Here is a 115,343-nt window from a genome sequence, read left to right as displayed (position 1 = left end):
AGCGACTGGCCGCCGGCCGGTGCGGACGTCGTCGACCTGGACGAGGTCGACGACCGGCTGATCGCCGCCGGTTTTGAGTACGGGCAAGCATTCCAGGGCCTGCGGGCGGCATGGCGGCAGGGCGACAACGTGTACGCCGAGGTCGACCTGCCCGACGGACTGGGCGTGGACGGCTTCGGGCTGCACCCCGCCCTGCTGGACGCGGCGCTGCACTGCCTTGCGCCGGCTGCCGGGCAGATGCCCTCCGCCTGGTCGGGCGTGCGGCTGCATGCCTCCGGCGCGAAAGCGCTACGGGTACGCATCTCGCCCGCCGGCGGTGACACGGTGTCACTGGTGGTGGCGGACGGCACAGGTGCCCCGGTCGCCGAGATCGGCTCGCTGGCACTGCAACCGGTGCCGCCCGGCCTGCTCGGCGTGGCGGACTCCGACGACGCGCTGTTCGGCGTCGACTGGCTGCCGGTCCCGGTCGGCGGGCGCGCCGAGGTTTCCGGCTTCTCGGTCCAGGAGTGCCCGGTGACGTCGGGATCGGATCCGGTGACAGCGGCCCACGAGGCGGCGCACTGGGCGTTGGCCACAGTGCAGTCCTGGTTGATGCAGGAGCAGTCCCGTCTGGTGATGGTCACCCGTGGCGCGGTTGCGGTGGCGGCCGGCGAGAGGGTTGATGTCGCGCAGGCGGTGGTGTGGGGTCTGGTGCGTTCGGCGCAGTCGGAGAACCCGGACCGTTTCGTGCTGATCGACCTGGACGAGGGCGAGTTCTCACCGGAAGTGCTGGCATCGGGTGAGTCGCAGCTCGCGGTGCGTTCGGGTGTGGTGAGTGTTCCGCGTCTGGCCCGCGTTGAGCGGTCGGTGGTGCAGGATCCCGGTTTCGGTCCGAATGCTGTTCTGGTGACAGGTGCCACCGGGACGCTCGGCGGTCTTGTCGCCCGGCATCTGGTCGCGGAGCGCGGTGTCCGGAGCCTGGTGCTGGTGAGCCGCAGCGGTATGGCTGCCGAGGGTGCGGCGGAGCTGCGCGACGAGCTGGTCGCGCTGGGTGCCGATGTGGTGCTCGAGGCATGTGACGTGGCGGATCGTGATGCGGTGGCGGCATTGCTTGCCGGGCATGAGATTTCGGCCGTGGTCCACACCGCGGGTCTGCTGGACGATGCCACGATCGGGTCGCTGACGCCGGAACGGATCGACACGGTGTTCCGGTCCAAGGTCGACGCCGCCTGGAACCTGCACGACCTGACGAAGCACGCGGACCTGTCGGCGTTCGTGCTGTTCTCCTCCGTCGCGGGAACGCTCGGCGGCCCCGGTCAGGGCAACTACGCGGCGGCCAACGCGTTCCTGGACGCGCTCGCCCACCACCGCCGTACGGCGGGCCTGCCCGCCACGGCCCTGGCCTGGGGCCTGTGGGAGCAGACCGGCGGCATGACCGGGCAGCTCGGCGAGGCGGACCGCAAACGGATGAGCCGCGGCGGCCTGATCCCGATCCGGCCCGCCCAGGGACTGACCCTGTTCGACGCCGCGGGTACGACCGGTCGCGCGTCGCTGGTTCCGCTCGCCCTGGACCTGGTGGCGATCCGCCGGCAGGCCCGGACCGCGCCGATCCCGCACCTGCTGCGGGGCCTGGTCCGCACCACGGCGCGCAGGACCGCCGAAACCGGCACCGCTGCCGGGTCGTCGCTGGCCCAGTCGCTGGCAGGCCGCAGCGGCGCGGAGCGGAAGAGGGCGCTGCTGACCCTCGTGCTCGACCACGTGGCCGTGGTGCTCGGCCACGGTTCGGGGCAGGCCATCGCGCCGGACCGGGCGTTCAAGGACCTCGGCTTCGACTCGCTGACGGCGGTGGAACTGCGCAACCGGCTCGGCGTGGTGACCGAGCTGCGGCTGCCGACGACGCTGGTGTTCGACCATCCCACCCCCGCGGCGCTGGTGTCGTACCTGAGCATGGAGCTCGCGGGTGGTTCCGTCGCCGCGGCGCTGACGCGTACGGTGCCGGCGGTGATCGACGAGCCGATCGCGATCGTCGCCATGAGCTGCCGGTTCCCCGGCGGGGTCGAGTCACCCGAGGACCTGTGGCGCCTGCTGGAGTCGGGCGAGGACGCGGTGTCCGGATTCCCCACGGACCGGGGCTGGGACCTGGAGACCCTGTACGACCCGGACTCCACCAGCGCGAGAACCACGTACAGCCGCATGGGCGCGTTCCTCGACCGGGTGTCCGAGTTCGACGCGGACTTCTTCGGCATCTCGCCGCGGGAGGCACTCGCCATGGACCCACAGCAGCGGCTGCTGCTGGAGACGTCCTGGGAGATGTTCGAGCGGGCCGGGGTCGACCCGGCGGCACTGCGGGGAGCGCCCGTCGGCGTGTTCATCGGATCGAACTCGCAGGACTACGGGATGACCCTGGGCGGGGTCTTCGAGGAGATCGGCGGGTATCTGGCGACGGGCAACGCGGCCAGCGTGGCCTCCGGCCGGCTGTCCTACACGTTCGGCTTCGAGGGACCCGCCCTGACAATCGACACGGCGTGCTCGTCGTCGCTGGTCGCCCTGCACCTCGCGGTGCAGTCCCTGCGCTCCGGTGAATGTGAGATGGCGCTCGCCGGCGGCGTCACCGTGATGTCCACGCCGACCCTGTTCGTCGAGTTCAGCCGGCAGCGCGGGCTGTCGGTGGACGGCCGGTGCAAGGCGTTCTCGGACAGCGCGGACGGCACGGGCTGGGGCGAGGGCGTCGGGATGCTGCTGGTCGAGCGGCTGTCGGACGCGGAGCGCAACGGGCATCAGGTGCTGGCGGTGGTGCGGGGCTCGGCGGTGAACCAGGACGGTGCGTCGAACGGGCTGACCGCACCGAACGGCCCGTCGCAGCAGCGCGTCATCCGGCAGGCGCTGACATCCGCCGATCTGGAACCGGCCGACGTGGACGCGGTGGAGGCACACGGCACCGGCACGAAGCTGGGTGACCCGATCGAGGCGCAGGCGCTGCTGGCGACGTACGGTCAGGGCCGGTCCGCGGAGCTGCCGCTGTGGCTCGGCTCGATCAAGTCGAACATCGGTCACACCCAGGCGGCGGCCGGTGTCGCCGGCGTGATCAAGATGGTCATGGCGATGCGGCACGGCATGCTGCCCCGCACCCTGCACGTCACGGAACCCTCGTCACACGTGGACTGGACCGCCGGCGCGGTGGAGGTGCTGACCCGGCCCCAGCCGTGGCCGGAGACGGGCCGGGCCCGGCGGGCGGGTGTGTCGTCGTTCGGCATCAGTGGCACGAACGCCCACACGATCATCGAGCAGGCCCCCGCGGCCCGCCCGGCCGCCGCCCCGGAGCCGGTTCCCGCGCTGCCGGTCCTGCCGTGGCTGCTCTCCGCCCGGTCCGCCGCCGCGCTGCACGCCCAGGCCGGGCGTCTCGGCACCCACCTGGAGGCACACGACGAGCTCTCGCCGCTCGACATCGGTCTGTCCCTGACCGCGCGTCCCGCCCTCGACCACCGCGCCGGGCTCGTCGGTCCCGGCCCGGCCGCGGACCTGCGGGCGCTGGCCGGCGGTGACGCGGCGCCCACGGTGGTCCGGGGCGTTGCGGATCTGCGGGGCGGGACCGTGTTCGTGTTCCCGGGACAGGGCTCGCAGTGGGCCGGCATGGCGGCCGGCCTGATCGAGTCGTCGCCCGTGTTCGCGGAGCGGATGCGGGAGTGCGCGACGGCCCTGTCGGCGTACGTCGACTGGTCGTTGCCCGACGTGCTCGGTGACGCGGAAGCGCTGGAGCGGGTGGATGTGGTCCAGCCCGCGCTGTGGGCCGTCATGGTGTCGCTGGCGGAGCTGTGGCGATCCTGCGGGCTGGAGCCGGACGCCGTCGTCGGGCACTCGCAGGGCGAGATCGCCGCGGCGTGCGTCGCCGGTGCGCTGTCGCTGGACGACGCGGCCAAGGTGGTGGCGCTGCGCTCGAAGGCGATCCTGGCGCTGTCCGGCCGGGGCGGCATGGTGTCCGTGTCGCTGCCGGTGGACCAGGCCCGGGAGATGCTGACCGGGGGGTTGTCCGTGGCGGCGGTGAACGGGCCGTCGGCGGTGGTGGTCTCCGGTGACGTGGCCGAGCTGGACGCGCTGCTGGCCGCATGCGAGGCCCGGGAGATCCGGGCGCGGCGCATCCCGGTGGACTACGCCTCCCACTCCGCGCAGGTGGAGTCGATCGAGGAGGAGGTACGCGGGGCCCTGGCCGGTCTCGAGCCACGGCGGGCGCGGGTGCCGTTCTACTCGACGGTGACGCCCGGCTGGCTGGACACCACGGTCATGGACGCGGGGTACTGGTACACCAACCTCCGGGGGACGGTCCACTTCGAGGAGGCGACCCGGGCCCTGCTCGACGAGGGCTACCGGTTCTTCGTGGAGGCTTCTGCGCACCCGGTGCTGACCTTCAGCGTTCAGCAGACCCTGGACGCCGCCGGCGTGGACGCCGCGGTCCTCGGCTCGCTGCGTCGCGACGAGGGTGGCCCGGAGCGTTTCGTCACGTCGCTGGTCGAGGGCTGGGTGCGGGGCCTGCCGGTGGACTGGCCGGCGATCGCGTCCGGCGGCCGGCGGGTGGACCTGCCCACCTACGCGTTCCAGCGGGACCGCTACTGGCCCGATGTCCTGCCGTCGACGGGTGACGCCGGGGTGCTCGGACTGGACACGACGGAGCATTCGCTGCTGGGCGCGGCCGTGGCGGTGGGCGGCACGGACGGTGTGCTGCTGACCGGCCGGCTGTCCGTCCCGACCCACCCGTGGCTCGCCGATCACACCGTCCAGGGCACGCCGTTGCTGCCGGGGTCGGCATTCGTGGAGCTGGCTGTCCGGGCGGGAGACCAGGTCGGCTGCGATCTGGTGGAGGAGCTGACGCTGGAGGCCCCGCTGGTCCTGCCGCAGAGCGGACCGGTGCGGGTGCAGGTCTGGGTCGACAGCGCGGACGACTCCGGCCGGCGCGAGCTGACCATCTACGCGGGGTCGGGGGACACCGACGACGGGCGGTCCTGGACCCGGCACGCCACCGGGGTGCTGCGCGAGTCGGGGGAGCCCGGCGGCAGCGGGCTGACGGAATGGCCCCCCGCCGGGGCCGAGACCGTGGCGACGCAGGGGTTCTACGAGCACCTGGCAGGGCTCGGCTTCGGGTACGGCCCGGTCTTCCGGGGGCTCCGGTCGGCCTGGCGCCGCAACGGCGACGTGTACGCCGAGGTCGCGCTACCCGACGGGGTACGCGTGACCGGGTTCGGTGTGCACCCGGCGCTGCTGGACGCGGCGCTGCAGGCGATCGGCCTGATGGACGGCGCCCCCGAGGGGATGCCGTTCGCGTGGTCGGGGGTGCGCGTGCACGCCTCCGGAGCGACGATGCTGCGTGTCCGCCTGTCCCCGACGGGCTCGGGCGGCGTGTCGCTGGTGCTGGCGGACGGTACCGGGGCCCCGGTCGCCACGATCGCCTCGCTGGTGCAGCGACCGGTCGCACTGGAGCAGGGAGTGGGTGGCGACCGCGGCGCCGCGCTGTTCGGCGTGGACTGGGTTCCCGCTGCCGATCCGCAGAGCGACGCCCCGGCGGTCACCTGGGCCGAACCGGATGCACCGGTCGCCTTCGGCGAGGCGGCCGGATTCGTCGCCGTCTCCTGCCCGGTCACCGCCGGCACCGACCCGGCCGCGGGCGCGCAGGAGGCCGCGCACTGGGCCTGGGGAGTGCTGCGAGCCTGGACGGCCGGCGAGAGGCCGGACACCGCCCGCCTGGTCATCGTGACCCGGGACGCGGTCGCGAAGAACCTCGCACACGCCGCGGTCTGGGGCCTGGTGCGGTCGGCGCAGTCGGAGAACCCGGACCGGATCGTGCTGGTCGATCTCGACGACGACGCGTCGTCCCTCGACGCCCTGCCCGCCGCACTGGCCACCGGCGAGCCGGAGCTGGTGGTACGCGCGGGTGTGGCCGGCGTGCCGCGTCTGGTCCGGACCGGCGACGAGGTGGCCGAGGATCCCGGATTCGGATCCGGCACAGTGCTGGTGACCGGTACGCCGGAGGAGCTCGCCGGCCCACTGGCCCGGCACCTCGTCACCCATCGGGGTGTGCGCAGCCTGCTACTGGTGAGCGGGCCCGGCACAACGACGGAACTGCGCGACGAGCTGACCGCTCTGGGCGCCGACGTCACGCTCGCGGCGTGTGAGCCGGGTGACCGGGACGCGCTGGCGGAACTGCTGGCCGAGCACCCGGTGACAGCGGTCCTGCACACCGCGGGCATGCAGACCGGCGACCTCACGCCGGAATCGATCGACACGGTGCTCCGGCCCGGCCTCGACGCCGCCTGGAACCTGCACGAGCTGACGCGGGACCGGGACCTGTCCGCGTTCGTGGTGTTCTCCCCGGCCGCGACCATCCTCGACGCCGCACAGCGGGGCGTCCACGCCGCGGCGAACGCGTTCCTGAACACACTCGCCCGGCGCCGCCGCGCCGCCGGTCTGCCCGGCACCGCGCTGTCCTGGGGTCTGCCGGCGGACGCCGCCGGCCTGGCGCTGTTCGACGCGGCCGGCTCGGCGGGGCGCGCCGTGCTGGCGCCGATGACGCTGGATCTGAGCGCGCTGCGGCGGCAGGCCCGGGCCAACCCGGTTCCCCCGATGCTGCGCGCGCTGGTTCGCGGCCCGGCCCGGCGGACCGCCGGCACCGGCTCCGCCACCGGTTCAGCGCTGGCACGGTCGCTGGCCGGGCTGTCCACCGCCGACCGGGACCAGGCCCTGCTCGACCTCGTGCTCGGTCACGTCGCCGTCGTTCTGGGTCACGGCTCGGCGCAGGCCATCGCCCCCGATCGCGCGTTCAAGGATCTCGGTTTCGACTCGCTGAGCGCCGTCGAGCTGCGTAACCAGCTCGGCGCCGCCACCGGGCTGCGGCTGCCCGCCACGCTCGTCTTCGACCATCCGAGTCCGGTGGCGCTGATCGCGTACCTCGGGGCCGAACTCGCGGGCGCACCGGTCGCCGCGGTGACGGCCCGCACGGTCACCGGGACCGACGAGCCGATCGCCATCGTCGGCATGGGCTGCCGCTACCCGGGCGGGGTCGAGTCGCCGGACGACCTGTGGCACCTCGTCGCGTCCGGCGTCGACGCGGTTGCCGGGTTCCCCACGGACCGGGGCTGGGACCTCGACGCGCTGTACCACCCGGCACACGATCACCCGGGCACCACCTATGTCCGCGACGGCGGGTTCCTGCGCGACGCCGACCTGTTCGACCCGGCGTTCTTCGGGATCAGCCCGCGGGAGGCGATGGCGATGGACCCGCAGCAGCGGCTGTTGCTGGAGATCTCGTGGGAGGCACTCGAACGGGCCGGTATCGATCCGCAGACGTTGCGGGGGCATCCGGTCGGCGTCTTCACCGGGACCAACATGCAGGACTATCTGGCCCTGCTGGCGGCCAGCGAGGACAACTTCGAGGGATACCTGGGCACCGGCAACGGGGCGAGTGTCATGTCGGGCCGGCTGTCGTACACGTTCGGCTTCGAGGGCCCGGCCGTCACCGTGGACACCGCGTGCTCGTCGTCGCTGGTGGCCCTGCATCTGGCGGCTCAGGCGCTGCGGTCGGGGGAGTGCACGCTGGCGCTGGCCGGCGGGGTGGCGGTGATGTCGACCGCGGGCGGGTTCATGGACTTCAGCCGGCAGCGGGGCCTGTCCGCCGACGGCCGGTGCAGGGCGTTCTCGACGGACGCGGACGGTACCGGCTTCGGCGAGGGCGCCGGGCTGCTCGTGCTGGAGCGGCTGTCCGACGCCCGGCGCAACGGGCACACCGTGCTCGGGATCGTGCGGGGTTCCGCCATCAACCAGGACGGCGCCTCGAACGGTCTCACGGCGCCGAACGGCCCGTCGCAGCAGCGGGTCATCCGGCAGGCCCTCGCCAACGCGCGCCTGGGTTCCGCCGAGGTGGACGCGGTCGAGGCCCATGGCACCGGCACCACGCTCGGTGACCCGATCGAGGCACAGGCGCTGCTGGCTACGTACGGTCAGGAACGTGAGGGTGACCCACTGTGGCTGGGGTCGCTGAAATCCAACTTCGGGCACACCCAGGCCGCGGCCGGTGTCGCCGGTGTCATCAAGATGGTGATGGCGATGCGGCACGGCGTCCTGCCCCGGACGCTGCACGTCAGCGAGCCGACGGATCAGGTCGACTGGTCGGCCGGCGAGGTCAGCCTGCTCACCGAGGCCCGCCCGTGGCCGGCGACCGGCCGTCCCCGCCGGGCCGGGGTGTCCTCGTTCGGGTTCAGCGGGACCAACGCGCACGCCATCATCGAGCAGGCGCCGGTCAGCGGGACCGTCGCGCCGAGGGCCGCACCGGACCCGGGCGTGCTCCCGCTGCTGCTGTCGGCCCGGGGCGGCGACTCGCTGCGGGCGCAGGCCGGCCGGCTGCGCGCCCATCTCGTCGCGCACCCGGAACTGAACACGGCCGCCGTCGTCACCACGCTCGCGACGAAGCGCGCCGCCCTCGAGAACCGGGCGGTCGTCGTCGGCGCCGACAGGGACGGGCTGATCACGGCCCTCGCGGCGCTCGAAGAGGGACGGACCACCCCCGGCGTGGTCTCGGGCGCCACGGCGGGACACCGGCTGGCGTTCCTGTTCTCGGGACAGGGCTCGCAGCGGCTCGGCACGGGCCGCGAGCTGGCCGCGCGGTTCCCGCTGTTCGCCGAGGCTCTGGACGCGGTGCTCGCGGAGTTCGACCCGCGGGTGCGCGAGGTCCTGTTCGGCGACGACGCCGACGCCCTGAACGAGACCGGGGTGACGCAGCCCGCGTTGTTCGCGATCGAGGTCGCGCTGTTCCGGCTGCTGGAGTCCTGGGGAATCCGGCCGGACGCGCTGGCCGGGCACTCGATCGGCGAGCTGGCCGCGGCGTACGTGGCGGGTGTGTGGTCGCTGCCGGACGCCGCCCGGGTGGTGGCGGCGCGCGGCGCCCTGATGCAGGCGCTGCCCCGCGACGGTGCGATGGTCGCGCTCCAGGCGACCGAGGCCGAGGTCCTGCCCGAGCTGAACGGCACCGTGGGTATCGCGGCGGTGAACGGGCCGGCGTCGATCGTGCTGTCCGGCGTCACCGCCGATGTCGAGTCCCTCGCCGAACGCTGGCGTGGGGCGGGCCGCAAGGCGACCCGGCTCCGCGTCAGCCACGCCTTCCACTCGCCGCTCATGGAGCCGATGCTCGACGACTTCCGCGCGGTGCTCGACTCCGTGGAGTTCCACGAGCCGGCCCTGCCGATCGTGTCCACCCTGACCGGCGCGCCCGCCACCGCGGCGGAGCTGGGCTCGGCGGACTACTGGGTGCGGCACGTGCGCGGGGCCGTGCGGTTCGCCGACGCCGTCGGCACGCTGCGGGACCAGGGCATCGATGTCTTCCTGGAGGTCGGTCCCGGCGAGGTGCTCACCGCCCTGGGCCGGGAGAACGTTCCCGGCGCCGAGTTCGTCCCGGCACTGCGCGGTCGCCGGCCCGAGCTGTTCGCTCTGGCGACGGCCGTGGGCGGCCTGCACGTCCTCGGCATCGCCGTCGACTGGACCGAGCTCACCGGCGGCGGCGGGGACGTCGACCTCCCCACGTACGCGTTCCGCCGCCGCCGGTTCTGGCCCACGCCGGCCTCGGTCCCCGCGGCCGACGGCTGGCGTTACCAGGTCTCCTGGCGGCCGGTTCGCGAGAGCACCGCGACACTGGCGGGAACCTGGCTCGTGGTCAGCCGGGACGGCGCGGGTGAGGAACCCGTCGCCGCGGCGCTGAGCAAGCACGGCGCCCGGGTGCTCCCGGTCCGGACCGGCCCGGCGACCGACCGGGAGTCACTGGCCGCGCGGCTGGCGACAGGCGAGCCGATCGCGGGCGTACTGTCGTTGCTCGCCCTCGACCCGGACCTGCCGTCCGGCGGTGTCTACCCGACGCTCGCGCTGGTCCAGGCACTCGGTGACGCCGGGCTCACCGCGCCTGTGTGGTACGCGACCCGGGGCGCGGTGTCCGTCGGACGCTCCGACGAGCCCGTCCGCCCCGACCAGGCCATGGTGTGGGGACTCGCCCGGTGTGCCGCGCTGGAACAGCCGGAACGCTGGGGCGGCCTCGTCGACCTGCCCGGCGTCCTCGACGACCTCGCCGCGGCACGCCTGGCGGGAATCCTGGCCGGTTCCCAGGAGGAGGACGAGGTCGCGCTCCGCACCGGCGGGGTGTTCGCCCGCAGGCTGGTGCGGGCAGCCGCGGGCCGGCCCGGCGAATGGAACCTCACCGGTACGGTGCTCGTGACCGGCGGGACCGGCGGGATCGGAGCGCATGTCGCCCGATGGCTGGTGTCGCGGGGCGCGGAGCATCTCCTGCTGACCAGCCGGCGTGGACCGGATGCCGAGGGTGCCGAGGCGCTGCGGACGGAGCTGGCCACGCTCGGTGCCCGCGTCACGATCGCCGCGTGCGACGCCGCGGACCGGGAGGCGCTGGCGGACCTGCTGGCCTCGATCCCGCCGGAGTACCCGCTCACCGCGGTGGTCCACGCGGCCGGGGTCCTGGACGACGGTGTGCTGACCGCGCTCACCCCGGAGCGGTTCGCCGCGGTGCTGCGCCCGAAGGTCGACGCCGCGATCAACCTGGACGAGCTGACCCGCGACCGGGAGCTGTCGGCGTTCGTGCTGTTCTCGTCGATCGCGGGCACGTTCGGCGCCGCGGGCCAGGGCAACTACGCGACCGCCAACGCCTTCCTGGACGCGCTCGCCGAACGGCGCGCGGCGGCGGGCCTGCCCGCGACCTCCGTCGCCTGGGGCCCCTGGGGCGGCGGCGGCATGGTCCGCGAACAGCTCAGCGGGCACCTCCGCAGCCGGGGCATGATCACGATGGAACCCGGCCGCGCGGTCGCCGCCCTCGACCGGGCTGTCCGTCAGGGCGACCCGGCCCTGCTGGTGGCGGACTTCGACTGGGAACTGTTCGCCCCGGCCCGGCCGACACCGCTGCTGCGGGACCTCCCCGACGCGCACCGCCCCGCGGCGTCGATCGATTCCGCGGCGCCGCAGAACCTGGCGGGCCGGCTCGGCGAGCTGATCGGAGCGGACCGCGAGCGCGCCGTGCTGGATCTGGTCCGGGAGCAGGCGGGCGCCGTCCTCGGGCACGGTGGCGACGGGCTCGTGGAACCCGGCCAGGCGTTCAAGGACCTGGGCTTCGACTCGCTCACGGCGGTCGAGTTCCGCAACCTGCTCAACGCGTCCACCGGGCTGAGCCTGCCGGCGACGCTGATCTTCGACTACCCCACACCGGTCGCGCTCGCGGCACACGTGCTCACCGAGCTGACCCAGGCCGGGACACCGAGCATCGACACCGAACTGAACCGCCTGGAGTCCGCGCTGTCCCTGCTCGATCCGGACGACGAGCAGAGCGCCGCCGTCAGCACCCGGCTCCGGGCCCTGCTGTCCCGATGGGACGGGGCCCATGCCCGTACCGAAGCCACCGAGATCGCGACGGACGCGCGCACCGCGTCGGCGGACGAGCTGCTGATGCTGCTCGACGACCAGCTCGGCCGGTCCTGATCCGATGAACTCGCCTGAAGGGTCGAACCCCATGTCGAACGAGGACAAGTATCTCGCCTACCTCCGGCGGGCCACCGTGGACCTGCAGGAGGCCCGCGGCAAGCTGCGCGAGTCGCAGGAGCGCGCGGCCGAGCCGATCGCCATCGTCGGCATGAGCTGCCGGTTCCCGGGCGGTGTGCGATCGCCGGAGGACCTCTGGCGGCTGCTGCGCGACGGGGAGGACGCGGTCTCCGGATTTCCCGTCAACCGGGGCTGGGACCTGACGGCGCTCTTCGACGACGACCCCGACCGGCAGGGGACCTCGTACACCCGCGAGGGCGCGTTCCTGCACGACATGGCGGACTTCGACGCCGCCTTCTTCGGGATCTCGCCGCGGGAGGCCGTGGCGATGGACCCGCAGCAGCGGTTGCTGCTGGAAACGTCGTGGGAGCTGTTCGAAAGGGCCGGGATCGATCCCCGTACGCTCCGCGGCAGCAGCACCGGTGTGTTCGTCGGCACCAACATGCAGGACTACGCGGCCCGCCTGTTCGCAGGGGTGCCGGAGGGCTACGAGGGCTTCCTCGGCACGGGCAACGCGGCGAGCGTCATCTCCGGCCGCATCGCCTACACGATGGGCTTCGAGGGCCCCGCGCTGACCATCGACACGGCATGTTCGTCGTCCCTGGCAGCGCTGCATCTCGCCGTCCACGCGCTGCGGCACGGCGAGTCCCCGCTGGCCATTGCGGGCGGCGTCACGGTGATGTCGACCCCCGGGGTCTTCGTCGACTTCAGCCGCCAGCGGGGCCTGGCCCAGGACGGCCGCTGCAAGGCGTTCGCCGATGCCGCCGACGGTACGGGCTGGGGCGAGGGCGTCGGCCTGCTGCTCCTGGAGCGGCTGTCGGATGCCCAGCGCAACGGTCATCCGGTGCTGGCACTGGTGCGGGGTTCGGCGGTCAATCAGGATGGTGCGTCGAACGGTCTGACGGCGCCGAACGGTCCGTCGCAGCAGCGGGTGATCCGGCAGGCCCTGGCCGGTGCGGGGTTGTCGGCGGTGCAGGTCGATGCGGTCGAAGCGCACGGTACGGGTACCAAGCTCGGTGACCCGATCGAGGCGCAGGCGTTGCTGTCTACGTATGGTCAGGACCGTCCCGCTGACCGTCCGTTGCTGCTCGGTTCGGTGAAGTCGAACATCGGCCACACGCAGGCCGCCGCCGGTGTCGCCGGCATCATCAAGATGGTCATGGGAATCCGGCACGGCCTGCTGCCCGCGACGCTGAACGTGGACGAGCCGTCGACACACGTGGACTGGTCCGCGGGCGCGGTGGAGCTGCTGACCGAGGCCCGGCCCTGGCCGGAGACGGGCCAGCCGCGGCGGGCCGGTGTGTCGTCGTTCGGTGTGAGCGGCACGAACGCGCACGTCATCATCGAGCAGGCCCCGGAAACTCAGCCGGAGGACGAGGAGTCGTCGTTCGACGGCTTGGTGCCGTGGGTGTTGTCGGCCCGCAGCCCCGAAGCTCTGCGGGAGCAAGCTGCGCGGCTCGCGTCGTTCGTGGACGGGCTCGCACCGGTTGATGTGGGCTTCTCGCTGGCGACGTCGCGGGCGGCGTTGGAGCATCGCGCGGTTGTTGTCGCGTCGGACGTGGCGGAGTTCCGTCAGGCGTTGGCGGCGTTGCCTGTCGTGGGTGAGGCTGCCCCGTCGCGGTTGGCTTTCCTGTTCTCGGGTCAGGGTTCGCAGCGTCTGGGTATGGGCCACGAGCTGGCGGAGCGTTTCCTGGTGTTCGCCTCGGCTTTCGACGAGGTCCTCAGTCATTTCGACCCGGCTGTTCGTGAGGTCGCTGATGCGGAGTCGTTGAACGAGACGGCGGTGACGCAGCCTGCTTTGTTTGCGGTTGAGGTGGCGCTGTTCCGGCTCCTGGAGTCGTGGGGCATCAAGCCCGATGTGCTTGCGGGTCATTCGATTGGTGAGCTCGCGGCGGCGTATGTGTCGGGTGTGTGGTCGCTGGAGGACGCAACAAAAGTTGTCTCTGCGCGTGGTCGTTTGATGCAGGCGTTGCCGTCCGGCGGTGCGATGGCGGCGATCCAAGCCTCCGAGGCCGAGGTCATGCCGGATTTGTCGGACACGGTGGGTTTGGCTGCGGTGAACGGCCCGACCTCGGTCGTGATCTCTGGTGTCGCTGCTGACGTGGACGCGGTTGCAGAGCGGTGGCGTGAGGCCGGCCGGAAGGTGACCCGGTTGAAGGTCAGTCATGCGTTCCACTCACCTCTGATGGAACCGATGCTGGATGACTTCCGCCGGGTGTTGGAGGGTGTGTCGTTTGGGACTCCGACGATTCCGATCGTGTCCGCGGGGGAGATCACGTCGCCGGAGTATTGGGTGCGGCATGTCCGCGATGCCGTTCGGTTCGGGGACGCGGTAGCTGCTACGGGTGCTGACGTCTTCCTCGAAATCGGTCCGGGTGGTGTGCTGTCCGCGTTGGGCCAGGAATCGTTGCCGGATGCGGTTTTCGTGCCCGCACTGCGTACTGACAGATCTGAAGAGCTTGCTGTTGTCTCTGCTGTCGGCCGGTTGCATGTGCGGGGAGTGGCGGTTGATTGGAACGCCTACTTCGAGGGCATGGGCGGCCGGCGGGTGGATCTGCCCACCTATGCGTTCCAGCGCGAGCGTTACTGGCTCGACGCGCTCCCGCTCGACTCGTTCATCCAGCGGCTGTCGCCGGTCGAAGCGCGGTTCTGGGAGGTTGTCGAGGGCGGTGACCTCGACGGTCTGACGCGCACCCTCGACGTGTCGTCCACCGACCCGCTGAGTGCGGTGCTGCCCCGGCTGTCGGCGTGGCGCCGCGAGCAGCGGGACCGATCCACCTCGGACGGCTGGCGGTACCGGATCGACTGGCAGCCGGTGACCCCGGAACCCCGGGAGCTGGAGGGTGTCTGGCTGCTCGTGGCACCGGACGGTGAGACCCGCACCGGGTGGGTCCGCGATTCGCTGGCCCGCCACGGCGCCGACGTGCACGTCCTGGAAGTGGATCCCACGGCGGTGGACTGGGCCGGCCTTGCGAACCGGGTCTCCGGGCTGCGTGGAGTCGTCTCGCTGCTGGGACTCGCCGACGCCGGCCCGTCGGACGTCCCCGCGGGTGTCACCAGCACGATCGGCCTGCTCCGGGCGCTCGGCGACACCGGCGAGCCCGCGCCGCTGTGGGCGGTGACGTCCGGCGCCGTGGCGGCTGCCCCGGGTGACACCGTGGACGGCTACGCCCAGTCGATGCTGTGGGGTCTCGGCCGGGTCGCCGCGCTCGAACAGCCGGACCGCTGGGGTGGTCTCGTCGACCTGCCCGAGGTGTGCGACGACCGGACCGGTGACCTGTTCGTGTCGGTCCTGGCCGGAACCGCCGGCGAGGACCAGGTCGCGGTGCGCGGCGCCGGGATCCTGGGACGCCGGCTGGCACCCGCGCCTGCCGGTGAGACGTCCGGCACGCGCTGGACACCACGGGGAACCGTGCTGGTGACCGGTGGTCTCGGGGCCCTGGGCGGGCATGTCGCACGCTGGCTGGCGGCGCACGGCGCCGGGCACATCGTCCTGACGAGCCGCCGGGGCCGTGCCGCCGACGGCGCCGAGGAGCTGATCTCCGAGCTCGCCGGGCGGGGCGCGACCGTCACGGTCGAGGCCTGCGACATCTCGGACCGGGACTCCGTCGCGGCGCTGCTGGAGCGGATCCCGGCCCTTACGGCCGTCGTGCACGCCGCGGGCATCGAGCGGTCAGGGGCACTCGCCGACCTCGGCACCGACGACCTCACCGGATTCGCCGAGGTGCTGAAGGCGAAGGTGGACGGGGCCTGGAACCTGCACGAGCTGCTGTCCGGGACGCCGCTGGACGCGTTCGTGATGTTCTCCTCGATCGCCGGTGTCTGGGGCAGTGGCGGGCAGGGCGCGTACGCCTCGGCCAACGCCTACCTGGACGCCCTCGCCGAGCACCGCAGGGCGGCGGGCCTGCCGGCGACAGCCGTCGCATGGGGACCGTGGGCGGGCGGCGGTCTGGTGGCGACCCGTGACGTGGCCACGCACCTGCAGCGCAGGGGTCTCGCCCTGCTGGCACCCGGGGCCGCCGTCGCCGGTCTCGCCACGGCCCTCGAGCGCGGCGACGGGAACATCGTCATCGCCGACGTCGACTGGCAGCGGTTCGCCGGCACGTTCATGGTGCAGCGGATGAGCCCGCTGCTCGGCGAGCTGCCCGCCGTCCGGGCGGTGTTCGACGCCGCACCGGCGGAGCAGGGCGGCTCGGCACTCACCCAGCGGCTGGCCGGCATGGACGCGGCCGGGCAGGAACGGGAACTGACCGAGGTGGTCCGCTTCGAGGCCGCCATGGTGCTGGGTCACGTGTCCGGCGACGCGTTCTCCCCGGTGCGCGCGTTCAAGGACCTGGGCTTCGACTCGCTCACCGCGGTCGAGCTGCGGACGCGGTTGAGTGAGGCGACGGGCGTACCCCTGCCCGCGACCTTGATCTTCGATTATCCGAACGCCACGGCACTGGCGGCCCACCTGCGCGCCGAGCTGTCCGGCACAGCCGCGTTCATCCCCGTGGCCCCGGCGGGGGTGAGCGACGAGCCGATCGCGATCGTGTCGATGGCGTGCCGGTTCCCCGGCGGCGTGTCGAGCCCCGAAGAGCTGTGGGAGGTCCTGCGATCCGGGGGCGACCTGGTATCGGAGTTCCCCGCCGATCGGGGCTGGGATCTGGACCGGCTGTACGACCCGGATCCCGCGAGCGTCGGCACGTCGTACACCCGGATGGGCGCCTTCCTCGACGACATGGCGGACTTCGACGCGGACTTCTTCGGGATCTCCCCGCGGGAGGCCCTCGCCATGGACCCGCAGCAGCGGCTCCTGATGGAGACGTCGTGGGAGACGTTCGAACGGGCCGGCATCGACCCGGACTCCGTACGCGGCGCCCGCGTCGGCGTGTTCGTGGGCTCGAACCTGCAGGACTACGCGCCACTGGTGGCCGCGTCGACCGACGACGCCGGTGGCTACCTGTCGACGGGCAACGCGGCCAGCGTCATGTCGGGCCGGCTGTCCTACTTCTTCGGCCTCGAAGGCCCGGCTGTCACCGTGGACACGGCGTGCTCGTCGTCGCTCGTGGCGTTGCACCTGGCCGTGCAGGCACTGCGGGCCGGTGAGTGCGAGATGGCCCTGGCCGGTGGCGTGACGGTGATGAACCTGCCGTTCGCGTTCATCGAGTTCAGCCGGCAGCGCGGGCTCGCGGAGGACGGCCGGTGCAAGGCGTTCGGAGCGGGCGCGGACGGCACCGGCTGGGGCGAGGGTGTCGGCATGCTGTGCGTGGAACGGCTGTCGGACGCTCAGCGCAACGGCCATCAGGTGCTCGCTGTCGTCCGCGGTTCCGCGGTGAACCAGGACGGCGCGTCGAACGGCCTGACCGCACCGAACGGGCCCGCGCAGCAACGGGTGATCCGGCAGGCACTGTCCGCCGCCGGTCTGGTGCCCGCCGAGGTGGACGCCGTGGAGGCGCACGGCACCGGCACGACGCTGGGCGACCCGATCGAGGCGCAGGCGCTGATCGCCACGTATGGCCAGGACCGTCTCGGTGAGCCGCTGTGGCTCGGCTCGATCAAGTCGAACATCGGGCACGCGCAGGCCGCCGCGGGCGTCGCGGGCGTGATCAAGATGGTCATGGCGATGCGGAACGGTCTGCTACCGCGGACCCTGCACGCGCAGGAGCCGTCACCCCACATCGACTGGTCCGGCGCCACGGTGCGGTTGCTGGCGGAGGCGCGGCCATGGCCCGAGAACGGACATCCGCGGCGCGCCGGGGTGTCGTCGTTCGGATTCAGCGGTACGAACGCGCACGCCATCATCGAGCAGGCGCCCGCGACGGAGCCGGTGGTGGCCATGGAACCCCCGCCGGCCGGTGGGGTCGTTCCGTGGCCGGTGTCGGCGCGGACCGCGGAGGCGTTGCGGGAGCAGGCTTCCCGCCTGCTGTCCTTCGTGCGGGACAACTCCGGCCTGACCCTGGCGGAGACGGGCCGGGCGCTGGTCGCGACGCGGGCACAGCTGGAGCATCGTGCCGTGCTGGTCGCCGAGGACCGGGACACGATGCTCGACCTGCTCGCGGCTCTCGCCGAGGGGCGGGGCAGCGTCGGCGAGGCTGGTGCGCCACGGCTGGCTTTCCTGTTCTCGGGTCAGGGTTCGCAGCGGCTCGGCATGGGTCGTGAGCTGGCGGGCCGTTTCCCGGTGTTCGCCTCGGCTTTCGACGAGGTCCTCAGTCATTTCGATCCGACCGTTCGTGAGGTCGCGGATGCGGAGTCGTTGAACGAGACGGCGGTGACGCAGCCTGCTTTGTTCGCCGTTGAGGTGGCGCTGTTCCGGCTCTTGGAGTCGTGGGGCATCAGGCCGGATGTGTTGGCGGGTCATTCGATTGGTGAGTTGGCGGCGGCGTATGTGGCTGGTGTGTGGTCGTTGGAGGATGCGGCGAAGGTGGTGTCGGCGCGTGGTTCGTTGATGCAGGCGTTGCCGTCGGGTGGTGCGATGGTGGCGATCCAGGCGTCCGAGGCCGAGCTCGCTTCCGATTTGTCGGGCACGGTGGGTTTGGCTGCGGTGAACGGCCCGAATTCGGTGGTCCTTTCCGGGGTCGCCGCTGATGTGGACGCGGTGGCAGAGCGGTGGCGTGACGCGGGCCGGAAGGTCACGCGGCTCAAGGTCAGTCATGCGTTCCATTCGCCGTTGATGGAGCCGATGCTCGACGAGTTCCGTGCGGTGCTGGAGGGGGTGTCGTTCGGGACGCCGACGATTCCGATCGTGGCCGCGGGGGAGATCACGTCACCCGACTACTGGGTGCGGCATGTGCGCGAGGCGGTCCGGTTCGCTGACGCGGTGGTTGCCACGGGTGCTGACGTCTTCGTTGAGATCGGGCCCGGTGGCGTGTTGTCGGCGTTGGGTCAGGAGTCGTTGCCGGACGCGGTGTTCGTGCCCGTGCTGCGTACTGACAGATCTGAGGAACTCGCTGTTGTCACTGCTGCGGGGCAGCTGCATGTCCGTGGCGTACGCGTGGACTGGGAGCCGTTCTTCGGCGGCGACAGCGGCCGCCGGGTGGAACTGCCGACCTATGCGTTCCAGCGCGAGCGTTACTGGCCGGCCGTGCTGCCCTCGGTGGGGGATGTCGCGGCGGCCGGGCTCGGCGCGGCCGAACACCCCCTGCTGGGCGCGGCCGTCGTCCTCGGCGGCACGGACGGGGCACTGCTGACCGGACGGCTCTCGGTACGCAGCCACCCGTGGCTCGCCGACCACGCCGTGCTCGGCTCGATCCTGCTGCCCGGGACGGCGTTCGCCGAGCTGGCGATCCGCGCGGGTGACCAGGTCGGCTGCGACGTCGTGGAGGAACTGACCCTGGAGGCGCCGCTGGTCCTGCCCGCAGACGGCGCGACGCTCGTGCAGGTGTCGGTCGGCTCCCCGGACGGATCGGGCCGCCGGGAGATCAGCTTCCACTCCAGCGCGGGTGACGACGGCCGCTCGTGGACCCGGCATGCCACCGGACTGCTCGGCACGGCTGCCCGCTCCGCCGGTATCCCGTTGCCGGAGTGGCCGCCCGCCGGTGCCGAGGCCGTCGCCCTGGACGGCTTCTACCACCACATGACCGAGGCCGGTTTCGGGTACGGACCGATGTTCCAGGGCCTGCGGGCGGCCTGGCGGCTCGACGGCGAGGTCTACGCCGAAGTGGCGCTGCCCGAGGGTGTGGGGGCGGAGGGCTTCGGCCTGCACCCGGCCCTGCTCGACGCGGCGCTGCACGCCATCGGCCTGATCGGCGATGCCGGCGGACCCGGCCGGCTGCCGTTCTCCTGGTCGGGTGTGCGCCTGTACGCCTCCGGCGCGGAACTGCTGCGGGTACGCCTGACGCCGTCGGGCGAGGACCGGGTGGCCCTGGCGGTGGCGGACGGCACGGGCGCCCCGGTCGCGACGGTGGACTCGCTGGTGCTGCGCCCGGTCTCGCAGGAGCAATTGGCCGGCGACGGCACCGGCGACGCGCTGTTCGGCCTGGACTGGGTGCCGGTCGCGCTGCCCGGCGGCGACCTCCCCTCGGTCGGCTGGGCGGGCGCGGAGACGGCGCTGCCCGACTTCGCCGTCCTTACCTGCCCGATGCCAACCGGTGCCGATCCGGCGTCCGCGGCCCACGAGGTGGCGCACTGGGCGCTGGCCACGGTGCAGTCCTGGTTGTCGCAGGAGGGCCCGCGTCTGGTGATCGTGACCCGGGGTGCGGTTGCTGTGGGTGCCGGTGATGAGGTGCCGGGGCTGGCGCAGGCGGCGGTGTGGGGTCTGGTGCGTTCGGCGCAGTCGGAGAACCCGGACCGGTTCGTGCTGGTCGACGTGGACGAGGACGAGGTATCGCCGGAGGCGCTGGCGGCGGCCCTGGCAACGGGTGAGCCGCAGCTGGCGGTGCGGTCGGGTGTGGTCATTGTCCCGCGTCTGGCCAGGGTCGAGCGTTCGGTGGTGGAGGATCCCGGGTTCGGTACGGGCGCCGTTCTGGTCACCGGTGCGACGGGCACGCTCGGTGGCCTGATCGCCCGGCATCTGGTCGCGGAACGCGATGTCCGGAGCCTGGTGCTGGTGAGCCGGCGTGGTGCGGCCGCCGAGGGTGCGGAGGAGTTGCGTGCGGAACTGACCGCGCTGGGCGCCGATGTGGTGCTCGCGGCGTGTGACGTGGCGGATCGGGACGCCGTGGCGGCGTTGCTGGCCGGGCATGAGATCTCCGCGGTCGTGCACACGGCGGGTGTGCTGGACGACGCGACGATCGGATCGCTGACGCCGGAGCGGATCGACGGTGTGTTCCGGCCGAAGGTGGATGCGGCGTGGAACCTGCATGACCTGACGAAGGACGCGGACCTGTCGGCGTTCGTGCTGTTCTCCGCCGTCGCGGGCGTGTTCGGCGGTTCGGGCCAGGGCAACTACTCGTCGGCCAACACGTTCCTGGACGCGCTGGCGCAGCACCGCCGGGCCCGGGGCCTGCCCGCCACCTCGCTGGCGTGGGGCCTGTGGGCCGAGGCCAGTGGCATGACGGGCCATCTCGACGACGCGGACCTGAAGCGCATGAGCCGGAGCGGTTTTGTGCCGCTGCGGACCGAGGAGGGCCTGGCGCTGTTCGACGCGGCTGCCACGACCGGACGGGCCACCCTGGTCCCGGCACCGATGGACCTGCCGGCGATGCGTCAGCAGGCACGATCCTGGCCCGTGCCGCCCCTGCTGCGCGGGCTGGTGCGGGGCACGGCACGCCGGGCCGCCGAAGCCGGCTCCGCGGCGGGATCGGCGTTGGCGCGGTCTCTCGCCGGCCTGACCGCGGCGGAACGGCAGCAGACGCTGCTCGACCTGGTGCTCGCCCACGTGGCCGTGGTGCTCGGCCACGGCTCGGCACACGCCATCGCGCCGGACCGCGCGTTCCGGGACCTGGGATTCGACTCGCTCAGCGCCGTCGAACTGCGCAACAACCTCAACGCGGCCACCGAGCTGCGCCTGCCGGCCACGCTGGTCTTCGACTACCCGTCACCCCAGGCGGTGGCCGCATTCCTCGACACCGGGCTCGAGGGCGCCCCCGCCGCCGTGACGACCACCCGTACGCCGGCGGCGGTGACCGGCGACCCGATCGCGATCATCGGCATGAGCTGCCGCTACCCCGGCGGGGTCAACACGCCGGAGGACCTGTGGCGGCTCGTGCTGGACGGCGCCGACGCCATCGGCGAGTTCCCCGTCAACCGCGGCTGGGACCTGGCGAGCCTGTACCACCCGGACCGGGACCACCCGGGTACGTCGTACTCCCGTGAGGGCGGCTTCCTCTACGACGCCGACCAGTTCGATCCGGCGTTCTTCGGCATCTCACCGCGGGAGGCGCTCGCGATGGACCCGCAGCAGCGGCTGCTGCTGGAGGCGTCCTGGGAGGCGTTCGAGCGCGCCGGGATCGCCCCCGAGACGGCACGGGGCAGCGCGACCGGCGTGTTCGCGGGGCTGATGTACCACGACTACGCGGCCCGGCTGCGGTCCGTGCCGCAGGACGTGCTGGGTCACCTGGGCACCGGCGCGTCCGGCAGCGTCGCGTCCGGCCGGGTCGCGTACGTCCTGGGGCTGGAGGGTCCCGCGGTGACGGTGGACACGGCGTGCTCGTCGTCGCTGGTCGCCCTGCACATGGCGGTGCAGGCACTGCGTACGGGTGAATGCGAGCTGGCGCTGGCGGGCGGTGTGGCGGTGATGTCCACGGCGGCCACGTTCGTGGACTTCAGCCGTCAGGGCGGGCTGGCCGCCGATGGCCGGTGCAAGTCGTTCTCCGACACCGCCGACGGTACGGGCTGGGGCGAGGGCGTCGGCATGCTTCTCGTCGAGCGGTTGTCGGACGCCCGCCGCAACGGGCACCCGGTCCTCGCGATCGTGCGGGGCTCCGCGATCAACCAGGACGGCGCGTCGAACGGCCTGACCGCCCCGAACGGACCGTCGCAGCAGCGGGTGATCCGGCAGGCCCTCGCCGGTGCCGGGCTGACACCGTCCGACATCGACACGGTCGAGGCACACGGCACCGGCACGACGCTCGGCGACCCGATCGAGGCCCAGGCGCTGCTCGCCACGTACGGTCAGGACCGCACCGGTGAGCCGCTGTGGCTCGGCTCGATCAAGTCGAACATCGGCCACACGCAGGCCGCCGCCGGCGTCGCGGGCATCATCAAGATGATCATGGCGATGCGGCACGGCGTGCTGCCACCGACCCTGCACGTCACCGAGCCCTCGTCCCAGGTGGACTGGTCCGCCGGCGACGTCGAGCTGCTGACCCGGGCCCGGCCGTGGCCGGAGACCGGCCGGGTACGCCGGGGCGGGGTGTCGTCGTTCGGCATCAGCGGCACGAACGCGCACACCATCATCGAGCAGGCTCCCGACGAGGGCACCCACCCGGCCCCGGCCGGCGGCGTCGTGCCGCTGATGCTGTCCGCGCGCAGCGCGAAGGCGTTGCGGGACCAGGCGGCCCGGCTGCGGGAGCGCGTCGCCGGAGAGCCGGAGACCGGCGTGCTGGACTTCGCCTACTCGTTGGCGGCGACCCGTTCGGCCTTCGACCACCGGGCCGCCCTGGTGACGGACGACCGGGCGGCGTTGCTGGCCGGGCTCGACGCCCTGGCCGGGGAGAGCGAATTCCCCGGCCTCGTCTCGGGGCTCCCCGCGATGGGCGGGGTGGGTTTCCTGTTCTCCGGGCAGGGCTCGCAGCGGCTGGGCATGGGCCGGGAGCTCGCGGAGCGCTTCCCCGTCTTCGCCGAGGCCCTCGACGAGGTCCTCGGTCATTTCGACCCCGCTGTCCGCGACGTCGCCGACGCGGAGGCGCTGAACGGGACGGCAGTGACGCAGCCGGCGTTGTTCGCGATCGAGGTGGCACTCTTCCGGCTGCTCGAGTCGTGGGGCATCCGGCCCACCATGCTGGCCGGGCACTCGATCGGCGAGCTGGCCGCGGCCCACGTGTCCGGCCTGTGGTCGCTGTCCGACGCCGCCAGGGTGGTGGCGGCCCGGGGCTCGCTCATGCAGGCGCTGCCCGAGGGCGGTGCGATGGTGGCGATCCAGGCGTCCGAGGCCGAGGTCGCGGCGGACCTGCCGGACACCCTCGGCATCGCGGCGGTCAACGGCCCGGACTCGGTCGTGATCTCCGGTGCGGCCGCCGACGCCGATGCTGTCGCCGATCGCTGGCGTGCGGCCGGGCGCAAGGTGACCCGGTTGACCGTGAGCCACGCGTTCCACTCGCCGCTGATGGAGCCGATGCTCGGCGAGTTCCGGCAGGTGCTGGAAGACGTCGCCTACCACGCACCCACCGTCCCGATCGTGTCCACGCTGACGGGACGGCTCGCCCTCGCCGACGAGCTCGCCTCGCCGGACTACTGGGTGCGGCACGTACGCCAACCGGTGCGCTTCGCCGCGGCCGTGGAGTCGATGGTGGCGGACGGCATGCTCACGTTTGTCGAGATCGGCCCCGGTGCCACGCTGACCGCCCTGGGCCAGGAATCCGCCCCGGGCGCCGGCTTCGTGCCGCTGCTGCGGGCGGACCGGCCGGAGGAGACCGCGCTGATCTCCGCGGTGGCACAGCTCGGCACGCGCGGCGTGAAGGTCGGCTGGGAAGCGTTCTTCGCCGGTCGCGGTGCCAGGCGTGTCGAGCTGCCGACGTACGCATTCCAGTACCAGCGCTACTGGCTGGACGCCGGTGTGTCGGCGGGCGACCTCGGCGCGGCCGGGCTCGGCGCGGCCGGGCACCCCCTGCTCGGCGCGGTCATCGACACCGCCGACTCGGACTGGCAGCTGCTTACCGGCCGGTTGTCCCTGGAATCCCACCCCTGGCTCGCCGATCACGCGATCCAGGGCGCGGTCCTGGTGCCCGGTACGGCGTTCGTCGAGCTCGCCGTCCGGGCCGGCGACGAGCTGGGCTGTGACCTGGTCGAGGAGCTGACCCTCGAGGTCCCGCTGGTACTGCCCGAGCACGGTGGCGTCCGGATCCAGGTACGGGTGGGAGCGCCGGACGAATCGGGCCGGCGCACGCTGACGGTCCATGCCCGGGGCGACGACAGCGACCTGTGGATCCGGCACGCGAGCGGCGTCCTGGCGGTCGGCGCCGGACCGGTCCCGGCCGGCGTCGGCACCTGGCCGCCCCCCGGCGCGGAGGCCGTGGACCTGACCGGCCACTACGACCGGATGGCCGACGGTGGCTTCGGATACGGGCCCGTGTTCCAGGGCCTGCGGGCGGCCTGGCGCTCGGGAGACGACGTATACGCCGAGGTCGCGTTGCCGGACGGGGCTGAGGCGGCCGCTTTCGGGCTGCATCCGGCGTTGCTCGACGCGGCGCTGCACGCCATCGGCCTGGCCGGTGGCGACGGTCCCGGGCGGTTGCCATTCTCCTGGTCGGGTGTCCGGTTGCACGCCTCCGGCGCGACGGCGCTGCGGGTACGGCTGTCGCCCACGGGGACCGGCGGCGTGGCGCTGACGGTCGCGGATGACACGGGCGCACCGGTGGCGACGATCGACTCGCTGGTGCTCCGGCCGTTTTCGGCACCGTCGGAGCAGCAGGGCTGGGACTCGCTGTTCCACCTCGACTGGGTGCCCGTTCCCGCGTCCGCGGGCAGCGCCGGCTCGGTGGCGGAGTTCACCGGCTGGGCCGCGGTGCGGTCGGCACTCGACGCGGGGGAGACCCTGCCGGACCACGTCGTGGTGCGCTCCGCCGGCTCCGGTGACGTGGCCGCCGTACGCGCGGAGGTGCTCACCGCTCTGGAACTCGTGCAGGGCTGGCTGGCCGACGACCGCACCATCGAGTCGAAGCTGGTGGTGGTCACCCGCGGCGCGGTGGCGGTCGGCGACGAGATCGACGTACCCGCCGCGGTGTCGGCCGCGGTGTGGGGCCTGCTCCGCTCGGCGCAGACGGAGAACCCCGGCCGGCTGGTGCTGGTGGACACCGACGACGAGGACGGCTGGACGGCGGCCCTCGCCACCGGCGAACCCCAGCTCGCGGTGCGCGACTCGACGACCTACGCGGCCCGGCTGGCCCGGCTGCGCCCGGAGGCCGGCGCCGGCCCGGCGTTCGGACCGGACAGCTCGGTGCTGGTGACGGGTGCGTCGGGCGCGCTGGGCGGCCTGGTCGCCCGGCACCTCGCCGAGCGGTACGGCGTCCGCCGGCTGATCCTGGCCAGCAGGCGCGGCGACACGGCGGACGGTGCCGTGGCACTGCGCGACGAACTGACCGCTCTGGGCACCGAGGTGGCCGTGGTGGCCTGCGACGTGGCCGACCGGGACGCGGTGGCCGCGCTGCTCGCGGCGCATCCCGTGACCGCTGTCGTGCACACCGCGGGGGTCCTGGCCGACGGGACCATCGGCTCGCTGACCGCCGAGCAGATCGACGTGGTCTTCCGGCCCAAGGTGGACGCGGCGTGGCATCTGCACGAGCTGACCCGGGACCTGGACCTGTCCGCGTTCGTACTGTTCTCCTCGGTGGCGGGCACCCTAGGCGGTCCTGGCCAGGGGAACTACGCGGCGGCCAACGCGTATCTGGACGCCCTGGCCCGGCACCGGCGCGCGGCGGGCCTGCCCGCGACCTCGCTGGCGTGGGGACTGTGGGCGGCGGGCATGGGAGCTCAGGTGGCGGCCGCCGACACCGCCGGGCTCTCCGCGCGGGAGGGCCTCGCGTTGTTCGACGCCGCCGTCGGCGGTTCCGCCCCGGTTGTCGTACCGATGCGGCTCGACCTGCGCGCGCTGCGCGGCGCCGTCGCGGTGCCGCCGATGTTCAGCGGTCTCGTGCGGACGACGAGCCGCAGGGCGGCGGGGAGCGGCGCCGACCCGGCCGCCGCGTTGCGGACCCGGCTGGCGCCGCTGGACGCGGACGAACGCGTCCGGGTGCTGCTGGACCTGGTCCGCACCCAGGTCGCCGCGGTGCTCGGGCACGCCGGTCCGGAGGCGGTCGCGCTCGGCCAGGTGTTCACCGAGCTGGGCTTCGACTCGCTGACCGCGATCGACCTGCGGAACCGGCTCAACGTGGCCTCGGGTCTGCGGTTGCCGGCGACGCTGATCTTCGACTATCCGACCCCCGCCGCGCTGGCCGCGCTGCTCGGCGACGAGCTCGCGGACGCCCCCGCCACCGCGGTTGCCGTGCCCGCCTTCGTCGCGGTGACCGGCGAGCCGATCGCGCTCGTCGGCATGAGCTGCCGCTACCCGGGTGGAGTGCGTACGCCCGAGGACCTGTGGCGGTTGCTCGCCGACGGGGCCGAGGGCATCACGCGGTTCCCGGACGGGCGCGGGTGGGACGTGGAGTCGCTGTACGACCCTTCGGGCGAGCGGGCGGGCAGCTCGTACACCCGCGAGGGTGGTTTCCTGCACGACGCCGACCGTTTCGATCCGGCGTTCTTCGGCATCTCGCCCCGCGAGGCGCTGGCGATGGACCCGCAGCAGCGGTTGTTGCTGGAGACCTCGTGGGAGGCGTTCGAGCGGGCGGGCATCGATCCGCGCTCGCTGCGCGGGAGCGCGACCGGCGTGTTCGCGGGCGTCATGTACCACGACTACGCCTCCCAGCTGTTCAGCGTCCCGCCGGGGGTCGAGAGCTTCCTCGGCACCGGCAACGCGGGCAGCGTCGCGTCCGGCCGGCTGTCCTACGTGTTCGGGCTCGAAGGCCCCGCGATGACGGTCGACACGGCCTGTTCCTCGTCGCTGGTGGCGCTCCACCTGGCGGTGCAGGCGCTGCGCTCCGGTGAGTGCTCGCTCGCGCTCGCCGGCGGTGCCACCGTCATGGCGACGCCCGGCGCGTTCATCGACTTCAGCCGTCAGCAGGGACTGTCGCCGGACGGCCGGTGCCGCTCGTTCTCCGCCGGGGCCAACGGCACCGGCTGGGGCGAGGGCGCCGGGATGCTGGTGCTGGAACGGCTGTCCGACGCCCGCCGCAACGGGCACCCCGTCCTGGCCGTGGTGAGCGGCTCGGCGGTGAACCAGGACGGCGCGTCGAACGGCCTGACGGCGCCCAACGGCCCCGCGCAGCAGCGGGTGATCCGCCAGGCGCTCGCCGGTGCGGGGCTGACCCCTGACGACGTCGACGCCGTGGAGGCCCACGGCACGGGCACGACGCTGGGCGACCCGATCGAGGCGCAGGCGTTGCTGGCCACCTATGGCCGGGACCGGGCCGGGGACCCGCTCTGGCTGGGCTCGCTGAAGTCCAACATCGGCCACACCCAGGCCGCCGCCGGTGTGGGCGGCATCATCAAGATGGTCATGGCGCTGCGCAACGGCCTGCTGCCGAAGACGCTGCACGCCGACGAGCCCTCGCCGCACATCGACTGGTCCGCCGGCGCCGTGGAGCTGCTGACCGAGGCCCGGTCGTGGCCGCGGGGTGACCGGCCACGCCGGGCGGGCGTGTCGTCGTTCGGCTTCAGCGGCACCAACGCGCACGTGATCATCGAGTCGGCGCCGGATCCCGAGGTGCCGCAGGACGCCGTGCCGGATCCCGGCCTGCCGGACCGCGAGGTGTCCCAGGCTCCCGCCGCTCCGCCCGGCCCGTGGCTGGTGTCCGGCCGGAGCGAGCCGGCCCTGCGGGAGCAGCTGGCGCGGCTCCGGGATGCCCTGGCCGCGCTGCCCGGGCCCGATCCGGCGGTGGTCGCCCGGGCGCTGGCGACGTCACGGTCCGGGTTCGAGCACCGGCTGGCGGTTCTCGGCGGTGACCTCCCGGAGCTGATGGCGGGGCTGAGCGCCGCCACGGAGGGCCGCACCGGGGGCGCGGTGGTGCGCGGGGTCGCGTACGAACATCGGCTTGGTTTTCTGTTCTCGGGTCAGGGCTCGCAGCGCCTGGGCATGGGACGTGAACTGGCCGGGCGTTTCCCGGTGTTCGCCGAAGCCCTGGAAGGGGTGCTGGCGCAGTTCGAGCCGCGGGTGCGGGAGGTCATGGCCGGCGATGACGCCGGCGCGCTGAACGAGACCGGCGTGACCCAGCCGGCGTTGTTCGCGGTCGAGGTGGCGCTGTTCCGCCTGCTGGAGTCCTGGGGTGTACGCCCGGACGTGCTGGCGGGCCACTCGATCGGCGAGCTGGCCGCCGCACACGTGTCCGGGGTGTGGACCCTCGCCGACGCCGCGGCTGTCGTGTCGGCCCGGGGTTCGCTGATGCAGGCGTTGCCGTCGGGCGGTGTGATGATGGCGATTCAGGCGTCCGAGGCCGAGGTCGTCGCGGAACTGCCGGACAGCGTGGGTATCGCGGCGGTGAACGGCCCTGACGCTGTCGTCGTCTCCGGTGTCGCCGCTGATGTGGAGGTGGTTGCCGGCTACTGGCGTGACGCGGGCCGCAAGGTGACCCGGCTGCGGGTGAGCCACGCGTTCCACTCGCCGCTGATGGAGCCGATGCTCGACGATTTCCGGCGGGTTCTCGAGGGGGTGTCCTTCGGGACCCCGGTCATCCCGATCGTGTCGACGCTGACCGGTGAGCTCACGTCGGCCGAGGAGCTCGCGTCGCCGGAGTACTGGGTGCGGCACGTGCGGGAGTCGGTGCGGTTCGCCGACGCGGTGACCGGTACGGGTGCCGACCTGTTCGTCGAGATCGGCCCGGGCGGGGTGCTGTCGGCGCTGGGGCAGGAATTCCTGCCGGACGCGGTCTTCCTGCCGGCCCTGCGCGGCGACCGGGCGGAGGACACCGCCGTGGTGACCGCGCTCGCCGAGCTCCACGTCAGGGGCGTGCACGTCGACTGGGCCGCCTACTTCCCCGGCCACGGCTACGAGGTCGAGCTGCCGACGTACGCGTTCCAGCAGCAGCGGTTCTGGCCCGACACGACCACCCGGCCCGCCACCGACGCGACCGGTCTCGGACTCGGTTCCACGGGTCACCCGTTGCTGGGTGCCGCGGTGGCGTTCGCGGACGAGGACGCTGTCCTGTTCACCGCCCGGCTGTCGCTGCGGACGCATCCGTGGCTGGCCGACCACGAGATCATGGGGTCGGTCCTGCTGCCCGGGACCGCCCTGCTCGAACTGGCGGTCCGCGCCGGTGACCAGGTCGGGTGCCCCGCCGTGGAGGAACTGACGCTGGAGGCGCCGCTGGTGCTGCCCGGGCGCGCGGGTGTGCTGCTGCAGGTACGGGTGGGCGCACCGGACGGTGCGGGCCGGCGCCCGGTCGCGATCCACGCCCGCGACGAGGACGAGGACACCCCGTGGGTCCGGCACGCGAGCGGCTTCCTGACCGCCGGGGACGCCGGACCCGCGGCGGAGACGGGGGACTGGCCGCCCGCCGGAGCCGAGGCCGTCGATCTGGACGGGTTCTACGAGGGCATGGCCGACGGCGGCTTCGCGTACGGCCCGGTGTTCCAGGGCCTGCGATCGGTGTGGCGCTCCGGGGATGAGGTGTACGCCGACGTCGCGCTGCCCGACGGCGTCGACGTCACCGGGTTCGGCGCGCATCCGGCGCTGCTGGACGCCGTGCTGCACGCGCTGGCGTTCGGGGTGCTGGCACCGGCGGGGAACGGCCGGCTGCCGTTCTCGTGGAGCGGGGCGCGCCTGCACGCAGGGGGAGCTACCGCGCTGCGCGTACGGCTGACCCCGGTGGGCCCGGAGGCGGTGGCACTGTCCATCACGGACCGCCGTGGCGCCCCGGTGGCCACGGTGGACTCACTGGTGCTGCGTGCCGTGTCACCGGGACCCGTACGCCGCCGCGAGTCGCTGTTCCGGCTGGACTGGGTGCCGGTGTCCCCGGCGGCGGGACTCGCCGGCCCGGTGTCGGAGTTCGCGGACTGGGCGGAGCTGAGGTCGGCGCTGGACGCGGGGGAGCCGCTGCCGGAGAACGTCGTGATGCGCTGCGACGGCGACGGCACCGGCGGGGCGGACGAGGTGCACCGTCTGTCGCACACGGTGCTGGAACTGGTGCAGGGCTGGCTGGCCGACAACCGGTGCGCCCGGGCCCGTCTGGTGCTGGTGACGCGCGGTGCGGTCGCCGTCGATGCCGGTGAGGATGTGCCGGATCTGGCGGCTGCCGCGGTGTGGGGGCTGGTGCGGTCCGCGCGTACGGAGAATCCGGACCGTTTCGTGCTGGTGGACGTCGGCGCCGAGGACGACTGGAAGTCGGCCGTGAGCAGCGCGGAACCCGAGCTGGCCGTGCGTGCCGGTGAGGTGCTCGTGCCGAGGCTCGTCCGTGCGGCCGCCACCGCACCGGCGGATTCCGGGTTCGGTGCCGGTCCGGTGCTGGTGACCGGTGCGAGCGGCAAGCTGGGTGGTCTGGTGGCCCGGCATCTCGTGACGGCACACGGGGTGCGCCGGCTGGTGCTGGCGAGCCGGAGCGGCCGGATGGACGAGCTGCGCGACGACCTGGCGGGCCTGGGCGCCGAGGTCGCGGTGGCGGCATGTGACGTCGCGGACCGGGAGGCAGTGGCCGCGTTGCTGGCCGCGCACCCGGTCTCGGCGGTCGTGCACGTGGCGGGTGTCCTCGACGACGGGGTCCTCGGATCGCTGACCCCCGAGCGGATCGACGCGGTGTTCCGGCCCAAGGTGGACGCGGCGTGGCATCTGCACGAACTCACCCGGGACCTGGACCTGTCCGCGTTCGTGCTGTTCTCCTCCGCCGCCGGCACGTTCGGCAACGCCGGCCAGGGCAACTACGCCGCGGCCAACGCGTTCCTCGACGGGCTCGCCCGTCACCGGCACGCTCAGGGCCTACCCGCGACGTCGCTGGCGTGGGGCCTGTGGTCCGGCGAGGACGGCATGGGCGCCCGGATGGCGGGCACCGGTGCCGAGGGCCTGACCGTCACCGAGGGACTGGAGTTGTTCGACGCGGTGGCCCGCGGGACCGACCCGGTGGTCCTGCCGATGCGGCTCGACCTGCGGGCCGTACGGGCGCTCACGGTGGTGCCGCCGATGTTCCGGGCCCTGGTACGCACACCGGCCCGGCCGGTCGTGGAGCCGAACGGTGATCCGGCGGCCGCCCTGCGGGACCGGCTGGCCGTGCTGCCGGGCTCGGAACGGACATCCGCCCTGGTGGATCTCGTGTGTGAGCATGTCGCGGGCGTGCTGGCCCTGCCCGGGTCACACGCGGTCGACGACCGGCGCGCCTTCACCGAGCTGGGCTTCGACTCGCTGACCGCCGTCGAGCTGCGCAACCGGCTCGGCGCGGCGACCGGGCTGCGCCTGCCCGCCACCCTGATCTTCGACCACCCCACCCCGCTCGATCTGGCCGGCCTGCTCGCGGAGTCATTCGTGATCGACGAGCCCGGCGGGGTGGCCCCGTTGCTCGCCGAGCTGAACCGGATCGAGGCGAGCCTCGCCTCGATAGAGCCCGGCGACGACGAGGACGACCGGGTCGGTGCCCGCCTGTCCGCCCTGCTGGCGGCGTGGCGCGACACCCGGGCCGGCGCCGACGCGGCGAAGGCGTCCGACGACATCGACGCGGCGACGGATGACGAGGTGTTCGAACTGCTCGGCAAGGAGTTCGGCATCTCCTGACCCGCTCGGCCACCCCCTCACCCGACGCTGCGAGAAGCGAGGCCAAGGTTATGGACAACGAGGACAAGCTCCGGTACTTCCTGAAGCGCGTGACCGCCGACCTGCGCGACACCCGCCAGCGACTGCGCGAGGTCGAACAGGGTGAGCAGGAACCGGTCGCGATCATCGGCATGAGCTGCCGTTTCCCCGGTGGGGTGCGCTCGCCCGAGGAGCTGTGGGAGCTGGTCGCGAACGGCCGCGACGGCGTGACGCCGTTCCCCGCGGACCGGGGCTGGGGCGACGTCGAGCTGTCCGATCCCGAGGACCCCGGCCGGGTGTTCCGGACGGAGGGCGGCTTCCTGCACGACGCGGCCGACTTCGACCCCGGTGTCTTCGGGATCAGCCCCCGCGAGGCCCTGGCGATGGACCCGCAACAGCGGTTGCTGCTGGAGACGTCCTGGGAGGCGTTCGAGCGGGCCGGGATCGACGCCACGTCGCTGCGCGGCAGCAGGACGGGCGTGTTCGCCGGTGTGATGTACCACGACTACTCGTCCCGGCTGCGGTCCGTGCCCGAGGAGCTGGCGGGCTTCATCGGCACCGGCGGCTTCGGCAGCGTCGCGTCCGGCCGGGTCTCGTACACGTTCGCGCTGGAGGGCCCCGCCGTCACGGTGGACACCGCCTGCTCGTCCTCGCTGGTCACACTGCACCTCGCGGCCCAGGCCCTGCGGTCGGGCGAATGCACGCTCGCCCTCGCGGGCGGCGTCACCGTGATGGCCACCCCGGACACGTTCATCGGGTTCAGCAGGCAGCGCGGCCTGGCCGCGGACGGCCGGTGCAAGTCGTTCTCCGATGACGCGGACGGCACCGGCTGGGGTGAGGGCGCCGGCATGCTGCTGATGGAGCGGCTGTCCGACGCCCGCCGCAACGGGCATCCCGTGCTGGCGGTGGTGCGCGGTTCGGCGGTGAACCAGGACGGCGCGTCCAACGGTCTCACCGCGCCTAACGGCCCCTCGCAGCAGCGGGTGATCCGGCAGGCGCTGGAGAGCGCCGGGCTGAGCGCCGGCCAGGTCGACGCGGTCGAGGCGCACGGAACCGGCACGACGCTCGGCGACCCGATCGAGGCACAGGCGCTGCTGGCGACGTACGGTCAGGACCGGGAGGCCGGCCGGCCGCTGTGGCTGGGCTCGGTGAAGTCGAACATCGGCCACACCCAGACCGCGGCGGGCGTCGCGGGCGTCATCAAGATGGTCATGGCGATGCGGCACGGTCTGCTGCCGGAGACCCTGCACGCCGGGGAACGTTCCCGGCACGTGGACTGGTCGGCGGGGGCCGTGGAGCTGCTGACCGAGGCTCGGCCGTGGCCGGAGACGGGACAACCGCGCCGGACGGCAGTGTCGTCGTTCGGCATCAGCGGCACCAACGCCCACGTCATCCTCGAACAGGCCCCGGCCGCGGAACCCGGCGACGAGCCGCCGGTCGAGCCGGTGCTCGCCGACGCTGTCACCTGGGTGCTGTCCGGCAGCGACCCCGGCGCGCTCCGTGACCGCGCCGCCGGCCTCCTGACCCACCTGGACGGCCGGGACGTCTCACCGGTCGACGTCGGCTACTCGCTCGCCACGGGCCGGTCCGCCCTGGAACACCGGGCCGCCGTCGTCGGCACCGACCGGGCCGGGCTGCTGCAAGGGATCTCCGCGCTGGCCACCGGCGCCGAGGCGCCGAACCTGGTACGCGGCACGGTGGGAACCCGCGGCAAACTGGCGTTCCTGTTCAGCGGGCAGGGCAGCCAGCGGACCGGCATGGGCCGCGAGCTGTACCGCGAGTTCCCGGTGTTCACACACGCACTCGACGAGGTCTGCGCGGCGTTCGCACCGCACCTGGAGCAGCCGCTGCGTGACGTGATGTTCGCCGAGCCCGGCAGCGGGAACGCCGGACTGCTCGACCGGACCACGTACACCCAGCCGGCGATCTTCGCGGTCGAGGTGGCGCTGTTCCGGCTCGTCACGACGTGGGGTGTCACCCCGCAGTTCCTCGGCGGTCACTCCATCGGTGAGCTGGCGGCGGCGTACGCCGCGGGCGTGTTCTCCCTCGGCGACGCGTGCACCCTCGTCGCGGCCCGCGGCCGGCTGATGGGGGAGCTGCCCGGCACCGGAGCGATGCTGTCGCTGCAGGCGGACGAGGACACGGTGCGCGGCCTGCTCGCCGGGCTCGGCGGGGCGGTGGACATCGCCGCGGTCAACGGCCCCGCGTCCACGGTGATCGCGGGCGACGCCGACGCCGTCGCGGCGGTGGACAGCGCGTGGCGGGAACGCGGCGGGAAGACCCGGTATCTGCGGGTCAGTCACGCGTTCCACTCGTCCCACATGGACGCGATGCTGGCGGACTTCCGCACCGTCGCGCGCGGCATCGGCTACGGGACGCCGGCGATCCCGATCGTGTCCACGCTGACCGGAGCGTTGCTCACACCGGCGCAGGCCCGCGATCCGGAGCATTGGGTACGCCACGCACGTGAGGCCGTGCGGTTCGCCGACGGCGTACGGGCGCTGCAGGACTCGGGTGTCACGGGCTACCTCGAACTCGGGCCCGACGCGGTGCTGACCGCGATGGGCCGCGACTGTGCCGGCGACGACGCCGCGGTGCTGGTGGCCGGGTTGCGTGCGGACCGGCCGGAGAGCGTCACCCTGATGTCCGCGATCGCTGCGCTGCACGTGCGCGGTGTCGTCCCCGACTGGGAGGCGATGTTCGCGGGACGTGGTGCCCGGCGGACCGATCTGCCCACGTACCCCTTCCAGCGCGAGAGGTTCTGGCTCGACGCGGGAGCGTACGCGTGGGATGTGACCGCCGCGGGGCTGCTCAGCGCCGACCACCCGTTGCTGGGGGCCGCGGTGACCCTCGCCGACGAGGAGGGCGCCCTGCTCACCGGGCGGCTCTCGCTGGCCACCCACCCCTGGCTGGCCGATCACACGGTCGGGGGCCTGATCCTCGTGCCGGGCTCGGCGTTCGTGGAGCTGGCGGTGCGTGCGGGTGACCAGGTCGGGTGCGATCTGGTCGAGGAGCTGACTCTCGCGGCGCCGCTGGTGCTGCCCGGGGAGGGCGGCGTACGCCTCCAGGTGTCCGTCTCCGCGCCGGACGAGACGGGCCACCGCGCCCTGACCATCCACTCGCGGCCCGACGACGCCCCCGATGACGAGCCGTGGACACGGCACGCGGTCGGTGCGCTCGCGGTCGGCGCGGCGCGGGACGGGACCGCCGCGGGCGTGGAGGTCTGGCCGCCCGCCGGTGCCGAACGGATCGACATCGACGGCCACTACGAGACCCTCGCCCTGTCGGGACTCGGCTACGGGCCGGCCTTCCGGGGCCTCCGTGCGGCGTGGCGCCGGGACGGCGAGGTGTTCGCCGAGGTCGAACTGCCCGACATGGACACCGCGGGTTCCTTCGGCCTGCATCCCGCGCTGCTCGACGCGGCGCTGCACGCCATCAGCCTCGGCGGGTTCGTGGCGGAGGCGGAGAAGCTGCACCTGCCGTACTCCTGGGCCGGGGTGCGGCTGCACACCAGCGGCGCCACCGCGCTGCGGGTCCGGATCTCACCGGCGGGCGCCTCGGGAGTGGCGATCGTCCTGACCGACGGTGCCGGGATGCCGGTCGCCTCGGTCGGTTCGCTGTCGCTGCGGCCGCTCGCGGCGGACGGCCTGGACGCGGAGCGGCTCGATTCGCTGTTCCGGGTCGACTGGACGCGTCTTCGGCCCGCCGCACCGGCGCCGTCCGGCTGGGTGGTGCTCGGGGACGGGTTCGGCCAGGAGCTCGCCGAGCCGGTGCGGGTGGTCGCGGACCTGGATGCCCTGGCGCGCGACACGGTGCCGGACCTGGTGTACGCCCCCTTCACGTCCTCCGGTGACCCCGCCGGGACGGCTCACCGTGCCCTGGCGCTGGTGCAGAACTGGCTCGCCGATGAACGGTTTGCCGCGGCACGGCTGGTGTTCGTCACCACCGGCGCGGTGGCAGCCGTTCCCGACGAGGAGGTCGCGGACCTGGCGGGCGCGCCGGTCTGGGGTCTGGTGCGCGCGGCCCAGTCCGAGCACCCCGGGCGGTTCGTGCTCGCGGACCTCGACGGGTCCGCGGCCTCGCTGCGCGCACTGCCGGGCGCCGTCGCGACCGGTGAACCGCAGCTCGCCGTACGCGCCGGGGAACCGTCCGTGCCGAGGCTGGTGCGCGCCCGCCCCGTGGCGCAGGACGGCCCGGGCTTCGGCAGCGGTCCCGTGCTGGTGACCGGTGCGAGCGGGACGCTGGGCGGGCTGGTGGCCCGGCACCTGGTGGTGCGTCACGGGGTGCGGCGGCTGGTGCTGGCGAGCCGGCGGGGCCGGGTTGACGCGCTGTCCGAGGAGTTGACCGGCCTGGGTGCCGAGGTCACCGATGTGGCCTGCGACGTCGCGGATCGCGACGCGGTGGCGGAGCTGCTCGCCGGGCATCCGGTGACCGCGGTCGTGCACGTGGCCGGGGTGCTGGACGACGGCGTGATCGAGTCGATGACGCCGGAGCGGATCGACGCGGTGTTCGGGCCCAAGGTCAGCGCCGCCCGGCACCTGCACGAGCTGGCGGGGGAGCTGTCGGCGTTCGTGCTGTTCTCCTCCGCGGCGGGCACGTTCGGGAATCCCGGCCAGGCCAACTATGCGGCGGCCAACGCGTACCTCGACGCGCTGGCGCAGAGCCGGCGCGCCCGGGGCCTGCCCGCGACCTCGCTGGCGTGGGGCCTGTGGGCCGATCCGGGCGGCATGGCAGGGGACCTTGACCCGAGCGGCAGGGGCCGCCTCGCCCGAGCCGGGGTGACAGCGCTACCGGCGCAGGAGGGGTTGCGGCTGTTCGACGCCGCGATCGCGTTGCCGTCGGCCGTGGCGGTGCCGATGCGGCTGGACCTGGCGTCGATGCGGGCCCGGCCGGAGGAGGTTCCCCCGCTGCTGCGCGCGCTGGTGCGTGCGGCGCGCCCGCAGACCGCGCGGGCCCAGGGCGCGGTGGCGGAACGGATCTCGGCGCTCCCGGCGGAGGAGCGTCTCCCGGCGGTGCTGGAGCTCGTACGCGCCGCTGTCTGCGCCGTCCTGGGCCACGCGTCCACCGCTGTCGTGGAACCCGGCCGGGCGTTCGGTGACCTCGGCTTCGACTCCCTCACCGCGGTCGAGCTGCGCAACCGGCTCGGCACGGCGAGCGGCCTGCGCCTGCCCGCCACACTGATCTACGACTATCCGACGCCCCTCGCGCTGGCGGTCCACGTGCACGGCGTGCTGTTCGGTGCGGACGAGACGCGTACGGTCGCCGCGCGGTCCGCATCCGGCGGTGACCCGATCGTGATCGTCGGCATGAGCTGCCGCTACCCCGGCGGCGTGAGCACACCGGAGGACCTGTGGCAGCTGGTCAGCGGCGGCCAGGACGCGATCACCGGGCTCCCGGACAACCGTGGGTGGTACGTCGGCTCGCTCACCGGCTCCGAGGACGACGCCGCCGGCATCATCCGGTTCGGTGGTTTCCTGCACGACGCGGCCGACTTCGATCCGACGCTGTTCGGCATGTCGCCGCGGGAGGCGATGGCGGTCGACCCGCAGCAACGACTGCTCCTCGAGGCCTCCTGGGAGGCGATCGAGCACGCCGGGATCGACCCGCACTCGCTGCGGGGCAGCGCGACCGGGGTGTTCGCCGGTGTGATGTACAACGACTACGCCACCCGGTTCCGGCGGGTCCCTGAGGGTTTCGAGGGGAAGCTGGGACTGGGCAGCTCGGCCAGCGTCGCCTCCGGCCGGGTGTCCTACACGTTCGGGCTGGAGGGCCCGGCGGTCACGATCGACACGGCGTGCTCGTCGTCGCTGGTCGCGATCCACCTGGCGGCGCAGGCGCTACGGGCGGGCGAATGCACGCTCGCGCTGGCCGGTGGTGTCACCGTGATGTCCACACCGGGATCGTTCCTGGAGTTCGACGGCCAGGGCATGCTCGCCCCCGACAGCCGCTGCAAGGCGTTCTCCGCGGACGCGAACGGCATCGGCTGGGCCGAGGGCATCGGGCTGCTCGTGCTGGAGCGGCTCTCGGACGCCCGGCGCAACGGTCATCGGCCGCTGGCGGTGGTCCGTGGTTCGGCGGTTAACCAGGACGGCGCCTCCAACGGTCTCACCGCGCCGAACGGCCCCTCGCAGCAGCGCGTCATCCGGCAGGCCCTGGCGAACGCCGGCTTCCAGCCGTCCGACGTCGACGCCGTCGACGCGCACGGCACCGGCACCGCGCTGGGCGACCCGATCGAGGCCCAGGCGCTGATGGCCACGTACGGGCAGGACCGGCCGGTGGACCAGCCCCTCTGGATCGGGTCGCTGAAGTCGAACGTGGGCCACACCCAGGCCGCGGCCGGGGTGGGTGGCGTGATCAAGATGGTCATGGCCATGCGGCACGGCGTGCTGCCGAAGACCCTGCACGCCACCGAGCGCTCCCCGCACATCGACTGGTCCGAGGGAGCGGTCGATCTGCTGACGGAGAACCGGCCGTGGCCGGAGACGGACCGGCCCCGCCGCGCGGGTGTGTCGTCGTTCGGCATCAGCGGCACCAACGCCCACCTCCTGCTGGAACAGCCCGAGAATCCCCTCCCGGCAGTGGTGACCGCCGGGATGACCGCTGAGACACCCGCCGTGCCGTGGGTGCTGTCCGCGCGCGGCCCCGAGGCGCTGCGGGACCAGGCACGCCGGTTGCACGCCCACGTGGCCGCCCGCCCCGGGCTGGACCCGGCCGACGTCGCCCGGAGCCTGCTCACCGACCGCACCACCTGGGACCGCCGGGCCGTCGTCGTCGGCGACACCCGCGAGGAACTGCTCACGGAGCTCGCCCAGCTGGGTGCGGGCACACCGACGTCAAGAGCCGCTGAGGGTACGGCTCTGAGCGCGCCGAAGCCGGTGTTCGTGTTCCCGGGCCAGGGGTCGCAGTGGGCGGGGATGGCCGCTCACCTGCTGGACACCGAGCCCGTCTTCGCCGAGCGCCTCACGGAATGCGCCGCCGCGCTCTCCCCGTACGTGGACTGGTCGTTGCCCGACGTCCTTCGCGGTACCTCGCAAGCCGGCCTGGACCGGCTGGACGTGCTGCAGCCCGTGCTGTGGGCGATGCTGGTGTCCCTGGCGGAGCTGTGGCGGGCCAACGGGGTCGAACCCGCCGCTGTGGTCGGCCACTCGCAGGGTGAGGTGGCGGCCGCCTGCGTCGCGGGTGCCCTGAGCCTGCAGGACGGTGCCAAGGTCATCGCCCTGCGCTCGCGTGCCCTGCTCGCCGTCGTGAGCGCCGGCGGGATGCTCTCCGTGATGGTGTCCGAGGCCGAGGCCGAGACCATGATCGCGGCGTGGCCGGGCCGGTTGTCGATCGGTGCCCTCAACGGACCGCGCTCGGTCGTCGTGGTGGGCGACCACGCGGCGCTGGGGGAGCTCCTCACCGGGTGCGAGTCGGCGGGTGTCCGGGCGCGGCGGGTCCCGATGGGCATCGTCTCGCATTCCGCCCACGTGGACGGCATCGAGGACGAGATCCTCGCGGCGCTGGCGGACGTGAGGTCCGGGGTTCCCGCCGTGCCGTTCTTCTCGACCTCGGCCGGTGACTGGATCGACTCCGCCGCGTTCGACGCGGGCTACTGGTATCGCAACTGCCGCAACGTCGTCGGCTTCGAACCGGCGATCCGCGCCCTCGCCGCCCGGGGTCACCGGGTGTTCATCGAGGTCAGCCCGCACCCCGTGCTGACGCTCGCCGTGCAGGACACCCTGCTGGACGCCGATGCCGAGGACGGCACCGCGGTGCTCGGCACGCTGCGCCGTGACGACGGTGGCACCGGCCGCTTCCGGACGGCACTGGCCGAGGCGTACGTCGCGGGTGTCCCGGTGAACTGGGCGGAACTGGTCCGGGGCGGACGCTCGGTCGAGCTACCCACGTACGCGTTCCAGCGCCGGCGCTTCTGGCTCGACGCGCCACCGGACCTGAGCCTCGAGGAGGCGGCGGGCGGTCTCGGCCTGACCGACGCGGACCACCCGCTGCTCGGTGCCGCGGTGGAGCTTCCGGATGAGCAGGGCGTGGTGTGCACCGGCAGGATCGGCACGGACACGCATCCGTGGCTCGCCGACCACGCCCTCGCCGGCGTGGTTCTGCTGCCCGGCACCGCGCTCGCGGAGCTCGCGCTCGCCGCGGGTGCCCGGGTGGGAGCGGACGTGCTGGAGGAGCTGACGATCACGGGGCCGCTGGCGCTGCCCGAACGCGGCGGGATGCGGCTGCGGGTGGCGGTCGGGGGTGACGACGGCTCCGGCCGCCGTACGCTCAGCATCGACTCCTGCCCGGAGGACCCGGGTGCCGCCGGTGACTGGACCCGGCACGCCACCGGCTCGCTGACCGTCGGCGGCCCGGCCGGCGAGATCCCGGGCATGGACTGGCCGCCCGCCGGGGCGGCACCCGTTGATCTCGACGGTCTGTACGACGCACTGGCGGACGCCGGGTTCGAGTACGGGACCGCGTTCCAGGGACTGCGGGCGGCATGGCGTGCCGGGGACGCCGTGTACGCCGAGGTGGAGCTGGACGAGCCGCAGCACCGCGACGCCGCGTCGTTCGGGGTCCACCCGGCGCTGCTCGACGCCGCACTGCACGCGTCCATGCTCAGCGGCGGCGGGGACGGCGGGGACACCGGTGGGCCCCGGCTGCCGTTCGCGTGGAGCGGGGTGCGCCTGCACGCGACCGGCGCGACCGCTGCCCGGGTGCGGATCGCCCCGGCCGGCCCGGACGCGATCACCCTGCACCTGACGGACGCGCGAGGGTCCCTGCTGGCGTCGGTCGAGTCCCTCGTCGTGCGGGCGATCGCCCCCGGCGGGCTGAACGCCCGTCACCACAATTCGCTGTTCCGGGTCGAGTGGGTGCCCGCGCCGTCCGCTACGGCCGTCCCCGCTCCGCGAGGTGGGTACGCCGTCCTCGGTCCGGACGACCTCAAGGCCGCGGCGAGGTTCGCCGTCGCCGGTGCCGCCGTCGAGGAGCACCCCGATCTCGCGTCCCTGGCCGAGGGCGGGCAGCCCGTGGAACTGGTCGTCGTCCCGTGTGCCGGCGGCGGGCCCGATCCGGTTGCCGCCGCCCATGACGCGACCCTTCGCGTGCTGGGGCTGGTTCAGCAGTGGCTGGCCGACGACCGGTTCGCCGGCTCCCGGCTCGTTTTCCTGACCCGCGGGGCCGTCGCTACCGGGCCCCGCGAGGACGTGCCGGACCTGGCGAACGCCGCGGTGTGGGGCCTGATCCGGTCGGCCCAGTCCGAGCATCCCGGCCGGTTCGTGCTGATCGACACGGACGAGCACGACGAGTCCGGCGCGGCCCTGGCCGCCGTCGCCGCGGGCGCCGAACCGCAGGTGGCGTTGCGTTCCGGTGGCCAGCTGGTGCCGCGCCTGGCACCTGTCCGTCCGTCCGGGCAGGAGCGGCCCGCCGGGTTCGCGCCCGGCGGCACCGTCCTGGTCACCGGCGCCACCGGCATGATCGGTGCCGTGATCACGCGGCATCTCGTGACCGGCCACGGCGTCCGCCACCTGGTGCTGGCGAGCCGTCGCGGCGCCGCCGCACCCGGCGCCGAGGAGTTGCGGGCCGAACTGGCCGGCCTCGGCGCGGACGTCACGCTCGCCGCCTGCGATGTCACCGACCCCGCCGCGCTGGCCACGCTGCTGGCCGGCGTGCCCGGGGAGCACCCGCTGACCGGTGTGGTCCACTCCGTGGGCGCGCTCGACGACGCTCTGATCGGCGCGCTCTCCCCGCGTCAGGTCGACACCGTGCTCCGGCCCAAGGTGGACGCGGCGTGGCATCTGCACGAACTCACCCGGGACCTGGACCTGTCCGCGTTCGTGCTGTTCTCCTCCGCCGCCGGCACGTTCGGCAACGCCGGCCAGGGCAACTACGCCGCCGCCAACGCGTTCCTCGACGCGCTCGCCCACCATCGGGTGGCGGCGGGTCTGCCGGGGGTCTCCCTGGCCTGGGGGCTGTGGGCGACGGCCAGCGAGATGCGCAGCACGATGACCGGGACCGACGTGGCGCGGATGTCCCGCTCGGGCGTCGACGGCCTGACGCAGGACGAGGGCGTCGCGCTGTTCGACCTCGGCTGCGCCGGGGACGACGCCACGGTCGTGCCGATGCGGCTCGACATCGCCGCCCTGCGTGGCGGATCCGACGAGGTGCCGGCGCTGCTCCGGTGTCTCGTGCGCAGGCGGGCGGCCCGGGCGGCCGGCCCGGAGGAGGTGGCGCTGGCGCAACGACTGGCCGTGATGACCGGGGAGGACCAGGAGCGGACGATGCTGACGGTCGTCCGCGATCAGGTCGCCGCCGTGCTCGGGTACGCGCCGGAGGAGATCGAGATCTCCGGCACCCTGGCCGAGCTCGGCCTCGATTCCCTGAGCGCGCTGCAACTGCGTAACCGCCTCGCCGCCGTGACCGGGCTGCGGCTGGCCGCGACCGTGGCGTTCGACCAGCCGACCGGCCCGGCGCTGGCCGCCTACCTGCGCCGCGAGCTCTCGGCGGGGATCGGCTCCACCCCCGTCGTACCCACCGCCGTCGAGGCGCCCGAGGACACGCTCACCGGCCTGTACCGGCAGGGCCTCAACCTCGGGTTGCACGACGAGGCATGGGAACTGCTGAAGGCCGCCTCGCTGCTGCGGCCGACGTTCGCCGAGGCCGGGGACATCGCTCCACTGCCCCCGTTCCAGCTGGCCACCGGGCCGGGAATCCCGTTGCTGTGCTTCGCGCCCGCGGTGGCGCCCTCCGGCCCGCACTACTTCGGCCATTTCGCCCCGGTGTTCGCGGGGGACCGGGACGTGACCGTGCTGCCGCACCCCGGCTTCGTGACGGGGGAGCTGCTGCCCGCGACCAGGGACGTGGCCGTCCGCTACCAGGCCGACGCGATCAGGAGAGCAGCGGCCGGCCGGCCGTTCGTGCTGCTCGGATACTCGTCGGGCGGGTGGATGGCCAACGCCGTCGCCGCCCTGCTCGAACGGGAGGGGCCGGCGCCCGTGGGGGTGGCGCTGCTGGACACGTACACCGCGACGACCACCCTCGAGGACCGGATCACGGCGGTGCTCCGGCAGCGCGGGGCCGCCAGCGACGCTTTCGAGATGATGACGGGTACGCAGCTCACCGGTCAGAACGGGTACCTGCGCCTGTTCGCTGACTGGGCGCCCGCGCGGATCGAGGCGCCGACGCTGTACGTGCACGCCACCTTCCCGCCGGGGGAGTCCGGGGTCCTGGAGACCGAGGACAAGTGGCAGCCCGAGTGGCCGTTCCCGGCCGCGGACGCCCACGTTCCCGGTGATCACTTCACGATGATGGAGGAGTATTCCGAGTCGGCGGCGTTCGCCGTGCGGGACTGGTTGCGTGACCTCCGGACCGGCGATCTGCCCTGAGTGCGACGTTCTGTCCTGAGTGCCACGTCCCCCGGCAGTGATAACCGAACGATAACGCAATGACGCAGCGATGGCGCACCGTGAACGGTGTGTGCACCCCGCCCCGCCCCGGCACCCCGGGGCGGGGCGGGGTGTGAATACCGGTTGCTCGATCGAAGGTGGTGGTAGCGATGCCGATAGGGACTGTTATTCGATTCGATGACTTTCGTGGCTACGGATTCATCGCTCACGCCGACGGTGGCGAGGACGTTTTTGTGCACGCCAACGACTTCGGGGAGCAGCGGCACCTCGCGCATCCCGGCGTACGCGTGATGTTCGAGACGCAGGAGAGCGACCGCGGCCTGAAGGTGGCATCGCTGACCGTGCTGAACGAGGCCGGTGACGCCACCGCCGAGGCCACGCCGGAACCGGAGCCCGAACCCGAGCCCGAGCCGGCGGGTGACTCCGGGTGCGGCGTGCTGAGCGAGGCCGCCTACCGCGCGGAGCTGACCGAGCTCCTGCTGAGGTGCGCGCCCTCGCTCACGGGGGAGCAGGTGCTGGTCCTCCGCGAGCATCTGGTGCGCGTGGCGGCCGGGCATGGCTGGGTCGAGGCCTGACCCGCCGCCCCGCTGCCCCCGCTGCCCCCATGTTCCAGGGCTTTCCCTAGAGAACCGGACCTAACGTCGTGATGGAGCGGGCATGCCGGCCGCCCCGGGCAGACCACGAAGGACGGTCCTGATGGCTTCTCTGCTCTACCGCCTCGGGCGTTTCAGTGCCCGCCGCCGGTGGCTGGTGCTCGGTGCGTGGGTTCTGCTGCTGGCCGCGCTGGGCTTCGGTGCCGTCGGGCTGCGCACGGACGTCACCTCGGAGTCCACCTTCTCCACCCCCGGTTCGGAGGCGAGCCGGGGTCTCGATGTGGTCGCCGGCAAGTTCGGTGGCAGCGGCACGGAGACGGCGAAAGCCACCGTCGTGTTCGAGGCGCCGGCCGGGCGGGTGCTGACCGGGGAACAGGCCGCCGCGGTGACCCGGATGCTCGGGGAGCTGACGGCGATCGACGGGGTGACCTCGGCCGGCGATCCGCTGGACCCGAAGACCCGCTACCTCTCCGCCGACCAGCGTGTCGCCGCGTCCACCGTCACCTTCGACGAGCCCGCGCCGGCGGTCAGCGAACAGACCCGGGCGGCGTTCCGCGACGTCACCGGACGCGATGCCGGTGATGTCCGGGTGGAGGTCATCTCCGAGTTCGCCGAGCCCGGCGGGGGATCCTCCACCGAGGCCATCGGTGTCGTCGTGGCGTTCCTGGTGCTGCTGCTCACCTACCTGTCGCTGGTCGCGGCCGGGGCGAACCTGCTGACCGCCTTCGTCGGCGTCGGCGCCGGCCTGTTCGCGATCCTGACGGTGGGCAACTTCGTCAGCCTCAACAGCTCCACCCCGATCCTGGCCCTGATGCTGAGTCTCGCTGTGGGCATCGACTACGGCCTGTTCGTCTTCGCCCGGGCCCGCACCGAGCTGCGGGCCGGTGCGCCCGTGCCCGAAGCGGTCGCCAAGGCGACCGGGACGGCCGGCACCGCCGTGGTCTTCGCCGGGCTGACCGTCATCATCGCGCTGTGCGGGCTGGCGGTGGTGAACATCCCCTTTCTCACCCAGATGGGCCTGGGCGCCGCCGGAGCTGTCCTGATCGCCGTGCTGGTCGCGGTGACGGCCGTGCCGGCGCTGCTGTCGCTGATGGGACGGCGGCTGCTGCCCCGCCCCGAGCGCCGCCGGGAGCCCCGTCCCGCCGGGGCCGACCGGGGCAGCCGTGGTTTCCTGGGCCGCTGGGCGCTCGGTGTCACCAGGCATCCCGTCCTCGCCCTGGTCGCCGCCGTCCTCGTCCTCGGCACGGCCGCTGTCCCGTTCTTCTCCATGCGCACCGCGTTGCCGTCGGCGCAGAACGAGGATCCCGCCACGTCCACCCGTCAGGCGTACGAGCTGCTGACCGGGAGTTTCGGCCCCGGGATCCAGTCGACACTGGCGATCGTCCTGGACGGCGCCGCCTCGACGGGCCCCGACGCGCTCATGGCCACCGCGACGAGCCTGTCGGAGAAGGTCAGGAAGCTCGGCAACGTCGAGACCGTCATGGCGCCGATCCCCGCCCCCGACGGCAGTGCCGCCCTGCTGACGGTGGTGCCCGGCAGCGGGCCCACCGACGACGCGACCCACCGGCTCGTGCTGGACATCCGTGCCGCCGCGGAGGGCACCACCGGCGCGGAGGTGCTGGTCAGCGGTGAGACCGCGTTGAGCATCGACGTCACCGCCGCACTCGACCGGGCGCTGCCCACGTACCTCGTCGTCATCGTGGGTCTCGCTCTGCTCCTGCTCCTGGTCATGTTCCGCTCCGTACTCGTCCCGGTGCTGGCCACCGTGGGCTTCCTGCTCTCGCTCGGCGCGGGTCTGGGAGTGACCACCGCGATCTTCCAGTGGGGCTGGCTGGCGGGGATCTTCGGCGTGGGCCAGCCCGGACCGCTGCTGAGCTTCATGCCGGTGATGGTCGTCGGCATCATGTTCGGCCTGGCGATGGACTATCAGGTGTTCCTGGTCTCCGGCATGCACGAACGGCACACCCAGGGTGTGCCGCCCCGGCAGGCGGTCCTGGCCGGGTTCCGGCAGGCCGCGCCGGTGGTCGTCGCCGCCGCGGTCATCATGGCCGGCGTGTTCGCGGGCTTCGCGTTCTCCGGCGACAAGATCGTCGGCACCATCGGCATGGCCCTGATGATCGGTGTCCTGGCGGATGCCCTGATCGTCCGCATGGTCATCATGCCCGCGGCCCTCACCCTGCTCGGCTCCGCCGGCTGGTGGATGCCCCGCCAGCTGGGCCGCGTCATCCCCGACGTCGACGTCGAGGGCCGGGCTCTCGACGATCTCATCCGAAGGAGGCCGGTGGATGTCGGTCAACACTAGAGCTTCGCACGGGGACGGGACCGGGCCCGTCGCGCCGGTCGCGGCCCGCCCCGGGCAGGCGGAGCCCGTTCAGTGGCGGCCGGTGCTGGGCATCGTGGCCGTGCTGATCGCGGTGCAGCTGGCCTTCTCCCACCGGTACGGGTACTTCGCGGACGAACTGTACTTCCGGCTCCTCGGCGAGAAGGGGCCCGCGTGGGGCTACGTCGATCAGCCGCCGTTGCTACCGCTGCTCATCCGGGTCTCGACGGCCGTCTTCGGCGACACGCTGCCGGGCATGCGGGTCGTGGCGGTCGTCTGCGCGGCGCTCACCGTGGTTCTCGGAGTCATGCTCGCGGCCGAGTTCGGCGGGCGGCGCTGGGCGCAGGTCTGCACAGCAGCCGGGCTGGCGTCGTCGATGTGGATCCTCGGCATCGGGCATTTCCTGCTGACCTCCAGCGTGGACAACGTGACCTGGGCCGCTGCCCTGCTCTGCACGGTGCGGGCCCTGCTGCGCGCCGAACCGCGGTGGTGGATCCCGGCCGGCGCCGTCCTCGGTCTCGGCCTGTACGCGAAGCTCATGATCGGACTGCTGCTGGTGACCGTCCTCATCGGTCTGCTGGCCGCCGGCCCGCGCAGGGTCTTCCGCCAGCGGGACTTCCTGCTCGGTGGCCTGATCGCGCTGGTCGTCGGCGCGCCGAACCTGATCTATCAGCTGACCCACGGACTGCCCCAGGTGCAGATGGCCCGGGCGATGGGTGAAGCGGGCGGATCGACCAACCGTGACTTCTATCTGCCGAGCCTGATCATCCTGTTCGGCCCGGTGATGATGGTCCTCGTGGTGAGCGCCATGGTGGGCCTGTTCCGCGATCCGGCCTGGCGGCCGGTGCGCGCGCTGGGCGTGGCGTTCCCCCTCGCGATCGTGGCGACCTACCTCACCGATGGTGGTCGTGCCGACTATGTCGCCGGGTATCTCGTCGTGCTGCTCGCCGCCGGCGCGGTGCGGGGGGAGCGCTGGGCGGCCCGGCGGCGCTGGCGGACACCGGTCACGGCCGGCGTCGCGACCCTGCTGGGCCTGCCCGTGGCGCTGTTGTTCGTGCCGGTCCTCCCGGTGGACAGCCTGGCCGGGTACCCGGTCAACGAACTGACCCTGTCCACCGTCGGCTGGCCCGCGCTGGTGTCGCGTACCACCGATGTCTATCGGGCCCTGCCCGCCGCGGACCGCGACCGGGTCGTCGTCCTGACGCAGAACGTCGCGCAGGCCGGCGCGCTCGACCGGTACGGCCGCGACGATCTTCCACCGGTCTACAGCGGTCAGAACGAGTTGTACGAGTGGGGCCCGCCGGCCGAGGACCGCGATGTCGTCATCGCACTGGGCGTCGACGAGGACCGGTTGCGTACGGACTTCGCGTCGTGCAGCCTCGCGGCCACCATCGACAACGGGTACGGCATCGAGAACCCGGAGCAGGGCGGCCACGTCACCGTCTGCCGGGGCCCGCGGGCGAAATGGTCCGAACTGTGGCCGGATTACCGCCACCTCGGCGCCTACTTCTGATCCGGGCGCCGCATCGGAAAACGCATTTACCGGGCAATTACGTGCGACCCATATCGGCGGGGAACGGCGGTCGGGCGCATCCGTGCGCATCGCGCAAAAATAGACGAAGATCTTAATAGGATGGCGACGAATCGGCTGATGGGTGCCGTGAGCAGGGATGTGTGGCGACTCGTACCCGGTGCCCCGATAAACTACTGATAAGTAAGTTAAGCCGCTGCCTGTGGTGTTTAGAGAATTCATGGGGGAGCTCTACCGATTTCCACCCGATCCTGTCATTGTTGCGGGGCGTGAGGGGGGTTCCGCGTGGAGTTCCGCATCCTCGGTCCGCTCGAGGTGCTGGCCGGTGGTGAACCGGTTGATATCGGCGGGCCGCGACGAGAGATCGTCCTGGCGAGCCTGCTGCTGGACGCCGGTCGTGTCGTGCCGGTCACCCGGCTCACCGACGCCATCTACGGCGACGACGTGCCGTCGACCGCCCGGGTGCAGACCCAGATCTGCATCTCCATGTTGCGCCGGCTGCTGGCTGCGCACGGCCGGCCCGACGCCATCGCGACCCGGTCCGGTGGTTATGCCCTGCAGGTCCAGCCGGGGGTGCTGGATCTGGATCTGCACGACGAGTCGCTGGCCGCGGCCCGCCGCTCGCGCGACGCCCACCGGCTCCGGGAGGCGGTGCGGCACTACCGCGCGGCGCTCTCGCTGTGGCGAGGATCCACATTGGAGGAGATCGGCAGCCGGATGGTCCGCGCGGCGGCCGGTCATCTCGACGAACGCCGCATGGCGGTGTGGGAGGAGTGCATCGAGCTCGAGCTCCAGATCGGCGGAGATCGTGATCTGGTAGCGGAGCTCACCGGGCTGGTCATGCGGTACCCCTTGCGGGAACGGCTCCGCGGGCAGCTGATGCTTGCGCTCTACCGCTCGGATCGCCAGGCGGAGGCGCTCGAGGTCTACCGGTCGGGCCGGCGCACGATGATCGACGAGCTCGGCCTCGAACCGAACTCCTGGCTCCGGGAGCTGGAGTACGGCATCCTGAACTCCGACGTCACCCTGCGCGTGCCGCGTTCCGCGCCGCCGGGCCCGGACCCGGTGGTCGTCCGGCCGCCGGCTCCGTCCGCCAGGCCGCCGGCCCTGAAGATGCTGCCGACCGACATCGGTGACTTCACCGGGCGGGCCGGATACGTCCACGCGGTCGAGCAGACGTTCCGCGGCCATCCGGGGCGCACCGCCGTTCCGGTCGTGGTGGTGGTGGGTAAGCCGGGGGTGGGCAAGACGACGCTGGCCGTCCACGTCGCGCACCAGCTCGCCGCCGAATACCCCGACGGCCAGTTCTTCGCCGACCTGCACGGGCGCGCGGCCGGCCGGGCCGACCCCGCCGACGTCCTCGAACGTTTCCTCTACGTGCTCGGCGTGCCGTACTCCGCGATACCGCAGGGGCCCGGTGAGCGCTCGGAGCTCTATCGCGGGCTGCTGTCGCGACGGCGGACGCTGATCCTGCTGGACAACGTGGAGGACGAGAGCCAGGTCATGCCGCTGCTGCCCGGCGACCCCGGCTCGGTCGTGCTGGTCACCAGTCAGACCCGGCTGTCCGGGATCCCCGGTGCCGTCCACATCGAGCTGGAGGTGTTCGATCCGGATCAGTCGCTGGAGCTGCTGGCCCGGATCGTCGGCCGGGAGCGGATCGGCGCCGAGCCGGAGGCCGCGGCCGCGCTCGCCGGGCTGTGCGGGCAGTTGCCCCTGGCGCTGCGGATCGCCGGGGCGCGGCTTAGCTCGCGTCCGAAGTGGTGGATAGCCCATCTGGTCGACCGGCTGCAGGACGAGGTGAGCAGGCTCGACGAGCTGCGGCACGGGGGGATGGAGATCCGTGCGAGCCTGTCGCTGAGCTACCGGTCCGTGGATCCGGCCGCGCAACGGCTTTTCCGGCTGCTCGGCGCCCTCGACTTCCCGGCGTTCTCCGGCTGGGTCGCGGTGACGCTGCTCGACGTGCCCGCACGCGAGGCGCAGGAGTTGCTGGACGGCCTTGCCGACGCCCAGCTCGTCGAGACGACCGGCACGGGCCTCGGCGTGCACAGCCGGTACCGCTTCCAGGACCTCATCCGGGTCTTCGCCCGTGAGTGCCTGGCGCAGGAGTCGCCCGAAGAGCGGGAGGTCGCGCTCAAGCGGGTGCTCGGCGCGCTCTCGTACCTGTCCGCGGCGGCGCACCGGCGGGTCAACGGTCGTGACCGCCTCCAGCTGGCGCCGGCCGCCGGCCGCTGGCCGCTGCCCGAGCACCTCGTCGAGCAACTGGTCGATGCGCCGCTGGAGTGGTTCGAGCAGGAACGCGCGTCGATCGTGGCCGGGGTCCGGCAGGCGGCGCTCGCCGGTCTGGACGACATCTGCTGGGATCTGGCACTGCATTCGGTGACCATCTTCGTGACCTCCACCCAGCTGGACGACTGGCGGGAGACCCACCGATTCGGGCTCGCCGCCGCGCGCCGGGCGGGCAACCAGCCGGCCGCCGCCGCCCTGTTGTACTCGGTCGGGCTGGTCGCGATGCTGGATCAGCGCTTCGCGGACGCGCGTCAGGAGCTCGCTGACGCCGCCGCTCTGTTCCGGGCGGGCGGCGATCAGCACGGCGAGTCGCATGCGATGGGTGAACTCGTGTCCGCCGATCCGATCGAGGGTGACCTGGACGCCGCGGAGCGCCGCTACGAACGGGCGCTGCGGGCGGCGCGGCGGGCCGGGGATCCGGCGAGGACGGCGCACGTCCTGCACGACATGGCCCGGGTTCAGGTCCAGGTTGACGGCGCGTACACCGAACGCGCGATGGCGACGCTGGACGAAGCCCTGGAGCTGAGCCGGCGTGGCGGCAGCCGTCGGCTCGAAGCGCAGGTCCTGCACCGGATCGGGCTCATCCACCTTGCGCAGGGCCGGCCCGGTGACGCGGTCGCCTGCTTCAACGGCGTGCTGGGCGCCGTACGCGAGCTCGGTGATCCGATCGGTGAGGCGTACGCGCTGCACGGACTCGACCAGCGACGCTGAGCGGCCGCCCCGGAACCCGGCGGCGTCCTTCGCCGGCATCAGCACAGATCGCATGCCGTCCGCCTGCCTGCGGAACGGGTCCCTTCGTTCTGCCATTTCCGGTTCCGGAAAGGCCATTGGGCTCTTTTCTGTTTAGACATCAATGCAATTGATGGTGCGGCTGTCGGGAATTCTGCCATCGCGGATGACCGTATCGATGCCCGTGTATCTGCTGGGCGCGCCCGGCTGCCAGGTTCCGGGCATGAGGCCTGGCGGCCGGAGCGACTGCCGACGGCCCGGCGTGCCGATAACCGCCGGCGGCCGTTAATCCAGGATAGGGGCGGTGCGGGGTGCGGAAAGTGAAGTTCGGTGCGGAAGATGGTCAGCTGGGCGCAATCATCGTGTAACTGCCGGGAAACGTAACGAAGTTGCCCGCGGTGCCCGCCGATGCCCGTTTACCGCTGACCGGTGTGGCTTTTCTCCGCCGGGTAAATCGCGCCGTCCGGAGTGTCTTGCTCCGTGGGAACCGGGGTTGCTACGCTTGCCACACGTAAAGCCGCGCCGTCGAAATGACAGAATGCGGCGACCAGCGGTAGCGGGTTCTACGTGCGAATCATTTGGCCGGCGTTTGTGGCGATGATGGCGCACTCCTTGAGTCACCTGAGCGTGACATCTTTTCTTCATTCATTGAATGTGTGCCGTGTGCCGCGCTCCTGGTGAAGCTGCAGTCCTGCCGAAAATGGCGGTCCGGGAATCCGGATACTGCTTCGCTCAAGGCTGTGCGGGCGTGGTTAGACGTAATGAGGAGGGCGACCTCGTGACCGGACCAGGTACCCGTACCCAGCCGGTGACCATGGCGGCGACCGGATCCGAAGCGGGCGTGTCGACCTGTGTCCAGGTCGCGCGGACGCTGTTCAAATGGTCGAACATCTGTATCGTCACCCTCGATTCGCACCAGTGCATCGTGGAGACGAGTGCCGAGTTCCTCCGCCAGTTCGGTGGCACCCGTAACAGCCGGGCGGGGCAGGACTTCCATGAACTGCTCCATCCGGGGACGCGGGACAAACTACGCCGCAAGTTCGAGCGGGCGCTCGCGGAGAACCGGACCATTTTCGACGACTCCATCGTCGGGCTCGGCCCGCGTGATTCGGTCTTCTCCGGTGGGATGACCGGATTCGTCGCCCGCGGCGCCGGTCGTCAGGTCGACGGCATCGTCGTGGTCGTCGAGCCCGACGAGTTGCCACCCGGCCCGGCGCCGGCGCGGCTGTCCGGCCGTCAGGTGCTGACCGAGATCGACGCACGAATCCTCGAGGGCGTCGCGGCCGGTGCGTCGACCGTCCAGCTCGCGGGTCGGCTGCATCTGAGCAGGCAGGGCGTCGAATATCGGATCAGCTCGATGTTCCGCAAGCTCAACGCGCCCAACCGTACCGCGCTGGTGTCGCGCGCCTACGCCATCGGCGCGCTCACGGTAGGCAGCTGGCCACCCCGGGTCAAGCAGGACTTCGTGCTGCAGAACACCCGCTCCACCGCGGGCAGGTGACGCCCGTGCCGGCCGGTGCGATTTCTAGGGAAATTCCGCCTGCCGGATTGATACAAATCTTTCAGATCGGTAGCCACTCGCAGGCACTTCGAACGAGGTGAATGAGATGTCCGCATTCAAGGTGATGTTGACCGGTGGGCCGTCCTACGTAACGGAATCGATGCGGCTGTGCGAAGTCGTGGATCTTGCTGATTCCGTGAAGTTGTCGTACGGAAACGGTTACGAACATTTCGGATACACGGGCGAGACCGTCAGCGACGGCGAGGAGCCGGTGGCCGTTTTCACGTGGAAGGGCCGCACGAAGATCGCGGAGTGAGAGCACGGCGTCAGCTATCTCGGGAGGTCCGGTGTTCAGTCGTATCGCCGTCGTCAATCGCGGAGAGGCCGCGATGCGGCTCATCCACGCCGTACGGGATCTGTCGGCCCTGACCGGGGCGCCGATCGAGGTGGTCGCGCTCTACACCGACGCCGATCGGGATGCGACGTTCGTACGGGCCGCGGACGCCGCCTACCCCCTCGGTCCCGCCGCGGCCCGTCCCTATCTGAACCACGCCGTGCTGGAACGTGCGCTTGTGGAGTCGGGAGCCGACGCCGCGTGGGTCGGCTGGGGATTCGTCGCGGAGGACCCGGCGTTCGCCGAGCTCTGCGAGCGGGTGGGGGTCGTCTTCATCGGACCCGGCCCGGAGGCGATGCGCAGGCTCGGTGACAAGATCGGCGCGAAACTGCTCGCGGAGGAAGCCGGCGTTCCGGTTGCCCCGTGGAGCCGTGGCGAGGTGGCCACGCTGGCGGATGCCCTGCGCGCCGGTGCCGAGATCGGGTATCCCCTGATGCTCAAGGCGACCGCGGGCGGCGGCGGGCGTGGCATCCGCAAGGTGGCGACCGCCGGTGAGCTCACCGACGCGTACGAACGGACCAGCCAGGAAGCGCTGCGCTCGTTCGGCTCCGGCGTGCTCTTCCTGGAGCGCCTGGTCACGGGCGCCCGGCACGTCGAGGTCCAGGTCATCGCGGACGGTCAGGGCACCGCGTGGGCGCTGGGCGTACGGGACTGCTCGGTGCAGCGGCGCAACCAGAAGATCATCGAGGAATCCGCGTCGCCGGTGCTGGCACCGGGGCAGACCGCCGAGCTGAAGGAATCCGCCGAGCGGCTGGCCCAGGCGGTCGGCTACCGGGGTGCCTGCACCGTGGAGTTCCTCTACCATCCCGGAACGGGGCAGTTCGCGTTCCTCGAGGTCAACACGCGGCTGCAGGTCGAGCACCCCATCACCGAGCTCACCACCGGCACCGACCTGGTCCGGCTGCAGCTGCACGTCGCGAGTGGCGGCAGGCTCGAGGGTGCCCGGCCGGTGGAGTCCGGTCACGCCGTCGAGGCCCGGCTCAACGCCGAGGACCCGGACCGCGACTTCGCGCCGTCGCCCGGCCACATCTCCCGGCTGATCCTGCCCACCGGGCCCGGCATCCGGGTCGACACCGGTGTCGGCGAGGGGGACACCATCCCCGCGGAGTTCGACTCCATGATCGCCAAGATCATCGCTTTCGGCCGGGACCGCGCCGAGGCCCTGGCCCGGCTGCGCCGGGCGATGACCGAGACCACGGTGCTCATCGACGGTGGCACGACCAACAAGAGCTTCATCCTGGACCTGCTCGATCAGCCCGAGGTCGTCGGGGCGACCGCGGACACCGGTTGGATCGACCGGGTCCGTGCCGAGGGACGCCTGGTCAGCGACCGGCACGCGGCGATCGCTCTGGCGGTGGCCGCGATCGAGGCGTACCGGGAGGAGGAGGACCTCGGCCGGCAGCGGTTGCTGGCCACCGCGTACGGCGGGCGGCCGCACGTGCGGCACAAGAGCAGCTATGCCCTCGAACTGAAGCTGCGCGGCTCCGGCTACCGCGTGACCGTCGCCCGGGCCGGCCGGACCCGTTTCCGCGTGGCCGTCGCCGGAGCCGGGCCGGTGCTCGCCGCCGAGGTCGAATTCGAGCCGTACGACCGGCACAACGGGCGGGCCACGGTCAACGGGCACCGCCATCGGCTGGTCACCGCCACACACGGCCCGATCCACCTCGTGGAGGTTGACGGCATCACCCACCGGATCAGCCGTGACGAGGGCGGCGTGGTCCGGGCACCCGCCCCCGCGCTGGTGGTGGCGACACCGGTGGCGGTCGGTGACGAGGTCGACGCGGGCGCGCCGCTTCTCGTGCTGGAGAGCATGAAGATGGAGACGGTGGTGCCGGCCCCCTTCCACGCCCGGATCCGGGAGTGCTCGGTCACGGTGGGCAGCCAGGTCGACGCGGGCACCCCGTTGCTGCGCCTCGAACCGGTCGGTGGCGCGGTCACGCCGCTGCCACGTGCCGCCGGAGGTCGCAGGATCGGTCTGCCGTCCCGCCGCACCCCGGCGTCGGCGGGCGACCGGGCCGAGCACGCGCTGCAGGACCTGTGCAACGTCCTGCTCGGCTTCGACGCGGGCCCGCAGGACGGCGAACAGGTGCTGAACGCGTACCTGACCGCCCGCACCGAGCTCGGCGGCCGGGTACTGCCGGGCGAGCTCGCCGCGGTGACCGTCTTCGCCGATCTGGCGGAGCTGACCCACAACAAGCCGGCCGGCGCGCTGGACGCACAACCGGGCAGTCCCGTGCACAGCCCCCGCGAGTATTTCCACGGTTACCTGCGCAGCCTCGACGCCGACCGCGCCGGACTCAGTGACACTTTCCGGGCCACCCTGATGCGGGTGTTCGGCCACCTCGGCGTCGACAGCCTGGACCGCACACCGGAGCTGGAGGCCGCGGTCTTCCGGATCTTCCTGGCCCAGCAGCGGACCACCGCCAACGCCGCGATCGTGTCGCGGATCCTGCGGCAGTGGCTGGCCGGACCGCCCCCGGCCGAGCCGCTGGGCGAACACGCCGGGCCTGCCCTGGACCACCTGATCAGCGCCACGCAGGTGCGCTTCCCCGCGGTGGCGGACCTGGCCCGCGGGGTGGTGTTCCGCTGGTTCACCCAGCCGCTGCTGCGCCGCGACCGGGCGACGGTCTACACCAGGGTGCGGGCGGGTCTGCGCTACCTGGACGAGAACCCCGCCACGCCGGACCGCGCGGAGCGGATCCAGGCTCTGGTGGCGAGCTCGCAGCCGCTGGTGCGGCTGCTGGGACAGCGGATCGGCCGGCCGGTGCCCAGCCACGCGCCGCTGCTCGAGGTGCTGACCCGCCGGTACTACGGCAACCGGTGGCTGGCGGCCCTCACCACCCACGAGGACTTCGTCATCGCGGAGCACCACGGCCCGGCCGGCGTGACCCACGTCGCCGCCACCGCCGTCGACATCCACGCGCTGCCCGCCGCCGTGGACGCGGTCGGCGCCCTGGCGACCGGGACCGCCGGTGACCTGGTGGCCGACCTCTACGTGGCGTGGGAGGACCAGCCGGACGCCGTGGCGATGGCGGCCCGGCTCGCCGCCGTGCTCGCGGAGCATCCGCTGCCCGCGGCCGTGCGGCGGATCACCACCACGGTTGCCGGGACCCGCGGCGCGGTGATGCACCATCACTTCACGTTCCGCCCGCAGGACGGCACGTTCGCCGAGGACCGGCTGATCCGTGGCCTGCACCCGCAGATCGCCCAGCGGCTGCAGCTGCACCGGTTCCGCGAGTTCGACCTCACCCGGCTGCCCTCGGCGGACGAGGAGATCTACCTGTTCGAGGCCGCTGCCCGCAGCAACCCCGCCGACCGGCGGCTCGTCGCCATGGCACAGGTGCGCGACGTGACGCCGCTGCGCGAGAGCGACGGCCGGCTTGCGGCACTGCCTTCGGTGGAGGATCCGCTGCTCGGCTGTCTTGACGCGATCCGCACTGTCCAGGCGCAGCGTTCGCAGCACACACGATTCGACACCAACCGCATTGTCATCTATGTCTGGCCGCCGACCGAGGTGACCTCCGGCTACCTCGCGGAGCTGGTGGAACGGGTCGAGCCGGCCGCTGTGGGGGCCGGTCTGGAGGAGATCCAGTTCATCGTGCGGCGGCGTACCCCCACCGGCGAGCTGACCGAGGTCGCGATCCGGGTGGTGTTCGACCCGGACACCACCGCGCGATGGCACGTGGGGGAGCCTCCCACCGAGGCGCTGCAGCCGCTGGACGACTACCGGCAGAAGGTGCTGCGGGCGGCGCGGCGCGGCACCGTCTACCCGTACGAGCTGACGGGTCTGCTCGGTGAGTTCGCCGAGTACGACCTGGACGCCACGCACACGCTGGTGCCGGTGCGGCGCGATCCGGGCTTGAACAAGGCGGCGCTGGTCGCCGGGGTCATCACCACCGTGTCCCCGCGTCACCCCCAGGGCATCAGCCGGGTGGTCCTGCTGGGTGATCCGACGAAGTCCCTGGGCGCGCTGTCCGAGCCGGAATGCCGGCGCGTCATCGCCGCCCTCGATCTCGCCGGGCGGTTGCGGGTGCCGCTGGAGTGGTACGCCCTGTCATCGGGTGCGCGTATCTCGATGACCAGTGGCACCGAGAACATGGACTGGGTCGCCGCCGCGCTCAAGCGCATCGTCGAGTTCACCCAGGACGGCGGCGAGATCAACATCGTGGCCGCCGGTATCAACGTCGGGGCGCAGCCGTACTGGAACGCCGAGGCCACGATGCTGATGCACACCAGGGGCATCCTGGTCATGACGCCGGACTCGGCGATGGTGCTGACCGGTAAGCAGTCCCTGGACTTCTCCGGCGGCGTCTCGGCCGAGGACAACTTCGGCATCGGCGGCTACGACCGGGTGATGGGTCCCAACGGCCAGGCCCAGTACTGGGCTCCGAACCTGGCCGCCGCACGCGACGTGCTCATGGCCCACTACGACCACACGTACGTCGTCCCCGGTGAGCGGACACCGCGCCCGGCGGCGACCGAGGATCCCGTCAACCGCGACATCACCGTCTACCCGCACAAGCTCGAGGGCAGCGACTTCACGACGGTCGGGGAGATCTTCTCCGCCGAGCACAACGCGGATCGCAAAAAACCCTTCGACATCCGTACGGTCATGCGCGCGCTCGCCGACCAGGACCACCCGCCGCTGGAGCGCTGGGCCGGCATGGCCGACTCGGAGACGCTGGTGGTGCAGGACGTGCACCTCGGCGGCATCCCGGCGTGCCTGCTCGGCGTCGAGTCCCGGCAGATCCCGCGGCGCGGGTTTCCCCCCACGGACGGCCCCGACACCTACACGTCGGGCACACTGTTCCCGCAGTCGTCCAAGAAGGCAGCCCGGGCGATCAACGCGGCCAGCGGCAACCGTCCCCTGGTCGTCCTGGCGAACCTGTCCGGCTTCGACGGCTCGCCCGAGTCGATGCGCAACCTCCAGCTGGAGTACGGCGCCGAGATCGGCCGCGCGATCGTCAACTTCCGCGGCCCCATCGTGTTCTGCGTGATCTCGCGTTACCACGGTGGCGCGTTCGTCGTCTTCTCCAAGGCGCTCAACCCCAGCATGACCGTGCTGGCGCTCGAAGGCTCCTTCGCCTCGGTCCTGGGCGGCGCCCCGGCCGCGGCCGTCGTGTTCACCGGCGAGGTCAACGAGCGTACGGCCGCGGACCCGCGGGTGCGTCAGCTGCAGGAACAGGTCCAGGACGCCGAGGGCGGCGCCGAACGGGCCGAGCTGCACGCCCGGCTGAGCGAGACCCGTGCCACGGTCCGCACCGAGAAACTCGCGGAGGTGGCCACCGAGTTCGACCGCGTCCACGACATCCGGCGCGCCGTCGAGGTCGGCTCCGTCGACGCGGTCATCCGGGCCGCCGACCTGCGACCGAGGGTCATCGAGGCGATCGGGGCGGGCCTGAGGCGGCACGACACCGTTCGCTGAGCCGCGCCACGGGCTTCATCCTCACAGCTCAGCCGCCGGCGAACCGGCGACCGGGTACATCTGATAGGCGAATCCCCCTAGACGCCGCTCAGGGTAGACGCAGGCGGGCTTCCACCGGGAGGTGGTCGCTCGGGTACTGGAAGGCGTCACGGTAGGTGTTCATCAGCGTGGCCAGCACGGTGGTGCCCGGGGTGCAGAGGATCCAGTCGTCGCGTTCGCCGCCGGGGATCAGGGGCTGGTAGTTGTGGATCGTGGCGTAGGCCGGGCCGCGCCGGGGTGCTGTGGTCCAGGTGTCGTCGTAGGCGGTGGGGGAGGCCAGGATGGCGTACGCCGGGCTGCCCGGTTCCGCGGCGGAGTTGAAGTCGCCGGTCAGCACGATCGGGAGTGGGCCGAACGCGGCGAGGGTCTGCCTGATGAGCTCGGCGCCGTGGCGGCGGGCTTCCGTGCCCCGGTTGTCCAGGTGGGTGTTGACGGCGTAGAAGCGGCGGCCGGTCGTGGAGTCGGCGAAGAGCACCCAGGTGGCCATCCGGGGCTGGCGGGCGTCCCAGCCGACGGAGCCCGGTGTCCGGGGCGATCCGGAGAGCCAGAAATTCCCGGTCTCCAGGGGTGCCAGGCGGGTCGCGTCGTAGAAGATCGCCATGTGCTCGCCGCGGTTGCCGCCCTCCCGGCCCGTACCGATGTAGCGGTAGGTGTCGCCCAGGTCGGCGGCGACATCGCGTAACTGGTGGGCGAGGCCTTCCTGGGTGCCGATCAGGTCGGGCTTCTCGGTTGTCAGCACGGTACGCACCACCGGTCGCCGTTGCGCCCAGGAGTTGGGGGTGGCGCTGCTCGCGTACCTGAGATTGAAGGTCATGACGTCCAGGTCGCCGGCGGAAGCCGGGCCGGCCAGCGCATCCAGAGCGGTCGCCAGCCGTGGGGCCGGAGTCTGGACAGGTGCACGCCGGGCGGGCGCACGGTCCCCGCTGATGAGCACCGCGAGGGCGACGAGAGCGACGACGGCCCGGCCCCGGCGAAGTCGGACACGGGGCAGCGGCACGCTCCGACGATACAAGGGCGATACGCGTGGCATCGCGGTCAGTTCTTTAGGATCCTGTTAGCTTTCCGGGCGCGATGATCGACGGCACCTATAGTCGTCGCGTGTGTGCGTACCTGCTGGTCGCCGAGGATGATCCCGCCCAGGCCGAGGTCATGCGGCGGTATCTGGGCGCCGACGGCCATGACGCGGTCGTGGTGCACGACGGGCGGGTCGCGCTGACGCAGGCGCGGCGGCGGCCACCGGATCTGCTGGTGCTCGATCTGATGTTGCCGGGGCTGGACGGGCTGAGCCTGTGCCGGATCCTGCGGGAGGAATCGGGGATCCCCATCCTGATGCTCACCGCCCGGTCCGGCGAGAATGATCTGCTGGCCGGGTTCCGGGGCGGGGCGGACGACTATCTGACCAAGCCGTACAGCCCCCGGGAGTTGCTGGCCCGGGTCCGGGCGCTGCTCCGGCGCAGTGCGGGGCAGACAGGTGCCGGTGTGACCACGCTGCGCGTCGGGGCGGTCACCGTCGATCTGGCCCGCCATGAGGTGCGGATCGGCGAAGAACCGGTGGAATGTACGCCGGGGGAGTTCGCGATCCTCGCCGCGATGGCCGGGTCGCCCGACCGGGTCTTCACGCGCGGCCAGCTGCTCAAGCACACCAACGGTGTGGAGCGTGACTCGGTGGAGCGCAGCATCGATGTGCACGTGCTCAACCTGCGGCGCAAGATCGAGCCCAACCCCCGGCGGCCGTCCCGGTTACTCACCGTCTATGGCGTCGGCTACAAACTCACTGCCACAAGCCTCTGATGTACGCCCCCCGCGTACCGATGCACCGCAGCCTGACGGTCCGGCTGCTGGTGGCCTCCCTGGCGATCGCCGCCGTCGCTGTGCTGGCCACCTCCTGGATCGCGTCGCAGCTCACGTCGCGGACCATCAAGCAGCAGATCGGGCAGTCACTGAGCGACGACAAGAGCGTCTACGACGAACTGCTCGGGTATGCCGCGACGCATCCCGGCTGGTCCGGCGTGCAGCCGCTGATCACCGCGCGCGCCACGAAGCTCAACAGGCGCATCACCCTCATGAGCGAAGACCGGCGGGTCATCGCCGACTCGATGGCCGGGCCGTCGCTGGCGTCCGCGCGGCCGTCCGCGACGATCGACCCGCTCGCGGTGGATCTCGGGCTCTCCGGGCGTACCGATCGCATTGATCCCCGGCTTGTCGGCCCTTTCAAGCTCTCGCCGGCCGAACAGCGGCAGATCCGTGCCGACCTGGCCCGATCTCTGGAGTGCCTGCGCCGCTTCGGCGGTGAGGGCGAGGTCGTCACCGGGCCGTACGGGCGCCCGAAGGTGGTCGTCACCGATCTCGGCAAGCAGGACAGTCCGTGCGAGCTCGTCCCCGCGGCGACCCGCACCGAGCAACAGCCGCTGACCGTGTTGCGCGAACTCGTCGCTGCCTGTGCGGGCGAGACGGATGTCGACCGGGTGTGGCTGACCCCCGATCTGGTGCTCGCCATCGTCGACCCGGCCACGGAACAGCCCAGTGCGGCCCGGACGGCGCGGGCTGCCGGCTGTCTGGACCAGGCGAGGCGTACGCAGCTCGAGCCGTACGTCGCTCCGGCCGCCCTGCTGTTCGTCACCGATCCTGTTGATCCCACCGCCCAGGTGGTCTTCCCGCTCTCCCGGGACAACGTCCTGCGGACCGGGACCGCCACCGCCGGGGTGCTTTTGTTCGTCGGGCTGCTGACCGTCACCGTCGGTCGCCGACTCACCCGGCCGCTGCGGGCACTGACCGAAGCCGCCCACCGGCCGGGCGACCATCCGCGGGTCCCGGTGGGCCGGCGTGACGAGATCGGCTATCTGGCCGCCGCGCTCAACGAGCTGGCCGAGCGTCGCGAGCGGTCGGAGCAGCTGCGGCAGGCCATGGTCAGCGATGTGGCGCACGAGCTGCGCAACCCGTTGACCAACATCCGTACCTGGCTGGAGGCCGTCCGCGACGGACTGGCCACGGTGGACGAGCCGCTGCTCACGTTGCTGCACGACGAGACCGCGCAACTGCAGCACATCGTCGACGACCTGCGCGACCTGGCCGCCGCGGACGCCGGTACCCTGCGCGTCCACCCGGAGCCCACGTTCGTGAACGACGCCCTGGAGCAGGTCGTCGAGGCCCACCGCGGCGCTGCCCCGGTCCCGCTGGCCCTTGAGTGCGAGGGCGACCCGGAGGTGATGGTCGACCCTGTCCGCCTGCGCCAGCTCGTCGGCAACCTGGTCTCCAACGCCGTCCGGCACACCCCACCCGGAGGCTCCGTCACCGTCCGCTCCCGGGTCCTGGACGGGCGGCTCACCATCGAGGTCGCCGACACGGGGACGGGCATCGCCGCCGCCGACCTGCCGAAGGTCTTCGACCGGTTCTGGCGTGCCGACGAGTCCCGTAGCCGCAGCACCGGAGGCAGCGGGCTCGGCCTGTCGATCGCCCGCCAGATCGCCGGGGCCCACGGCGGCACCATCACCGTCGAGAGTGCTCCCGGCGTGGGAACCACGTTCACCGTGAGCCTAAAAATGTCCTGACATTGCTGTGTGACAGTCCCGCCCATGTCTTATCGCTTCGCCATCATGGCCGCCGGTCTCGCCTGCGTTCTCTCCGGCTGTTCCGGCGGGACCACGGAAACACCCTCCGTCGCCACCTTGCGCTCCGCACCGGCGCCATCCTCGAGCGCCGCCGCACGGCCGGTGTTCGCTTTCGACGCCACCGAGGACGACAAACTGTCCATGGCCGCGCCCTGGGCCGGCTGCATGGTCACGAACGGCGGTCCCGAGTACGAAAGCAGCGCGGAGACCCTGATCGCAAAGGGCGGAATCATCGCCGACGACGCGAAGGGCAGAGCCGCGCTCGCCACCTGCCTGCCCCTGCAGCCCGAGGCGTTCGACGAGCACCAGAAGCGCACCGACCTGGTGGCCTTCAAGGACAACCAGCGCGAGTGGTACCTGTGCGCCAAGGCCGCGGGCTACAAACTGACGGTGCCCGACCCGGACACCGCCCAGTTCGGCCTCGCCGAGATCGGCCCGGACGGGGACTTCGGGTCGCCCAAGATTCAGGAGTGCCGCCGGAAGGCCTTCACGGACTGATGCGTCGAGTCAGACCGGCGCAGGTGAGACGGGCAGCGTGACGGGCATGGTCACGGTGAAGGTCGAGCCTGCGCCGACGGTGCTGGTGGCCGAGATGGTGCCGCCGTGGGCTTCGGTGAGTTTGCGGGCGATGGCCAGGCCGAGGCCGCTGCCGCCGGTGTGCCTGCTGCGGGAGCCGTCCGCGCGCCAGAACCGGTCGAAGACTTTGGGCAGGTCGTCCGGGGCGATGCCGACGCCGGTGTCGGCGACGGAGATGGTGAGCCGGCCGCCGGTGACCCGGGAACGGACGGTGACCGAGCCGCCGGGCGGGGTGTGCCGGACGGCGTTGGAGACCAGGTTGCCGACGAGCTGGCGCAGGCGGACGGGGTCGACGATCACTTCGGGGTCGCCGTCGCATGCGAGGGTGAGCCGGACCCCGGTGGCGCCGCGGTGGGCCTCGACGACCTGGTCGAGGGCGTCGTTGATGTAGGTGGGCTCGGGGTGGATGCGCAGGGTGTCCGCGTCGGCGGCGGCCAGGTCGCGCAGGTCGTCGATGACGTGCTGCAGCAACGCCGTTTCCTCCAGCAGCAGGGCGAGCAGCTGCGGGTCGGTGGGCGCCAGGCCGTCCTGCGCGGCTTCCAGCCAGGTACGCATGTTCGTCAGCGGCGTACGCAACTCGTGCGCCACGTCGCTGACCATCGCCCTGCGCTGCTGTTCGGTCTGTTCCCGGCGCCGCGCCAGGTCGTTGAGCGCGGTCGCCAGGTAACCGATCTCGTCGTTGGTGGTGACCGGCACTCGGGCCTGGTCCTCGACCGGGCGCCGCGCCGCCTCGGTGAGCGTGCGCAGTGGCCGGACCAGGCGCGCACCGACCAGCACGGTGATCAGGATCGCCAGCAGCAGGACGGCACCGGTCACCGCGGCGATGCGGGTCAGGTTGGCGCGCGACAGGTTGAACGTCGGCTGGGTGGTGCCGGCGGCCGGGTCGGTCACGAAGAGGAGGGCCGCGGGCGCGACGTACGGCTTGAGCTGGGCCTGCCGCGACTCCACCACGCAGGCCCGGACCTGTTTCGCGCGGGCGACGCTGGGGGTCTTCTCGCTTTCGCCGAACATGGACGTGAAGTCCGGACCTATATAGATCTTCGCCCGGTAGTTGTTGGTGCCCAGGCACGCAAGGGTCATCGTGGTGAGCTGGTCGAGGGCCGGTTCCTCGGTCTTTGTCGGCTCGTCGAGGTCCGGGCCCGCCGGGCAGTCCGGATAGGTGATCGCGGTGGTGGTGCCGGGTTGCCGGACAGTCGGCCGGCCGTTCGCCGCGACAGAGATCTCGGCGGCGATCCCCGCCTTGGTGAGACAGGAGACCTGCTTGTCCGCGGCGGCCCGCAGCGTCCGGCGCTCGGTGGAGGTCAGTTTGTACGGCCCGGCCGCGCGCGGGTCGATGGTCTGCGTGCCGCCGGTCAGTTTCCCGTCGAGGTGCAGCGGGTCGACGGTCGCCGACGGCCGGGCATCGGCCAGCGACGGCCCCGGGGCGGAGTCGGCGATGATCTGCCGGTCCTGCGTGGTCGTGAGGGTGATCCGGCGGCCGAGGGCGCGGGCGCGTCCGGCGACGACGGGACCGACCTCCGACCAGTCCTTATGGGACGCCGCATAGCCGAGCAGCGTGTCGTAGACGCTGGTGTCGTCCGTCAGCGACCGGCCCTGCTCCTGACGGACGGCCCGCGTGGTCGATTGGACCACGAGCCAGGCGGTCGTCACGGTCGCGCAGATCGCCACCAGGATCGAGGTGGCGAGCAGCCGCACGATCAGGCTGCGGTGCAGGGGCACCCGGGTCAACTCGCGCCGCCGGTCAGCTTGTAGCCGATGCCGTAGACGGTCAGCAGCTGGGCCGGTCGCCGCGGGTTCTCCTCGATCTTGCGGCGCAGGTTCATCACGTGTACGTCGATGGCCCGTTCCATGGATTCGCGGTCCAGGCCGCTGGTGTGTTCGAGCAGCTGGCCACGGGTGAAGACCCGGTCGGGCTGCCCGGCCATCGCGGCGAGGATCGCGAACTCGTCCGGCGTGCACTCGACCCGCACCCCGGCGACGGTCACCTCGTGCCGGTGCGGGTCGACGGCGAGCCGGCCCGCCCGGATGACGCCGGCGGGGTTCGGGGCCCGCTGCGTGCGGCGCAGCAGGGTCCGGACCCGGGCCATGAGCTCCCTCGGGCTGTACGGCTTCGTGAGGTAGTCGTCGGCGCCGAGCTCGAGCCCGAGCACGAGGTCGTCCTCGCTCGAGCGGGCGGTGAGCATCAGGACCGGCACGTCGGACTCCTCGCGCAGGATGCGGCACACGTCGAGCCCGTCGAGCTTCGGCATCATCACGTCCAGCACGACCAGCTCGGGCCGGCGGGCCCGGACCTCGTCCAGCGCCGCCCGGCCGTCGTGCACGACCATGGCCCGGTGCCCGTCGGCCTCGAGATAGCGGCGCAGGATCTCGGCCTGGCGTACGTCGTCCTCCGCGACCAGCACGAATGCGCCCATGACGGGAACTCTACTTTTTTGCGGCGACTTCGCGCTGGCAGGCATCAAGGTATTCCCCGGTCAGGGCGATGGAGCGGGAGTCGTTGTCCTTACCGCCGGACGAGATGCCGATGCCGTCGTCGGCAACCTCGACGTACTTGACGCCCTTGGCCTTGAGGCACTTGACCGTGTCCCGCGCGAAGTCCTTGGCCTCCGGATTCGCGTCGTCCATCTCCCACGGCGGGAGCGGCCAGAAGTTCTTGCAGGCGTCCTGCGCCTTCCGCAGCTCCTCCGGGACGTCGTCTCCCTCCGCCCAGCTCGCACCCGACTTCTGGTCGGCGAAACCTTGGGCCTTCATGCATTTCTGGTACGGCTTGACGAGCGCCTGGTAGTCGGCCTCGGTGTCGTCCAGCCGTTGCCGGGGCCGCTCGGGCGCCGCGGACGCCGACGGGGCCGCGCTCGCCGACGGCGGGATGAGGGTCGCCACGCGTGGTTTCTCCGCCTCCGGTTTGCCCTGACTGCATCCCGTGACGCCGAGTACCGCGATCACCGCTACCAGACCGAGCCGTGCAGACGTCCTGAACACCCGTTTCTCCCTCGCTCATCCGTAATCCGGGGCAAGGATCGCGAACGGTTATGAGGAAGCTGTGAGCACGGCCGTAGGGTCAGGCATCGTCCCCCTTCGATGGAGGTTCCCCCATGACCCCGTCTGTCGCCCGGAGAGCGCTGTGGCCGGTGCTTGTCGCCGTGCTCGCCCTGATGCTCTCGTCCGCCGCTCCCGCACAGGCCGCCACCGGCACTTTTCGCAACCCGGTCGGCACCGGACCCGATCCGTTCATGACGTACTTCAACGGCAACTACTACCTGACGATGACGAAGGGCGACTCGATCACGATGCGGCGCTCACCGAGCGTCGCGGGGCTGCTGAACGCCCCGGCGGTCGAGCTGTGGCGCGACACCGACACGTCCCGCAACCGCGACGTGTGGGCGCCGGAGTTCTACCGGGTCGGCACCCGCTGGTACCTCTACTACACGGCGGACAACGGCGTCGACGAGAACCACCGGTTGTTCGTGCTGGAATCCGACGCCGACAACCCGCTCGGCCCGTATCATTTCAAGGCCCGTCTGGTGCCGCCGAACCGTGACGTGTTCGCGATCGACCCGTCCCTGATGCAGCACAACGGCAAGCTCTACCTGGCGTGGGCGGGGACGAACACCTACCAGCACAACGGCATCAACGTCGCCCCCCTGTCGAACCCCTGGACGGTGTCCGGCAACGCGGTCGCGCTGAACGCCGCCGGTGGCTGCCCCGAGGTCCGGGAGGCGCCGGAGTTCCTCTACCGCAACGGCCGTACCTGGATGACCTACTCGACGTGCGACACCGGCAAGCCCGACTACCAGCTGTGGCAGCTGAGCATCGCGAGCACCGCCGACCCGCTCGTCCCGGCCAACTGGGCGCAGCGCAGCGGAGCCGTGTTCGCCCGTTCCGACGCGCACGGCGTCTTCGGCCCCGGGCACCACGGGTTCTTCACCAGCCCCGACGGCACCCAGGACTGGATCGTCTACCACGCCAAGACCACGAGTGTCTTCACGTACGACAACCGCACCACCCGGGTGCAGCGCATCGGCTGGAACACCGACGGCAGCCCGAACCTGGGCGAGCCGCTCGCGCTGGGCGCCACCCAGGACCTGCCGTCGGGTGACCCGGGACCGTCGACCGGCTGGATCAACGATGACGGCCGGAGCAGCGGTGCGGGCTCTCTCGCGTACGCGGGGACCTGGAATTCCGGCACCGCCTGCGCCGCGCAGTGCTTCTGGGGTGACGACCACTGGACCGCGGCGACCGGTGCGACGGCGACCTTCACGTTCACCGGCACCCAGGCCGCCCTGCTCTCGGTACGCGACGTGGGCAACGGCATCGCCGCGATCAGCGTCGACGGCGGCGCCGAGCAGCGCGTCGACTTCTACGGCGCGATCCGCGTCGGGGAGAACGTCAACTACCTTTCCCCCAAGCTCGCTTACGGTACGCACACCGTGCGCGTCCGCGTCACCGGTGAGAAGAACGCCGCCTCCACCGCCGCGAACATCAGCATCGACCGCGCCGAGATCTGGACGAGCTGAGCCCCCGGTGAAACCACTCAGCGGAACAGAACCCGGACAGCGTGCAACACTTTCGCGCTCATAATCGTCTATAAGGGTGTGAAGTCATTTCGGTGCCGCAGCGCCCTCCAGCGGCAACCCGTCCCTGTTGAGAGCTACGGCTGGGTGCTGGAAGCGTTACGTGAGCACTTCGAGACGGTCGGCACGGCGGCCGGCGGGCCGGACGAGGCGAAAACGGACGCCATCGTCGCGGCCAGCCGTCGCCTGGCCCGCCGGCACCGGATCCGGTTCGCCGTCCTGGTCTGCGTCCTGACGCTCGGGGCGGCCGCGGCCGGCCTCGAGGTCGGCACGCTGCTCTGACCGCGTTTTCTCCGGCCTTATTCGGTGGGCGGGGGACCGGCGACCCGGACGTGGAAGGCGTCGGCGGAGGCCAGGATCGCGCCGATGTCGAACGCGGGCGGGGCCTCGTCGACGCTGGAGACCGGTGAGCCGTTGGCGGTGAACCATTCCTCGACGTTGCCGGGGGCGAAGACGGCGGCCAGCCGGGCGGTCGTGCTGCGGACGAGATAGCTGTGCGCGACGCCGCGGGGGCCGTACGCCACCTGTCCGGGCTCGAGGTCGAACTTCTGGTCGCCGACGAAGAAAGTGATCTTCCCGTCGAGGACGATCCAGACCTCCTCCTCGTCCTCGTGGATGTGCAGGGGCGGCGCGTGGCCGGCGGAGTCGCTGAACTCCATGACGGACAGGGCGCTGCCGGTGGCCGTGCCGGGCACGAGCACGCGGGCCTGTCCACCGAGGAACCAGAAGGGCTTGGCGGTTTCGGGCAGAGTGGTCATGTCCGGGAACGCTAGGAGCCCCGGCGGCGCAAGGCTTCAGTCAAAAGACTCAAACGGATCATGCACGTGTACGCAGGGTGCTCGGCGATACCCCGCGGACCCGTTTGAAGGCAGCGCTGAGGGCGAACGGGCTGGCGTACCCGACCTCGCGCGCGATCGTCTCCAGCGTCGCGTCGCTGTGCGTGAGTAGATCGGCGGCGCACGACAGCCGCCACTCGGTCAGGTACGTCATCGGTGGCACGCCCACGAGCTCGGTGAACCGCCGCGCCATCGCCGCGCGGGAGCAGCGTGCCTCCGCGGCCAGGGCGGCAACGGTCCAGGGGTGTTCCGGCCGGGCGTGGATGCAGGTGAGCGCGGTGCCGACGAGCGGATCCTCCTGGGCTGTGTACCAGCGGGGCGGGTGCGCCTCGGGCCGGGCCAGCCAGGTGCGGACGGCGGTGATCAGGATGAGGTCGAGCAGCCGGTCCAGGATGACGTCCTGGCCGGGGGCGTCCCGGTCGACCTCGTGGATGACGTGCCGGATCAGCCCGGAGTCCCACTCGCCGGGCCGCAGCACGACCAGGGCGGGCAGCGCCGCAAGCAGCGACCGGCTGATCTCGGCGGGGGAGTGGTACGTGCCGGTCAGCAGCATCGTGGCGCCGTCCGGATCGTTGCCCCACGACCGCAGCCCGAGCGGTCCCATCGCCGGGGCACCGGTCACGCCGGGGATCGGCCGGCAGACCTGATCCGGCCCGATCGTGACCTGAGGTTTTCTCCCGGCAGAACCGGCCACGGTGTACGGTTCGGGTCCCCGCACGATCGCCACGTCCCCCGGCGCGATCTGTGCCGTCGCCGGGCCCGCCTCGATGTGGGCCGAGCCCCGGACGACCGCCACCAGGGTCAGCGGCGCCTCGTCCTCGATCCGCATCGACCACGGCTCGGACAGCAGCGAGCGCAGGAGGAACGCCCCCCGCGCCCGCGGGTTGAGCAGGCCGCCCAGCGGATCCATGCGGCCCAGCGTAGACGCTCGCGTATGCGGTCGCGGGGCTGCCGCATGGCTCGGCGTACCGGGCTGCGGTGCCATGGAGGCATGACTCGTACCTGGGACGTCCTCACCGCCGTGACCACCATCGGCAGCGGGCTGCTCGCCGGAGTGTTCTTCGCGTTCTCCGCCTTCGTCATGAGCGGCCTGCAGCGCCTGCCCGCCTCGGACGGCGCGGCCGCCATGCGCTCGATCAACGTCACCGCACAGCGTCCACCGCTCATGATCGCGTTGTTCGGCATCTCGGCGCTGTGCCTGGCCACGATCGTCCGCGCCCTCGCCACCTGGCCGGCGCCGGGAGCCGCGTGGTTACTGACCGGCGCGGCCCTGACCATCGTCGGCGCACTCGGCGTGACCATCGCGCTCAACGTGCCCCTGAACGACCGCCTGGAATCCGGCACGGTCACCTGGTCGCGCTTCCTGTCCGCCTGGGAACCGGCCAACCACGCCCGGACTGTCCTCTGCCTGGCGGGCTGCGCGGTGTTGCTGATCGGCGCGATCCGCCGGCATTAGAGACAGGCGCGGTCCGCACCTCGCGAAGATCACAGCCCTGCTGGGCACTCCGATGCCCGGGATCCGAGAGTACGCCGGCACCGGCACCGGCACGCGCGTCATCCACACCGGCGGCCGGCACGCCTCCTACCTGCAACTGCCCCTCCAGACGCCCGCAGAAGCACAGCAATGGGTACGCCCCGCCGGCGCGGACAACGCCTTCCTCCGTGAGCACCTCGAACGCTCCGCCCGCGCTTCTACTGGGCGACCTTGAAGAGGTCGTTGAGCTGGTTGTTGAGGCCGGTGAGGGAGCTGACGGGTTTGCTGCCGATGTAGACCGCGTCGAGGCGGGGTTGGAGCAGGGCCGTGATGTCGGCGGCGTTGGTGGTCACCGGGAACAGGAACGTGGTCTTGTCGCGGACCTGGTTGGTGAAGGGGGTGACGTCGAGCTGGCGTTCGGTTTTGTTGTAGGCGATGGCGAGGTCGGTGGCCCTGGGGCGGGCGGGGAAGACGACGCCGGACTGGCCGATGAGGTCCTGGCACTGCTCGCCGGACATGAACTTCACCCACTTCGCGGCGTTCTCCGGCTGCTTCGACAGGGTGGTGACCGAGTCGGCGAGGCCGTTGAACATGGAGGCTCGTTTGCCGGTGGGGCCGATCGGGGTCGGGGCGATGGCAATGTCGAGTTTATTGCCGTTCGCGTCGGTGAGTTTGCTGAACGTCGAGATCATCCAGGAGCCGCTGATGCCCATGGCGGCGATGCCGGATTGGATCTGCTTGTCGGTGCCGATGGAGTTGCTGCCGCCGATCTCGGCGTACGTGGGGAGGTAGCCCTTGTCCTTCAGGCCGAAGTACCAGGTCAGGGTGTCCTGCAGGGCCGGCTGGTCCAGGTTGAAGTGGGTGCCCCACGGGTTCTTGTCGGTGACCTGCCAGCCGGCGCTGGCGGCGAAGGCCGACCACTGGGTCTGACCCCAGCCACCGCCGCCGGCACCCTCGGAGGCCAGGCCGTGGGTCTTGACGCGGGTCTTGTCGAAGCCGGGTTCGTCGCCGCGGACGCCGTTGCTGTCGATGGTCAGGTGCGCGACGAGTTTCTCGAACGTGCCGCCGTCCTGCGGGTTCCAGGAGAGGTTCTGCAGTTGCGCCGGGTCGACGCCGGCGGCGGTGAGGGCGGCCTTGTCGTAGAAGAGCGCGACGGTGTCCCAGTCCTTCGGGGCGCCGTACCGCTTGCCGTCCTGGCCCTTCCACAGCTCGGCGAGGCCCTGCTGATAATCGCCGTCCTGGATGTCGCTGGTGGGGCCGAGGTCGTCGAGGGGCCGGAGCACCTTGAGGTCGACGTACTGGGCGAACCGCGCGAGGTGGTCGGTGAAGACATCCGGGGCCGTGTCTGCGATGAAGCCGGAGGTCAGTTTGGACCAGTAGGAGTCCCAGCCGTACTGGGAGATGTTGATCCGCAGGCCTGGATTCTGGTGCTGGAAGGCATCGGCGCATTTCTGGTAGCCGGGTTGCTGGCCCGAGTCCCAGAGCCAGTATTCGATGGTGCCGTCGCGGCCGCCGGTTCCGGCGCCGCCGCACGCGGTGAGCAGGGTCAGGGTCAGGGCGGCCGCTGCGGCCAGGAGTCTGCGTGTCATCACTTGATCCCGCTGAAGCCGATGGAGTTGACGATGCGTTTGGCGAAGACCATGAACAGCAGCAGCATCGGCAGGGCGGCGACCAGCGTGGCCGCCATCAGCCCCGCCCAGTCCGGCCCGGTCTGCGGGGTCTGCGACTTGAAGACGCCGAGCGCGACGGTGAGCACGCGCGACTTGTCGGTGTAGCTGACCATCAGCGCCCAGAAGTATTCGTTCCAGACGGAGATGTAGGTGAGGATGGCCAGCGTCGCGATCGGGGCGGTGGACATCGGCAGGATGAGCCGGAAGAAGACCCGTACCTTCGACGCGCCGTCGATCAGGGCCGCTTCCTCGACCTCCTTGGAGATGCCGAGGAAGAACTGGCGCAGGAAGAAGACCGCGAACGGGGTCATCAGCATGCTCGGCAGGGCGATCCCGAGCAGGGTGTCGACCAGGCCGAGCTGTTTGATCAGGACGAAGTTCGGGAGCAGGGTGAAGATCGCGGGGATCATCAGGCCGCCGAGGAAGAAGGCGAACCACTTCTCGCGGTGCTTCCATTCCAGCCGCGCGAACGCGTACGCCGCCATCGCCGAGAAGAACACCTGGCCGACGGTGACCAGGGTGGACACCACGACGGAGTTGAACAGGTAGCGCCAGAAGTTGATCGGCTGGCCGGCGCCCCCGGCGTCGATCGCCTCCTGACCGCTCTGCAGCCCGAAGACCCGTTCGAAGCCGCCCCACGACGGCTGGACGGGCAGCAGGCTGTCGGAGCCGGCGTAGAGGGCGTTGTTGCTGGACAGCGCGGTGCGCAGCATCCAGTAGAAGGGGAACAGGCTGGCGGTGATGACCAGGACCATGAAGGCCCAGGCGAAAGCGCGGCCGATGCCGAACCGTTGAGGTTCAGGCGGATCGACCGTACGCGCGGGAGGTGTGGGCCCGACAATGGTTGCCGGGGGAGCGGTGTCGATAGCCATGGGTGATCCTCAGTTCAGGTCGGAGGAGTCGGCCCGGGTGACCCGGTACTGGACGAACGTGATGATCACGAGGACGAGCAGCAGAGCCACGGACATGGCGGAGGCGTAGCCGAACTGGAAGCGGCCGAAAGCGACGTCGTAGATGTAGTACTGCAGCACCCGCGAGGAGTCGACCGGCCCGCCCCGTGTGGCGATGGCGACGGTGTCGAACACCTGGAACGAGCCGACGACCGTGATGATCAGGACGAGCCCGAGCACGGGTCGCAGCAGCGGGACGGTGATGCTGCGGAACATCCGGGGTTCGCTGGCGCCGTCCATGCGGCCCGCCTCGTACATCGTCTCGGGAATGGTCTGCAGGCCCGCGAAGATCAGCAGGGCGGTGTAGCCGACGTGGCGCCAGACGTTGATCGCGGCGATGGTCGGGATCACCCAGGCGTCGGAGGACAGGAACGGGATCCGGTCCAGGCCGAGGGCGGCGATCACGGTGTTCCCGATGCCGAGCTGGTAGTCCAGGATCCAGAGAAAGACCATGGCAGCGACAACATTGGACACCAGGTACGGCGTGAGCACAGCACCGCGTAACCAGGTCCGCCTCGTGAGCCGTTGCATCATCACCGCGATCACCAGCGCGATCGCGGTCTGCAGGACGATGTTGACGAAGACGTAGTAGACGGTCACCCGCATCGAGTTCCAGAACACCGGGTCCTGGACCATCCGCACGTAGTTGTCCAGCCCGTTGAACTCCGGCGGCGTGAGCAGGTTGAACTTCGTGAAGCTCAGATAGATGCCACGCAGGGTCGGCCACACCATGAAGACCAGGAACCCGATCAGAGCGGGTGCGATGAACAGCAGCGCCAGCCGGGTGTCGTCACGTTTCTTGGCGGGCCGGGTGCTGTCCGGCCGTGTCGTCGCGCTCAGGGCCATGGATCCTCCTCGTGAGCGGTCCTTACTTTTAACCAGATTGAAAATAAACCGACATCGATCTAGTGACAAGGGTCACTATTTACCCTTGATGCATGGCCGCGCTGTCCGCCTCCGAGCTCGCCGTGACCCGCCACCTGCTGGTGCACGGGCCGACGACACGCGCTGTCCTCGGCGACCGGCTCCAGCTGTCGTACGCGTCGATGTCGCGGCTGGCCCGCTCGCTGACCGACGGCGGGCTCGTCACCCAGGACGCCGAACCGGACTTCACGATCGGGCGCCCGCGTCAGATCCTGTCCGCGGTCCCGGGGGCGCGGCACGTCGTGGGCTGCAAACTCACTGCCGATATGGCGTACGGCGTCGCGTGCGACATGTTCGGCGAGGTCCTCACCACGGCGAAGGCGACCCTGCCGGCGCGGGGAGCGGACGGCCTCGTACCCGTCGCCGCGGTCATCAGGGCCGTCGCCCGGCTGGTCCGCAGACTCGCCCGGAAGGTGCCGTCCGTCGACGGCATCGCCGTATCGCTCGGCGGCGTGGTCGTGAACCGCGCGATCGTCCGCGAAGGAACGTTTCTGGGCTGGCGCGACGTCGACCTCGCCACCCCCCTGCGCCGGGACACCGGCCTGCCGGTCATCGTCACCAACGACGTCACGGCGCTGGCCCGCGAGCAACTCTGGTTCGGCGCCGGCCGCACCCACTCCACGTTCGGCCTGATCACCGTCGGCGCGGGCCTGGGCTTCGGCGTCGTCCGCGAAGGCATCGTCGTCGAGGAACTCATCGACAACGGCCACCTGCTCGCCCACTCGCCCCTGAACAGCAACGGCCCACGCTGCGGACTCGGGCACGCCGGATGCGTGGCGGCCTACCTCGACCGCGCCGACGCCTCACACCGCCCGCGGGTCGCTCTCGAGGACTCCGCCCTGGCCCTCGGAAACCTGGCCGCCACCTTCGCCGGCGCGCTGCAGACCACCCGGATCGTGCTCGCCGGCGAGGACGTCGCCGAGATCGCCGCGAACCCCGCGATGACCGCCGCGGTCGCCGACCGGCTCCGCCCAGGCCCCGACGAGACGCAACGCTGCACCCTCGACATCACCACGGCCACGCTGACCTTCACCGACTGGGCGCGCGGCGCGGCCGTGGCGGGCGTACAACACGTCCTGGGTGCCCTGTGAATGCTGCCTATGCCGCTGGCTCTTCGTCCTCGCGGCCCTGGTGGCGGCCCGCCTCGCCGTAGCCTGCCCGCTGATCCCGGCGGCCACGTTCGCGATCACCGCGCGGGCGAACGCGTCCGCGACGAGCCACCAGCACACCGCGCCCGGCCGGCCGCACACCGTATAGGCACTCGTTGCCGATGCGGCACGAACTGCGATCAAACCATGATCAACCGCGTTGATCGTACGTACAACAGGTGGAGGTATTTCGATGAGTCGACGCACCCGCACGGCGGATCTGGCAGCTGCACACGACCGTCGACCGGTGGAGCACCTGGATCCCGGAGATCACACCTGCGGCCAAGCGGACACCGGGGCCGCTCCGCCCGGGGTCGGTGTTCGGGTGGTCCCCGCAGAACATGCACGTCACGTCGACCGTCCGGACCGTCGACCCGCAACGCTGCATCGCCTGGACTGCCCCGGTCAACGGCATCGACGGCGTGCATCTGTGGACCTTCAAGAAGGTACGCGGCGGCGTGCTCGTCACGACCGAGGAGTCCTGGTCGGGGGCGCCCGTCGAGGCCGACATCCCCGGAAACCAGGCAAACCTCGACGCCGGCCTGAACGACTGGGTACATCGGCTCAAGGACACCGCGGAACGTAGTGCGTAGGCACTAGCCGTCTCTCCCCCCTGGTCGGGATGCACCAGGGGGAGACGGTTGCGATGGTCGATGCCGGGCGGTGCGCTGGACGGAAGTGTTGGCGGGGCGGTTCCCCGCCAACCTTGAAAGGACGCGTCCATGTCCTCCACAGTTGTTTCCCCGGCACGGCTCGGGAAGAAATCGATCGGTGCACTCGGTGTCCTGGCGCTCTCCCTCGGCGCCCTGCAGACGGTGGTGGAGCCCGCGCTTCCGTTGCTGCAACGCGAGCTGGGCATCAGTCCGGCGCAGGGGGCGCTGGTCGCCAACGCCCTGCTCGTCACCGGGGCGGTCATCGCTCCCGTCGCGGGCAAACTCGGCGACCGCTACGGCGGCAGACGGGTGCTGGTCTGGCTGATGGCGCTGGTCTCGGCCGGTGGTCTGCTGGCCGCCGTGGCACCGAACCTGCCGATGCTGCTGCTCGGTCAGGTGTTGCAGGGCGTCATGGTGGGTGCGCTGCCGCTCTCCTTCATCCTGGTACGCAGGCACCTGTCGACGGGGGAGTCCCAGGCGGCGATCGGCGTGGTCGTCGCGCTGTTCACGGGCGGCGGCATGGTGGGGACGCTGATCGCCGGGCCGATCGCGTCAGCTCTGTCGTGGCACGGGATGTTCGCGGTGCCGACGATCGTGATCATCGCGACGACGGTGCTCGTCATCCGGTGGATGCCGCCTGACCCGCCCGCCCTGTCGCAGGACCGGATCGATTGGCCCGGCGTTGCCCTGCTGAGCGCCACGCTGCTGGTGTTCATGCTCGCGCTCGCCGTGGTACCGGGTTCCGGTCTGCCGCCACTGGCGATCGGTGCCGTCGTCGTTGTCGTGGCCGCCCTCGCGACCGGCTGGGTTCTCGTCGAGCGGCGTACCGCGTCACCGATGGTCGACCTGCGCATGCTGGCGGTGCCCGCGACGCGGAACGCGTACGTGCTGACCTTTTTCATCACCGTCAGTTCCGGGATGGTGCTCTTCCTGCTCCCGCAGCTGTTCGCGGTGCGGGGCGACGGGTACGGGTTCGCCGCCGGCACCACGACCATCGGCCTGTTCCTGCTGCCCGGTGCCATCGCCGGCGCGGTGAGCGATTCGGTGGGCGGCATCGCGGCACGGCGGTTCGGCCCACGGGCCGTGGTCGTCGTCGGCGCCGTCGTCACGGCGGCCACCCTGATCTCCCTGGCGTCGCTGCACGACGAGGCCTGGCAGCTCGTCCTCGCGAAGGTGCTGACCGCGTTCGCCGCGGGCGCCGGCACGACAGCGTTGCTCGCCGGCACCGCCACCGCCGTCGAGGCCAGGGACACCGGCATCGCCACCAGCCTGCTCGTGGTGACCCGCGTGATCGGCGTAGCGCTGGGCGCCCAGGTCGCCGGTGCGCTCCTCGGCGCGAGCGGCGACCGGCCCGCCGAATCGGCCTTCGTCACCGGGTTCGTCGTCGCCGGCCTCGTCGCCGCCTCGGCACTGCTCGTCGTCCGCATGACCAGAGGGGCTCAGGCATGAAACGTACGGTTCTGATCTGCGGTGCCAGCATCTCCGGGCCCGCGCTGGCGTACTGGCTGCACCGCGCCGGATTCGCGGTCACCGTGGTGGAAAAGGCAGCCGCACTGCGCGGTGGTGGCTACCCGATCGACATCCGTGGCACCGCGATCGAGGTGGTCCGGCGCATGGGGATCCTGCCGCGGCTGCGGGACACCCACATCAGCCTGCGCCGCTACAGGTTCCTCGACGCCGACGGTGGTGAAGTGGCCTCGGTCGGCCCGGGCGCCGGGGGACAGGATCTCGAGGTGACCCGCGGCGATCTGGCTTCGGCCCTCTACGCGGCGGTCCGCGACGACGTGGAATTGCTGTTCGGCGAGACCTTGGAGACCGTCGACCAGGCAGGGAACGTGACCTTCCGCAGCGGACGGACGCTTACGTTCGACCTGGTGATCGGCGCCGACGGGATGCACTCACGCACCCGGGAGTCCCTGTTCGGCCCCGAGGAGCAGTTCCATCGGTACCTGGGCTACTGCTTCGCCATCTTCACCATGCCGAACACGTTCGGACTTTCCCGCGAGCTCATGATGTGGAACACCCCGGGGAAGGCCGCGGCGCTCTACGCCGTCGGTGACGGCGACCTGCACGCGTTCCTGACCCTTCATCGGCCGGCCCCTTATCGGCCGGATCCGCAGAGGGACCTCCGGGACCTGGTCGCCACGACGTTCGCGGGCGAGGGGTGGGAGATTCCGCGGATGGTCGAGGCCCTGCGCCATGCCGGCGACCTGTTCGTCGACACGGCCGGTCAGATCCGCATGCCCCACTGGTCGCGTGGCCGGGTTGCCCTCGTCGGGGACGCCGCGTACGCACCCTCGTTCCTCACCGGGCAGGGCTCCAGTCTCGCGCTCGTCGGTGCGTACATGCTGGCCGAATCCCTGGCCACGAACCCGGACCACACCGTGGCCTTCGCCGCCTATGAACGCGACCTGCGCGAGTTCGTGACCCTGAACCAGGCACTGGTCGACAACGGCGGGGCCACGCTGTTTCCCGCCACGGCGCAAGCCCTGGAGCGCCGCAACACCATGCTGCGCGGCCTCGACGCGATGCCTTCGGCGACAACGCGTCCGGCGCACTCAGCCTTGACGCTGCCTCACGGCGCAGGGGCCAGACCCGTGCGGTAGGCGATGACGACGAGCTGCGCCCGGTCACGGGCGTCCAGCTTCGTCATGGCGCGCTGCACGTGGGCGCGGACGGTGAAGGGGCTGAGGAACATCCGCTCGGCGATGTCCTGGTTGGACAGCCCGATCGCGACGAGGGCCACCATCTCCCGTTCCCGCGGGGTGAGCGCGTCGAGCCGGCCGGGTTGCTGCTGCGGCTCGGGTTCCGGCGTGGCGAGGAACCGCGTGACCAGGGAGCGCGTCGCGGCGGGGGAGAGCAGGGTGTCACCGGCGGCGATCGTACGCACGGCGCCCAGCAGATCCTCGGCCCCGATACCCTTGCCGATGAAGCCACCGGCCCCGGCGCGCAGCGCCTGAGCGACGTACTCGTCGGTCTCGTACGTCGTGAGGATCAGGATGCGGCTCGCCCGCAGCTCCGGATCGGCGCAGATCTGCGCCGTGGCGGTGAGACCGTCCACCCCGGGCATCCGGATGTCCATGACCACCACGTCCGGCCGCAGCTCCCGGGTCAGCCGCACCGCCTCGGCGCCGTCGGCGGCCTCACCCACCACGGTGATGTCGTCGGCGGTGTCGAGCAGGATCCGGAACGCCTCGCGCAGCAACGCCTGATCATCGGCAAGCACCACCCGGAGCGTCACTTGTCGCCGGTCGTCCGCGTCGGCACGGGCAGCTGCGCGGAGACGAGGAAGCCGCCCTCCGCGCGCAGGCCCGCTGTGAGCTGGCCACCCACGGCATGAGCGCGTTCCCGCATCCCGATCAGCCCGTAGCCCGGCGGTTTGCTGGACGTCGCGTGGGCGCCGTCGTCGGTGACGGTGAGCGTCAGGTCAGCGCGGTTCCAGACGAGGCGTACTCGGGCGTCCCGGGTGTCGGCATGCTTGGTCACGTTGGTCAAGGCCTCCTGCACGATGCGGTACGCGGTCAGATCCATCGCCGGCGGCAGGGGGACGGCCGTGCCCTCCTGCTGCACCGACACCTCCAGGCCCGCGCTGCGGAACGACTCCAGGAGCGCGGGGATCCCGGACAGCCCGGGCGCCGGCTCGACGGGCGCGACCGGGTCCCCGGACTGACGCAGCAGACCAACCGTGGCCCGCAGCTCGTCGAGCGCGTGGGCGGTGGTCACGACGAGCTCGACCAGGCTCTTGCGCGTCTGCTCCGGGCGGGTTTCGAGGACATGGGCGGCGACCGTGGCCTGCGCGTTGGCCAGGGTGATCCGATGGGCGACAAGATCGTGCAGCTCGCGCGCGATGCGTACCCTCTCCTCGGCCACCCTGCGGCGCGCCTCGCTGTCCCGGGTCTCCTCGGCCCGCCGGGCTCGGTCCTCCACGGCCGCGAGATACGCCCGCCGGTTCCGCACCGAATGCCCGAGCAGCCCCGCCACCAGCGGAACCGCCGCCACCGTGCCCAGCCTGCTCACATCCTGCCACGACATGACCCCGAACCAGGGAGTGGCCGCGACCAGCAGCGCCATGGAGCTGAGCGCCACCACAGCGGCCGCCCGCAGCTCGGTGCGCGCGGCGAGCACATAGGAGTACGCGGTGATCGCCACGGGCGCCACGACGAGCGGATTCGGCAGCAGCCCCAGCACCGGCGCCAGCACCCCACCCGCGGTCGTGACGGCCAAGGCGACCAGGGCCGCCCTTCGCCGCAGCGGCAGCACAGCACACGACACCACCGCGATGAAGTACGCGGCGACGGGCGGCGCCGACAACCCGCCGTCGTCCCCCACCATGCCACCGAGCAGGCAGATCCCCGCCGCAGCAGCCTCCCACCACCACGTGCGACGTCGTCCCACATCGGCCGGCACAGTTTCAGAGTAGGCGCTCCCGCCCAACCCGCCCGATGTAGGCAACGATTGCCGATGCCCGGCAGAAGCCCACCATGTGAGTGTTGCGCCCATGTCCACCGCAGTCATCTCAAGGACCGCCCGCCGTCGCCGGTGGTGGTTCCTCTGGAGCCTTCTCGCCCTCTCAGCAACCGGCATCACGGCCCTCTTCGTACCGCCGTACCTGCACGGAAGCTCCGCCGTACCCATCGACCGGGCCATCGTCGGCTATTACGCCAGCCTGGTCATTCACGCGTTACCGGCCGGCTTGACGCTGATCATCGGCCCGTGGCAGTTCATCCCGAAACTACGGGCCCGTTTTCCCCGGGTGCATCGCGTGTCGGGCCGCGTCTACCTGATCTCCGTCGTCGCGGCATCGGCCGCCGCCGCATATGCCGCCGCGGTCACCCCGAGCGGCTTCCCGCTACAGGTGGCGTTCTACATGCTGATCGTGGCCTGGCTCTACACCGCGGCCCAGGGCTACCGCACGATCCGCCGCCGCGACATCCAGCAACACAGGATCTGGATGGTACGCAGTTACGCGCTCACGTTCGCCGCGGTGACGCTCCGGGTCTACCTGCTGGCCGGCCAGGCGCTGCTGCATTCGGTGGACTTCCGCGACCTTTACACCGCCAGCGCCTGGGCAGGCCTCCTGGGCAACGTCTTCATCGCGGAATACTTCATCATTCCGCGCCTGCTGACCCCTCGCGCCCGCAGACGGCAGACGCCCGCACCCGGCCCATCATCCGCGATCTCCCCGGCCTTATCGCCTCAGAGCTGAGCACGCCACTCGTCGCGGGTCAGGTCGAAGCGGAGATCGCCGTCGTCGGCGGACGCCGGCCGGGGGCGCAGGCCGAGACGCTGGAGCAGGGTGGAGGAGGCGGCGTTGGCCCGGTCGCAGCCGGCCGTGACATGCTCGACGCCGAGATCGTCGAACACGTACCGGAGGAACGCGACCATGGCCTCCCGCGCGTAACCCTGACCGTGGAACGCGGGGTGGAACTGGAAACCGACGTCACCCTCACCGGCGGACACGAGGTACACCCCGACGTCACCGATCACCTTGCCGGATTCGAGGTGCTGGACGGCGTACCCGTGCCATGCACTGGTGGCTCTTTCGTCGAGGACGGCCTGAGCGGCCAGATACCGGGCCGCCTCCTCGGCGGACTGCGGTGCCCCCTGCAGGAACTTCCGCACCCTCGGATCCGATTGGTACGCACAGAAGTCGTCCACATCCGCCATCGTGAACCGGCGAACAACAAGACGGTCGGTACGCAGCGGCTCGATCACCCCGGCAGCGTAGCAATGAGCCCATGTCAGCCGCGTTTGATGCCTTCGAGGAAGGCTGCGGCGAGGACGTGGCCGCTGACGGCGGTGAGGACGTCGGGGAGGCCGGTCAAGGGATGGTCGGCGGGGACGGGGGTGCTGAGGGCGTACAGGTGGAAGCCGTAGTGGTGGAGGCCGTGGCCGGGGAGGGGGCGGGGGCCGAGGTAGCCGGTGCGGCCGCGGACGCAGGGGGCGTACCTGATGGCCTTGTTGTCCGGGGTGAGGTCTCCCTCTGCCAGGCCGGGGGTGGTGGCCGGGTCGAGGAGGGCGATCGTGTGGAGGCCGGGGTGGGTCATCGGGACGTCGATGTCCTCCAGGATGAACAGGAGCTGGGCGGTGCCGGCCGGGATGCCGGACCAGGCCAGGGCGGGGGCGATGTTCGGGCCGAGGTCCAGGGAGCAGTGGCGGTCGGGGATCTCGCCACCGTGGGTGAAGGCGGGGCTGGTCAGCGTGATCGTGCGGGTGGTGGCCAGTTGCGGGGCGTTGCGGACGCTGTGCTGGAGGTCGGGGCGTTTGTTGCGCAGCAGGCGGCCGAGCCGGGTAGAGGATCGTGGTGAGGACGCTCATCGTTCTCCTGGGGGCTGCTCGGGTGATCTGTAGTAATACTATGGAGTTGGTTAGTTATACTTGGCAACTGTGCGTGAGACATCCCACGAGCTCGGCGCCGACCTGCAGGCCGCGGTGGCCCGGATCTACAGCCGGTTCCGCTCCGAGCGCTCGGACGGTGAGCTCGGCGACGCCGCCGTCGGCGTGCTCATCGCGCTGGCCAAGAGCGGCGCGCTGACGCTGACCGAGCTCAGCGAGCGGGCCCGGGTCACCACCGGGTCGATGAGCCAGACCGTCAACCGTTTGGTCGCCGGCGGCTACGTCGAGCGCGACCGGGACCCGGCCGACGGACGGCGCATGCTCATCGGGGCGACGCCGGCAGGCGCGGAGATCGCTGCCGCCGCCCGGGCGCATCGGCGGAGTTGGCTCGACGCGCGCCTCGCCGAGCTCACCCCCGCCGAACGGGCCACCCTGGCGGAGGCGTCAGCCCTGATCAGGCGGATCGCGGACTCGTGACCCGGCGGCGGTCTCCCGACCCGGCCGTGGTGTCCTGACCCGGCGGCGAGAGTCTCCTGGCCCGGGGAGAGTTTTATAAGGTTGGCGGGGGTCTCAGGAGATGGCTCCTGAGCCGGCGGCCAGGTAGATACCGGGGGTCTGGCCGGTGATGCGGCGGAACGCGGTGATGAAGGCGCTGGGCCGGCGGTAGCCGACGGCGCGGGCGGTGGCGTTGACGGGGGTGCCCGTGGCCAGCAGGGGGACGGCGGCGCGGATGCGGGCGTGGGTGCGCCAGGCCGCGAAGGTCAGGCCGGTCTCGGTGGGGAACAGCCGGGAGAGCGTACGCACGCTGGAGTGCACGTGATCGGCCCAGTCGGCTAGTTCGCGCTGGTCGGCGGGGTCGGCCAGGAGGCGTTCCGCGATGGCCCGGGCCCGTGGATCCGCGGGCACGGTGATCGGGATGTCGTGGGTGGCCAGCGGTGTGAGCAGGGTGAACAGGAGCGCCTCGCTCGGGGTGCGGGTGGGATCGTGTGGCGCGGTCCGGTAGAGGTGCCGGATGAGCTCGCGCAGCAGCGGGCCGACGGCGACGCCGGTGGGGGCGGGCCAGGTGATCGGGCAGTGGGCGGCGTCTAGGTGGATGACCGACATCTCGCCGTGGTGCAGCACCGTCCCGCCGTGCTCGACGCCGCCGGGCACCCACAGGCCGTAGCCGGGCGGGATCAGCCAGTCCCGGGCGCCGGCGGTGCCCAGGACCGTTGCGGTCGCGCTCCACAGCAGTACCGGCTCCGGGTGGGAGTGGGTCTGCTGCAGCCCGGCGGAGGGGGTGCCCCGCTCGATGCTCAGGATCGGTGAGACGTTCACGAGATCCTTCCGGGTTGGCGTGTACGCGACATCGGATGGCCGCCATGCGCTCAACAGCCATCCTACGGTGATCAGCATGCAGCTCATCTCAACCGTTGCGGGGCTCGAGGCGATCATCGGTCAGCCGATGGACGCGGTGATGCGCAAGCAGGTGGACGCGTTCGACGAGGGGTGCCGGCGGGTGCTGGCAGCCGCCCCGGTCGCGGGTCTCGGCTACTGCGACGCGGACGGGCGGCCGCACACCACGGTGGTCGGCGGGTGGCCAGGGTTCGCCGAGGTCGAGTCGCCCCGACGGATCTCGGTGCGGTTGCCGGAGGGGGAGGCGGAGCCCGTACCCGGAGGTGGGGTGTCGTTCGCGTTCCTGTTGCCCGGGGTCGGCGAGGTGTTGCGGCTCAACGGGTCGAGCCTGGCGACGGGTACGGCGGGGCGGCTCGTCGTCGGGGTGGAGCAGGCGTATGTCCACTGTGCCCGCGCGGTGGGGCGTTCCGGGTTGTGGGCGGCGCCCCGGCCGGGTCCGGCTGCTGCAGCGCGTACCCATGAAGGGCCTCTGACCGATCCTCGGGTTGCGGCTTTCCTTGCAGCGACGCCTTTTCTGGTTGTCTCGTCGTGGGATGCCGGTGGGGGCAGCGACAGCAGTCCGCGCGGTGACAATCCGGGGTTTATCAGGGTTCTCGACGGGCGGACGCTGGCCGTGCCCGACCGGCGTGGCAACAAGCGGGCCGACACCATGCACAACCTGCTCACCGACGATCGGTTGTCGGTCGTCGCACTGGTGCCGGGGCGTCTGGAGGTGCTCCGGCTCAGCGGCCGCGCCGAGCTCACCGACGACTTGAGTCTACTGAGGACCATGGCCGTCGGGGCGCAGATCCCGCACGCGGCAATGGTTCTCACCGTTGCGGAGGCGACCGTCGGGCCGAGCGACGCCATCGCCGCGTCCCAGATGTGGGACCGGACCCGGCACGTCGACCTGAACGCCGTACCCGACCTCAATGCGCTCGCCGCGATCCACCTCGCCTCGAACATGTCGCAGGGCATCAAGGGCCGGTTGGTACGGCTGCTCGTCCGCCAGCTGGGCCGGTTCCCGAGGTTGACGCGTCCGCTGACCGCCGCCATGTTCAGCAAACAGCTGCAGAGCGAGGGATACGGGCCGAACCCGCAGACGGCACCCACGCCCGGGCGGACGGTCCGGGTCGCCGAGGTCATCCGTGAGACGGCCGACGCGACGACACTGGTGCTCGAGGACGGCGACGCGTTCGACTTCCTGCCCGGACAGTTCTTCACCCTGGTGCTCGACGTCGGCGGGCGAACCGTGCGGCGCGCGTACTCGGCGTCGTCATCGCCCGGATCCACCCGGCTCACGATCACGGTCAAGGCCACAGCCGACGGGTACGCCTCAGCGCACGTTCGCGACTCCGTCAGGCCCGGTGCCGAGCTGCGGATCCTCGGGCCCTCCGGGTCGTTCAGCGTCGACCGGCCGGCCAGGGAACTCGTACTGATGGCCGCCGGCAGTGGCATCACACCCATGATGAGCATCATCCGATCCACGCTCGCCGACCCGCACGACACCCGGATCACGCTGCTCTACGGCAACCGGACCGAGCCCGGCGTCATCTTCTCCGCCGCGCTCGCCGACCTCGTGCGGGCGCATCCCGATCGGCTGGCCGTGCACCACGTCCTTTCCCGGCCCGGTCAGCACTGGCGGGGCCGGCGCGGACGCCTCGACCAGGAGACCGTCCGGAGCCTGCTCACCGAGGTGGCGCCCGGCGACGAGGCCCACTTCTACAGCTGCGGCCCGGCCGGGATGCTGACCGGCGTGGCCGAGGTCCTCGACGGTCTCGGGGTGCCCGCCGACCGCCGTCACGAGGAAACGTTCGCAAGCCGCGCGGTCCAGGCCGGGGAGGGCACCGAGCAGACGATGACCGTCGGCGACCTGGGCACCGTCACCGTCGCCGCCGGTCAGACCCTGCTGGACGCCGGTCTCGAGGCGGCGCTGCCGATGCCTTACTCCTGCACAGTCGGCAGCTGCGGTGAGTGCCGGATCCGCTTGAGCAGCGGCGAGGTCACAATGGCCGAACCGAACTGCCTCACCCAGGCAGACCGCGACAACGGCTACATCCTCGCCTGCGTCGCCCAGCCCCGCACCGCCGTCACCGTCGAGATCACGGGCGTGCAGCGGTCCGATCAAGGCTTGCGGCCGACAGCCCCGTAGGCGGCGATGCCCCCGGGCCGCTGATCGTCAGGCAGCGGCTCGGGCCAGTCGGTGACCCACTCGACACCGGGCCCGATGAGGTCGAGGCTCGCGAAGAATTCGCTGAACTGCTCCCGGGACCGCGCGAAGGCGTCAATTCTCCCGGCTGCTACCAGGGCCCGGTACGCCGCTGCCTGCTCCGGTGAATTGCCGTCGATCGTCATGTGCGAGGCGACCAGGTAGCTGCCGGACGGCAGGGCAATGACCTTCGGGGGTGCTGGTCAGCATCGCCCTGGCGTGGGTGAGCACGAGGGGGTCGTTGTCGACGTACGCCACCCGGCTGCGGGGGTTGATGCGCTGAGCGACCTCGTGGGTGTTGTCCGCGGTGGGCAGGCCCGTCCCGATGTCGAGGAACTGGTCGATGCCCTCGGTGGCGAGGCATGCGACCGCACGTTGGAGGAACGCCCTGTTCTCTCGGGCTGTGAGTTTTGCTGAGCCGGAAACCCGTTCGAATTCCTCGCCGGACTCACGATCCACGGGGAAGTAGTCCTTGCCGCCCAGAAGGTAGTTGTAACGCCGGGCCGGGTGTGCGGTGCTCGTGTCGATCTGATGGGCGCGGGCCCAGGTCTCGTCCATTGAAGTCTTTTTGCGCCTCAGATGACCGGTCGCCAGATGTGGACCGCGTGGGCCTGATCGGCTGCGGCTGCGACCAGGGTGCCGTCGACCTCTGTGGCGGCGACGGCGGTGATCAGCTTGCCTTTGTGTGTGCTCAGTTCGGTCAGGGTGTCGTCCAGGATGGCGGTGCCGTTCTCGAAGCCGGCGACGACGACGGTGCGGTCCGCGGTGGGAACCATGACCACTGCGCCGTTGCGGGAGTGGTCGTGCTGGTCGAGGACGTGGAGGAGGGTGCCGGTGAGGGCGTCGTGGAGTTCCAGGTTGTCCATGCTCGGGCCGTCGTACTCGTAGTCCTCGGCGCTGGTGTCGCGGCCGTGCATCGTGACGATCCTTGCGTTCAGTACGCCGAGGGCAGCCACCTCGCCGCCGTCGTCGAGATGCACCGGATCGTTGACGGGTTGCCCAGCCGGCACGTCCCACAGGGCCGCCACGGAATCGGCTGTGCCCTCGGCGTCGGTGGGGTGGCCGTAGACGAAGGCCAGGAGGCGCCCGCCCGCCGCTGCCAGTGACAGGAACTGGACTACCCGGCCGACGGGAAGCCGCGTGATCTGTTCCCCCGTAACCACGTCCCAGACTCGCAGCATCTGGTCGGCTCCCGCCGCGCCGGCCAGCGCACGTCCGTCAAAGTCCACAGTGCTCACTGCGTACATCGGGATGTCGCTGTTGTGCAGTGGGGTGCCCAGGGCGGTGAGGGAGTTGGCGTCCCAGCGTTGCACGCGGCCGCTTTCGGTGACGCTGATCAGGATGTCGCGGGACGGGCCGCCGAACGCCACCCCGGTGACCCCGCCCGGGCCGGCGGTGATCGAGCCGGTGATCCGGGTGGTGGCCGCGTCCCACAGCCGGATCGTTCCGTCCGCGGAGCTGGAGGCGAAGGCGGGCCGGCCGTTCCGGACGCCGGCGACCAGGGCGGAGATCTCGCCGGTGTGTCCCGTGTCCACCGGGGGCGCGCCCAGCATCCACATCCGCGGGGCGCCTGTGGCGGCCACCGAGATCACCGTTTCCTCATCGTCCCAGCTCGCCGGCAGCAGCGCGGTGATCTCGCCGGTATGGGCGGCGAACGGGGTGCCGATGGGATCACCGGTGGTGGCGTCCCAGAGCCGGACTGTTTTGTCGAGGCCGCCGGTGACCACGACGTCGCGGCCGGACAACCGGGTGAAGGCGATGGCCGACACGGCCGCGTTGGTGTCGGACATCCGGTGGCCCTGCAGCACGGGTTCCACCTGCCGTCCGGTGGCGGGGTCCCAGAATTGCACCGGGCCGCCACGGTCACCGGCGGCGAGCAGCGTGCGGCCGCCGATCCGGCCGGTGGTGAGAACGTCGACGAACCCCAGGTTCTCGGCGTTGATACTTCCCACGATCTCACCGGTACGTGCGTCGTGGAACTCGATGCTCTGGTTGAACCGTCTCGCCACCGTGGTGCGCCCGGCGAACTCCACGAACGTCAGCGGGCTGGGCCATCGGGCGTGGCGGCGGGCCTGCTCGGGAAGCTCCTGGTAGAAGAGCGTGCGGGACGTCCGCGGATCCCACACCTGCAACGCCGCCGGGGTCAGGACGGCGAATACCGTGTGACCATCGAGGACTCCGGCCGCGACGGTCTGCACCGCCTCGCCGAACGGCGCTGTCGCCACGGGAAGACCGGATTCGAGGTCCCACAACACGCTCGTGGGGCCGCACACCAGCAGGGCGCCGCGTCCGGCGATGTCGGCGAAGCAGCAGCCCCGTTTTCGGATCTCGGCCGTGATCGCACCGGTGTAGTAGGGGCTCGGCACGAGGGCATCCGCGGCGGCGTCGAACACCAGCAGTGAGCGGTTGTGAAAGCCCGCCACCGCCGTCGCCTGGCCGTCGAGGACAGCGAGGGCGATCGCGCTGGACTTACCGAAGTTGATGCCCCGCCGTGGCGGACTGCCCGGTGCGGTGACCCAGACCTCGGTGCCGTTCCTGCCCTGGTAGCCCCACTGCACCAGGGCGGTGATCACGCCGTCCCGCAGCGACAGCCACAGGTTCTCGATGGGGCGGTCGTCGTCCGGCTCGGCGTCCCACAACGGCGGCAACTCCACCTCGCGGCCGGCGGTGACGTCCCACGCCGTCAACGGTATGCCGGCCCGTTTGCCGGCGACGAACACGACCCAGAGGTGGCCGTCGACCTCGATCGTCGCGACGTTGCTGGTGTCGTGGCCGGGGAACGGGGCCCCGACGGGCGTACCTGTGAGGGCGTCCTGCAGCAGATGGACGCGGCCCATGACGTCGTAGCGGACCTGGAGGAGCCGGCCCCCGTGGTCCACAAAGGCCTTGATGTAACCGGGCCCGTCGTGCTCGGCGATCACACCGCGGCGGGGATGTGCGGTGACCGGGCCGTTCTCGCGTTCCTGCTCCAGGCCCCGCGGCGCGTGGCCCCTCCGAGCCGTGCAGCCCCGACCGGTCCGGGATGCGGTCACCGGTCTCCAGGTCCACCACGGAGTAGTACGACCCCGCGTCGGTCGGCAACCCGTAACAGGCGAGGGCGGGCCGGCCCCCGACCGTCACCAGCGCGGCCGGCCCCACCGCCCCGAACGAATGGTCGTCGTCCAGGCCCAGCGGCGTACGCAGAACCCGGTGCGGCGCAAACGACCCGTCCAGCTCCCAGCCCTGTGTCATCGGGGCACCCTCTCACACCCTGAGGTGTGTGACACCCGGTTGTCGCAGCCCGGCGCTCGACGCAACATCTGGCTTGTGGCCGTCAGTAGGGGCAAAGACGCAAGAGACTAGAGTGGCAGGGTGCCCTACCTGCGGATCGGTGACCGTGACCTGTATTCGGAGGTTGCCGGCGAGGGCGATCCCGTCCTCCTGCTGCACGGCGGCTTCTGCTCGCTCGAGGCACTGCGCGCGCCGTCCGAAGCGCTCGTGGCGGATCACCGCGTGTTCGCTTTCGAGCGTCCCGGTCACGGCCGTTCAAAGGACATCGACGGAGAGTACGGGTACGAGCGCGGTGTCGCCGACACCCTGGCCTACCTCGACGCCGTGGGGGTCGGGCCGGCGCACATCGTCGGCTACAGCGACGGCGCGATCATCGGGCTCCTGCTCGCCCTCGACCACCCTGACCGGGTGCGCTCGCTGACGGCGATCAGTGCGAACCTCGATCCGTCGGTGTTCACGGAAGAAGCCGGCGACGGTCCGGTGCTGGACGCGGTCGGGCACGAGGAGCGGCCGGACGTCGAGCGGATGGCGTACGAGCGGCTGTCGCCGGACGGCCCCGAGCACGCGGACGTCGTACTCGCCAAGTTGTTCCGCCTCTGGACGACCGAGCCGTACATCAAGCCGGAGGAGCTGTCCCGGATCACGGCGCCCGTGCTCGTGATGTCGGGCGACCGCGACACGATCCGCCCCGGTCACAGCCTGCGCATCGCCGCGTCGATCCCCGGCGCGCAGCTGTGCATCGTGCCGGGGACCTCGCATCACCTCGTCGCCGAGCGCCCCGAAGTGGTCAGCACGCTCATCCGCGAGTTCGTGACCGGCGCAGGAGCCAGATGAAGTAGGGCGCCCCGACCAGGGCCATCATCAGCCCGGCGGGGATCTGCGAGGGGGCGATCACCGTACGCCCGAGCGCATCGGCCACGCAGACGAGCAGCCCGCCGATCAGCATGGCGACCGGGATGATCCGCCCGTGCCGGACACCGACGAGGCTGCGGGCGATGTGCGGGGCGACGAGCCCGACGAAGCCGACCACGCCGACCGCGACCACGCTCACCGCCGCCGTGACCGCGGCGATGGTGAGCAGACTGAGTCGCGCGCCCTCCCGGCGTACCCCGAAAATCTTGGGGGTGTCCTCGTCGATCGCCAGCAGGTCGAGCTGGCGACGCATCCCCAGAACCACCGGGGTGGCGAGGAGCAGCACGACCGCGACCGGGAGAACGTCGGCGAACGTGCGGCCGTAGGTCGTGCCCGAGAGCCAGGTGAGGATCCGGGGTGTGTCCCACGGGTCGGCGCGCAGCAGCAGGAACGTGCTGATGTCGCTGAGCGCGTAGCCGCAGCCGATGCCGATCAGCAGGAACCGGTCGGGCAGGAGCCCGCCGCGCCAGGCCAGCGTGGCGATGAGGGCGAACGTGCCGAGTCCCAGGGCGACGGCCATGACGATGAGGGCGGTCCGGCCGCCGCCGATGCTCGAGGTCACCACGATCACCGCGCCGAGGCCCGCACCGGCGGTGATGCCGAGGACGCCCGGTTCGGCCAGTGGATTGCGTACGGTGCCCTGCACGACCGTTCCGGAGAGCGCGAGTGCCGCACCGGCCGCGATGGCAGCGGCGACGCGGGGGGCGCGGTCGTCGAGGGCGCTGCCGATCAGGTCCGGCGCGGTGCCCTGGAGCCAGAGCAGGACGTCACCGGTGCGCAGCCACAGGCTGCCGGCGAGCAGACCCGTCAGCGCCGTCGCGACGAGCAGCACCGCGACCACGGCCATGACGGTGAGGAAGCGGCGGCGCGAGCGGATGGCCACGTGTGCCCGGGGCGCGTCCCGTGCCGCTCCCGAATCGCGCAGCCGCAGCGCGAGGACCACGATGACCACGGCGCCGAGCAGCGAGGTCGGCACCCCGGTGGGGATGGACGCCGCCGCCTGGGGGCCGAGGACCGCACGGAGCACGGCGTCCGCGAGGAGCACCAGCAGCGCCCCGGCGAGCCCGCACGCGGGGATCAGGAACACGTGCCGGCCCAGCACGCCGATGCGGGTGGCGGCGAGGCGTACGGCGACCGGCGCCGCCAGGCCGACGAACGCGAGGGGCCCGGCGAGCGTCACCGAGATGCTCGTCAGCAGGACGGCGCAGAGCACGGCGACAACCCGGGTCGTGCGGATCGGTACGCCGAGCGAGGCCGCCGCGTCGTCGCCGAGGCCGAGCACGTCGAGCCGCCGCGACAGCAGCAGGACGACGGCGAGCACCACGACGATGACCGGGACGGCGCGCATGGCCGCGTCGATGTTCAGCTGCGCGAGCGAGCCGCTGCCCCACGCGTACAAGCCGGTGGTGCTGTCCTTGAACAGGATCAGCAGCATCGCGGTCGCCGCGTCGAGCGCCATCGCGACCGCGGAACCGGCCAGGATCAGCCGCGTCGACGCGGCGCCCGAGGCGGCACCGACGAGGCCGAGCACGAGCCCCGCGGCCAGCAGCCCACCACCGAACGCCACGGCGCCCGAGGCCCACAGCGGGACGGCGAGATTGAACGCGGCGACCACGCACAGCGCGAAGTAGGCCCCGGCGGTGACCGCGAGGGTGTCCGGGGCGGCCAGCGCGTTGCGGGTGACCGACTGGAGCAGTGCCCCGGCCGAGCCGAGCGCCACACCGACCGCGATCCCGGCGAAGACGCGGGGCAGCCGGGAGCCGGTCACCACGTCCGCGATCGGTACGCCGCCGACGTCCTCCCGCGCCCCGAACAGATAGCGCAGCAGGTCCCAGGACCCGACCCCGGACGTTCCCTGGGTCACGTGCCACAGCCCGACGACGACAACCGCGACGAGCAGGACAACCAGGACAGCTGCCCCGCTCACGCCACGACGGGCTCTCACCCCTTGGTCAGGATCTTGGTGTACGCGTCGATCGCCTGCTCGTTCGACAACGGTCCACCGGCTCCCCAGACGCCCGCGGGGAACGGGTACGCCCGCCCCTCCTTCACAGCGGGGAGCGCCGTCCAGATCGAGCTCTTGCGCAGCTCCGGAACGTAGCTCTCCGGGGTCTGGTCGTCGGAGTAGAACAGCGTCGCGGCGCCGACGGCGGTGAGGCCCTCGATGTCGGTCTGCGCGAGGCCGTACGCGGGGTCGACGCCGCCGCTGCCGTAGGCCTTGTTGACGGCGTCCGTCCACGCCGGGGTCAGGCCGAGCTGCTCGCCGAGCTCGGTGAACAGGGCGCCCTTGCCGTACGGGCGGATGACGACGTTGCCCCCCTCGATCCAGCCGTCGAAGAACAGGAAGTCCTTGGCGGTGACGTTCGCGGCGGCCACCTTCGTCTTGGCCTGCGCGAGGTGCTCGTCGAACTGCCGCAGGACGAGGTCGGCGCGTTCGGTGCGGCCGGTCGCCGTACCGATCATCGAGAAGACCTTTTTCATGTTCGCGATCTGGCCGGTGGCGTCGGCGCCGACCGTGGCGAGCACGGGGACGCCCCGCTTCTCGAGCTTGGTGATCAGCTCGTCGTCGGCCTTGAACGCCTCGACGATGATGAGGTCGGGCTTCGTCGCGTAGAGCGCGTCGAGGTCGGGCTCACCGCGCTCGCCGGTGTCGGCGACGTTCGCGGGCAGCGTCTCGGCCTTGACGTAGGTCGCGTATCCCTTCGCGTCGGCGACCGCGACGGGGGTGAGGCACAGCGTGAGCACGTCCTCGGTCTGCTGCCACTCCAGCACCGCGACCCGCTGGGCGGGCTTGGCGAGCTCCACCTTGCGCCCGACGCCGTCCGTCATCGACACCGGGCCGGTCGCGGTCGAGGTGGTGTCGTCGGCGCAGGTCTGCGACGCGGGGGCGGACGGGCCGCCGGCGGCGGGTTCGCCGACCTTCGTGGTGCCGCAGGCCGTGATCGTGGCGGCTGCCACGGCGAGCATCGCCGCGGTGGCCGTCAGGCGGTTGACAAGGATCATGCGAGTTTCTCTCCTGAGGTGGTGCTGGTGTTTCGGTTGCGGGCGGGATGCCGCCCGACGGGGTCGATGCGCAGGCGCCCGGTGCTCTCGTCGACGCCGACCTCGACGCGCAGGTCGTAGACCTGGCTGAGGTTCTCGGCGGTGAGCACGTCCAGGGGGTCGCCCGCGGCGTGGATGCGCCCGGCGTGCAGGAGCAGGAGCGTGTCGGCGACCCGCGCGGCGTGGTCGAGGTCGTGCAGGACGATGCCGACGGCGACACCGTGCTCGTCGGCGAGATCGCGGACCAGGTCGAGCGTCTCGATCTGGTAGCGCAGGTCCAGGTGGTTCGTCGGCTCGTCGAGCAGCACGACGCCGGTCTCCTGGGCGACGCACGCGGCGAGCCAGACGCGTTGCATCTCGCCGCCGGAGAGTTCACCGACGGCGCGTTCGGCCATGTCGCGTACGCCGGTGACCTCCATCGCACGGCTGATCGCGCCGCGGTCCGCGGGCGACGGCCCGGCGAAGCGGCGCCGGTGCGGGTGGCGCCCGAACGACACGACCTCGCTCACCTTCAGCCCGTGCGGGGCCTGCCGCGACTGTGAGAACAGCGTGACCTCCCGCGCGAACTGGCGTGCGCTGAGCAGCGACACCGCGCGCGCCGGCCGCCCGTCGTGGTGACGCAGCACGACCTCGCCGCCGTCGGCGCGGTGCAGCCGGGCGAGGGCGCGCAGCAGGGTCGACTTGCCGCTGCCGTTCGGCCCGATCAGCGCCGTCACCTCCCCTGACGTCAGCGCGACCGAGACGCCGTGGACCACAGCCGTCTTTCCGTAGCGCAGGTCGAGGTGCTCACCGTGCAGATCCGTCGCCAGTCCGGCGGGCCCACGCCGGGGCTCGTGCGTCGTGGACATCGATCGGCTCCGCATCACAGGGGCAGCAGGCCCTCGTGAGTAAGGGTTGCCTTGCCTTACGGGAGGCTAGGTGAGGTTCAGGCTGACGGCAATCCCGCACTCAGGACAGGCGATACGGGATTCCGGACATCAAGCGCGATACGTGGGCGCCACGGCACCGGGAGTCACCTTCATCACGCGCCGGAACGCGGCTATGAACGTGCTGGGCTGCGAATACCCGAGCCGTTCGGAGACCTCCCGCACATCCGCGCCCGCGGACAACAGAGCCAATGCTTCGTGTACGCGCAGAGCCTGCCGCCACTGCGCGAAAGACAACCCGGTCGCCCCGCGGAACGCCCGCGTCACCGTCCGATCGCTCAGCCCCAGCTGCGCCGCCCATTCCTGCAGCCCGCGACCGTCGGAGGGATCCGCGAGCAGCGCCTCGGCGATCGGGTCGATCCGTGGATCCCCGGGCAGCTCCAGCGCGAACTGCCGGTCCGTCGGATCGAGGACGTCGAACACGACCGCCTCGGTCCGTGCCCGCGCGCCGGCGTCGAGATCCTTGCGGGCCAGGCGCACCAGCAACGACTCCAGCAGGGGAGTCACCGTGATCGACGTCGGCCCCGCGAACTCCACCGGGGTGCGGCCGGGGGCGAAGAACGCGTCGTGCAGCTCGGCGCCGGCGGTCAGCCTGCCCCCGTGGACCACGCCGGCGGGCAGCCACAACCCCCAGCCGGGTGGCACGGTGTAGATCCTGTTCCCGATCCGCGAGGTCAGCGTCCCGCCGCGCACCCACACCAGCTCGTGCATCGGGTGCGCGTGCGGCGACCACTCCGTCGCGGACCCCGGCACCTCCGACTCGGCGACGATCGCGAGCGGCGCCGGATCCCCCGCCGACACGGCCCGGCGCACCACCGTCCCCGGCTCCCGCCGCCATGTGCCCAGCCCCAGGTCATCGCGGTCGGGCGGCATCATGCCGACGAGCGTACGGCGTGTCGGAATTCCCGCCCTTCCCGGTCGTGGATGTCGATTTTCCGGGAAGCGGCCCTACTGGCTCGCCATGATCACCGCCGGTCCGGATTCTGATGAGCCGAACCGAAGGGAGTTCCGCCTCCATGGCGAACACAAGAAAGCTCGGACCCACTCTGGTGATGGCGTGCATCGGGGTGTTCGTGGCGTACCTGCCCGTCACCACGGTGTCGGTGAGCCTGCCCGCCATCCAGCGCGGCCTGGGCGCGTCGACGTCGGACCTGTCGTGGGTGTCGGACGCGTTCGTGCTGCCGATGGCTGCGCTGATCCTGACCGCCGGTGTCTTCGGCGATGTTCACGGACGTAAGAAGGTGTTCCAGGCGGGGCTGCTGCTCTGCACGATCGGTGCCGCGATCGCCCTGTGCGCGACGTCGATCCAGGTGGTGTGGATCGGGCAGGTCTTCGCCGGCATGGGTGCCGCCGCTCTGTTGCCGGCCACCCTCGCGCTGATCAGTCACGCGGTGCCGGACCCGCGGGAACGCGGTAGATACATCAGCTACTGGGCCACGGCGTTGCTGCTGGCCCTGGCGACCGGTCCGTTGCTGGCCGGCCTGATCCTCGATCACGTGGGGTGGCGCTGGATCTATCTGGTGACGATCCCGGTCGCCCTGATCACCCTCGCGGTGTCGGTGCCGCTGGTGACGGACTCCCGGGCTCCGGGTGAGCGGCATCTGGACTGGCCGGGGCAGCTCACGGTGATGGTGGCGATCGTCGCGCTGGTGTACGGCGTCATCGAGGGCGGCGCGGACTCGTTCACCAGCCCCGAGGTGACCGTGGCGTTCGTGGTGGCGGCGGTGTTCCTGGTCGCGTTCGTCCTGGTCGAGCGGCGTAGTGATGCGCCGATGCTGAGCCCGGCGTTGTTCCGCAGCAGAGGGTTCACCGCGACGGCGCTGGTCGCGATGATCACGTTCATGGGTGTGATCGGCAGCGTCTTCGTGCTCAGCCTGTACTTCGGGCTGGCGCAGCAGCTGACCACGATGCAGGCCGGGCTGCGGTTGCTGACGTTCACGGTCGTACCCATCGTGCTCGGTCCGGTGTTCGCGCGGCTGATGCACCGGATCCCGGTGCGTTTCCTGCTCAGCGGCGGGCTGCTGGTCGCGGGCATCGCGGCGGTCACCCTGACGACGGTGGATGCGGACACGTCGTTCGCGGGGATCGGGTGGCGGCTGGCGTTGTTCGGGCTCGGGCTGGGTGCGGTGCTGACGCCGATGACGGCCACGGCGGTCAGCTCGGTGCCGTACCAGCTGGCGGGGATGGCCGCGGCGGGTAACAACGCGTTCCGTCAGTTCGGTGGGGCGCTGGGCCCGGCGGTGCTGGGTGCGTTGCTGACCAGCCGGGCGGCGAGCACGCTGCCGCAGCATCTGACGGACGCGGGCGTCGATGCCGGCTCACGCCAGGTCGCCCGGCAGGCCATGGAGGGCTCGGGCTTCCAGGCGGTCGCGGGCCAGGATTACGGTACGCAGCAAGGCGCCGTCCTGGGTTCCCTCGGCGACTCGTTCCTCGACGGAATGCACCTCGCGATGACCGTTTCCGCGGGACTGCTGATCCTCGCCGCCCTCGTCGCGGTGACCCTGCTGCGCCGCCCCTCGTCGCCGGCCCCGGCGCCGCAGATCCCGGTACCCGCCGAACCAGTTCCGGCCTGATCCTAGGCTCGAAACCGTGACCAACCGTACGCTCGACGAGCTCGACCTGAAGCTGTTGCAGGCGCTGCAGCTCGACGGGCGGGCACCGTTCAACCGGATCGCCGCGGTGCTCGGCGTCTCCGACCAGACCGTCGCACGCCGCTTCCGCAAGCTGCGCGCGACGGTCGGGTTGCGGGTGCTGGGGATGACCGACGAACTCCGCCTGGGCCGGTCGAGCTGGCTTGTGCGGATGCAGTGCACCCCCGACGCGGCCGAGAAGCTGGCCGACGCGCTGGCCCGGCGTGCGGACACGTCATACGTCGCGCTGATCTCCGGTGGCACCGAGGTCGTCTGCTCGATGAAGCCCCGCAACCGCGCCGACCGCGACGAACTGCTCCTCGATCGGCTGCAGCGCACCCCGCGGGTCATCGGGCTCAACGCCTACTGCATCCTGCACCGCTTCTACGGCGACCGGCTCGGCTGGCTGGGCAAGGCCAGCGCGCTGACACCCGCCGAGGAGTCGGCGCTACGACCCGGACCGGTCGAGCCGCCGCCGGGAACAGCCACGGTCGATGCCGTCGACGAGGTACTGCTCGCCGCGCTGTTCCACGACGGCCGGGCCACCATCGCCCAGCTGCAGTCCGAGTCGGGGCATTCCGAGGACGTCGTGCACCGGCGCCTGGAACGGCTGCGCGCGGAGGGAGTGCTCTATTACGGGGTGCAGTACTCCCCGGAGCTCATGGGGCACGACGTCGGAGCGATGCTGTGGCTGACGGTGGCCCCGGCCGCGCTGTCCACGGTCGGCCGCGCGCTCGCCGGGCACCGCGAGGTCGAGTTCGCCGCCGCGTCCACCGGACGGGTCAACATCGTTGCCGCCGTCCGGTGCCGCGGGACCGAGGAGTTGTACGCGTACCTCACCGACAGGATCGGGGCCCTGGACGGCGTACTCATGGTGGAGAGCGCTCTGATCCTGCGCCAGATCAAGCAGCTGGCGCTCTCCGGTGTGCCCTCTGGTGGGCGCGCAGGGTATTGACCATGAGCATGGCGGTGCTCATGGGGCCGACGTCACCGGGCGGGTGGGGGTCGCCCTCGAGCATCAGCGTCCTGTTGCGCCGCACGGACACTGACCCGAGTGCCGGCGGGCCGGTCCGACCGGCCCGCCGGAGGGGGACTCTGCCAATACCCCTTTCGGTAATGACTCCCTGTCTACGGGGTAGTGATGTCTGCTGAGACTGACCATCGGCCCCCTATCCCGGAAGCGTGGGAATCATGCACAGTGCCAAGCTCGGAGACCTCGACGTCGGCCGCATCGGCCTCGGTGCGATGGGCATGTCGCACGGATACACCGGATCCGGCAGCGACGACGCCGAGTCGATCCGCACCATTCACCGGGCGATCGAGCTCGGCGTCACCCTGATCGACACCGCCGAGGTGTACGGCCCGTATGTCAACGAGGAGCTCGTCGGCAAGGCGCTCCAAGGCCGCCGTGACCAGGTCGTACTGGCCACCAAGTTCGGCCTCATCTCGCACACCGGCCGCAGTGCGGGGTCGGCCGACAGCAGCCCGCAGAGCATCCGCACCGCTGTCGAGGGCTCGCTCAAGCGGCTCGGCACCGATCACATCGACCTGTACTACCAGCACCGGGTCGACCCGGACACCCCGATCGAGGACACCGTCGGCGCTCTGGCCGAGCTGGTGAAGGAGGGCAAGATCCGGCACATCGGGTTGTCCGAGGCGTGGATCCCGACGATTCGCCGGGCGCATGAAGTGCACCCGATCTCCGCGTTGCAGTCGGAGTATTCGTTGTGGACGCGGGACCAGGATGAGGTGCTGCCGGTGTTGCGGGAGCTGGGGATCGGGCTGGTGGCGTACTCTCCGCTGGGTCGTGGGTTCCTCACCGGGGCGCTGCGGACGCCGGCGGATGTCGAGAAGCTGGACGACAGCGACTTCCGCAAGACCCACCCGCGTTTCACCGGGGAGAATTTCCAGCGGAATCTGGCGATCGCTGACGAGGTTCAGAAGGTCGCCGAGCAGGTGGGTGCGACCGCGGGTCAGGTCGCGCTGGCGTGGCTGCTCGCCAAGGGCAACGACGTCGTCCCGATCCCGGGCACCAAGCGGGTCAGCCGGGTGGAGGAGAACACCGCCGCGGACGCGGTCACCCTCACGGCGGAGCAGCTCGCGACGCTTGACGCGCTGCCGGTCGCCGAGGGTGGTCACCACACCGACGAGCAGATGAAGATGATCGAGCGCTGAGCCATAGCGGCGACGATTTCACTCGAGGGTGATCTCCGCCAGCGGGCTGCCGGTCAGCCAGTATCGGCCGGCTGCCCGGTAGCGCCAGGTCTCGATGCGTCGTGGCTGCCCGGAGCGGCGCCCGATCGTGGTGATCTCCACGGTTCGCTGCCGGTCCAGCGCCTGTCGTACCTCGTCGGTGTCCGTCACGTGGTCATGCTGCGACCTGAAGCCTGGTTCAGGTCAAGCATGGCCTGTTTTGGCACAGGTAAGCGCTTGCCAGATCGACGAACGTTGATTTAATGAGGCATGGGAATCGGACGGAGAACTCTTCTCGGCGCTGCTCTCGGCGGCGCGGTCAGTGCAGCTTGGGGAGCGGGCGACGCCTCGGCGGCCGGCCGGCATCGCACGGTGTTCGTGGCGGGCGACTCCACGGCGGCGACCTATGCCACCGCTGACGTCCCCCGGGCCGGGTGGGGGCAGGCCCTGCCGGCGTTCCTGCGGCCCGGTGTTGCCGTCTCGAACGCCGCGCTGTCCGGGGCGAGCTCCAAGAGCTTCGCCGACCTGGGCCGGCTCGACCTCATCCTGGCCGCGATCCGCCCCGGGGACAGCCTGCTCGTGTCGTTCGGGCACAACGACGAGAAGTCCGAGGACCCCGCCCGCTACACCGAGCCGTGGACGACGTTCCAGGACTACCTGCGGCTCTACCTCGACGGCGCCCGCGCCCGGCACGCCCATCCCGTGCTGGTCACCCCGGTCGAGCGCCGCCGCTTCACAGCCGACGGCGTGCCGTATCTGTCCCACGGCGAATACCCGGACGCCATGCGCGATCTGGCTGCTCGTACGCGTACCCCACTGATCGATCTGACCGCTCTGTCCTTCGACCTGTGGAGCAGACTCGGCCCCGAGCCGACCAAGGACTACTTCCTGTGGCTCGACCCGGGAGAGTCGGTCAACTACCCGGCCGGCGTCGCCGACAACACCCACTTCCAGGCCCATGGCGCGATCGAGGTTGCCCGCCTGGTCGCGGCGCACGGCAGGACCCTGCCGGGCCGGGACTTCGCCGCCATCCACAATGCTCACATCCCGGACGACGTCCTGGTCTGGCCCCCGACCCGGCCGGCGGAGAGCTGACCCAGCCCGGCGGATTCCTTGCCTGGTGCAGGTGGTCGTCGTGCGGCTGCCCACCGCGACCGACGGTCAGAATTCGGGCAGCGGACATCACCCCAGCCGGCGACGCAGACGCAAACGGAGACGAAACCGACTGCGTGTTCACTTCCCCGCCGATGCATACAGCGGTGCGGAGCGCTCACCGGGCGGGGTGGCCGGCGCGAGTCGTGAGCCCTCGATGTCGAGGTGGGGCAGGAGGCGGTTGAGCCAGCGGGGGAGCCACCAGGCCGCACGCCCGAAGAGCGTCATCACGGCGGGGACGAGCATCATGCGTACGAGGAAGGCGTCGGCCAGAGTCCCGGCAGCGAGGCTGAAGGCGATGGGTTTGATCGTGTTGTCGCCGTGGCCCAGGGCGCCGGAGCCGAAGACGCCGATCATGATGAGGGCCGCGGCGGCGATGACCTTGGCGCCGTGGGCGAATCCGGTGCGGACGGCGGTGCGGGGGTCGGCGCCGTGGGCGTGTTCCTCGTGGATGCCGGTGAGCAGGAACATCTCGTAGTCCATGGAGAGGCCGAAGAGCACCCCGATCACGATCACCGGAAGGAAGCTGAGCAGCGGCCCGGCGGGGTCGACGCCGACCGGGCCGGCGAGGTGGCCCTGCTGGAACACCAGGACCGTGCAGCCGAGCGCCGCGCCGAGGCTGAGCAGGAAGCTGATGACCGCTTTCAGCGCGACCAGCACCGAGCGGAACACCACGAGCAGCAGCAGGAACGCGAACCCGATGATCAGCGCGAGGTAGCCGGGGAGCCGAGCCGCGAGCAGGTCGGAGACGTCGATGGCGATGGCGGTGCTGCCGGTCACCTCGAGCCCCGGGCGTTCGCGCAGGTCGTGGACCAGTGTGGTGGTGGATTCCGCGTCCGGGCCGCCGGTGGGGTAGACCGTCAGCAGCACCTGTCCACTGTGCTCACCGCTGGGCACGACCCTGGCCACTCCCGGCGCCGCGTCGAGTCCCTGCTCGGCCGCGGCGGTGCCGACGACCAGGATCGGTGCGTTGACGCCGGCGCCGAACCCGGCGGCCTTCAGGTCGTACGCCTGCCGGACCGTCGACGTGGACGGCTCGGAACCGTCGGTCGGCAGCCCGAGCCGCAGGTGCAGCACCGGGACGGCGAGCGCGCCGAGCAGGACGACCGGGATGAGGACACCGAGCACCGGGAAGCGCGCGATCCAACCCGCCCAGCGCAGGGCGTACTTCCCGCCGGCCGGCACCGTGCCCGTCGCGAGCCGGCGGCGGGTGCGGCGGCCGAGGATGCGCGGGCCGGCGATGCTCAGCAGGGCGGGGGTGAGCGTCACCGTGATCAGCATCGCGATCGCGACGGCGACGGCGGCGGAGACGCCCATCTGGGTCAGGAAGCCGACGCGCATCACGGCCAGCCCGGCCAGGGCGATGATCACGGTGAGCGCGGCGAAGACCACCGCGGTGCCGGCGGTGCCGACGGCTAGGGCGATGGATTGTTGTACGGGTATCCCGTCGATCAGCTGCCGCCGGTGCCGGTTCACCACGAACAGCGCGTAGTCGATCCCGACGGCGAGACCGAGCAACAGGGCCAGCGACGGCGCCACGTCACTGAGCGCGATGAACCGCGTGGCCGCATAGATGCCGGCGAGGCTGACCCCGAGCCCGAGCAGTGCGGTGACCAGAGGCACGCCGGCCGCGACCAGCGACCCGAACGTCACGACAAGCACGACCAGCGCGATCAGCAACCCGATGTCGGTGCTGCTGCTGGACTCCGCCGCCGGTGCGAGCCCGGCGGACAGCTCGATCCGCAGCCCCGGACCCCGGGCGGCGTCAACCACCCCGGCGAGCCCCGCGGGCACGTCGTCACCGGTCAGCGTGACGGACAGCAGACCCACCCGCCCGCCGGGTGACAGGGTTGTCGCAGGAGCGGAGGCGACCCCGGGCAGGGCGGCGATATCGCTGCTCAGCCTCGTGATGGTCGCCTTGTCGCCGGCGGTCAGCGTCTGTCCCGCCGGAGCGGCGAAGACGATGTCGCCGCCCGGGTCGTCGCCGATCCCGAACTCGGCGTCGATGCGCTGCAGCGTGCCGACCGAGGCCAGCCCGTCGATGGTGAAGTCCGGGTCGAGCGGCTTCGACCAGGCGGCGGCGCCACCGGCCGCGGCGGCGAGCAGAGCGATCCAGAGAACGACGATGAGCCACCGGCGGCGGGCGCTGAAGCCGCCGATGCGTGCGAGTAGACGAGCCATGCGGCAAGTCTGCGAACGTCGCCGGCCGGTGGCATCAGACCGTGGTCTTACAGCCGGGTTGATTTTTTCTCCACCCGTGGTCTGATTCGCGAAAGCCCCGGCGGCCGTACGGTGAAGCGGTGACATTCCGGATCAGTGGTGCCCGGCTGAGCTGGCTGCTGTGCGCGGCCGAGCTGCCGGTCTTCGTGGTGCTGACGTTCACGACCGCGCCCGCGGCTTACGGAATCCTGATCGTGGCCTGCGTGATCGCGACGGTGCTGGCCTGGACCGGCTGGCTCGCGTTGCAGCTGCGCCGCGGTGACCGGCTGCCGGTCGATCCGGCCGCGCTCAGCCTGCTCGTGGTTGTCGCGTCCACGAGCGGATTCGCCGGCGTGGCCGGTGGCAGTTCCTGGATCGTCATCCTCATGCTGGTCGTGTGCCTGCACGCGGCGACGTCGCTGCGCCGCCGTGCGCTGGTGGTGCCGGCCGCCGGTGCCGCCGCGGTGGGAGCCGGCTGGGCGTTCGGGGGCGGCGACGGCGGCACGACGCTCGTCCTGCTGGCGCTGATCGGCGGCTTCTTCGCCGGCGGCCTCGCGCGTGGCCTGAGGCAGGCACAACTGCGCGAGGCCCGGGCCGGGCAGGCCGACCGGGAACGAGCCGCCGCGCTTGCCGAACGCTCCCGCATCGCCCGCGAGATCCACGACATCCTCGCCCACTCGCTCGCCGACCTCTCCATCCAGCTGGAGCTCGCGGACGCGCTGCTCACCGACGCGGGCGACACCAGCGGCGCCCGCGACCGGGTCCGGCACGCCCACGGGCTGGCCGCCGAAGGCATGCGCGAGACGCGACGGGCGGTCCACGCCCTGCACAGCGACGCCCCGCCGCTGCCCGAGACGCTCGCCCTGCTGGTCGGGGCGCAGGCCCGCCTGGCCGTGACGGGAGCGCCCCGGCCGCTGCCCCCGGCTGCCGGGCTCGCCCTGCTCCGCACGGCACAGGAAGCGCTGACGAACGCCCGCAAGCACGCTCCGGGCGTACCCGTCACCGTTGATCTTCTGTACGGCCCGCAGCGAACCACCTTGATCGTCCACAATGCCGTGCCCGCCCTGTCCCCGGCTGGCACCGGCGCGGCAATCGGCTCCGGCGTCGGTTCTGTGGAGGGCGGTTACGGCCTAGCGGGAATGAACGAACGGCTGCGGCTCGCCGGCGGCTCCCTGAGCGCGGGCACGCACTCCGGCGGCTGGACCGTCCGCGCCGAGGTCCCCGCATGACCACCCCGCTGCGGCTGCTGATCGCCGACGACCAGACCAGCGTCCGGGCCGGCCTGGTCGCCCTGCTCGGCACGGTGCCGGACATCGAGGTCGTGGGAGCCGCAGCCGACGGCGCCGAGGCGGTCGCCCTGACCGCCACCCTCCGACCCGACGCCGTCCTGATGGACCTGCGCATGCCAGGAATGGACGGCGTCGAGGCCACCGCCCGCCTCGCCCGGACGCACCCGGCGGTGGCGGTGGTCGTCCTCACCACCTACGCCGACGACGAGAGCGTGCTGACCGCGCTCTCCGCGGGCGCCCGCGGCTACCTGACGAAGGACGCGAGCCGCGCCGACCTCGCCCGCGCCCTGCACACCGCGGTAGCCGGCCAAGTCACCCTCGCCGCCCCGGCCCAGCAGGCGCTCCTCGCCGCGGCCACCCCACCGACCCAGTACCGTCCAACCCAGGGCCGTCCAACCCAGGGCCGTCCCACCTGGCCAGTGGGCCTCACCGACCGCGAGAGCGAGATCTTGCAGCTCATCGCCGAGGGCCTCGCCAACCGCGAGATAGCCGCCCGCCTGTTCATCGGCAACGCCACCGTCAAGACCCACGTCAATCACATCTTCGCCAAACTCGGCGTCACCACCCGCCAGGCCGCCCGCGACGCCGTCACACGCTGAGGTCCGCGAACGGCGTCACGAGCTCACCGGGCAGCGCCACCGCGGTGTCCGTCCAGCGGTCCCACTTCGCCGTCGGGGAGGCGGCATTGACGCAGCAGGCCCGAGGGGCCGCAGGCGTGACTGGCATGATCTGACGCCTGGTCGGAGGCGAGGGGCGGCGATGGCAGTTGCCGGGGAGCACGAGGACGTCAGGCGGATCCGGCGGCGCGCCGCGGACGCCTCGATGGGCTTCGGACTGGTCGCGGTCCTGGTCGCGGTTCTCAGCAGCACCGGGCCGATGCTGCCCGGCTACGCACTGCTCGCCATCGGCGGCCTGGCGGGAATCGGGGTCTACGCCGCATCGGACACCACCGTCTCCCGGTGGTTCACGGCCTGGTCGGCGGGGCTCACCGTTCTGGGCGTCGTAGCGCTGGTCGTTGTCGGCTGACGCGCTGGGTAGGGTTCGCGGGTGACGTTCACGCGGGCAGAGCTGGCGGGTTATCGGGGTGGGACATTGCCGGATCTGCTCGGGGATGAGGTTCGGTTGTTGTTTGCCGGGATCAATCCGGGGTTGCTGACGGTGGCGACGCAGAGTCATTTCGGGCGGCGGGGGAACAGGTTCTATCCGGCGCTGTTCCGGGCGGGGATCGTCGATCGGGTGATCGATGCGTCGGGCGGGTTTGATCCGGCTGATGTGGCGCACCTCAAGGATCGGGGTGTCGGGATCACGAGTCTGGTGGCGAAGGCGACGGCCAGGGCTGATGAGCTGACTACTGAGGAGCTGCGGGCGGGTGCGGTCGCCTTGGCCGGGCGGGTCGCCCGGATCCGGCCGCGGGTCGTCGCGATGCTGGGCATTACCGCGTACCGTGCGGCTTTCGGTCAGCCGAAGGCTGTGGCCGGGCGGCAACCGGACCCGCTGGCCGGTGCCGTCCTGTGGGTGGTGCCGAATCCGAGCGGGCTGAACGCGCATGCCACGGCTGACTCGCTGGCGAGTGCGTATGCCGAGGCTGCCGTGGCGGCGGGAATGGATCTGTATCCGCGTTGAACTCGGCGGCGGCGCGGCCGTTCATCAGGCCGTGGATGAAATTTCTGTTGCTGAGTTCCGGACCGATGTCTTCGACAAGGAGTACATCACCTTGAACGAGACCCGGGAAGGGATCGTGGTCGGGGGACGGCACCTGCTCGACCGGCTGCCCCGGGCGTTCGAGGGGGTCGATCAGATCGGGGTCATCGGGTGGGGGCCGCAGGCGCCGGCGCAGTCGCAGAACCTGCGAGATTCGCTCGCCGGCAGAGGGCGCGGAGACGAACGGGGCGGGCATCAACGCGAGCTTCGCCGTTGAGCAGGACGTCACTGGGCGGGCCACCGATCGGGCGCTGGCTGGTCGGTGGGGCTGGGGGCGCCGTACACGTTCCAGACCACGCTGCGGTCGGAACACCTGTCCGACCTCACCGGGGAGCGGGCCATTCTGCTCGGCGGGGGTGATCGGGCTCTATCAGCGGCTTGACGATGCCGGGCGGGAGATCTTCGCTCGGGCGTACGCCGCCGCGTACCCGGTCGGGCTGGAGCTCACCCACGAGATCTGCGACGAGCAGCTGCCGCTCGATCCGTTCACCGCCGGCGTCTTCTGCGGCGTGATGATGGGCCAGATCGACAGCTTCATCGAGTACGGCCACCCGTACTCGGAGATCGCGAACGAGTCGGTCATCGAGGCGACGGACTCGCTCAACCCGTACCCGATCCATGAGGTGCTGCGCGAGTGTGCGCGTTTGCGTCCGTCGGTGGATATCTTCGTCGCATGAACGGCCACGATGAAGCATTCGCCGAGCTGCTCGCGGACAGCTATGCGCACCTCGTCGGGCGGCCCCTCGTGCCTTCGGGTGTGCAGGATGCCGCGGCGTGGTTGTACGACGCGCCGTTCGGTCTGCTCGCTCACGACACGTCGCCGGATCCGCTGTTCGTCTACGCCAATCTGAGTGCGCAGAGGCATTTCGGGTACGCGTGGGACGAGTTCGTCGGGCTGCCGTCGCGACTGTCCGCGGGGGAGGAGGCGCGGGAGCCGCGCCAGGTCCTGCTGGACGGGGTCCGGAGCAAGGGATACGCCGACGGTTACCGCGGGCCGCGGGTGACGAGAACGGGGCGGCAGTTCTGGATCGAGGACGTGACCGTGTGGAACCTTGCGCGCGCTGACGGCGTACGTGTGGGGCAGGCGGCCCTGATCGGTGGCTGGAGCGACTGAACCGCGCTGGTTTCGCTCAGCTGAGCAGCGGGGTCAGTTTGTCGGCGATCGCCTGGTGTCCTTTGTCGTTCGGATGGACAGAATCGCTCAGTCCATCCGACGGCAGCCAGCCGGTGGTGTCGACGTAAACGACATTGGTGTCGCCGGCGGTTTTGCGCGCTTGGACAGCGGCCTGCGTCTCCGCGGCGTACCGGCCGATGAAGGTGCGCAGTGCGACCAGCTTGGCGTTGGGGAACTTGGCCCGGATCTGCTGGAGGAAGGTGGTGTACTTCGCCTGGAACGCGGCCCCGGTCACGCCGTGGCTCTTGTCGTTGGTGCCGAGGTTGATCACCACGGCGGTGGGCGTGTAGCGGGCGAAGTTCCACTGGTCGGTGTCCACCTGGCCGCCGCTGGACATCCAGTAGCGGGTCTCGTGCGCCCAGCAGGCATCCGTGGTCTCGGAGAGGCACATGCCACCGATCGCGATCTGCGTGTGGTCGGCCCCGAGCCGCTCCCCGGTCACAAACGCGTAGTCCGTGACGGCCAGTTTGGTGCTCGTGGTGCCCGCCGTGATCGAGTCACCGACAAATTCGATCAGTTTCGTGCGGGCGGGCGCTTTGAACGTGGTCGCGCCCGCGTCCAGAGTGAGCCCCTGGAAGACCGCGTCGCCGGTGTACGACCCTGCCACCTGCCGGTAGCTGACGATCAGCGTGTGATTGCCCGCGGCCAGCGCCGTCGGGGTCAGATTGACCGTTCCGGACACATTGGTGTAAGCCGTGAACACTCCACCGTCGATGCTCGCCCAGAAACTGATCGTGTTGCGCTGCTTGAGTTTGACCGTCCTGCCGGTGAAACCGACACGAACGTACGCGCCGGCCCAGTACGGCACGTACGCGGAACTGTTCGTCGTGTTCCACCGCCCGGCAAAGCTGATGTTCGTATCCGTCGGCGACCCGTCCCCGGCCGCAGCGACAGCGGCAGGCGCACTGATCGCCGCGCCGGCGGCGGGCGCGTTGATCGCCGCGCCGAGGGGGAGCCCGAGGCTGAGCGCCGCGGTGAGGACGATGCGCCGTGCACGCTTCCCGATGACCATCATGGCGCACCTCTCTCGACGACTTTCCTGGCCAGAGTCGCCCTATAATCGACGCATGTCAATGTTACGGGGAGTTGACCGGGACGTTTCCGGCCCGCACGGCCCGGTGCCGGTGCGCATTTACGAGCCGCAGCAAGGCCCGGCGGCCGCCGCACTGGTCTGGGCGCACGGTGGGAGCTTCAATCACGGCGACCTGGACATGCCCGAGGCGGACATGGTCGCGGCCGAACTGTCCCGGCACGCACAGGCCACCGTCATCTCGGTCGGCTACCGGCTGGCAGCGGGCGGGGTGCGCTACCCGGTGCCGGTCGACGACGTGGACGCGGTCTGGCAGTGGGCGTGCGCGCAGGGCTTCGCCGATCGGATCGGCATCGGCGGTGCGAGCGCGGGGGCGGCGCTGGCGATGTCCACCGCACTGCGCGCCCGCGACGCCGGCCGGCGTACCCCGGATCTGCTCCTGCTCGCCTACCCGTTCGTGCACTACCCGGTGCCCGGCGCCGGCGGCTACGACGACATGGTGCGCAACTACGTCGGCCGGCTCACCGACCTGCCTCCGGACGCCCTGCCCGGCGGGGCCCGGCTGGACGGGCTGCCCCCGGCCCACGTGCTGCTGTCCGAGTTCGACGATCTCCGGGCCTCGGGTGAGCTGCTCGCCCACCAGCTGCGCGGGGCGAACGTCCCGGTGACCACCTTCCTGGCCCGCGGCGCCACCCACGGCCACCTGAACCGCCCCGCCGATCACCCCACCGCCGTCGAGGAGTCCCTGAACTACCTCGCCGGAAAGCTGCGCAAAGCCGGGTAGATCAGCCTTTGAGGCCGGTGTGGGCCAGACCCTCGATGAACTGGCGCTGGGCGATGACGAAGACGATGAGAACCGGGATGGCCGTCATGGAGGCGGCGGACAGCTGGACGTTCCAGAGCTGCCCCTGGTAGGCGTCGGTGAACTGGGTGAGGGCCTGCGGCAGGGTGTACCGGGTGCGGGTCGAGAGGTAGACGACGGGTTCCAGATACAGGTTCCAGCTGTGCAGGAACGTGAAGATGGCGACCGCGCCGAGGGCGGGGCGGGCCAGGGGCAGGGCGATGCGGCGGAAGATGGCGGGGCGGCCGAGGCCGTCCATGCGGGCTGCCTCCTCCAGTTCGCCCGGCAGGGTCAGGAAGAACTGGCGCATGATGAAGGTGGCCAGGACGCTCGGTGCGCCGAGGATGGGCACCAGGATCAGCGGCCAGTGGGTGTCGACGAGACCGAGGGTGTTGAACATCCGGAACAGCGGGACGATCGTGACCTCGCTGGGGATGAGCAGTCCGGTGAGGACGACCAGGAAGAGCCCGTTCTGGCCGGGGAAGCGGATCCGGGCGAACGCGTAGCCCGCCATCGACGCGACGATGAGGGTGCCGGCGGTGACGAGGACGGCGATGTAGGCGCTGTTGAAGTACTGCTGGGCGAACGGCTGCAGCTCGAACACCTGACGCCAGGGTTGCACGGTCCAGTGCCGGGGCCACAGGGCTGCCGAGAAGATCTCCGCGTTGGGCTTGAACGAGCTGGTGATCATCCACCAGGTGGGGAAGACGAACGGGACGCAGAGGGCGAGCAGGACGGCGTACAGGAAAAGCCTGGTTCTACGACTCATGGAAGACCCACCTCTTGCGCATCTGCCACTGCAGCAGGGTCAGTGCCAGGACGATCAGGAAGAGCAGTACGGACAGCGTGGAGCCGTACCCGAAGGCGTGGAACTGGAACGCCTGCTGGTACAGGTAGTAGACGAGCACCGTGGTGGAGGTGCCGGGCCCGCCCTGGGTGAGGACGCTGATCTGGGCGAAGACCTGCAGCGAGCCGACCACGGTGATGATCGAGGTGAGCAGGATCGTGGGGCTGATCAGCGGCAGGGTGATCCGCCGGAAGACGGTCCAGGCGGATGCGCCGTCGGTACGGGCGGCCTCGTAGAGCTCGTGCGGCACCCCTTGCAGCGCGGCGAGGAACAGCACCATGTTGAGGCCGACGTTCTTGAAGACCTGCACGACGATCACCGCGGTCATCGCGGTGCCGCCGGAGCGCAGCCAGTTCGGGCCGTGCAGCAGCGAGTTGACCCCGCCGTTGTCCTGCAGCAGGAAACCCCACACGATCGTCCAGGCGAGCAGCGACACCACGACGGGTGAGAAGAACAGCACCCGGAAGACCGTGGTGCCGCGCAGTTTCTGGTTGAGCAGAACGGCGAGCAGCAGGGCGAGGGTCAGGTTGAGCACGACCAGGCCGAACGAGAACAGGGCGGTGGCCCGCAGGACGGACGGCAGGTTCGGGTCGGCGGCGAGCGCGCGGTAGTTGTCGGCGCCGACGAAGTCGAACGTGTCGGCGAGGACGTTCCATTCGTGCAGGCTGTACCAGAGGACCAGGACGAGCGGGACGAGCACGAACACGACCGATCCGGCGACGGCGGGCGTGATGAACAGGTATCCGGTGAGCACATCGCGTCGCCGGGTCGTCCAGAACGTGCTCACTTGGACAGCAGCGGCTGGATCGCCGCGCAGACGCCGCTCAGGACGGCGGGCACGTCGGCGCCGGGCCGCCACATCGGGTCGAGGGCGGCGCGGACGGCCTGGCTGATCTCGGCGTTGCCGGTGTGGCTGGGCTTGACCACGCCGGTGGCGATGCCGTCGATGACGACGTCCTGCAACTGCGCGGGCTTGAGCAGCGGGTTGGACTTCGCCAGGGTGGCGGCGGTCAGCTGCGGCTTGCGCGGCGGCGGGAAGAACGCGGCCAGCTTCGCCGAGTTGGCCTCGCTGGTGAAGAAGCTGAGGAAGCCGGTGGCGGCGTCGGCATGCTTGCCTTTTTTCAGTACGCCGAGACCGGCCTGGCCGATCACCGAATAGTCACCGTTCGGCCCGGCCGGCAGCGGCACCAGGGTCCAGCCGAACTTCGCGTCCTTCAGCAGCGAGGCACGCGAGATCTGGGTGATCGTCATGGCGGACTCACCGGCGAAGAAGTCGGCGCTGGTACCCGGCGCGGGCATCGCCTTGGCGGTGAACGTGGCCTTGTGCAGGAAGTCCATCGCGGCCGCCATCGCGGGCTGGTCGAAGCCGCAGGTCTTCCCGTCGGCGCTCCACGCCTCGGCACCCCAGCCGCCGAAGACGGTCGCGAGGTTCGTCCAGTCCTTGTAGTCGAAGTCGCGCACGACGAGGCCCTGTTTGCCGGTCTTCGCCGCGGTCGCCCCGGCGACGGCGATCGCGGAGTCCCAGGTCCAGGCGGCACCGGTGGGCAGGCTCTGGCCGGCGGCTTTCAGCAGGTCGGTGTTCACAAAAACCCCGAAGGGCGAGGTCGAGAAGGGGTACGCCATGAGCGTCCCGTCCCGCTGCCAGAGCGCCGTGGCCGCCGGCACGAGCTCGGCGGGCTTCTCCACGGCGTCGCCCAGCGGCACGAGGGCCCCCGACGATACGAAGTCCGGTGCGGCGGACTCGAGGATCCACGCCAGATCCGGGGTGTTGCCACCGGCGATCTGCGTCGTCAGCGTGGTGGTGTAGTTGTCGATCGGCAGGGCGTCGAACGTGACACTGACGTCGGGGTGGGTCTGCTTGTACTCGTCGGCGATCGCGGTGAACAGCTCCACGTGGGCCGGGTTGGCCGACCACGTCGTCATCCGCAGCGTGATCGGGCCGCCGTCCCCGGAGTCGTCCCCCGCGCAGGCGGTGAGCGCGCCGAGCAGGGCGACGGTGGCTATGCCGGCTATGAGTCTCATGGCGAAAGGTCCTTTCAGTAACCGGCGACGTCGGGCCAGCGCAGCTCGACACCGTCGGCGGTGAGGCGTTCCTGGAAGGCGGCGAGCAGGGCCGGGGTGTTGCGGACCGCGCGGGGGGTGACCGCGTGGGTCAGGCAGAAGCCGGCCAGCGCGCCGGCTACCTCCCCGACGTTCCACTCCACCGGGTGCAGCCGGTGCGAGCCGTTGGTGATGTGGGTGGTGCCGATGTTCTTGCCCGCGGGCAGCAGGTTCTCGACGCGCTGCGGGATCAGCGCGCCGAGGGGGATCTCGAACGGGCAGGACGCGACATCGATGTACGTGTCCCCGCCCGTGGACGGGTGCAGGTCGATGCGGTACATCCCGACACCGGCCGAGTCGGGATGGGACACGGCACCCTTGTCGCCGCGGACATCGAGCGCGAGGTCCTGCTCGACAATCGTGTATTCGGCGCGGATCCGCCTGCCCTCACGGATGTACGGCGCCATCGCGAGCCCGTCGGTGCCGCCCGTGACATCCCCGCGCAGTCGTAGCCCGGGCCAGCCGGTGCCGCCGTCGGGGCGCGGCGCCTCGGTCTGCATCCAGTACAGGACCGAGCGGGAGAGCTCGCGGGCGGCGACCTCCGCGGCGGGGGAGTAGGGGGCCTCGAAGTAGTCGATCATCGGCCAGTTCACGAGGCAGATGTCGCTGGGGTAGGCGCCGTCGCGGAACTGGCGGCGGGCCGCGATCCGCCGGAACGTCCACAGGTTGCCGTCGCCGGGATTCACCCGCTGATCCGCGTCGACCAGCGCGGGGTCGTCGTCCGGGTTCGGGGTGAACGAGCGGGTCGACAACTCCAGCGTGCGGGGGTTCGGTGTCTGCCAGGAGAGCATCGGGGCGCCCCAGAACGTCGGCTGGTAGTCGCGCCAGAACCCGTACGACGCCGGGCGGTCGACGGTGTGGTCGCCGTCGACGTGGTCGATCGCGAAGCAGACCGAGAATGCCTGCTCATTGCCGGGATCACCGGCCTCGGGTGCGCTGGGCTCGCCGGTCTCGTGCCGTGACTCCGCGCCGGTGACGTGTTCCGTGCCGGTCAGGGGCAGCAGTTCCCCGGTCTCGGTGGCGTCCAGGACGTAGGGGGCGGTGAGCACGAGCTCGTCGCCGTGGTGGTGCACGGTGACCGACGTGACCCGGTCGCCGTCGGTCTCGGCCGAGACGGGCCAGGCGGGCTGGAGCACGGTGAGCCGGCCCGACCCGCGGTACGGCGCCAGCATCGCGTCGATGACCGCGACCGCCACCCGTGGCTCGTGGCAGAGCCGGCTGACATGACCCGCGCCCGGGTTGAGATCACGGGTACTCCGCGCACGATCCGTGAGCGGGTAGTGCGACCGGTAGTAGTCACGGATGCCGTCACGTAGCGCTCGGTAACTGGCCGTCACCCCGAAACGTTCGACCCAGCTGTGCTCGTCCGGGGGCACGGCCTGACTGGTCAACTGGCCGCCCAGCCACGCGTACCGCTCGGTGAGCAGCACCGACCGGCCGGCCCGCAGCGCGCCGAGGGCGGCGGCCACCCCGCCGAGCCCGCCACCGATGACCAGGACGTCCGCGTGCAGCTCACGCATGGGGAACCGCCAGCGTCGCCCCGGCCACCGGCTCGCACGGCAACAATCGCTGTACCGGCCCGCCCGTCCCCTCGATGACGGCGGTCAGCACCTCGACGGCCTGCCAGCCCATCTCGCGACGCGGGATCCGGAACCCGGTGATGTCCAGGTCCGTGCTGGCCGGACGGGTGGGATCACCCAGAGCGATCAAGGACAGATCCTCCGGTACGCGCAGCGCACGCGTACGGGCCTCCTCGGCGAGCGCCACCCCGTCGGCGAACTCCTCCACGAGCACGCACGTGCAGCCGTGAGCCATCAACTCGTCGAGCGCTCCGGGCGTACCCGTCACATGAACTCCTTTGATCCTGGTCTCGGCCACCGCGGTGGTGAAGCCGAGCATCCGGTCGGCGTGGGACTCGGGGCCGGCACCTTCGCCGAGGTAGCCGATCGTGCGGTGCCCGAGCTCGTAGGCCCGGCGCACCTGGGCGGCCGTCGCCGCGGGATAGTCGGCGCCCACATAGGGCACCGGGCCACCGGCGTCGTCACGCCGGCCGACGCTCACGAACGGTTCGCCCTCGGCCAGCAGCCGGGCCAGTTCCTGCGGGTCGAGCCACTGCCCCAGCAGGATGCAGCCGTCCGCCAGCCGTAGCCGGTTGTCCCGGTGGAAGATCCGCCGGCGTCCGTCCACGACCGGGGCGCTGGTGAACAGCAGCAGGTCGCAGCCGATCCGCTCGGCGCACTCCTCGATGCCGACGAGGAACGGGTGGTAGAAGTCGCCCTGGCCGGCGGGGAAGACCGGCTCGTAGGTGAAGACGCCGAGGAAGCGGTTGTGCCGGGCGGCCAGCCGCCGCGCGATCGGGTCGGCGACGTACCCGGTGCGGCGGATCGCCTGCAGCACCCGCTCGCGGGTCTCCGGTGCGATGCGGACCGCCGCGTCGTCGCGCTCGTTGAGCACGAGCGAGACGGTGGCCTGGCTGACTCCGGTCATCCGGGCGATGTCCTGCTGCGTGACCCGCCTGCCGCCTGCCATCGGGGAAGTCCTCCCTGTTACGTCGTTAATACGCATTAGTTAACGCGAATTCGATCGTGGGGCACCGGATCGGCGTCCGTCAAGACGAAAGCCTTCAGTAATAGGTATTAGCACCTTGACCGGTCCGTGTAACCGGTACGAAACTTTGCGGTCAAAGGGAGGCGATCTCATGAAACGACGCGCACTGCTCGCAGCCGGCGCCGCAGGAGTCACCGGTCTCGCCGCGCTACCCGGACCAGCCCGGGCCGCTCTGCCGGGTGGCATGCCCACGTACACGTACCTGCGTGACGCGCTCACCATGCCGCTGAACTACAACCCGACCGGGGAGTTCATCTTCCCGTGCATCCGCGGCGTCTACGACAAGATCAGCGGCGCCCGGGGCCGGTACTACCTGTACTACGCGCCGCACGAGAAGCCGGGCGGCATCTGCGTCGCCTACGCGAACTCGCTCGCCGGACCGTTCACCGAGTGGACGGGCAACCCCGTCATCGACAACGTCTTGCCCAGCACCACGGTGTCCCACGTGTCGTCGCCCCACGTCATCTGGGACGCGCCGACCCGCCAGTTCTACCTGTACTTCCACGGCGAGAACACCACGACGCGGGTGGCCCGGTCCGCCGACGGCATCAACTTCCGTGACGAGACACCGATCCTCAGCACCCGGCTCGTACCGGGCACCACCGAGACGTCGTACGCCCGCGTCTTCGAGCACGCCCTGCCCGGCAAGGGCAACAAGTACACGATGGTCTTCATGGGGGTGAACAACGGCAGACGCCGGCTCTACCACGGCTGGTCACCGAACGGCTGGGACCAGTGGCAGTTCAGCACCACCCCGCTGGTCAACCCCGAGCCCGACGGCGTCACCGACATCTCCGGCCCGTCGCTGGTCTCCCGCAACGGCACGACCTACGTCGCCTACCATGGCAGCGACGGCCGGATGCGTCTCACCGAGGTCGGCAACGCCTTCGACCGCGAGATCCATCTCGGTACGTTCTACACGCCCATCGCCTCCGACAACGGCCGCGCGGCGGCACCCTCGTTCGGCACGGACGGCGGCGTCCAGTACATGTTCTACGAGGCCGGAGCCCGCCTCAACGCCCGGATCTGCATCGCCCGCGCCGCCTAGCCGCTCCCATCGGACTCGAGGCCGCCGGCCGCTGTCAGTGGCCTCCGGCAGGCGGCCTGACCTCAGTGGCCTCCGGCAGGCGGGCTGACTTCAGTGGCCTCCGGCTGGCGGGCTGACTTCAGTGGCCTCCGGCCGGCGGGCTGACTTCAGTGGGCGGGCCGGCGGGTTGCTTCAGTGGGTGCGGGCCGGTTCGGGGGCTGAGTCCGCGGTGAGGCCGTTGAGGGGGACCTGGCGGGTGTCCGGGTCGTCGTCGAGGCGGACCTGGTAGCCCGCGGGTGGCCCGGTCCGGTCCCATTCGACGCCGACGACGGTGCCCGGGCGGTCGCCGACGCGGACGCGGGTGCCGGGCGGGTGGGCGCCGTGGGGTTCGACGAGGAGGGCGTCGAGGATGTGCCGGGCGCCGTCGAGGGAGCTGCGCAGGCTGGTGGAGCGCAGCTCGCGGCCCAGAGTGATCGCCGCGTCGCGGATTCGCCGGTCGGGGGTGGCCTCGCCGGCGGTGATCGCGGCTTCCACGCGGACCCACAGGCGCCAGCGGTCGTGGTCGAGCAGGTGCCGGGCGGCCCGGTCGAGGGCGGCGAGGGAGATGTCGACGGCGGCTTCCTCGCCGAGCTCGGCGGCCCAGGCCAGCTCGTCGGCGGGGGGAAGGAGGTTCGGTGATTCGTGTTCGAGGACTGCGTACAACATGGCCAGGGCTGTTTCGCGGCCTTCGCCGTGATAAAGCGGGCCGATGCCGGCGGTGGCGCGCAGTGGCGGGAAGCGGGTGGTCAGGTGGGCGGCCCGGCCCAGGGGGAGTTTCGTGGCCAGCCGGGTGTCGCTCACCCGGGAGTTGAACGTGCGGTGTTCGCGGGCAGCGAACATCCAGGCCCGGTGCTCGTCGGTCCCGATGGGGAAGCTGGGGCGGGTGGGGACAACGGAGACTGCCGGTGCCGGTGCCGGTGCCGGTGCCGGGGCCTGCGCCCTGGCCGTGAGCAGGCGGGCAGCGACCGAATAGGCCACGCCGAGCTCGGCTGCCAGGGCGCGGATCGCGCGTTTACGCGCGCGGTCAGGTGCCGGTTGCCGATCTCTGGTTGCGCTCATCGTGGTCCTCCCTCGCCCATCGTAGGTCACCTTCGTTGTATGGTTGCGAGGCAGCGCGCCTGCACGAGCGTAGCGAGGCTCCCCACGCGGGTCACGCGTCAACGCCAAGAGGCTTCGACTCAGCGCACGCAACTCCTGTCCGCTTCCGCACGTGCGCGTGCGTTGCCTTGGGCGGGGTGCGTGGGGCTTCGCTGCGAGGACGTGATTGTCGTGTTCGAGCGGTTCACTGACCGTGCCCGACGGGTTGTCGTCCTGGCCCAAGAAGAGGCCCGGATGCTCAACCACAACTACATCGGGACAGAGCACATCCTGCTCGGCCTGATCCACGAGGGTGAAGGTGTTGCCGCGAAGGCTCTGGAGAGCCTCGGCATCTCCCTCGAGGGGGTCCGCCAGCAGGTCGAGGAGATCATCGGCCAGGGGCAGCAGGCACCGAGCGGGCATATTCCGTTCACGCCGCGCGCCAAGAAGGTGCTGGAGCTGTCGCTGCGCGAGGCTCTGCAGCTGGGCCACAACTACATCGGCACGGAGCACATTCTGCTCGGCCTGATCCGCGAGGGTGAGGGTGTTGCCGCCCAGGTCCTGGTGAAGCTCGGCGCCGACCTCAACCGGGTCCGTCAGCAGGTCATCCAGCTGCTCTCGGGCTACCAGGGCAAGGAGCCGGCGGCGTCCGGCGAGCCCGCCGCTCCGTCCTCGTCGACCGTCCTCGATCAGTTCGGGACAAACCTGACGCAGGCGGCCCGCGAGGGCAAGCTCGACCCGGTCATCGGCCGGGAGAAGGAAATCGAGCGCGTGATGCAGGTGCTGTCGCGCAGGATGAAGAACAACCCCGTCCTGACGGGCGAGCCCGGCGTCGGCAAGACCGCCGCGGTGGAGGGCCTGGCCCAGGCGATTGTCAAGGGCGAGGTCCCGGAGACGCTGAAGGACAAGCAGCTCTACACGCTCGACATGGGCTCCCTCGTCGCCGGTTCGCGCTACCGCGGTGACTTCGAGGAACGTCTCAAGAAGGTGCTGAAGGAAGTCGGCACCCGCGGCGACATCATCCTGTTCATCGACGAGATCCACACCCTCGTGGGTGCGGGTGCCGCCGAGGGTGCGATCGACGCCGCCTCGATCCTCAAGCCCATGCTCGCGCGTGGTGAGCTGCAGCTGATCGGCGCGACGACCCTCGACGAATACAGGAAGTTTGTCGAGAAGGACAAGGCCCTGGAGCGCCGTTTCCAGCCGATCCAGGTTGCCGAGCCCTCGCTGGCGCACACGATCGAGATCCTCAAGGGTCTGCGTGACCGTTACGAGGCGCATCACCGGATCAGCATTACCGACGCGGCTCTGGTCGCTGCGGCGACGCTGG

70 protein-coding genes and 1 pseudogene (1 of these 71 running past the window's edge) are annotated in these 115,343 nt (G+C 71.4%); 40 read left to right on the top strand and 31 right to left on the bottom strand.

The annotated features are described in order from the left end of the window. The 10 genes from Ahu01nite_RS44350 to Ahu01nite_RS44255 all read left to right on the top strand — a co-directional run. A protein-coding gene (locus Ahu01nite_RS44350; RefSeq protein WP_203842783.1) for a type I polyketide synthase crosses the window boundary here: on the top strand, positions 1-11,484 show its 3' portion. 894 nt of this gene lie to the left of the window's left edge; only the last 11,484 of its 12,378 coding nucleotides appear in the window; the start codon falls outside the window, past its left edge; its stop codon occupies positions 11,482-11,484. A gap of 31 nt (positions 11,485-11,515) precedes the next feature. Next, entirely contained in the window at positions 11,516-31,408 is a 19,893-nt protein-coding gene (locus Ahu01nite_RS51055; protein ID WP_275411830.1) for a type I polyketide synthase, read from the top strand. 50 nt (positions 31,409-31,458) lie between these two features. Then, positions 31,459-42,789 (top strand): type I polyketide synthase, encoded by an 11,331-nt coding sequence (locus tag Ahu01nite_RS44290; protein WP_203842782.1) that lies wholly within the window; start codon positions 31,459-31,461, stop codon positions 42,787-42,789. A gap of 170 nt (positions 42,790-42,959) precedes the next feature. Beyond that, positions 42,960-43,385: a cold-shock protein gene (locus tag Ahu01nite_RS44285; protein ID WP_203842781.1), complete on the top strand. Its 426-nt coding sequence runs from the start codon at positions 42,960-42,962 to the stop codon at positions 43,383-43,385. A 121-nt stretch (positions 43,386-43,506) separates the two neighbouring features. After that, positions 43,507-45,705: an MMPL family transporter gene (locus tag Ahu01nite_RS44280; protein ID WP_203842780.1), complete on the top strand. Its 2,199-nt coding sequence runs from the start codon at positions 43,507-43,509 to the stop codon at positions 45,703-45,705. Further along, complete coding sequence (locus Ahu01nite_RS44275; RefSeq protein ID WP_203842779.1) at positions 45,689-47,236, top strand: glycosyltransferase family 39 protein; 1,548 nt, start codon at positions 45,689-45,691, stop codon at positions 47,234-47,236. Before Ahu01nite_RS44280 ends, Ahu01nite_RS44275 begins: the two co-directional genes overlap by 17 nt. 303 nt (positions 47,237-47,539) lie before the next feature. Next, positions 47,540-50,251, top strand: coding sequence for an AfsR/SARP family transcriptional regulator (locus Ahu01nite_RS44270; RefSeq protein WP_203842778.1), 2,712 nt, complete (start codon positions 47,540-47,542; stop codon positions 50,249-50,251). Positions 50,252-51,047: 796 nt separating this feature from the next. Then, a complete protein-coding gene (locus tag Ahu01nite_RS44265; RefSeq protein WP_203842777.1) occupies positions 51,048-51,770 on the top strand; it encodes a LuxR family transcriptional regulator in 723 nt (240 codons plus the stop codon). A 106-nt stretch (positions 51,771-51,876) separates the two neighbouring features. Beyond that, complete coding sequence (locus Ahu01nite_RS44260; RefSeq protein WP_203842776.1) at positions 51,877-52,086, top strand: DUF5988 family protein; 210 nt, start codon at positions 51,877-51,879, stop codon at positions 52,084-52,086. Between the two features lie 31 nt (positions 52,087-52,117). After that, positions 52,118-57,589, top strand: coding sequence for an ATP-binding protein (locus Ahu01nite_RS44255; protein ID WP_203842775.1), 5,472 nt, complete (start codon positions 52,118-52,120; stop codon positions 57,587-57,589). 88 nt (positions 57,590-57,677) lie between these two features. Here Ahu01nite_RS44255 and Ahu01nite_RS44250 read toward each other — a convergent pair whose 3' ends face one another. Beyond that, on the bottom strand, positions 57,678-58,625 hold the full coding sequence (locus tag Ahu01nite_RS44250; RefSeq protein WP_239159635.1) for an endonuclease/exonuclease/phosphatase family protein: 948 nt from the start codon (positions 58,623-58,625) through the stop codon (positions 57,678-57,680). Between the two features lie 101 nt (positions 58,626-58,726). Here Ahu01nite_RS44250 and Ahu01nite_RS44245 point away from each other — a divergent pair, with 101 nt between their 5' ends. From Ahu01nite_RS44245 to Ahu01nite_RS44235, 3 genes are read left to right on the top strand one after another with little or no spacing between them, the layout of a single operon-like run. After that, positions 58,727-59,419: a response regulator gene (locus tag Ahu01nite_RS44245; RefSeq protein WP_239159634.1), complete on the top strand. Its 693-nt coding sequence runs from the start codon at positions 58,727-58,729 to the stop codon at positions 59,417-59,419. Continuing rightward, positions 59,419-61,176 carry a sensor histidine kinase gene (locus Ahu01nite_RS44240; protein WP_203842772.1) on the top strand — a complete coding sequence of 586 codons (1,758 nt, stop codon included), beginning with the start codon at positions 59,419-59,421 and terminating at the stop codon, positions 61,174-61,176. Before Ahu01nite_RS44245 ends, Ahu01nite_RS44240 begins: the two co-directional genes overlap by 1 nt. Positions 61,177-61,200: 24 nt before the next feature. Then, positions 61,201-61,734, top strand: a complete 534-nt coding sequence (locus Ahu01nite_RS44235; protein WP_203842771.1) for a hypothetical protein — start codon at positions 61,201-61,203, stop codon at positions 61,732-61,734. Positions 61,735-61,743: 9 nt separating this feature from the next. Here Ahu01nite_RS44235 and Ahu01nite_RS44230 read toward each other — a convergent pair whose 3' ends face one another. Genes Ahu01nite_RS44230 through Ahu01nite_RS44220 form a run of 3 tightly spaced genes read right to left on the bottom strand, consistent with a single transcriptional unit; the run spans position 61,744 to position 64,791 of the window. Further along, positions 61,744-63,531 carry a sensor histidine kinase gene (locus Ahu01nite_RS44230; protein ID WP_239159633.1) on the bottom strand — a complete coding sequence of 596 codons (1,788 nt, stop codon included), beginning with the start codon at positions 63,529-63,531 and terminating at the stop codon, positions 61,744-61,746. A 5-nt stretch (positions 63,532-63,536) separates the two neighbouring features. Next, a complete protein-coding gene (locus tag Ahu01nite_RS44225) occupies positions 63,537-64,226 on the bottom strand; it encodes a response regulator transcription factor (RefSeq protein ID WP_203842769.1) in 690 nt (229 codons plus the stop codon). Positions 64,227-64,236: 10 nt separating this feature from the next. After that, entirely contained in the window at positions 64,237-64,791 is a 555-nt protein-coding gene (locus tag Ahu01nite_RS44220) for a hypothetical protein (RefSeq protein ID WP_203842768.1), read from the bottom strand. 113 nt (positions 64,792-64,904) lie between these two features. Here Ahu01nite_RS44220 and Ahu01nite_RS44215 point away from each other — a divergent pair, with 113 nt between their 5' ends. Continuing rightward, entirely contained in the window at positions 64,905-66,326 is a 1,422-nt protein-coding gene (locus Ahu01nite_RS44215) for a glycoside hydrolase family 43 protein (protein WP_203842767.1), read from the top strand. Positions 66,327-66,404: 78 nt separating this feature from the next. Next, positions 66,405-66,665 carry a hypothetical protein gene (locus Ahu01nite_RS44210; RefSeq protein WP_203842766.1) on the top strand — a complete coding sequence of 87 codons (261 nt, stop codon included), beginning with the start codon at positions 66,405-66,407 and terminating at the stop codon, positions 66,663-66,665. A gap of 17 nt (positions 66,666-66,682) precedes the next feature. On the opposite strand, the gene Ahu01nite_RS44205 is transcribed toward Ahu01nite_RS44210, so the two are convergent. After that, entirely contained in the window at positions 66,683-67,141 is a 459-nt protein-coding gene (locus Ahu01nite_RS44205) for a cupin domain-containing protein (RefSeq protein ID WP_203842765.1), read from the bottom strand. A 58-nt stretch (positions 67,142-67,199) separates the two neighbouring features. Continuing rightward, the gene (locus tag Ahu01nite_RS44200; RefSeq protein ID WP_203842764.1) at positions 67,200-68,129 is read right to left on the bottom strand and encodes an AraC family transcriptional regulator; all 930 of its coding nucleotides are present in this window, start codon (positions 68,127-68,129) and stop codon (positions 67,200-67,202) included. A gap of 81 nt (positions 68,130-68,210) precedes the next feature. Here Ahu01nite_RS44200 and Ahu01nite_RS44195 point away from each other — a divergent pair, with 81 nt between their 5' ends. Next, the gene (locus tag Ahu01nite_RS44195; RefSeq protein WP_203842763.1) at positions 68,211-68,675 is read left to right on the top strand and encodes an anthrone oxygenase family protein; all 465 of its coding nucleotides are present in this window, start codon (positions 68,211-68,213) and stop codon (positions 68,673-68,675) included. 52 nt (positions 68,676-68,727) lie between these two features. Then, positions 68,728-68,928 (top strand): hypothetical protein, encoded by a 201-nt coding sequence (locus Ahu01nite_RS44190; protein ID WP_203842762.1) that lies wholly within the window; start codon positions 68,728-68,730, stop codon positions 68,926-68,928. Here Ahu01nite_RS44190 and Ahu01nite_RS44185 read toward each other — a convergent pair. The 3 genes from Ahu01nite_RS44185 to Ahu01nite_RS44175 are packed head-to-tail and all read right to left on the bottom strand — an operon-like array spanning position 68,912 to position 72,159. After that, positions 68,912-70,282, bottom strand: a complete 1,371-nt coding sequence (locus Ahu01nite_RS44185) for an ABC transporter substrate-binding protein (protein ID WP_203842761.1) — start codon at positions 70,280-70,282, stop codon at positions 68,912-68,914. The two genes, Ahu01nite_RS44190 and Ahu01nite_RS44185, sit on opposite strands and share 17 nt — an antisense overlap. Then, the gene (locus Ahu01nite_RS44180; RefSeq protein ID WP_239159632.1) at positions 70,282-71,235 is read right to left on the bottom strand and encodes a carbohydrate ABC transporter permease; all 954 of its coding nucleotides are present in this window, start codon (positions 71,233-71,235) and stop codon (positions 70,282-70,284) included. The genes Ahu01nite_RS44185 and Ahu01nite_RS44180 overlap by 1 nt, the downstream gene beginning before the upstream one ends. Positions 71,236-71,244: 9 nt before the next feature. After that, the gene (locus tag Ahu01nite_RS44175) at positions 71,245-72,159 is read right to left on the bottom strand and encodes a carbohydrate ABC transporter permease (protein ID WP_203842760.1); all 915 of its coding nucleotides are present in this window, start codon (positions 72,157-72,159) and stop codon (positions 71,245-71,247) included. A 92-nt stretch (positions 72,160-72,251) separates the two neighbouring features. Here Ahu01nite_RS44175 and Ahu01nite_RS44170 point away from each other — a divergent pair, with 92 nt between their 5' ends. The 5 genes and pseudogenes from Ahu01nite_RS44170 (at position 72,252) to Ahu01nite_RS44150 (ending at position 76,644) form a co-directional block, all read left to right on the top strand. Further along, entirely contained in the window at positions 72,252-73,328 is a 1,077-nt protein-coding gene (locus Ahu01nite_RS44170; protein ID WP_203842759.1) for an ROK family transcriptional regulator, read from the top strand. Further along, positions 73,318-73,494, top strand: coding sequence for a hypothetical protein (locus Ahu01nite_RS44165; protein ID WP_203842758.1), 177 nt, complete (start codon positions 73,318-73,320; stop codon positions 73,492-73,494). The genes Ahu01nite_RS44170 and Ahu01nite_RS44165 overlap by 11 nt, the downstream gene beginning before the upstream one ends. A 100-nt stretch (positions 73,495-73,594) precedes the next feature. Then, a pseudogene (locus Ahu01nite_RS44160) lies at positions 73,595-73,978 on the top strand (SRPBCC family protein); the annotation flags it as partial. A gap of 129 nt (positions 73,979-74,107) precedes the next feature. Beyond that, on the top strand, positions 74,108-75,487 hold the full coding sequence (locus Ahu01nite_RS44155) for an MFS transporter (RefSeq protein ID WP_203842757.1): 1,380 nt from the start codon (positions 74,108-74,110) through the stop codon (positions 75,485-75,487). Beyond that, entirely contained in the window at positions 75,484-76,644 is a 1,161-nt protein-coding gene (locus tag Ahu01nite_RS44150) for an FAD-dependent monooxygenase (RefSeq protein WP_203842756.1), read from the top strand. Before Ahu01nite_RS44155 ends, Ahu01nite_RS44150 begins: the two co-directional genes overlap by 4 nt. On the opposite strand, the gene Ahu01nite_RS44145 is transcribed toward Ahu01nite_RS44150, so the two are convergent. Next, positions 76,614-77,279 carry a response regulator transcription factor gene (locus tag Ahu01nite_RS44145; protein ID WP_203842755.1) on the bottom strand — a complete coding sequence of 222 codons (666 nt, stop codon included), beginning with the start codon at positions 77,277-77,279 and terminating at the stop codon, positions 76,614-76,616. The genes Ahu01nite_RS44150 and Ahu01nite_RS44145 overlap by 31 nt on opposite strands. Further along, the gene (locus Ahu01nite_RS44140) at positions 77,276-78,445 is read right to left on the bottom strand and encodes a sensor histidine kinase (protein ID WP_239159631.1); all 1,170 of its coding nucleotides are present in this window, start codon (positions 78,443-78,445) and stop codon (positions 77,276-77,278) included. Before Ahu01nite_RS44140 ends, Ahu01nite_RS44145 begins: the two co-directional genes overlap by 4 nt. Positions 78,446-78,536: 91 nt before the next feature. On the opposite strand from Ahu01nite_RS44140, the gene Ahu01nite_RS44135 reads away from it, so the two are divergent. Beyond that, positions 78,537-79,244, top strand: a complete 708-nt coding sequence (locus Ahu01nite_RS44135; RefSeq protein ID WP_203842754.1) for a DUF2306 domain-containing protein — start codon at positions 78,537-78,539, stop codon at positions 79,242-79,244. On the opposite strand, the gene Ahu01nite_RS44130 is transcribed toward Ahu01nite_RS44135, so the two are convergent. Both Ahu01nite_RS44130 and Ahu01nite_RS44125 read right to left on the bottom strand, forming a co-directional pair. Continuing rightward, positions 79,235-79,753, bottom strand: coding sequence for a GNAT family N-acetyltransferase (locus Ahu01nite_RS44130; protein ID WP_203842753.1), 519 nt, complete (start codon positions 79,751-79,753; stop codon positions 79,235-79,237). The two genes, Ahu01nite_RS44135 and Ahu01nite_RS44130, sit on opposite strands and share 10 nt — an antisense overlap. Before the next feature lie 26 nt (positions 79,754-79,779). Then, positions 79,780-80,238 carry a YbhB/YbcL family Raf kinase inhibitor-like protein gene (locus Ahu01nite_RS44125; RefSeq protein WP_498370815.1) on the bottom strand — a complete coding sequence of 153 codons (459 nt, stop codon included), beginning with the start codon at positions 80,236-80,238 and terminating at the stop codon, positions 79,780-79,782. 187 nt (positions 80,239-80,425) lie between these two features. On the opposite strand from Ahu01nite_RS44125, the gene Ahu01nite_RS44120 reads away from it, so the two are divergent. Further along, positions 80,426-80,851 carry a MarR family winged helix-turn-helix transcriptional regulator gene (locus Ahu01nite_RS44120; protein ID WP_203842752.1) on the top strand — a complete coding sequence of 142 codons (426 nt, stop codon included), beginning with the start codon at positions 80,426-80,428 and terminating at the stop codon, positions 80,849-80,851. Positions 80,852-80,944: 93 nt separating this feature from the next. Here the strand turns inward: Ahu01nite_RS44120 and Ahu01nite_RS44115 are convergent, their stop codons facing one another. Continuing rightward, entirely contained in the window at positions 80,945-81,691 is a 747-nt protein-coding gene (locus Ahu01nite_RS44115; protein ID WP_203842751.1) for a helix-turn-helix domain-containing protein, read from the bottom strand. Positions 81,692-81,767: 76 nt separating this feature from the next. On the opposite strand from Ahu01nite_RS44115, the gene Ahu01nite_RS44110 reads away from it, so the two are divergent. Continuing rightward, positions 81,768-83,900: a 2Fe-2S iron-sulfur cluster-binding protein gene (locus Ahu01nite_RS44110; protein WP_203842750.1), complete on the top strand. Its 2,133-nt coding sequence runs from the start codon at positions 81,768-81,770 to the stop codon at positions 83,898-83,900. On the opposite strand, the gene Ahu01nite_RS51735 is transcribed toward Ahu01nite_RS44110, so the two are convergent. From Ahu01nite_RS51735 to Ahu01nite_RS44100, 3 genes are read right to left on the bottom strand one after another with little or no spacing between them, the layout of a single operon-like run. Continuing rightward, a complete protein-coding gene (locus tag Ahu01nite_RS51735) occupies positions 83,873-84,103 on the bottom strand; it encodes an SAM-dependent methyltransferase (RefSeq protein WP_307794741.1) in 231 nt (76 codons plus the stop codon). The two genes, Ahu01nite_RS44110 and Ahu01nite_RS51735, sit on opposite strands and share 28 nt — an antisense overlap. Beyond that, a complete protein-coding gene (locus Ahu01nite_RS44105; RefSeq protein WP_307794740.1) occupies positions 84,033-84,515 on the bottom strand; it encodes an SAM-dependent methyltransferase in 483 nt (160 codons plus the stop codon). Before Ahu01nite_RS44105 ends, Ahu01nite_RS51735 begins: the two co-directional genes overlap by 71 nt. 17 nt (positions 84,516-84,532) lie before the next feature. After that, on the bottom strand, positions 84,533-86,989 hold the full coding sequence (locus Ahu01nite_RS44100) for a WD40 repeat domain-containing protein (protein WP_203842749.1): 2,457 nt from the start codon (positions 86,987-86,989) through the stop codon (positions 84,533-84,535). Between the two features lie 319 nt (positions 86,990-87,308). On the opposite strand from Ahu01nite_RS44100, the gene Ahu01nite_RS44095 reads away from it, so the two are divergent. Continuing rightward, complete coding sequence (locus tag Ahu01nite_RS44095; RefSeq protein ID WP_239159630.1) at positions 87,309-88,061, top strand: alpha/beta fold hydrolase; 753 nt, start codon at positions 87,309-87,311, stop codon at positions 88,059-88,061. On the opposite strand, the gene Ahu01nite_RS44090 is transcribed toward Ahu01nite_RS44095, so the two are convergent. The 4 genes from Ahu01nite_RS44090 to Ahu01nite_RS44075 all read right to left on the bottom strand — a co-directional run bounded on the left by Ahu01nite_RS44090 (position 88,024) and on the right by Ahu01nite_RS44075 (position 92,983). Beyond that, entirely contained in the window at positions 88,024-90,066 is a 2,043-nt protein-coding gene (locus Ahu01nite_RS44090; RefSeq protein ID WP_239159629.1) for an iron ABC transporter permease, read from the bottom strand. The genes Ahu01nite_RS44095 and Ahu01nite_RS44090 overlap by 38 nt on opposite strands. Before the next feature lie 14 nt (positions 90,067-90,080). Then, the gene (locus Ahu01nite_RS44085) at positions 90,081-91,142 is read right to left on the bottom strand and encodes an iron-siderophore ABC transporter substrate-binding protein (RefSeq protein ID WP_203842747.1); all 1,062 of its coding nucleotides are present in this window, start codon (positions 91,140-91,142) and stop codon (positions 90,081-90,083) included. After that, positions 91,139-92,029, bottom strand: a complete 891-nt coding sequence (locus Ahu01nite_RS44080) for an ABC transporter ATP-binding protein (RefSeq protein WP_203842746.1) — start codon at positions 92,027-92,029, stop codon at positions 91,139-91,141. The genes Ahu01nite_RS44085 and Ahu01nite_RS44080 overlap by 4 nt, the downstream gene beginning before the upstream one ends. Before the next feature lie 129 nt (positions 92,030-92,158). After that, positions 92,159-92,983 carry a helix-turn-helix domain-containing protein gene (locus Ahu01nite_RS44075; protein ID WP_203842745.1) on the bottom strand — a complete coding sequence of 275 codons (825 nt, stop codon included), beginning with the start codon at positions 92,981-92,983 and terminating at the stop codon, positions 92,159-92,161. Positions 92,984-93,123: 140 nt separating this feature from the next. Here Ahu01nite_RS44075 and Ahu01nite_RS44070 point away from each other — a divergent pair, with 140 nt between their 5' ends. From Ahu01nite_RS44070 to Ahu01nite_RS44060, 3 genes are all read left to right on the top strand, one after another. Then, on the top strand, positions 93,124-94,680 hold the full coding sequence (locus Ahu01nite_RS44070) for an MFS transporter (protein ID WP_203842744.1): 1,557 nt from the start codon (positions 93,124-93,126) through the stop codon (positions 94,678-94,680). 16 nt (positions 94,681-94,696) lie between these two features. Beyond that, a complete protein-coding gene (locus Ahu01nite_RS44065; protein WP_203842743.1) occupies positions 94,697-95,692 on the top strand; it encodes an Lrp/AsnC family transcriptional regulator in 996 nt (331 codons plus the stop codon). 236 nt (positions 95,693-95,928) lie between these two features. Next, positions 95,929-96,912: an aldo/keto reductase gene (locus tag Ahu01nite_RS44060; protein WP_203842742.1), complete on the top strand. Its 984-nt coding sequence runs from the start codon at positions 95,929-95,931 to the stop codon at positions 96,910-96,912. Between the two features lie 18 nt (positions 96,913-96,930). On the opposite strand, the gene Ahu01nite_RS44055 is transcribed toward Ahu01nite_RS44060, so the two are convergent. Beyond that, the gene (locus Ahu01nite_RS44055; protein ID WP_239159628.1) at positions 96,931-97,101 is read right to left on the bottom strand and encodes a PNPOx family protein; all 171 of its coding nucleotides are present in this window, start codon (positions 97,099-97,101) and stop codon (positions 96,931-96,933) included. A 99-nt stretch (positions 97,102-97,200) separates the two neighbouring features. On the opposite strand from Ahu01nite_RS44055, the gene Ahu01nite_RS44050 reads away from it, so the two are divergent. After that, positions 97,201-98,025, top strand: coding sequence for a rhamnogalacturonan acetylesterase (locus tag Ahu01nite_RS44050; protein ID WP_203842741.1), 825 nt, complete (start codon positions 97,201-97,203; stop codon positions 98,023-98,025). Between the two features lie 138 nt (positions 98,026-98,163). Here the strand turns inward: Ahu01nite_RS44050 and Ahu01nite_RS44045 are convergent, their stop codons facing one another. After that, the gene (locus Ahu01nite_RS44045; protein WP_203842740.1) at positions 98,164-100,263 is read right to left on the bottom strand and encodes an MMPL family transporter; all 2,100 of its coding nucleotides are present in this window, start codon (positions 100,261-100,263) and stop codon (positions 98,164-98,166) included. A gap of 119 nt (positions 100,264-100,382) precedes the next feature. Here Ahu01nite_RS44045 and Ahu01nite_RS44040 point away from each other — a divergent pair, with 119 nt between their 5' ends. Continuing rightward, a complete protein-coding gene (locus Ahu01nite_RS44040) occupies positions 100,383-101,510 on the top strand; it encodes a sensor histidine kinase (protein WP_203842739.1) in 1,128 nt (375 codons plus the stop codon). Next, complete coding sequence (locus Ahu01nite_RS44035; RefSeq protein WP_203842738.1) at positions 101,507-102,169, top strand: response regulator; 663 nt, start codon at positions 101,507-101,509, stop codon at positions 102,167-102,169. Before Ahu01nite_RS44040 ends, Ahu01nite_RS44035 begins: the two co-directional genes overlap by 4 nt. Here the strand turns inward: Ahu01nite_RS44035 and Ahu01nite_RS44030 are convergent. Then, positions 102,159-102,296, bottom strand: a complete 138-nt coding sequence (locus tag Ahu01nite_RS44030) for a hypothetical protein (RefSeq protein ID WP_203842737.1) — start codon at positions 102,294-102,296, stop codon at positions 102,159-102,161. The two genes, Ahu01nite_RS44035 and Ahu01nite_RS44030, sit on opposite strands and share 11 nt — an antisense overlap. A gap of 33 nt (positions 102,297-102,329) precedes the next feature. On the opposite strand from Ahu01nite_RS44030, the gene Ahu01nite_RS44025 reads away from it, so the two are divergent. The 5 genes from Ahu01nite_RS44025 to Ahu01nite_RS44005 all read left to right on the top strand — a co-directional run bounded on the left by Ahu01nite_RS44025 (position 102,330) and on the right by Ahu01nite_RS44005 (position 104,385). Then, positions 102,330-102,596 carry a hypothetical protein gene (locus tag Ahu01nite_RS44025; RefSeq protein ID WP_203842736.1) on the top strand — a complete coding sequence of 89 codons (267 nt, stop codon included), beginning with the start codon at positions 102,330-102,332 and terminating at the stop codon, positions 102,594-102,596. A 21-nt stretch (positions 102,597-102,617) separates the two neighbouring features. Beyond that, positions 102,618-103,193 carry a mismatch-specific DNA-glycosylase gene (locus Ahu01nite_RS44020; RefSeq protein WP_203842735.1) on the top strand — a complete coding sequence of 192 codons (576 nt, stop codon included), beginning with the start codon at positions 102,618-102,620 and terminating at the stop codon, positions 103,191-103,193. Continuing rightward, positions 103,147-103,488, top strand: a complete 342-nt coding sequence (locus Ahu01nite_RS44015; protein ID WP_203842734.1) for a hypothetical protein — start codon at positions 103,147-103,149, stop codon at positions 103,486-103,488. Before Ahu01nite_RS44020 ends, Ahu01nite_RS44015 begins: the two co-directional genes overlap by 47 nt. Before the next feature lie 139 nt (positions 103,489-103,627). Continuing rightward, positions 103,628-103,948 (top strand): hypothetical protein, encoded by a 321-nt coding sequence (locus tag Ahu01nite_RS44010; protein WP_203842733.1) that lies wholly within the window; start codon positions 103,628-103,630, stop codon positions 103,946-103,948. Then, positions 103,945-104,385: an MEKHLA domain-containing protein gene (locus Ahu01nite_RS44005; protein WP_203842732.1), complete on the top strand. Its 441-nt coding sequence runs from the start codon at positions 103,945-103,947 to the stop codon at positions 104,383-104,385. Before Ahu01nite_RS44010 ends, Ahu01nite_RS44005 begins: the two co-directional genes overlap by 4 nt. A gap of 16 nt (positions 104,386-104,401) precedes the next feature. On the opposite strand, the gene Ahu01nite_RS44000 is transcribed toward Ahu01nite_RS44005, so the two are convergent. After that, positions 104,402-105,460: an SGNH/GDSL hydrolase family protein gene (locus tag Ahu01nite_RS44000; protein WP_239159627.1), complete on the bottom strand. Its 1,059-nt coding sequence runs from the start codon at positions 105,458-105,460 to the stop codon at positions 104,402-104,404. A gap of 52 nt (positions 105,461-105,512) precedes the next feature. Between Ahu01nite_RS44000 and Ahu01nite_RS43995 the strand changes: the two genes are divergently transcribed. Beyond that, positions 105,513-106,259: an alpha/beta hydrolase gene (locus tag Ahu01nite_RS43995; protein ID WP_203842731.1), complete on the top strand. Its 747-nt coding sequence runs from the start codon at positions 105,513-105,515 to the stop codon at positions 106,257-106,259. A 1-nt stretch (position 106,260) separates the two neighbouring features. Here Ahu01nite_RS43995 and Ahu01nite_RS43990 read toward each other — a convergent pair whose 3' ends face one another. The 5 genes from Ahu01nite_RS43990 to Ahu01nite_RS43970 are packed head-to-tail and all read right to left on the bottom strand — an operon-like array spanning position 106,261 to position 111,792. Beyond that, positions 106,261-107,085 (bottom strand): carbohydrate ABC transporter permease, encoded by an 825-nt coding sequence (locus Ahu01nite_RS43990; protein WP_203842730.1) that lies wholly within the window; start codon positions 107,083-107,085, stop codon positions 106,261-106,263. Then, positions 107,075-107,950 carry a carbohydrate ABC transporter permease gene (locus tag Ahu01nite_RS43985; protein ID WP_239159626.1) on the bottom strand — a complete coding sequence of 292 codons (876 nt, stop codon included), beginning with the start codon at positions 107,948-107,950 and terminating at the stop codon, positions 107,075-107,077. Before Ahu01nite_RS43985 ends, Ahu01nite_RS43990 begins: the two co-directional genes overlap by 11 nt. Continuing rightward, a complete protein-coding gene (locus Ahu01nite_RS43980; RefSeq protein ID WP_203842729.1) occupies positions 107,947-109,185 on the bottom strand; it encodes an ABC transporter substrate-binding protein in 1,239 nt (412 codons plus the stop codon). Before Ahu01nite_RS43980 ends, Ahu01nite_RS43985 begins: the two co-directional genes overlap by 4 nt. 14 nt (positions 109,186-109,199) lie before the next feature. Next, complete coding sequence (locus tag Ahu01nite_RS43975; protein WP_203842728.1) at positions 109,200-110,783, bottom strand: FAD-dependent oxidoreductase; 1,584 nt, start codon at positions 110,781-110,783, stop codon at positions 109,200-109,202. After that, positions 110,776-111,792 (bottom strand): LacI family DNA-binding transcriptional regulator, encoded by a 1,017-nt coding sequence (locus Ahu01nite_RS43970; protein WP_239159625.1) that lies wholly within the window; start codon positions 111,790-111,792, stop codon positions 110,776-110,778. The genes Ahu01nite_RS43975 and Ahu01nite_RS43970 overlap by 8 nt, the downstream gene beginning before the upstream one ends. Positions 111,793-111,961: 169 nt before the next feature. On the opposite strand from Ahu01nite_RS43970, the gene Ahu01nite_RS43965 reads away from it, so the two are divergent. Then, positions 111,962-112,918, top strand: a complete 957-nt coding sequence (locus Ahu01nite_RS43965; RefSeq protein ID WP_203842727.1) for a glycoside hydrolase family protein — start codon at positions 111,962-111,964, stop codon at positions 112,916-112,918. Positions 112,919-113,089: 171 nt separating this feature from the next. On the opposite strand, the gene Ahu01nite_RS43960 is transcribed toward Ahu01nite_RS43965, so the two are convergent. Continuing rightward, positions 113,090-113,995 carry a hypothetical protein gene (locus Ahu01nite_RS43960; protein WP_203842726.1) on the bottom strand — a complete coding sequence of 302 codons (906 nt, stop codon included), beginning with the start codon at positions 113,993-113,995 and terminating at the stop codon, positions 113,090-113,092. 210 nt (positions 113,996-114,205) lie between these two features. Between Ahu01nite_RS43960 and Ahu01nite_RS43955 the strand changes: the two genes are divergently transcribed. Then, positions 114,206-115,343, top strand: a 1,138-nt coding sequence (locus Ahu01nite_RS43955) for a Clp protease N-terminal domain-containing protein (RefSeq protein ID WP_203842784.1), incomplete at its 3' end; no start/stop codon positions are given.

Source organism: Winogradskya humida, from assembly GCF_016862215.1.
In the GTDB taxonomy this organism is placed as follows: Bacteria; Actinomycetota; Actinomycetes; order Mycobacteriales; family Micromonosporaceae; genus Actinoplanes; species Actinoplanes humidus.
This window is presented reverse-complemented; position numbering and strand designations above follow the sequence as displayed.

Excerpts from the sequence above, each read along its gene's own strand:
- Ahu01nite_RS51055 (WP_275411830.1), top strand. The coding sequence starts at position 11,516 with ATGTCGAACGAGGACAAGTATCTCGCCTACCTCCGGCGGGCCACCGTG.
- Ahu01nite_RS44290 (WP_203842782.1), top strand. The coding sequence starts at position 31,459 with ATGGACAACGAGGACAAGCTCCGGTACTTCCTGAAGCGCGTGACCGCC.
- Ahu01nite_RS44285 (WP_203842781.1), top strand. The coding sequence starts at position 42,960 with ATGCCGATAGGGACTGTTATTCGATTCGATGACTTTCGTGGCTACGGA.
- Ahu01nite_RS44280 (WP_203842780.1), top strand. The coding sequence starts at position 43,507 with ATGGCTTCTCTGCTCTACCGCCTCGGGCGTTTCAGTGCCCGCCGCCGG.
- Ahu01nite_RS44275 (WP_203842779.1), top strand. The coding sequence starts at position 45,689 with ATGTCGGTCAACACTAGAGCTTCGCACGGGGACGGGACCGGGCCCGTC.
- Ahu01nite_RS44260 (WP_203842776.1), top strand. The coding sequence starts at position 51,877 with ATGTCCGCATTCAAGGTGATGTTGACCGGTGGGCCGTCCTACGTAACG.
- Ahu01nite_RS44240 (WP_203842772.1), top strand. The coding sequence starts at position 59,419 with ATGTACGCCCCCCGCGTACCGATGCACCGCAGCCTGACGGTCCGGCTG.
- Ahu01nite_RS44235 (WP_203842771.1), top strand. The coding sequence starts at position 61,201 with ATGTCTTATCGCTTCGCCATCATGGCCGCCGGTCTCGCCTGCGTTCTC.
- Ahu01nite_RS44225 (WP_203842769.1), bottom strand. The coding sequence starts at position 64,226 with ATGGGCGCATTCGTGCTGGTCGCGGAGGACGACGTACGCCAGGCCGAG.
- Ahu01nite_RS44215 (WP_203842767.1), top strand. The coding sequence starts at position 64,905 with ATGACCCCGTCTGTCGCCCGGAGAGCGCTGTGGCCGGTGCTTGTCGCC.
- Ahu01nite_RS44205 (WP_203842765.1), bottom strand. The coding sequence starts at position 67,141 with ATGACCACTCTGCCCGAAACCGCCAAGCCCTTCTGGTTCCTCGGTGGA.
- Ahu01nite_RS44200 (WP_203842764.1), bottom strand. The coding sequence starts at position 68,129 with ATGGATCCGCTGGGCGGCCTGCTCAACCCGCGGGCGCGGGGGGCGTTC.
- Ahu01nite_RS44195 (WP_203842763.1), top strand. The coding sequence starts at position 68,211 with ATGACTCGTACCTGGGACGTCCTCACCGCCGTGACCACCATCGGCAGC.
- Ahu01nite_RS44190 (WP_203842762.1), top strand. The coding sequence starts at position 68,728 with ATGCCCGGGATCCGAGAGTACGCCGGCACCGGCACCGGCACGCGCGTC.
- Ahu01nite_RS44185 (WP_203842761.1), bottom strand. The coding sequence starts at position 70,282 with ATGACACGCAGACTCCTGGCCGCAGCGGCCGCCCTGACCCTGACCCTG.
- Ahu01nite_RS44180 (WP_239159632.1), bottom strand. The coding sequence starts at position 71,235 with ATGGCTATCGACACCGCTCCCCCGGCAACCATTGTCGGGCCCACACCT.
- Ahu01nite_RS44175 (WP_203842760.1), bottom strand. The coding sequence starts at position 72,159 with ATGGCCCTGAGCGCGACGACACGGCCGGACAGCACCCGGCCCGCCAAG.
- Ahu01nite_RS44170 (WP_203842759.1), top strand. The coding sequence starts at position 72,252 with ATGGCCGCGCTGTCCGCCTCCGAGCTCGCCGTGACCCGCCACCTGCTG.
- Ahu01nite_RS44155 (WP_203842757.1), top strand. The coding sequence starts at position 74,108 with ATGTCCTCCACAGTTGTTTCCCCGGCACGGCTCGGGAAGAAATCGATC.
- Ahu01nite_RS44150 (WP_203842756.1), top strand. The coding sequence starts at position 75,484 with ATGAAACGTACGGTTCTGATCTGCGGTGCCAGCATCTCCGGGCCCGCG.
- Ahu01nite_RS44135 (WP_203842754.1), top strand. The coding sequence starts at position 78,537 with ATGTCCACCGCAGTCATCTCAAGGACCGCCCGCCGTCGCCGGTGGTGG.
- Ahu01nite_RS44110 (WP_203842750.1), top strand. The coding sequence starts at position 81,768 with ATGCAGCTCATCTCAACCGTTGCGGGGCTCGAGGCGATCATCGGTCAG.
- Ahu01nite_RS51735 (WP_307794741.1), bottom strand. The coding sequence starts at position 84,103 with ATGACGATCGACGGCAATTCACCGGAGCAGGCAGCGGCGTACCGGGCC.
- Ahu01nite_RS44105 (WP_307794740.1), bottom strand. The coding sequence starts at position 84,515 with ATGGACGAGACCTGGGCCCGCGCCCATCAGATCGACACGAGCACCGCA.
- Ahu01nite_RS44085 (WP_203842747.1), bottom strand. The coding sequence starts at position 91,142 with ATGATCCTTGTCAACCGCCTGACGGCCACCGCGGCGATGCTCGCCGTG.
- Ahu01nite_RS44080 (WP_203842746.1), bottom strand. The coding sequence starts at position 92,029 with ATGTCCACGACGCACGAGCCCCGGCGTGGGCCCGCCGGACTGGCGACG.
- Ahu01nite_RS44075 (WP_203842745.1), bottom strand. The coding sequence starts at position 92,983 with ATGATGCCGCCCGACCGCGATGACCTGGGGCTGGGCACATGGCGGCGG.
- Ahu01nite_RS44070 (WP_203842744.1), top strand. The coding sequence starts at position 93,124 with ATGGCGAACACAAGAAAGCTCGGACCCACTCTGGTGATGGCGTGCATC.
- Ahu01nite_RS44060 (WP_203842742.1), top strand. The coding sequence starts at position 95,929 with ATGCACAGTGCCAAGCTCGGAGACCTCGACGTCGGCCGCATCGGCCTC.
- Ahu01nite_RS44050 (WP_203842741.1), top strand. The coding sequence starts at position 97,201 with ATGGGAATCGGACGGAGAACTCTTCTCGGCGCTGCTCTCGGCGGCGCG.
- Ahu01nite_RS44045 (WP_203842740.1), bottom strand. The coding sequence starts at position 100,263 with ATGGCTCGTCTACTCGCACGCATCGGCGGCTTCAGCGCCCGCCGCCGG.
- Ahu01nite_RS44035 (WP_203842738.1), top strand. The coding sequence starts at position 101,507 with ATGACCACCCCGCTGCGGCTGCTGATCGCCGACGACCAGACCAGCGTC.
- Ahu01nite_RS44030 (WP_203842737.1), bottom strand. The coding sequence starts at position 102,296 with ATGCCAGTCACGCCTGCGGCCCCTCGGGCCTGCTGCGTCAATGCCGCC.
- Ahu01nite_RS44025 (WP_203842736.1), top strand. The coding sequence starts at position 102,330 with ATGGCAGTTGCCGGGGAGCACGAGGACGTCAGGCGGATCCGGCGGCGC.
- Ahu01nite_RS44015 (WP_203842734.1), top strand. The coding sequence starts at position 103,147 with ATGCCGAGGCTGCCGTGGCGGCGGGAATGGATCTGTATCCGCGTTGAA.
- Ahu01nite_RS44005 (WP_203842732.1), top strand. The coding sequence starts at position 103,945 with ATGAACGGCCACGATGAAGCATTCGCCGAGCTGCTCGCGGACAGCTAT.
- Ahu01nite_RS44000 (WP_239159627.1), bottom strand. The coding sequence starts at position 105,460 with ATGATGGTCATCGGGAAGCGTGCACGGCGCATCGTCCTCACCGCGGCG.
- Ahu01nite_RS43995 (WP_203842731.1), top strand. The coding sequence starts at position 105,513 with ATGTCAATGTTACGGGGAGTTGACCGGGACGTTTCCGGCCCGCACGGC.
- Ahu01nite_RS43990 (WP_203842730.1), bottom strand. The coding sequence starts at position 107,085 with ATGAGTCGTAGAACCAGGCTTTTCCTGTACGCCGTCCTGCTCGCCCTC.
- Ahu01nite_RS43980 (WP_203842729.1), bottom strand. The coding sequence starts at position 109,185 with ATGAGACTCATAGCCGGCATAGCCACCGTCGCCCTGCTCGGCGCGCTC.
- Ahu01nite_RS43975 (WP_203842728.1), bottom strand. The coding sequence starts at position 110,783 with ATGCGTGAGCTGCACGCGGACGTCCTGGTCATCGGTGGCGGGCTCGGC.
- Ahu01nite_RS43970 (WP_239159625.1), bottom strand. The coding sequence starts at position 111,792 with ATGGCAGGCGGCAGGCGGGTCACGCAGCAGGACATCGCCCGGATGACC.
- Ahu01nite_RS43965 (WP_203842727.1), top strand. The coding sequence starts at position 111,962 with ATGAAACGACGCGCACTGCTCGCAGCCGGCGCCGCAGGAGTCACCGGT.
- Ahu01nite_RS43960 (WP_203842726.1), bottom strand. The coding sequence starts at position 113,995 with ATGAGCGCAACCAGAGATCGGCAACCGGCACCTGACCGCGCGCGTAAA.